109 protein-coding genes and 3 tRNA genes (1 of these 112 only partly in view) are annotated in these 111485 nt (G+C 67.8%); 52 read left to right on the forward strand and 60 right to left on the reverse strand.

Translation table 11 applies throughout. The features are described 5' to 3' along the window. The first annotated feature begins 19 nt into the window (after nt 1-19). Together O7R11_RS11925 and O7R11_RS11930 are read left to right on the forward strand one after the other, a co-directional pair. Nucleotides 20-183 (forward strand) — tRNA-Arg (locus tag O7R11_RS11925). 69 nt (nt 184-252) lie between these two features. After that, a tRNA-Arg gene (locus O7R11_RS11930) sits at nt 253-329 on the forward strand. A gap of 218 nt (nt 330-547) precedes the next feature. On the opposite strand, the gene O7R11_RS11935 is transcribed toward O7R11_RS11930, so the two are convergent. From O7R11_RS11935 to O7R11_RS11965, 7 genes are all read right to left on the reverse strand, one after another. Continuing rightward, on the reverse strand, nt 548-1693 hold the full coding sequence (locus O7R11_RS11935) for a mandelate racemase/muconate lactonizing enzyme family protein (RefSeq protein WP_337997750.1): 1146 nt from the start codon (nt 1691-1693) through the stop codon (nt 548-550). A gap of 50 nt (nt 1694-1743) precedes the next feature. Next, nucleotides 1744-3240: a tripartite tricarboxylate transporter permease gene (locus O7R11_RS11940; RefSeq protein WP_337997751.1), complete on the reverse strand. Its 1497-nt coding sequence runs from the start codon at nt 3238-3240 to the stop codon at nt 1744-1746. Between the two features lie 40 nt (nt 3241-3280). After that, nucleotides 3281-3742 (reverse strand): tripartite tricarboxylate transporter TctB family protein, encoded by a 462-nt coding sequence (locus O7R11_RS11945; protein WP_337997752.1) that lies wholly within the window; start codon nt 3740-3742, stop codon nt 3281-3283. A 63-nt stretch (nt 3743-3805) separates the two neighbouring features. After that, nucleotides 3806-4726, reverse strand: coding sequence for a Bug family tripartite tricarboxylate transporter substrate binding protein (locus tag O7R11_RS11950; protein WP_337997753.1), 921 nt, complete (start codon nt 4724-4726; stop codon nt 3806-3808). Between the two features lie 77 nt (nt 4727-4803). Then, nucleotides 4804-5448 carry a GntR family transcriptional regulator gene (locus O7R11_RS11955; RefSeq protein ID WP_337997754.1) on the reverse strand — a complete coding sequence of 215 codons (645 nt, stop codon included), beginning with the start codon at nt 5446-5448 and terminating at the stop codon, nt 4804-4806. 163 nt (nt 5449-5611) lie between these two features. Next, nucleotides 5612-6919: an Nramp family divalent metal transporter gene (locus tag O7R11_RS11960; RefSeq protein WP_337997755.1), complete on the reverse strand. Its 1308-nt coding sequence runs from the start codon at nt 6917-6919 to the stop codon at nt 5612-5614. 127 nt (nt 6920-7046) lie between these two features. Continuing rightward, nucleotides 7047-7655: a LysE family translocator gene (locus tag O7R11_RS11965; RefSeq protein ID WP_337997756.1), complete on the reverse strand. Its 609-nt coding sequence runs from the start codon at nt 7653-7655 to the stop codon at nt 7047-7049. Between the two features lie 144 nt (nt 7656-7799). On the opposite strand from O7R11_RS11965, the gene O7R11_RS11970 reads away from it, so the two are divergent. Further along, nucleotides 7800-8585, forward strand: coding sequence for an enoyl-CoA hydratase (locus O7R11_RS11970; protein ID WP_337997757.1), 786 nt, complete (start codon nt 7800-7802; stop codon nt 8583-8585). Nucleotides 8586-8820: 235 nt separating this feature from the next. Here O7R11_RS11970 and queC read toward each other — a convergent pair whose 3' ends face one another. Continuing rightward, nucleotides 8821-9525: a 7-cyano-7-deazaguanine synthase QueC gene (gene queC, locus O7R11_RS11975; RefSeq protein ID WP_337997758.1), complete on the reverse strand. Its 705-nt coding sequence runs from the start codon at nt 9523-9525 to the stop codon at nt 8821-8823. A gap of 162 nt (nt 9526-9687) precedes the next feature. Between queC and O7R11_RS11980 the strand changes: the two genes are divergently transcribed. The 3 genes from O7R11_RS11980 to O7R11_RS11990 are packed head-to-tail and all read left to right on the forward strand — an operon-like array spanning nt 9688 to nt 13068. Beyond that, complete coding sequence (locus O7R11_RS11980; RefSeq protein ID WP_337997759.1) at nt 9688-10905, forward strand: paraquat-inducible protein A; 1218 nt, start codon at nt 9688-9690, stop codon at nt 10903-10905. Continuing rightward, nucleotides 10898-12463: a PqiB family protein gene (locus O7R11_RS11985; protein WP_337997760.1), complete on the forward strand. Its 1566-nt coding sequence runs from the start codon at nt 10898-10900 to the stop codon at nt 12461-12463. Before O7R11_RS11980 ends, O7R11_RS11985 begins: the two co-directional genes overlap by 8 nt. Continuing rightward, the gene (locus O7R11_RS11990; protein WP_337997761.1) at nt 12460-13068 is read left to right on the forward strand and encodes a PqiC family protein; all 609 of its coding nucleotides are present in this window, start codon (nt 12460-12462) and stop codon (nt 13066-13068) included. The genes O7R11_RS11985 and O7R11_RS11990 overlap by 4 nt, the downstream gene beginning before the upstream one ends. Before the next feature lie 229 nt (nt 13069-13297). Here the strand turns inward: O7R11_RS11990 and O7R11_RS11995 are convergent, their stop codons facing one another. The 4 genes from O7R11_RS11995 to dcuC are packed head-to-tail and all read right to left on the reverse strand — an operon-like array spanning nt 13298 to nt 16886. Next, nucleotides 13298-13588, reverse strand: a complete 291-nt coding sequence (locus tag O7R11_RS11995; RefSeq protein ID WP_337997762.1) for an AzlD domain-containing protein — start codon at nt 13586-13588, stop codon at nt 13298-13300. After that, nucleotides 13585-14286, reverse strand: a complete 702-nt coding sequence (locus tag O7R11_RS12000) for an AzlC family ABC transporter permease (RefSeq protein WP_337997763.1) — start codon at nt 14284-14286, stop codon at nt 13585-13587. The genes O7R11_RS11995 and O7R11_RS12000 overlap by 4 nt, the downstream gene beginning before the upstream one ends. A gap of 59 nt (nt 14287-14345) precedes the next feature. Next, a complete protein-coding gene (gene iadA, locus O7R11_RS12005; RefSeq protein ID WP_337997764.1) occupies nt 14346-15485 on the reverse strand; it encodes a beta-aspartyl-peptidase in 1140 nt (379 codons plus the stop codon). A gap of 24 nt (nt 15486-15509) precedes the next feature. Beyond that, a complete protein-coding gene (gene dcuC / locus O7R11_RS12010) occupies nt 15510-16886 on the reverse strand; it encodes a C4-dicarboxylate transporter DcuC (protein WP_337997765.1) in 1377 nt (458 codons plus the stop codon). Between the two features lie 196 nt (nt 16887-17082). Between dcuC and O7R11_RS12015 the strand changes: the two genes are divergently transcribed. From O7R11_RS12015 to O7R11_RS12040, 6 genes are all read left to right on the forward strand, one after another. Beyond that, complete coding sequence (locus O7R11_RS12015) at nt 17083-18006, forward strand: MurR/RpiR family transcriptional regulator (RefSeq protein ID WP_337997766.1); 924 nt, start codon at nt 17083-17085, stop codon at nt 18004-18006. Nucleotides 18007-18150: 144 nt separating this feature from the next. Next, nucleotides 18151-19467 carry a sn-glycerol-3-phosphate ABC transporter substrate-binding protein UgpB gene (gene ugpB, locus O7R11_RS12020; protein ID WP_337997767.1) on the forward strand — a complete coding sequence of 439 codons (1317 nt, stop codon included), beginning with the start codon at nt 18151-18153 and terminating at the stop codon, nt 19465-19467. Nucleotides 19468-19565: 98 nt separating this feature from the next. Then, nucleotides 19566-20447 (forward strand): sn-glycerol-3-phosphate ABC transporter permease UgpA, encoded by an 882-nt coding sequence (gene ugpA, locus O7R11_RS12025; RefSeq protein WP_337997768.1) that lies wholly within the window; start codon nt 19566-19568, stop codon nt 20445-20447. Beyond that, nucleotides 20447-21295, forward strand: a complete 849-nt coding sequence (gene ugpE, locus O7R11_RS12030) for a sn-glycerol-3-phosphate ABC transporter permease UgpE (protein ID WP_337997769.1) — start codon at nt 20447-20449, stop codon at nt 21293-21295. The genes ugpA and ugpE overlap by 1 nt, the downstream gene beginning before the upstream one ends. Nucleotides 21296-21305: 10 nt before the next feature. After that, entirely contained in the window at nt 21306-22400 is a 1095-nt protein-coding gene (ugpC, locus tag O7R11_RS12035) for a sn-glycerol-3-phosphate ABC transporter ATP-binding protein UgpC (protein WP_337997770.1), read from the forward strand. Beyond that, a complete protein-coding gene (locus O7R11_RS12040; RefSeq protein ID WP_337997771.1) occupies nt 22382-23089 on the forward strand; it encodes a glycerophosphodiester phosphodiesterase family protein in 708 nt (235 codons plus the stop codon). Before ugpC ends, O7R11_RS12040 begins: the two co-directional genes overlap by 19 nt. Before the next feature lie 170 nt (nt 23090-23259). Here O7R11_RS12040 and O7R11_RS12045 read toward each other — a convergent pair whose 3' ends face one another. The 8 genes from O7R11_RS12045 to O7R11_RS12080 all read right to left on the reverse strand — a co-directional run bounded on the left by O7R11_RS12045 (nt 23260) and on the right by O7R11_RS12080 (nt 30064). Beyond that, nucleotides 23260-24774 (reverse strand): MDR family MFS transporter, encoded by a 1515-nt coding sequence (locus O7R11_RS12045; RefSeq protein WP_337997772.1) that lies wholly within the window; start codon nt 24772-24774, stop codon nt 23260-23262. A 101-nt stretch (nt 24775-24875) separates the two neighbouring features. Next, a complete protein-coding gene (gene arsM, locus O7R11_RS12050) occupies nt 24876-25658 on the reverse strand; it encodes an arsenite methyltransferase (RefSeq protein WP_337997773.1) in 783 nt (260 codons plus the stop codon). Between the two features lie 35 nt (nt 25659-25693). Continuing rightward, entirely contained in the window at nt 25694-26755 is a 1062-nt protein-coding gene (gene arsB, locus O7R11_RS12055) for an ACR3 family arsenite efflux transporter (RefSeq protein ID WP_337997774.1), read from the reverse strand. Further along, nucleotides 26752-27657, reverse strand: coding sequence for a metalloregulator ArsR/SmtB family transcription factor (locus O7R11_RS12060; protein ID WP_337997775.1), 906 nt, complete (start codon nt 27655-27657; stop codon nt 26752-26754). Before O7R11_RS12060 ends, arsB begins: the two co-directional genes overlap by 4 nt. Nucleotides 27658-27739: 82 nt before the next feature. Continuing rightward, on the reverse strand, nt 27740-28249 hold the full coding sequence (locus O7R11_RS12065; protein ID WP_337997776.1) for an arsenate reductase ArsC: 510 nt from the start codon (nt 28247-28249) through the stop codon (nt 27740-27742). Nucleotides 28250-28514: 265 nt separating this feature from the next. Continuing rightward, on the reverse strand, nt 28515-29417 hold the full coding sequence (folD, locus tag O7R11_RS12070) for a bifunctional methylenetetrahydrofolate dehydrogenase/methenyltetrahydrofolate cyclohydrolase FolD (RefSeq protein WP_337997777.1): 903 nt from the start codon (nt 29415-29417) through the stop codon (nt 28515-28517). Then, complete coding sequence (locus O7R11_RS12075; protein WP_337997778.1) at nt 29414-29755, reverse strand: DUF167 domain-containing protein; 342 nt, start codon at nt 29753-29755, stop codon at nt 29414-29416. The genes folD and O7R11_RS12075 overlap by 4 nt, the downstream gene beginning before the upstream one ends. Before the next feature lie 3 nt (nt 29756-29758). Continuing rightward, nucleotides 29759-30064 (reverse strand): YggT family protein, encoded by a 306-nt coding sequence (locus O7R11_RS12080; RefSeq protein WP_337997779.1) that lies wholly within the window; start codon nt 30062-30064, stop codon nt 29759-29761. 127 nt (nt 30065-30191) lie between these two features. Between O7R11_RS12080 and O7R11_RS12085 the strand changes: the two genes are divergently transcribed. From O7R11_RS12085 to repC, 3 genes are all read left to right on the forward strand, one after another. Then, nucleotides 30192-30267 (forward strand) — tRNA-Ala (locus tag O7R11_RS12085). A 279-nt stretch (nt 30268-30546) separates the two neighbouring features. Beyond that, nucleotides 30547-31365 carry a helix-turn-helix domain-containing protein gene (locus tag O7R11_RS12090; protein ID WP_337997780.1) on the forward strand — a complete coding sequence of 273 codons (819 nt, stop codon included), beginning with the start codon at nt 30547-30549 and terminating at the stop codon, nt 31363-31365. Further along, nucleotides 31260-31493, forward strand: coding sequence for a replication initiation protein RepC (gene repC, locus O7R11_RS14985; RefSeq protein WP_420792993.1), 234 nt, complete (start codon nt 31260-31262; stop codon nt 31491-31493). The genes O7R11_RS12090 and repC overlap by 106 nt, the downstream gene beginning before the upstream one ends. 163 nt (nt 31494-31656) lie before the next feature. On the opposite strand, the gene O7R11_RS12095 is transcribed toward repC, so the two are convergent. Genes O7R11_RS12095 through O7R11_RS12120 form a run of 6 tightly spaced genes read right to left on the reverse strand, consistent with a single transcriptional unit; the run spans nt 31657 to nt 39480 of the window. After that, nucleotides 31657-32340 carry a response regulator gene (locus tag O7R11_RS12095; RefSeq protein ID WP_337997781.1) on the reverse strand — a complete coding sequence of 228 codons (684 nt, stop codon included), beginning with the start codon at nt 32338-32340 and terminating at the stop codon, nt 31657-31659. Beyond that, nucleotides 32337-35012: a sensor histidine kinase KdpD gene (locus O7R11_RS12100; RefSeq protein ID WP_337997782.1), complete on the reverse strand. Its 2676-nt coding sequence runs from the start codon at nt 35010-35012 to the stop codon at nt 32337-32339. The genes O7R11_RS12095 and O7R11_RS12100 overlap by 4 nt, the downstream gene beginning before the upstream one ends. Before the next feature lie 24 nt (nt 35013-35036). Then, nucleotides 35037-35615 carry a potassium-transporting ATPase subunit KdpC gene (kdpC, locus tag O7R11_RS12105; RefSeq protein ID WP_337997783.1) on the reverse strand — a complete coding sequence of 193 codons (579 nt, stop codon included), beginning with the start codon at nt 35613-35615 and terminating at the stop codon, nt 35037-35039. Between the two features lie 16 nt (nt 35616-35631). Then, nucleotides 35632-37665, reverse strand: coding sequence for a potassium-transporting ATPase subunit KdpB (gene kdpB, locus O7R11_RS12110; RefSeq protein ID WP_337997784.1), 2034 nt, complete (start codon nt 37663-37665; stop codon nt 35632-35634). A 12-nt stretch (nt 37666-37677) separates the two neighbouring features. Next, nucleotides 37678-39369 (reverse strand): potassium-transporting ATPase subunit KdpA, encoded by a 1692-nt coding sequence (kdpA, locus tag O7R11_RS12115; RefSeq protein WP_337997785.1) that lies wholly within the window; start codon nt 39367-39369, stop codon nt 37678-37680. A 9-nt stretch (nt 39370-39378) separates the two neighbouring features. Continuing rightward, a complete protein-coding gene (locus O7R11_RS12120; protein ID WP_337997786.1) occupies nt 39379-39480 on the reverse strand; it encodes a potassium-transporting ATPase subunit F in 102 nt (33 codons plus the stop codon). 636 nt (nt 39481-40116) lie between these two features. Here O7R11_RS12120 and O7R11_RS12125 point away from each other — a divergent pair. Both O7R11_RS12125 and O7R11_RS12130 read left to right on the forward strand, forming a co-directional pair. Further along, the gene (locus tag O7R11_RS12125) at nt 40117-40386 is read left to right on the forward strand and encodes a BrnT family toxin (protein ID WP_337997787.1); all 270 of its coding nucleotides are present in this window, start codon (nt 40117-40119) and stop codon (nt 40384-40386) included. Further along, nucleotides 40346-40654, forward strand: coding sequence for a BrnA antitoxin family protein (locus tag O7R11_RS12130; RefSeq protein WP_337997788.1), 309 nt, complete (start codon nt 40346-40348; stop codon nt 40652-40654). Before O7R11_RS12125 ends, O7R11_RS12130 begins: the two co-directional genes overlap by 41 nt. Before the next feature lie 10 nt (nt 40655-40664). On the opposite strand, the gene O7R11_RS12135 is transcribed toward O7R11_RS12130, so the two are convergent. Further along, entirely contained in the window at nt 40665-41573 is a 909-nt protein-coding gene (locus O7R11_RS12135; protein WP_337997789.1) for a CpaF/VirB11 family protein, read from the reverse strand. A 921-nt stretch (nt 41574-42494) separates the two neighbouring features. Here O7R11_RS12135 and O7R11_RS12140 point away from each other — a divergent pair. The 5 genes from O7R11_RS12140 (at nt 42495) to O7R11_RS12160 (ending at nt 48666) form a co-directional block, all read left to right on the forward strand. Continuing rightward, nucleotides 42495-43436 carry an acetaldehyde dehydrogenase (acetylating) gene (locus O7R11_RS12140; RefSeq protein WP_337997790.1) on the forward strand — a complete coding sequence of 314 codons (942 nt, stop codon included), beginning with the start codon at nt 42495-42497 and terminating at the stop codon, nt 43434-43436. Continuing rightward, the gene (dmpG, locus tag O7R11_RS12145; protein ID WP_337997791.1) at nt 43433-44452 is read left to right on the forward strand and encodes a 4-hydroxy-2-oxovalerate aldolase; all 1020 of its coding nucleotides are present in this window, start codon (nt 43433-43435) and stop codon (nt 44450-44452) included. The genes O7R11_RS12140 and dmpG overlap by 4 nt, the downstream gene beginning before the upstream one ends. Before the next feature lie 70 nt (nt 44453-44522). Further along, entirely contained in the window at nt 44523-45950 is a 1428-nt protein-coding gene (locus O7R11_RS12150) for a GntP family permease (protein WP_337997792.1), read from the forward strand. A gap of 227 nt (nt 45951-46177) precedes the next feature. Beyond that, entirely contained in the window at nt 46178-47869 is a 1692-nt protein-coding gene (ilvD, locus tag O7R11_RS12155) for a dihydroxy-acid dehydratase (protein ID WP_337997793.1), read from the forward strand. Then, nucleotides 47866-48666, forward strand: a complete 801-nt coding sequence (locus O7R11_RS12160) for an SDR family NAD(P)-dependent oxidoreductase (protein WP_337997794.1) — start codon at nt 47866-47868, stop codon at nt 48664-48666. Before ilvD ends, O7R11_RS12160 begins: the two co-directional genes overlap by 4 nt. Nucleotides 48667-48678: 12 nt before the next feature. Here O7R11_RS12160 and O7R11_RS12165 read toward each other — a convergent pair whose 3' ends face one another. Next, entirely contained in the window at nt 48679-49476 is a 798-nt protein-coding gene (locus O7R11_RS12165; protein ID WP_337997795.1) for an IclR family transcriptional regulator, read from the reverse strand. 397 nt (nt 49477-49873) lie between these two features. Between O7R11_RS12165 and O7R11_RS12170 the strand changes: the two genes are divergently transcribed. After that, nucleotides 49874-50686, forward strand: a complete 813-nt coding sequence (locus tag O7R11_RS12170) for a hypothetical protein (RefSeq protein ID WP_337997796.1) — start codon at nt 49874-49876, stop codon at nt 50684-50686. Between the two features lie 28 nt (nt 50687-50714). Here the strand turns inward: O7R11_RS12170 and O7R11_RS12175 are convergent, their stop codons facing one another. From O7R11_RS12175 to O7R11_RS12185, 3 genes are read right to left on the reverse strand one after another with little or no spacing between them, the layout of a single operon-like run. Continuing rightward, nucleotides 50715-51695: a hydroxyacid dehydrogenase gene (locus tag O7R11_RS12175; RefSeq protein WP_337997797.1), complete on the reverse strand. Its 981-nt coding sequence runs from the start codon at nt 51693-51695 to the stop codon at nt 50715-50717. Next, the gene (locus O7R11_RS12180; RefSeq protein ID WP_337997798.1) at nt 51695-52396 is read right to left on the reverse strand and encodes an RraA family protein; all 702 of its coding nucleotides are present in this window, start codon (nt 52394-52396) and stop codon (nt 51695-51697) included. The genes O7R11_RS12175 and O7R11_RS12180 overlap by 1 nt, the downstream gene beginning before the upstream one ends. 44 nt (nt 52397-52440) lie before the next feature. Next, nucleotides 52441-53499 (reverse strand): Ldh family oxidoreductase, encoded by a 1059-nt coding sequence (locus O7R11_RS12185; RefSeq protein ID WP_337997799.1) that lies wholly within the window; start codon nt 53497-53499, stop codon nt 52441-52443. A 281-nt stretch (nt 53500-53780) separates the two neighbouring features. Here O7R11_RS12185 and O7R11_RS12190 point away from each other — a divergent pair, with 281 nt between their 5' ends. Next, nucleotides 53781-54668, forward strand: a complete 888-nt coding sequence (locus O7R11_RS12190; RefSeq protein ID WP_337997800.1) for a LysR substrate-binding domain-containing protein — start codon at nt 53781-53783, stop codon at nt 54666-54668. Between the two features lie 41 nt (nt 54669-54709). On the opposite strand, the gene O7R11_RS12195 is transcribed toward O7R11_RS12190, so the two are convergent. From O7R11_RS12195 to O7R11_RS12205, 3 genes are all read right to left on the reverse strand, one after another. Further along, entirely contained in the window at nt 54710-56233 is a 1524-nt protein-coding gene (locus tag O7R11_RS12195; protein ID WP_337997801.1) for a tripartite tricarboxylate transporter permease, read from the reverse strand. After that, entirely contained in the window at nt 56226-56708 is a 483-nt protein-coding gene (locus tag O7R11_RS12200; RefSeq protein ID WP_337997802.1) for a tripartite tricarboxylate transporter TctB family protein, read from the reverse strand. The genes O7R11_RS12195 and O7R11_RS12200 overlap by 8 nt, the downstream gene beginning before the upstream one ends. Before the next feature lie 73 nt (nt 56709-56781). After that, nucleotides 56782-57687: a tripartite tricarboxylate transporter substrate binding protein gene (locus O7R11_RS12205; RefSeq protein ID WP_337997803.1), complete on the reverse strand. Its 906-nt coding sequence runs from the start codon at nt 57685-57687 to the stop codon at nt 56782-56784. 468 nt (nt 57688-58155) lie between these two features. On the opposite strand from O7R11_RS12205, the gene O7R11_RS12210 reads away from it, so the two are divergent. The 4 genes from O7R11_RS12210 (at nt 58156) to O7R11_RS12225 (ending at nt 60428) form a co-directional block, all read left to right on the forward strand. Then, the gene (locus O7R11_RS12210; RefSeq protein WP_337997804.1) at nt 58156-58287 is read left to right on the forward strand and encodes a DUF3096 domain-containing protein; all 132 of its coding nucleotides are present in this window, start codon (nt 58156-58158) and stop codon (nt 58285-58287) included. Nucleotides 58288-58425: 138 nt separating this feature from the next. Further along, entirely contained in the window at nt 58426-59052 is a 627-nt protein-coding gene (locus O7R11_RS12215; RefSeq protein WP_337997805.1) for a hypothetical protein, read from the forward strand. A 285-nt stretch (nt 59053-59337) separates the two neighbouring features. Continuing rightward, nucleotides 59338-60057, forward strand: coding sequence for a ribonuclease activity regulator RraA (locus O7R11_RS12220; protein ID WP_337997806.1), 720 nt, complete (start codon nt 59338-59340; stop codon nt 60055-60057). A gap of 32 nt (nt 60058-60089) precedes the next feature. Beyond that, nucleotides 60090-60428 (forward strand): hypothetical protein, encoded by a 339-nt coding sequence (locus O7R11_RS12225; protein WP_337997807.1) that lies wholly within the window; start codon nt 60090-60092, stop codon nt 60426-60428. Between the two features lie 40 nt (nt 60429-60468). On the opposite strand, the gene O7R11_RS12230 is transcribed toward O7R11_RS12225, so the two are convergent. The 11 genes from O7R11_RS12230 to O7R11_RS12280 form a co-directional block, all read right to left on the reverse strand. Beyond that, nucleotides 60469-61095 carry a glutathione S-transferase family protein gene (locus tag O7R11_RS12230; RefSeq protein ID WP_337997808.1) on the reverse strand — a complete coding sequence of 209 codons (627 nt, stop codon included), beginning with the start codon at nt 61093-61095 and terminating at the stop codon, nt 60469-60471. Between the two features lie 120 nt (nt 61096-61215). Next, nucleotides 61216-61728: a hypothetical protein gene (locus O7R11_RS12235; RefSeq protein WP_337997809.1), complete on the reverse strand. Its 513-nt coding sequence runs from the start codon at nt 61726-61728 to the stop codon at nt 61216-61218. Then, the gene (locus tag O7R11_RS12240) at nt 61725-62147 is read right to left on the reverse strand and encodes an ExbD/TolR family protein (RefSeq protein WP_337997810.1); all 423 of its coding nucleotides are present in this window, start codon (nt 62145-62147) and stop codon (nt 61725-61727) included. The genes O7R11_RS12235 and O7R11_RS12240 overlap by 4 nt, the downstream gene beginning before the upstream one ends. Beyond that, nucleotides 62144-62719 (reverse strand): MotA/TolQ/ExbB proton channel family protein, encoded by a 576-nt coding sequence (locus tag O7R11_RS12245; RefSeq protein WP_337997811.1) that lies wholly within the window; start codon nt 62717-62719, stop codon nt 62144-62146. The genes O7R11_RS12240 and O7R11_RS12245 overlap by 4 nt, the downstream gene beginning before the upstream one ends. Nucleotides 62720-62756: 37 nt before the next feature. Beyond that, nucleotides 62757-64661, reverse strand: a complete 1905-nt coding sequence (locus O7R11_RS12250) for a CobW family GTP-binding protein (protein ID WP_337997812.1) — start codon at nt 64659-64661, stop codon at nt 62757-62759. Between the two features lie 60 nt (nt 64662-64721). Continuing rightward, entirely contained in the window at nt 64722-65882 is a 1161-nt protein-coding gene (locus O7R11_RS12255) for an MBL fold metallo-hydrolase (protein WP_337997813.1), read from the reverse strand. A 22-nt stretch (nt 65883-65904) separates the two neighbouring features. After that, complete coding sequence (locus tag O7R11_RS12260; protein WP_337997814.1) at nt 65905-67218, reverse strand: hypothetical protein; 1314 nt, start codon at nt 67216-67218, stop codon at nt 65905-65907. A 177-nt stretch (nt 67219-67395) separates the two neighbouring features. Then, on the reverse strand, nt 67396-67605 hold the full coding sequence (locus O7R11_RS12265; RefSeq protein WP_337997815.1) for a hypothetical protein: 210 nt from the start codon (nt 67603-67605) through the stop codon (nt 67396-67398). Continuing rightward, nucleotides 67602-68282 carry a FadR/GntR family transcriptional regulator gene (locus O7R11_RS12270; protein ID WP_337997816.1) on the reverse strand — a complete coding sequence of 227 codons (681 nt, stop codon included), beginning with the start codon at nt 68280-68282 and terminating at the stop codon, nt 67602-67604. The genes O7R11_RS12265 and O7R11_RS12270 overlap by 4 nt, the downstream gene beginning before the upstream one ends. A 234-nt stretch (nt 68283-68516) precedes the next feature. After that, nucleotides 68517-69809 carry a hypothetical protein gene (locus tag O7R11_RS12275; protein ID WP_337997817.1) on the reverse strand — a complete coding sequence of 431 codons (1293 nt, stop codon included), beginning with the start codon at nt 69807-69809 and terminating at the stop codon, nt 68517-68519. Between the two features lie 61 nt (nt 69810-69870). Further along, entirely contained in the window at nt 69871-73362 is a 3492-nt protein-coding gene (locus O7R11_RS12280) for an FIST N-terminal domain-containing protein (protein WP_337997818.1), read from the reverse strand. 179 nt (nt 73363-73541) lie between these two features. Here O7R11_RS12280 and cuyB point away from each other — a divergent pair, with 179 nt between their 5' ends. Together cuyB and O7R11_RS12290 are read left to right on the forward strand one after the other, a co-directional pair. Beyond that, on the forward strand, nt 73542-74252 hold the full coding sequence (gene cuyB / locus O7R11_RS12285) for a cysteate racemase (protein ID WP_337997819.1): 711 nt from the start codon (nt 73542-73544) through the stop codon (nt 74250-74252). Nucleotides 74253-74364: 112 nt separating this feature from the next. After that, complete coding sequence (locus O7R11_RS12290; protein ID WP_337997820.1) at nt 74365-75390, forward strand: calcium/sodium antiporter; 1026 nt, start codon at nt 74365-74367, stop codon at nt 75388-75390. A 49-nt stretch (nt 75391-75439) separates the two neighbouring features. Here the strand turns inward: O7R11_RS12290 and truA are convergent, their stop codons facing one another. The 7 genes from truA to O7R11_RS12325 form a co-directional block, all read right to left on the reverse strand. Beyond that, nucleotides 75440-76177 carry a tRNA pseudouridine(38-40) synthase TruA gene (gene truA, locus O7R11_RS12295; protein ID WP_337997821.1) on the reverse strand — a complete coding sequence of 246 codons (738 nt, stop codon included), beginning with the start codon at nt 76175-76177 and terminating at the stop codon, nt 75440-75442. 240 nt (nt 76178-76417) lie between these two features. After that, nucleotides 76418-77050 (reverse strand): hypothetical protein, encoded by a 633-nt coding sequence (locus O7R11_RS12300; RefSeq protein ID WP_337997822.1) that lies wholly within the window; start codon nt 77048-77050, stop codon nt 76418-76420. Nucleotides 77051-77146: 96 nt separating this feature from the next. Beyond that, a complete protein-coding gene (locus O7R11_RS12305; protein ID WP_337997823.1) occupies nt 77147-77917 on the reverse strand; it encodes a competence/damage-inducible protein A in 771 nt (256 codons plus the stop codon). Nucleotides 77918-77937: 20 nt separating this feature from the next. Next, complete coding sequence (locus O7R11_RS12310; protein WP_337997824.1) at nt 77938-78414, reverse strand: (deoxy)nucleoside triphosphate pyrophosphohydrolase; 477 nt, start codon at nt 78412-78414, stop codon at nt 77938-77940. After that, a complete protein-coding gene (argJ, locus tag O7R11_RS12315) occupies nt 78395-79621 on the reverse strand; it encodes a bifunctional glutamate N-acetyltransferase/amino-acid acetyltransferase ArgJ (protein ID WP_337997825.1) in 1227 nt (408 codons plus the stop codon). The genes O7R11_RS12310 and argJ overlap by 20 nt, the downstream gene beginning before the upstream one ends. 28 nt (nt 79622-79649) lie before the next feature. Continuing rightward, nucleotides 79650-80486: a peptidylprolyl isomerase gene (locus O7R11_RS12320; RefSeq protein WP_337997826.1), complete on the reverse strand. Its 837-nt coding sequence runs from the start codon at nt 80484-80486 to the stop codon at nt 79650-79652. Nucleotides 80487-80654: 168 nt separating this feature from the next. Then, nucleotides 80655-81551, reverse strand: coding sequence for a hypothetical protein (locus O7R11_RS12325; RefSeq protein ID WP_337997827.1), 897 nt, complete (start codon nt 81549-81551; stop codon nt 80655-80657). A gap of 275 nt (nt 81552-81826) precedes the next feature. Between O7R11_RS12325 and secA the strand changes: the two genes are divergently transcribed. Next, entirely contained in the window at nt 81827-84469 is a 2643-nt protein-coding gene (secA, locus tag O7R11_RS12330; RefSeq protein WP_337997828.1) for a preprotein translocase subunit SecA, read from the forward strand. A 1-nt stretch (nt 84470) separates the two neighbouring features. On the opposite strand, the gene O7R11_RS12335 is transcribed toward secA, so the two are convergent. After that, a complete protein-coding gene (locus tag O7R11_RS12335) occupies nt 84471-85421 on the reverse strand; it encodes a class I SAM-dependent methyltransferase (protein WP_337997829.1) in 951 nt (316 codons plus the stop codon). Between the two features lie 159 nt (nt 85422-85580). Between O7R11_RS12335 and O7R11_RS12340 the strand changes: the two genes are divergently transcribed. Next, nucleotides 85581-85778, forward strand: a complete 198-nt coding sequence (locus O7R11_RS12340) for a hypothetical protein (RefSeq protein ID WP_337997830.1) — start codon at nt 85581-85583, stop codon at nt 85776-85778. Between the two features lie 77 nt (nt 85779-85855). Here the strand turns inward: O7R11_RS12340 and O7R11_RS12345 are convergent, their stop codons facing one another. Next, a complete protein-coding gene (locus O7R11_RS12345; protein ID WP_337997831.1) occupies nt 85856-87052 on the reverse strand; it encodes a mechanosensitive ion channel family protein in 1197 nt (398 codons plus the stop codon). A gap of 132 nt (nt 87053-87184) precedes the next feature. Here O7R11_RS12345 and O7R11_RS12350 point away from each other — a divergent pair, with 132 nt between their 5' ends. Beyond that, a complete protein-coding gene (locus O7R11_RS12350; RefSeq protein ID WP_337997832.1) occupies nt 87185-87412 on the forward strand; it encodes a hypothetical protein in 228 nt (75 codons plus the stop codon). A gap of 180 nt (nt 87413-87592) precedes the next feature. On the opposite strand, the gene ftsY is transcribed toward O7R11_RS12350, so the two are convergent. The 4 genes from ftsY to O7R11_RS12370 form a co-directional block, all read right to left on the reverse strand. Next, a complete protein-coding gene (gene ftsY / locus O7R11_RS12355) occupies nt 87593-88540 on the reverse strand; it encodes a signal recognition particle-docking protein FtsY (protein ID WP_337997833.1) in 948 nt (315 codons plus the stop codon). After that, the gene (gene mtaB / locus O7R11_RS12360) at nt 88537-89805 is read right to left on the reverse strand and encodes a tRNA (N(6)-L-threonylcarbamoyladenosine(37)-C(2))-methylthiotransferase MtaB (protein ID WP_337997834.1); all 1269 of its coding nucleotides are present in this window, start codon (nt 89803-89805) and stop codon (nt 88537-88539) included. Before mtaB ends, ftsY begins: the two co-directional genes overlap by 4 nt. Next, nucleotides 89802-90671, reverse strand: a complete 870-nt coding sequence (gene dapF / locus O7R11_RS12365) for a diaminopimelate epimerase (protein WP_337997835.1) — start codon at nt 90669-90671, stop codon at nt 89802-89804. Before dapF ends, mtaB begins: the two co-directional genes overlap by 4 nt. A 250-nt stretch (nt 90672-90921) precedes the next feature. After that, nucleotides 90922-91662 (reverse strand): ferredoxin, encoded by a 741-nt coding sequence (locus tag O7R11_RS12370; RefSeq protein ID WP_337997836.1) that lies wholly within the window; start codon nt 91660-91662, stop codon nt 90922-90924. A 206-nt stretch (nt 91663-91868) separates the two neighbouring features. On the opposite strand from O7R11_RS12370, the gene O7R11_RS12375 reads away from it, so the two are divergent. The 12 genes from O7R11_RS12375 to O7R11_RS12430 all read left to right on the forward strand — a co-directional run bounded on the left by O7R11_RS12375 (nt 91869) and on the right by O7R11_RS12430 (nt 102863). Continuing rightward, entirely contained in the window at nt 91869-93365 is a 1497-nt protein-coding gene (locus tag O7R11_RS12375) for an MFS transporter (RefSeq protein WP_337997837.1), read from the forward strand. Nucleotides 93366-93528: 163 nt separating this feature from the next. Then, nucleotides 93529-94938, forward strand: coding sequence for a signal recognition particle protein (gene ffh / locus O7R11_RS12380; RefSeq protein WP_337997838.1), 1410 nt, complete (start codon nt 93529-93531; stop codon nt 94936-94938). Between the two features lie 92 nt (nt 94939-95030). Further along, a complete protein-coding gene (gene rpsP, locus O7R11_RS12385) occupies nt 95031-95396 on the forward strand; it encodes a 30S ribosomal protein S16 (RefSeq protein ID WP_337997839.1) in 366 nt (121 codons plus the stop codon). 16 nt (nt 95397-95412) lie between these two features. Then, a complete protein-coding gene (gene rimM, locus O7R11_RS12390) occupies nt 95413-95961 on the forward strand; it encodes a ribosome maturation factor RimM (RefSeq protein WP_337997840.1) in 549 nt (182 codons plus the stop codon). Then, a complete protein-coding gene (gene trmD, locus O7R11_RS12395; protein WP_337997841.1) occupies nt 95958-96740 on the forward strand; it encodes a tRNA (guanosine(37)-N1)-methyltransferase TrmD in 783 nt (260 codons plus the stop codon). Before rimM ends, trmD begins: the two co-directional genes overlap by 4 nt. Before the next feature lie 3 nt (nt 96741-96743). Further along, nucleotides 96744-97169 (forward strand): 50S ribosomal protein L19, encoded by a 426-nt coding sequence (gene rplS, locus O7R11_RS12400; RefSeq protein WP_337997842.1) that lies wholly within the window; start codon nt 96744-96746, stop codon nt 97167-97169. A gap of 158 nt (nt 97170-97327) precedes the next feature. After that, nucleotides 97328-98737: a 3-isopropylmalate dehydratase large subunit gene (gene leuC, locus O7R11_RS12405; protein WP_337997843.1), complete on the forward strand. Its 1410-nt coding sequence runs from the start codon at nt 97328-97330 to the stop codon at nt 98735-98737. 14 nt (nt 98738-98751) lie between these two features. Then, a complete protein-coding gene (leuD, locus tag O7R11_RS12410) occupies nt 98752-99357 on the forward strand; it encodes a 3-isopropylmalate dehydratase small subunit (protein ID WP_337997844.1) in 606 nt (201 codons plus the stop codon). Nucleotides 99358-99617: 260 nt separating this feature from the next. Beyond that, nucleotides 99618-100721 carry a 3-isopropylmalate dehydrogenase gene (leuB, locus tag O7R11_RS12415; RefSeq protein WP_337997845.1) on the forward strand — a complete coding sequence of 368 codons (1104 nt, stop codon included), beginning with the start codon at nt 99618-99620 and terminating at the stop codon, nt 100719-100721. Nucleotides 100722-100835: 114 nt separating this feature from the next. Then, nucleotides 100836-101861 (forward strand): aspartate-semialdehyde dehydrogenase, encoded by a 1026-nt coding sequence (locus O7R11_RS12420; protein ID WP_337997846.1) that lies wholly within the window; start codon nt 100836-100838, stop codon nt 101859-101861. Nucleotides 101862-101976: 115 nt separating this feature from the next. Beyond that, nucleotides 101977-102429 carry a PaaI family thioesterase gene (locus O7R11_RS12425; protein WP_337997847.1) on the forward strand — a complete coding sequence of 151 codons (453 nt, stop codon included), beginning with the start codon at nt 101977-101979 and terminating at the stop codon, nt 102427-102429. Beyond that, a complete protein-coding gene (locus O7R11_RS12430; RefSeq protein ID WP_337997848.1) occupies nt 102426-102863 on the forward strand; it encodes a YaiI/YqxD family protein in 438 nt (145 codons plus the stop codon). Before O7R11_RS12425 ends, O7R11_RS12430 begins: the two co-directional genes overlap by 4 nt. A gap of 302 nt (nt 102864-103165) precedes the next feature. Here O7R11_RS12430 and pdxY read toward each other — a convergent pair whose 3' ends face one another. Further along, complete coding sequence (gene pdxY / locus O7R11_RS12435; protein WP_337997849.1) at nt 103166-104026, reverse strand: pyridoxal kinase PdxY; 861 nt, start codon at nt 104024-104026, stop codon at nt 103166-103168. Nucleotides 104027-104156: 130 nt separating this feature from the next. Between pdxY and O7R11_RS12440 the strand changes: the two genes are divergently transcribed. The 5 genes from O7R11_RS12440 to O7R11_RS12460 all read left to right on the forward strand — a co-directional run bounded on the left by O7R11_RS12440 (nt 104157) and on the right by O7R11_RS12460 (nt 108669). Next, nucleotides 104157-105053 carry an HpcH/HpaI aldolase/citrate lyase family protein gene (locus O7R11_RS12440; protein ID WP_337997850.1) on the forward strand — a complete coding sequence of 299 codons (897 nt, stop codon included), beginning with the start codon at nt 104157-104159 and terminating at the stop codon, nt 105051-105053. Between the two features lie 194 nt (nt 105054-105247). After that, nucleotides 105248-105652 carry a succinate dehydrogenase, cytochrome b556 subunit gene (sdhC, locus tag O7R11_RS12445; protein ID WP_337997851.1) on the forward strand — a complete coding sequence of 135 codons (405 nt, stop codon included), beginning with the start codon at nt 105248-105250 and terminating at the stop codon, nt 105650-105652. Between the two features lie 16 nt (nt 105653-105668). Next, complete coding sequence (gene sdhD, locus O7R11_RS12450; protein WP_337997852.1) at nt 105669-106052, forward strand: succinate dehydrogenase, hydrophobic membrane anchor protein; 384 nt, start codon at nt 105669-105671, stop codon at nt 106050-106052. A 6-nt stretch (nt 106053-106058) separates the two neighbouring features. Then, nucleotides 106059-107840 carry a succinate dehydrogenase flavoprotein subunit gene (sdhA, locus tag O7R11_RS12455; RefSeq protein ID WP_337997853.1) on the forward strand — a complete coding sequence of 594 codons (1782 nt, stop codon included), beginning with the start codon at nt 106059-106061 and terminating at the stop codon, nt 107838-107840. 46 nt (nt 107841-107886) lie between these two features. After that, the gene (locus O7R11_RS12460; RefSeq protein WP_337997854.1) at nt 107887-108669 is read left to right on the forward strand and encodes a succinate dehydrogenase iron-sulfur subunit; all 783 of its coding nucleotides are present in this window, start codon (nt 107887-107889) and stop codon (nt 108667-108669) included. Between the two features lie 278 nt (nt 108670-108947). Here the strand turns inward: O7R11_RS12460 and O7R11_RS12465 are convergent, their stop codons facing one another. Then, nucleotides 108948-109838 (reverse strand): LysR family transcriptional regulator, encoded by an 891-nt coding sequence (locus O7R11_RS12465; protein WP_337997855.1) that lies wholly within the window; start codon nt 109836-109838, stop codon nt 108948-108950. 166 nt (nt 109839-110004) lie between these two features. Between O7R11_RS12465 and O7R11_RS12470 the strand changes: the two genes are divergently transcribed. Both O7R11_RS12470 and O7R11_RS12475 read left to right on the forward strand, forming a co-directional pair. Beyond that, nucleotides 110005-111198: a pyridoxal phosphate-dependent aminotransferase gene (locus tag O7R11_RS12470; RefSeq protein WP_337997856.1), complete on the forward strand. Its 1194-nt coding sequence runs from the start codon at nt 110005-110007 to the stop codon at nt 111196-111198. A gap of 13 nt (nt 111199-111211) precedes the next feature. Continuing rightward, nucleotides 111212-111485: the start of an Ldh family oxidoreductase gene (locus O7R11_RS12475; RefSeq protein ID WP_337997857.1), read on the forward strand. It continues 782 nt past the right edge of the window; only the first 274 of its 1056 coding nucleotides appear in the window; it begins with the start codon at nt 111212-111214; its stop codon lies beyond the right edge, outside the window.

A 111485-nucleotide genomic window follows, 5' to 3' on the forward strand; every position in this document is an offset into this window, starting at 1 on the left:
GGTACAGTCCCGCCCCTGCGCGCCCGTAGCTCAGATGGATAGAGTGTCGGCCTCCGAAGCCGAAGGTCGTGGGTTCGGCGCGTCGGCAACGCCGACGCGCGACGCCGCGAAGCGGCGGTCCGAGGGCGCGCCCGAGGATGAAAACGCGGGCTTGCGCGCGTTTTCACAATCCCGCCGGGCGCACCGTCGTGCGCCGCGCCGAATTTTAGCCGTTGCCGCGGCGGAACGGGATTGGTACAGTCCCGCCCCTGCGCGCCCGTAGCTCAGATGGATAGAGTGTCGGCCTCCGAAGCCGAAGGTCGTGGGTTCGAATCCCGCCGGGCGCGCCAAAGGCCAAGAGGGGGTCTCCCCCTCTTGGCCTTTGGCGCATCCGGTGAGGCCGAGAGCCCGCCGGGTTCGGCGCGGCGGCTCCGCCGCCGCGGACGCCGGGCGCATGCGGGAACGGAGGAAGCCCCTTCCCGAGGATGGAGACGCGGGGCCAACCCGCGTTTCCATGCCCCGGCCGGGAGCGGCTGGGCGGAGCCGCCGCGCGGTTTTTTCTGGCCGCCTAGACGTAGCAGGGGCCATCGATCAGCGGGTGGGCATCGACGAATGCCTCGTCGATGTCGAGGCCGAGGCCCGGCCCCTCCGGCGGGCGCACGCAGCCGTTCTCGTCCAGCCGGTCGGCGGTGCCGCCCAGGTGGTCGCGGAAGGGGTTGTGCCGCGCCACATCCGCCTCGAAGTAGCCGGGGTTGTCCACTGCGGCGAGCATGTGGATCGAGGCCGCGATGTTGATCGCGGTGGCGGAGGTGTGCGGGTCGAAAGGAATCTTCCAGGCCGAGCACATCGCCGCGATGCGCATGAGTTCGGTGACGCCGCCCGCCTTCGAGGCGTCGGGCTGGGCGATGCGGACCGCGCCGTCCTCGATCAGACGGGTGAACTCGAAGCGGGTGTAGTGGTTCTCGCCCGCGGCCAGGGGGATGGTGGTGCGCGTCGCGGCGTCGCGGTAGAGGCGGTAATCGTGCGGCGTGAACGGCTCTTCCAGCCAGCCGATCATGCACTCCTCGAAGGCGGGGACGACGCGGCGGAAGTCGTCCAGGCTGTAGTTGGTGTTGGCGTCCACCAGGATGTCGATGTCGGCGCCGACGGCGTCGCGCACCGTGCGCACCCGCGCGACGTCGCGCGCCGGGGTGTCGCCGCAGCGCAGCTTGAGCGCGCGGTAGCCGCGCGCCACGTAGGACTGCGCCTCCTCGGCAAGCTGCTGCGGGGATTGCTGCCAGCCGAGGGAGATGCCGCCCGCATAGGCCTTCACCGGCCGCGCCGCGCCGCCCAGCAGGCGATAGAGCGGCCAGCCCGCCGCCTTGCCGCGGATGTCCCACAGCGCGATGTCGAGACCGGAAAGCGCCATGGCCGCCGCGGTGCCCATGCCGTGGCTGGCGAGCTGCATCTTGTGCACCCGCTGCCACACCGCGACCACCTCGAGGGCGTTCATGCCCACCACCAGTTCGCGGATCGTCGTGTCGATCAGCTTGGCGACGGCGCCGGGGCAGCGGCCGTGGTGCGCCTCGCCCCAGCCGACGATGCCCTCGTCGGTTTCCACCTTGACCAGCACGGCGTCGCGCTTGACGGCGCGGCCGATGCCCAGGGTGACGTTCTGGCCTTCCGGCACGCGGTAGGAAACCGGTTTTGCGGTAACGGATGTGATCTTCATCATGGTCCTTCCAGGATACGCAGGTGGGTAAGAGGCCGGCCGGGGCGAGTCCGTCATCCGGCGGAGGCATGCCGCGGTTTCCTCGCCGATCCCTTGCCGCGCACGAAGAACAGCACCGATGCCGCGGCGAGCGCCAGGCAGCCCATGGTGAACGGCCGGGTCAGCAGGGTGGCGGGGGCGGTATGGAAAAGCAGGACGCTCATGCGCAGGTTGGATTCGAGGATCGGCCCGAGAACCAGGCCGAGGACGATGGGCGCGATGGGATAGCTAACGCGGCTCAGCAGGTATCCGACGCCGCCGAGGATCAGCATGATCCAGACGTCGGACAGCGACGTGGACAGGCTGTAGGTGCCGAGGCAGCAGAAAACCAGGAGCAGCGGCACGATGTACTTCGTCGGGATGCCGGATATCTTGGTGTAGTACTTCAGCGTCGCCATCTGGAACACGAACATGATGATGTTCGAGATGAAGAAGGCGATGAAGATCCCGTAGACGACGTCCGGAGAGTCGACCACGAACATCGGGCCGGGGATCAGGCCGTGGATCATCAGGCCGCCGAGAAGCACGGCGGTCACCGCGTCGCCGGGAATGCCGAGGACGATCATCGGCACCAGGGCGCCGCCGGTGGTGGCGTTGTTGCAGCATTCGGAGGCGGCCACCCCCTCGATGCAGCCGGTGCCGAACTCCTCCGGCGTCTTGGAAATCGCCTTCGCCGCGTCGTAGGAGATGAAGCAGGCGATCGCCGCGCCGGAACCGGGCAGGATGCCGATCAGGGTGCCGATCAGGGAGGAGGACACCAAGGTGCGGCCGATGCGGCGGATATCCGCCCATCGCAGCAGCATGCGGCTGATTCCGGCGTCGAAGACCTGGGTTTCCGCGCAATAGCGGGCGGCCTCCTGCAGCAGCGGCGGCAGGGCGAACAGGCCGATCAGGGCGGGCATCAGGGGAATGCCGCGCAACAGGGCGATGCTGTCGAAGGTGTAGCGCGGCTGGCTGGTGATCGGGTCCGGCCCGATGCAGGAGATCAGGATGCCGAGGCAGGCGGCCCACACCCCCTTGGCGATCGAGCCGCCGGAGGCGCCGGCGACCAGGGTGAGGCCGAGCACCGAGAAGGCGAAGTATTCCGACGGGCCGAATTCGAGGGCGAGGCGGGCGAGCGGCGGCGCCACGGTGGCGAGGATGACCGCGCTGACGGTGCCGCCGACGAAGGAGGTGAACACCGCGGTGGTCAGGGCGCGGCCGGACTCGCCCTTGCGGGTCATCGGGTAGCCGTCGAACATCGTCACGAAATTCGAGGGCGTTCCGGGGATTCCCAGCAGGATCGAGGAAAACGCGCCGCCGGAATAGCCGCCGACGTAGACCCCGAGCAGCAGCCCCATGCCCATCAGGGGCGGCATGGTGAAGGTGAACGGGATGAGCAGGCCGATCGCCATGGTTGCGGTCAACCCCGGGATCGCGCCGATGAACGTCCCCAGGATCACGCCCGCCGCGATCGCCGCCAGAACCCCGAACTGCATGACCAAACCCAACCCGGCGAGCCAGTCTTCCATGGCGTCCCCTCCCGTTGCGCGGCGTGCGCGCGTGAAATCGTCAGAACAAAAGGGCTCCGCGCGTCGGCATCTTCAGGATCACCGCGAACATGAAGTAGCAGAGCGCCGATGCGAACACGGAGAACGCCGCGTTGCGTGCCCAGTTCTTCCGGAAGTCGGTTTCGAGAATGGCGGTATTCGCGAAGATGAAGACCAGCACGGAGACCGCGAGGCCGACCTTCACTACGGAGAGGGCGAACAGCGCCGCGACGGCGACGCAGGCGGCCTGCACGGGGACGAGAATCGCCTTCTCTCGCGTTCGCGCGCCCGCGCGGCGCAGGGCGGCGGTGTCCCGCGCGAGGATGAGGCCGCCGACCAGCAGCATCACGCCGAGCACGATGAACGGCACGAAATCGATGCCGCAGGACACCCCGGAAGCCTCCTTGGGCAACTGCAGCGTCAGGTATAGCGCGGTCAGGACGAAAACCGCGGTCACGACGCCGGACACGACTTTGGAAATCATGGCCATCCTCCCTCGGGGCGGGGGCCGCCCGGAGTCCTCCTCCGGGCGGTTCCGTGGACACGCCTACTTTTGGGCTTCCTTGGCGATCTCGGCCATTTCCGAGAACAGCACGCCGATCTGTTTGTCGAGGGCCGCACCGGAACGGAAATCGATGGTGATTTTCATCTTGTCGGTGTGGTCCTTGAAGGACTGCGCGGCGGCGGCCTTCTTGAAAATCGCGACCAGCTCCGCCTTGACGTCGGCGGCCAGGCCCTTGGGCGCGGCGATCCAGCGGCTGTCGTCCCAGGCGAAGTCGATGCCCTGTTCCTTGAAGGTCGGCACGTCGGGGATGTCGGGGGAGCGCGTATCGGTGACCGCGCCGAGGACGCGCACCTGCTTGGCCTTCATCTGCGAGACGAATTCCGAGGGATGCATGCTGGCGATGGAGACGTGGCCGCCCAGCATCGCCGTCTTGGCGAGCGCGTTGCCGCCGAACGGCACCACCGTCATCTTGATGTTGCCGCGCTTCTCGATGCCGAGAGCGGTCATGTGGGCGAGGGTGCCGGCCCCGCCGACGCCGATCGTCACCACGCCCGGGTTGGCCTTGGCGAAGGCCACGACGTCGCGCATGTCCTTCCACGGGGAACTCGCCTTGACCACGAAGCACAGAGGTTCCGAGGTGATGTTGGCGATGTGGTCGAAGGCGGTCTGGTCGAACTTCACCATGCCGAGCTTGCTCGCCACGGCGAAGGCGGAGGGAACCAGGACCAGGGTGTAGCCGTCGGGCTTGTAGGTCAGCGCCTCGGTGAGGCCGACGGCGCTGCCGCCGCCCGACTTGTTGACGATGACCAGCGGCTGCCCGGTGATCTTCTGGAACGGTTCGGCCAGGCCGCGGGCGATGATGTCGGTCGATCCGCCGGGGCTGTAGGGGACGATCAGGGTGACCGGCGCGTTCGGGAACTTGGCCTCGGCCGCAGCCGGCAAGGTCAGGGGCAGAAGGGCCATGACCGCGGTACAAATCCATCGCTTGGCATGCATTTCTTCATTCCTCCCTTGGTATATGTTTGTTTTTACATACCTTTTTATTTTTTGCTTTTGACCTTCTTCCAGGTCTGACGGGCGTTGTCCTTATGCTCCTTGAACAACCGGTTGGAGAGCTCTCCGTCGCGCGCCCGCAACGACGCGACGATGCGCACATGCGCATCGAAGGATTCGCGGATCTTGTCGGGGTTTAGGGCGAAGACGGCGCGTTCCTGCGGCGTCTCGGACTGCAACTGGTGGACGATGCGCTGCAGCACCGGGTTGCCGCACTTGCGCAAGATGAACGCGTGGAAGGTCTGGTCGAGGTGGGCATAGGCGGGGACGTCGTTGGCCTCGACGGTTTCCCGCATGTCGTCGAGCATGCGCTCGAGAATCCAGAAATCCTCGTCGTCGAGATATGCCGCGGCCATCGCCGTCGCCGCGCCCTCGAGAATCTGGCGGACCTGGAACACGCCGTCCTGTTCGGAGTATTTCGGCACCGCGACCGAGAATCCGGCGTGCGGCCGGTTCTCGACCAGGCCCTCCGCCTCGAGCGCCTTCAGTGCCTCGCGCACCGGGATCTCGCTGACCTGGGCTTCCTGCGCCAGCCTGCAAATGGTGAGCTTCTGGCCGGGCAGATAGATGCCCTCCATGATCCGGCTGCGCAATTGCTCGAAAACAAGGCCGCTTTTGGTTTGAAACAGCATCGCCATCCACCCGGGTTTCAAAATCATATATCATATATGATATACGATTTCAACGCCGATGCCGAGAGCGAAACGCAGCGCGCCGCCGCTCCCGGGGCGGGAGGGCGGCGCGGACGGAACCGGAGGGCGCACAGGCCCTCCGCAGCGTGTCAGGAGTCGGCGGTCACATCAGGAAGGTGACGGCGACATAACCCGCGCTCATCGCCAGGAAGAAGGCGAGGCCCGCCCAGCTGAGGAGGGTGAGGATCGGGCCGGGGCGCATCTGCACGGGCACGTTGTCGCCCTTCATCACCTTGAAGTTGATGTAGGCGAGCACCGGCGAGGTGAGGAACGAGACGATCGAGGCGAACGCCAGCATCTGCATCAGGTTCTTGACGAAGAACAGGATCACCCCCGCGCCGATGACCACCGACAGCACGATGCAGAGGTTCTGGATCTGGCGGAAGCGCTCGGCCTTGAGGTCGCCGATGATGACGCACGCCGCGGCGAGCGAGCGCGGATAGCCGTCCTGCACGGTCAGCGCGGTGCTGAACATGGTGACGAAGGCGGCGGTGAGGATGAGGCTGCGCGACCACGGGCCGATGGTTTCGGCATAGAGGTTGACGAACTGCTTGGAGAAGCCGACTCCGCCCGCGGAGAACTTCACGCCGGTGCCGTGCATCACCAGGGCGCCGAGCGCGACGAACAGCACGGCGAGCACGATGCACGCGCCGTAGCCGATGAGGAAGTCCACGGTGTTCTCGCGCGGCGTCGGGGAGTATCCGGTCTGGCGCTTGCGGCTGATCATCCAGAGGGAAGACCACGCGGTCATGTCCACCGGCGCGGGCATCCAGCCGAGCAGCATCACCAGGAAGGGCAGGGTGGCCCAGGTCCACGGGTCGGGCGCAACGAAGCCCGGCGCGGTGGCCGCCGGATGCGCGGCGGCGAGGATCACCGCGGCGACGGTGCATATCGTCAGCACCGCGATGATCACCTTCGACAGGCCGTCGAGCAGGGAATAGCGGCCGAGCAGCAGGATCAGGCCGCACACGGCAAGCACCGCGATGGCGGCGTGCGGCACCGTGAGCGGCACGAAATCGTAGGTGGCGAGCAGCGCGCCGGAAAGCATCGCCACCGCGGTGATGCTGATGATCCCGGTCATGATGTTGATGCCGAGGAAGGTGTAGACGTAGCCGATGCCCTGGCGGCGGTAGCCTTCGAGCAGGCTTTCGCCGGTGGCGGCGGCATAGCGGTGGCCGTAGAGGAAGAACGGGTACTTCAGCACGTTGGCGAGGATCACCAGGCCCATCAGGCTCCAGCCGAATTCCGCTCCGGCGCGGGCGGACCACACCAGGTGCGAGGCGCCGACCGCGGCGCAGGCCATGAGGATGCCGGGGCCGATCGCCTTCCACAGGTTGCCCTGGGCCTGGGCTTCGTTCTCCGGCGGGGTGTCCTCGGTTTTTTCGTCGATCGTGGCCGCTACGTCCTGCACGGTGCCTCCCGGAATATCCTTATGCGTTGGCCTTGCCGGGCGGGACCCGGGAAACGCGCAATCTAGCGGCTTCGCGGCGGCCTGTCGCCGGTTTATCGGCGCGCGCGGGCAAAAAATTGGAGGCGTTCTATTTCCGCAGGGCGATTTCCAGGCCGAAGAACACGAACAGCGCGCCGGAGGCGCGCTCGATGCCGCGCCGCGCCTTGAGATAGGCGGCCTTGACGCGCGCGAGCCCCAACCCCCAGGCGAGCAGGCCGTACCACGAGCCGGAGATGGCGACCATGGTGCACACCGCGGCGATCCCGGCGGAAAGCGGCGCATCCTGCGGCATGGTGGCGGCGAAGATGGTGGCGACGAAGGCGCCGCTCTTGGGGTTGGAGAGCTGGGTCATCAGGCCGCGGCGGAAGGCGCGGCGGCCCGCGCCGCGGGTCGCCGCGGGCAGGGCGGCGGGATGCTCGCCGCCCTTGAGGATCAGCCGCGCGCCGAGATAGACGATGTAGCCGCCGCCCGCGAGCTTGAGGCCGAGGTAGACCCACGGCGCGGCGCGGAAGAGAAGCCCGACGCCGAAGAACCCGGCGCTGCCCCAGACCACGGTGCCGCAGAGGATGCCCGCGACGGTAAGCAGGGATTCGCGGCGGCGCAGGGCCACGGCGGAACTGCCGATCAGCAGCACGTTGGGTCCCGGCGTCACCACCGCGACGAACCACAGAAGGGCGAAGCTCAGCATCGAGGTCATGGCCGGGAATCCTTGCGCCGGGGAAAACCGCTCTCCGCTGTGTGCGCTTGCGCGCGGGCGCGGTCAAGGGAGAAGAAACTCGACAAGGGCGGGGCGGGAGTCCTAGGGTCGGGGGACAGGCGCTTTCACCAAGGGGAACCCGAAATGACCGAGGATCCGTATGTCCTGCGCGACGACGCGGCAGGCGTCGCCACCCTGACGCTCAACCGCGCGCAATCGCGCAACAGCCTGGGGCTGCCGATGCTGACCGCGCTCAAGGAAGCGCTCGACGGCGTCGCCGCCGACCCGGCGGCGCGCGTCGTGGTGATCGGCGGCGCGGGACCGGCGTTCTGCGCCGGGCACGACCTGCGGGAGATGTCCGCAGAGCTGTTCGACGCGGTCTACGCGCACAAGCTGTTCACCCTGTGCGGCGACGTGATGCAGGCGATCGTGCGGATGAGGAAGCCGGTGATCGCGCGGGTGCACGGCGTCGCCACCGCGGCGGGCTGCCAACTGGTGGCGAGCTGCGACCTCGCGGTCGCGGCGGAGGGCTCGCGCTTCGCCACGCCGGGGGTGAACATCGGGCTGTTCTGCACCACGCCGATGGTGGCGCTGACCCGCGCCATCGCGCCGAAGCATGCGCTGCAACTCCTGCTCACCGGCGACCTGATCGACGCGCCGACGGCGCTGCGCATCGGCCTGATCAACGAGATCGTGCCGGAAACCGAACTCGATGCGCGCATCGACGCGCTCGCCCGCAAGCTCGCCGGGAAGTCGCCGGTGACGCTGGCGATGGGCAAGGCGGCGTTCCAGGCGCAGCGCGACCTGCCGCTTGCCGAGGCCTATGCCTACGCGGCGGGGGTGATGACCGAAAACCTGCAAACCATGGACGCGCAGGAAGGCATCTGCGCCTTCCTGCAGAAACGCACTCCGGAGTGGACGGGGCGCTAGGTGCGGAAAACCAAAACGCCCCGGAGGGTCGCGGACCCTCCGGACCTCCCCTAACTTTTTATTTTTGCGCGGAGCGCCATAGGCCCGTGCGGTCGCCACGGGAGGTGCTGCCTGCCGCTTCGCGGCAAAAAAAGTTATGAGGTGCGCGAGGGGATTGGAGCCGACCGCCGAAGGCGGTGGGAACGCCCGGTGGGCGTTCCCAAGGCGGAAATGTCCCCTCGCAATGTTTTGTCTTTTAGGAATCCCCCTCCCGCCAGCGGCGCCAGCCGTCGGCGCGCAGGCGGCAGGCCGGGCATGTGCCGCAGCCGTAGCCCCAGCCGTGGCGGTGCGCGCGGTCGCCGAGGTAGCAGCTGTGGGTATGCTCCAGCAGCATCTCCACTAGGGCGTCGCCGCCGAGGCCGCGGGCGAGGCTCCAGGTGCCCGCCTTGTCGATCCGCATCAGCGGCGTGTGGAGGACGAAGCGGCTTTCCATGCCGAGGTTGAGCGCCACCTGCACCGCCTTGACGGTGTCGTCGCGGCAGTCGGGATAGCCGGAATAGTCGGTCTCGCACACCCCGGTGACGATGTGGCGCAACCCGCGGCGATAGGCCGCCGCCGCCGCCAGGGTGAGGAAGAGGATGTTGCGTCCGGGGACGAAGGTGGTGGGCAGGCCGTTCCCGCCGGTTTCGATCGCCACGTTCTCGATCATCGCGGTGTCGCCGATCTGCGCCAGCGCGCCCGCATCCAGCACCCGGTCGCCGCCGAGGCGCGCCGCCCACTGCGGAAAACTTTCGCGCAGCGCGGAAAGGAAATCCTGCCGCACGTCGAGTTCGACGCGGTGGCGCTGGCGATAGTCGAAGCCCACCGTCTCGACGCGGGCGAACCGCGAAAGCGCCCAGGCGAGGCAGGTGGCGGAATCCTGCCCGCCGGAAAACAGCACCAGTGCGCCTTCGTCGGTCATCGCGGTCGTTCCTTTCGCGCAGGTTCCCGCCCCCTATAGCACCGATGGCCGGTTTCCGCATGTGTCGTCCGTGTCACAGACCGGGGCGCGCATGTGCGCCACTCTTGCCGGAACGCCGCAGGTGCGCCACCTTCGGAAAGAGACTGAAAAACAAGGTCCGCCATGCCCGCCTCCGATGCCGCCGACCTGATCGCCTGCCCGGACTGCGGCGCGCTCTACCGCCGCGCCGCCGTCGCGCCGGGGGAAAAGGCGCGCTGCCGCCGCTGCGGCCGGATGCTCTACCGCGGCGCACGGCTGAATGCGGAGCGCCTGCCGGCGCTGGTGTGCGCCGCGCTGATCGTGCTTCTCATCGCCAATTCCGCGCCGATCGTCGATTTGCGGGTGCAGGGCATTTCCAACTCCGCGACGCTCGCGGGCAGCATCCGCGCCCTGTGGGCGGACGGCCGCCCCCTGGTCGCCGCCCTGGTCGCCGCCACCACCCTGGCGTTCCCGCTGCTCGACCTCTGCGCCCTCGGCGCGGCGGTGCTGCTGTTGCGCCGCGACCCTGCCTGCAATGCCGCGGCGCGGCTGTTGCGCGTGCTGCAGGCGGTGCGCCCGTGGGGCATGGTGGAGGTGTTCATGCTCGGCGTCCTCGTCGCCCTGGTGAAGCTTTCCCACATGGCGGAAATCCGCCCCGGCGTCGCGCTGTGGGCCTTCGCCGCGCTCACCGTGCTGCTTGCCGCGATTCTCTCCTACGACCTGCGCGGGTTGTGGGAGTCGCGCCCGGTCGCGCCCCATCCGCCGCCGCCGGAGGCCGCGCCCCTGGTGCCCTGCCACGTCTGCGGCCTGGTCGGCGCGCCCGCGCCGCACTGCCCGCGCTGCGGCGCGCCGGTGCACGCGCGCAAGCCCGCCAGCCTGGCGCGCACCTGGGCCTTCCTGCTCGCCGGGGCGATTCTCTATATCCCCGCCAACGTGCTGCCGATCATGCGCACCAGTTCCCTCGGCGGCGTGGAGTCCGACACCATCATGAGCGGCATCGTCTATTTCTGGACCTCCGGCTCGCCGGACCTGGCGGCGCTGATCTTCTTCGTCAGCATCTTCATTCCCCTCGCCAAGATCGGTTCGCTCACCATGCTGCTGTTCACCGTGGGGCGCGGCTCGCCGCGCGGCAAACGGCGGCGCACCGCGCTCTACCGCATCCTCGCGTTCGTCGGCCGCTGGTCGATGCTGGACGTGTTCGTCGTCGCGCTGATGGTCGGCCTGGTGCGCTTCGGCGCGCTCGCGGCGATCGACGCGGGGCCGGGGGCCGCCGCCTTCGGCGCGGTGGTGGTGCTGACGATGATCGCCGCGCACGATTTCGACCCGCGCCTGCTCTGGGACTCCGAGGCTCCGCATGACTGATCCCGCCCTTCCCGATCCCGAGATTTCCCCGGCCAGCCGCTGGCTGCCCTCCCTGGTGTGGATCGTGCCGCTGGTGGCGGCGCTGATCGGCCTGTCCCTGGTGGTCAAGGCGGTGCGCGGCCGCGGCCCGACGATCACCGTGAGCTTTTCCACCGCGGAGGGCATCGAGCCCGGCAAGACCAAGGTGAAGTTCAAGAACGTCGATATCGGTTCGGTCACCGCGGTGCGCCTTTCGGAGGACCGCAAGCGGGTGCTCGCGGCGATCGACCTCGACAAGCAGGCGGAGGCCTTCGCCGCCGCGGACAGCCGCTTCTGGGTGGTGCGGCCTCGCCTCGCCGGGACCGGGGTCTCCGGTCTGGGCACCCTGCTCTCCGGGGCCTACATCGGCGTCGATGGCGGACGTTCGGACGAGCGGCGCAGCGAATTCACCGGCCTGGAGGAGCCGCCGGTGGTGGCCTCCGACGCGCCGGGGCGGCGCTTCGTGCTGCATGCGGAGGATATCGGTTCGCTGGACGCGGGTTCTCCGGTGTTCTTCCGCCGCATCCAGGTGGGGCATGTGGAGAGCTTCAAGCTCACCGCCGACGGGCGGCGCATCGACCTCGGCATTTTCGTGCGTGCGCCCTACGACCGCTTCGTCACCGCGGAGACGCGCTTCTGGCACGCCAGCGGCATCGATCTCAGCCTCTCCGCCGCGGGCCTGAAGCTGGAGACCCAGTCGCTCGCCAGCGTCCTCATGGGCGGCGTCGCCTTCGAGACGCCGTCGGGGGAGGCGGACCTCGCCGCCGAGGGCGCGGACTTCGCCCTCGCCACCGGGCGCGACGAGGCGCTGAAGGCCCCGGACGGCGCGCCGGTGGAGGTGCTGGTGCGCTTCGGCGGTTCGGTGCGCGGCCTGGCGCCCGGCGCGCCGGTGGACTTCCGCGGCGTGCGCATCGGCTCGGTGCGCTCGGTGCGCCTCGCCCACGACGCGGCGGCCGACACCTACGACGCGCCGGTGGTGCTGGTGGTCTACCCCGACCGCCTGGGCGCGGCGAAGGCGGGCGCCGATGCGCCGCAGAAGGTGGCGGCCCTGGTGAAGCGCGGCCTGCGCGCGCAGTTGCGCAGCGGCAACCTGCTCACCGGGCAGCTCTACGTCGCCTTCGACTTCTTCCCCAAGGCGCGGCCCGCAACCCTGCGCACCTCCGGCGGCCTGCCGGAACTGCCCGCCGTGCCGGGCGAGATGGAGGCGATGCAGCAGCAGGTGCAAACCATCGTGCAGAAGATCGCCGCCGTGCCGTTCGACGAAATCGGCGCGGAGGCGCGCGCCGCGCTCGCCAACCTCAACGTCACGCTCAAGCGCGTCAACGGCCTCTCCGCCACGGCGGAAAAGGACCTGCTGCCCGACCTGCGCGAGGCGCTGGCCACGATCAACCGCACGGTCGCGGGGGATTCGCCGATGCAGCAGGATACCCGCGCCGCCCTGCGTGCCCTGGCGGATGCGGCGCGGGCGCTCACCGCGCTCGCCGACGGCCTCGACCGCCGCCCCGAATCCCTCCTCCGCGGAAAGGACTCCACGCCATGAAGCCGCCTCGCCTGCTGCTCTGCGCCCTGCTCGCCGCGGGCCTCTCCGCCTGCGGAGCCTCGCCCGCGACGCGCTACCACACCCTCGCCGCCCCCTCCGGTCCGGCGGCGGGCGGCGGCGCGGAGCGCCTGGTGGAGGTTCTGCCGGTGGCGCTGCCGGGCCGCGCGGACCGTGCCGCGCTGGTGCTCTCCCGGGCGGACGGCAGCCTGGAGGTGCGCGACGCCGACCGCTGGGCCGGACCGCTGGCGGAGGAACTGCGCGCGGTGATCGACGCGGCGCTGTGGCGCGCCGCCCGCGCCGCGGACGTCTACGCCGCGCCGCTGCCGGGCTCGGCGCTGCCGCAATACCGCCTGGCGGCGCGCATCGACCGCTTCGACGCGGTGCCCGGCGGCAGCGCCACGGTGGAAGCCTCGTGGACCCTGCGCCGCCTGCCGAAGGGCGCTTCCGCCGCCTGCCGCGCCGCGTTCTCCGCGCCGCTCGCCGGGGACTCGGCGGATGCCGCCGCCGCCGCCCTCGCCGCCGCCTCGCGCCGCCTCGCCGATGCGATGGCGGACAGCCTGATCAGGCTGGAAAGCGGGGAACCGCCCTGCGCAGGGGTGCGGTAAAACCAAACCTTTGCGGGGGGACTCGGTCCCCCCACACCCCCCATAACTTGTTTTTCGCCGCGCAGCGGCAGACAACATGCCTGTTGCCACCGCCACAGGCTTATGGCGCTGCGCGCAAAAACCAAAGTTATGGGGAGCGCGAGGGGATTGGAGCCGACCGCCGGAGGTGGTGGGAATGCCCGGTGGGCATTCCCAAGGCGGAAATGTCCCCTCGTGAAGTTTTGTCTTTTCAGATCGCCCGTAGCGCGGCGGCGGCGGCGACGCCTGCGATCACCACCACCGGCATCGGCAGGTACTTCGCCGCTGCGGCGACGAACAGGGCGGCGGCGCTTTCGCGCCAGCCGCCGGTGATCACGGCGGGGGCGATCAGCGCGGTGAGCACCGCCACCGGCATCGCGGCGAAGGCGGCGGCGAGGCGTCCTTTCCCGGCGAAGTCCGGCGGCAGCGCCAGTCCGGCGAGGCGGGTGGCGACGGTGACCGCGGCCATGGCGGCGATGGCGGCGAGGGTATGGGGGTTCATTGCGCCGTCTCCGGCTTGTGGGCGATGGCGGCGGCGGCGATTCCCGCGATCGTGCCGCCGATGATCGAGGCCGGGCCGGGGTGGACCCAGTCGATGGCGGTGGCGGCCGCGGCGCTGGCGATCAGCGCGGTGGCGAAGCCCGGCTGGGCGCGGAAGCCGCGGATCAGCACGATGAAGATGGCGACGAAGGCGAAGTCGAAACCCCAGGCGCGCGGATCGGCGATCCACTGGCCGAGCAGGTTGCCCGCCGCGCCCGCAGCCACCCAGCAGGCATAGAACGGCAACGCCAGCCCGGCGAAGTAGGCGGGGGTGAGGGGCTGCCGTGCGGCGCGCGCCTCGGCGAAGGCCCAGACCTCGTCGGCGAGGAAGAGCATGGCGAGCGCCCGCCCGGCGCGGGGAAAGCGCTCCATGCGGCGGAGGACCGAGGCGCTCATCAGCACGTGGCGCAGGTTGACCACCAGGGTCAGCCCGGCGAGCGCGAGCCACGGCGCGGGGTCGGTCCAGGTGTCGATCGCGGCGAACTGCGCGCTCCCGGCGAACACCAGGGCGGACATCAGCGCGGTTTCGAGCGGGGTGAACCCCTTGGCGGCGGCGAGCCCGCCGAGCAGCAGCGCGAACGGGACGAGCGCCAGGGTCGGCGCGGAGGAGGCGGCGGCCCCGGCGCGGAACTCGGCGGCGGGAGAGGAGGAAACGGTCATCGACGGAACACCTTACGGCGGAACGCGGCATTCTTTCTTAGCCGGTTCCGCCGTGGAGGTCACTCCTCGAACGTGCCCTTCACCTCCACCGTGCCGCCGCGCATCAGCATGCGGCCTTTGGCGATGACGTAGCGCAGGTCGAAGCGCGAGTCGAACAGGCAGAGATCGGCATCGGCCCCGGCCGCGATCACGCCCTTGCCGGGGAGGCCGAGGTGCTTCGCGACGTTCGAGGTGAGGAAGGGCAGCGCCTGCTCGGGTTTGAGCCCCAGGTCCAGCAGCGACCGGAATTCCCGCAGGTTGCTGGAAACTCCGCCGATGCCCAGGCCGACCATCACCCCCTGCGCATCGAAGCGCGGAATGCTGCCGTGCCCGTCGGTGCTCATGGTGATCCGCTCCGGTTCGACGCCGTCCTCCAGAGCGGCGCGGATCGCCTTGGCCGGGGTGTCGAAGCAGCTGCCGCCGGAGGTCACGTCGATCACGCCGCCGCTTTTGGCGAAGGCGATCGCCTCGGCGAACAGGGCCTTGTCCCGCGCGCAGTGGGTCGGCCGCAGGTGACGCACCGGAATGCCGCGGCGCACCACTTCCGCCAACTGGTCGAAGGCGCCGGGCAGGTTGCCGAGGTGGATGTGGAGGAAGCCGATCTTGCCCGCGATCATGCCGCCGACGCGGATGTCGGAGACGATGCGCATCAGTTCGTCGATGGTGGGGAAGGAGCAGCGGTGGTCGCCCATGGCGATCTTCACGCCCAGCACCTCGGGCACGCAGAACAGGTCCTTGCGGATGCTCCCGGTCAGCAGGGTGGGCGGCACGGCGTAGTTGCTGGTGTACATCCACGTGCTGACGCCCTCGGCGGCCAGCGCGCGCACCTTGGCGAGCAGGCCCTCGATCGGACGGGTCACCGAATCGGTGCCGGAAACCCCGACCACGGTGGTGGTGCCGCACTCCACCAGTTCCGACAGCACCAGTTCGGGGGTGCGGCTGGCCGGACCGCCCTCGCCCCCGCCGCCGGTGACGTGGATGTGCTGGTCGATCAGTCCGGGGGTGAGGGTAAGCCCCCGGGCATCCAGGGTTTCCAGTCCGGGCAGGCTGACGCTGAGGGCGTCGTCCACGGCGACGATCCGGTCACCGACGACGAACACGTCCTTGACCCCCAGGGGGGCGGGCGCGAAGACCGCGGCATTCTTCAGGAGCAGAGACATCTTATCGCCTTCCTCGGCAGGGAATTACAGGAACACCAGGCTGGATACGACGGTCATGATCAGACCGGCGATCATCACCGGCGTGGTGCGGCGGACGATATCGAAGGGGGTGACTCCCGAGATGCCGGAGACCGCGATCACCACCCCGACGATGGGCGACATGGTGCGGGCCAGCCCGGCGGCGAGTTGCACCGGGACGACGAGCGGCAGGAGCGGCACGCCGACGCTGGCCGCGGCGTCGGGGAGAAGCGGCGAGAAGGCGAAGAAGGCGGCGTTGCCCGAGCCGGTGACCACGGAGGCGAGGATCATGATGCCCATCATCACGGTGAGCATCACCGGCAGACCGGCGCCCTCCAGTCCGGCCGCGGCATGCAGCATGGTGTTGATGCCGCCGATCTTGGTGAGGCCGGTGGCGAAGGTCTCGGCGCAGATGATCAGGGACACCGTGGAGATGAACACCTTGCCCATACCCTCGAAGATCGCCTTGGTGGCGTCCAGCACGTCGCGCAGGGCGCGGCGGGTGAGGAGGTCGGTGAGGAGCGCGGCGACGAGCGAAACGAAGATGGCGGTGACCAGGCTCAGTTTGACCCCGGCATAGACCATCGGCGAGAAGACGATCAGCAGCACCAGGGGCAGCATCGGCAGGATCGCGTAGTGGACCGGTCCGGCGCCTTCCATGGCCTTGCTCAGGTCCTCGGGCGTGGTGTCCTGCGCGGTGCAGCGGCCGCTGGCGATGTCGCGCTTGTCGAACCAGCGCTGCATGAAGAAGTGCATCGCCGCGACCACGGCCACGGTGCACAGGGCCACCGGGATCTGCCCGTGGATGAAATAGCTGACCACGTCGGTCTTGACCAGTTCGGCGGCGCGCATGGCGTTGCTGGACGAAGGGCCGAGGTCGAGGCAGCAGGTGGTGGCGATCACCGAGGCGGCGGCGACGCGGGTGACGCCGAGGGCGATCAGCAGCGGGTACACCGACGCCATGAGCAGCAGCCCGAGGCCCACCGCGGAGTTGATGAACAGGGCGATGAACTGGCCCACCACGTAGGTGAGGGCGAGCAGCAGGTAGGGGGAGCGGATCGCCTGCAGCGGCTTGACGCACAGCTTGACCAGGGCCTTGCTCGCGCCGATGCGCTCCATGTAGGTGGCGAAGCCGCCGATCGCCATGATGTTGAGCCCGAGCCCGGCGAGGCGGCTGGACATCAGGTTGCTCATCACCTGGACCACGTCGAAGCCGAGGAAATGGGTGGTGTGCTTGGCGTCCAGGGGCGGGGTTCCCGCCGCGCTCGCCAGGGCCAGCAGGGCCAGACCGGCCACCAGAAGGACGATTTGCGGATAATGGTTTTTAACCACGAACCACGACACGGCCACCACCGCGGCGACCGTCAGGATGATCCCGAACATGGCATGTCTCCCAGAGGCAGGAACGCGAAAAACGGAATTGAAAGGGTATGAAAAAAAACTGACATTTATGTATTTTTATGTCAATTAAATTTTCACAAGCGGCGGTTTTCCGAAAACCAATTACGATTGCCGGCGTTTTTTTCGTATGGTTGCGTACCGGCCGGGCGCTCGGGCGCGGCCCTTTCCGGATTGAGGCATGGAAAAGAAACTGCTGGAACGCATCGCGCAACTGGACCGCCTGTCGGAGTCCGAACGGCGCCTCGCCGAGGTCTTCGAACGGGACATCCGCCAGGTGGCGTTCATGAATCTCGTCGGCATCGCGGAAAGGGCGGGCGTCGGCACGGCTACGGTGACGCGCTTCATCCGCAAGCTCGGATATCCCGGATTCATCGCCTTCATGAAAGCCTTGCGGGAAGATACGGCAGAGATGCTCGACTCCCCGATCTCCCAGTACATCCGCGCCACCCACTGGGATGAGAACGTCCCGGAATCCGCGGGTATCCTGCAGGCGCATATCGAAAGCGTCGCGCACAATCTGCACCAGTCCCTGGCGTCGGTGCCCCCCGACATGTTCGAAAAGGCGGTGGACCTGCTGGCCGATACCCGCAGGCAGGTCTACGTCACCGGCGGCGGTGCCGCGGAACCGCTGGCCGCCTACTTCACGTTGCTGGCCCAGTACTTCCGCGACGACGTGCGGCTGCTCGAGCCCAATGCCGGTTCGGTCGGCCATCAGCTTGCCGGGATGCGCCCCCGTGCGCTGCTGGTGTGCATCGCCTACCATCGGTGTTCCAGGATTTCGATGCAGATGATGGAGTTGTTCCGGCGTTGCGGAGGGGCCGTCGTCCTGGTTACGGATCGGGGGAGCAGTCCGCTGATTCGCCTCGCCGACGTGCCGCTGGTGGTGCATTCCGAGGGCGGCGCGGGAATGTTCAGCAGCCGGGCGGCGGGCCTGGCCCTGCTCGAAGCGCTGCTGGCCGCCCTGATGCCGCGGCGGCAGGATGCCATTCCGGAGCGCCTCGCGCGCATGGAAGAGGTGTTCTCGACCATCGACGCCTTCGCCTATCCCGAGGCCGAAAGCCGCCGCGTGCGGGGCGGTCCGGAAGGCGACCCCCAGACCTGATCTCCTCCCTTCTTCCTGCAGGCGACGATCGTCACCAATGGTTCACGGAACCGCCCCAAAAGCTTTCGCGTGAAGGGGCTAACATACCGGGCCATATGTGAAAAACGGTTTTTCCGGTTCGAACGCATGCCAGGGAGTCCGGTCATGAAACTGCCGAGGACGATCGCCGCCGCGCTGCTGGGCGGCCTGCTTCTCACCCCCGCGGCCCACGCCGCCACCGAGATCCAGTGGTGGCACGCCATGGGCGGAGAACTGGGCGAAAAGCTGGCGTCCATCGCCGAAGGCTTCAACGCCACGCAGTCCGACTACAAGATCGTGCCGATCTACAAGGGCAACTACACCGAGACGATGACCGCCGCGGTCGCCGCCTTCCGCGCGCGCCAGAACCCGGCGATCGTGCAGGTGTTCGAGGTCGGCACCGCGACGATGATGGCGGCCAAGGGCGCGGTCTACCCGGTCTACAAGCTGATGGCCGACACCAGGCAGCCGTTCGATCCCAAGGTCTACCTCGCCGCGGTGACCGGCTACTACACCGATTCCCACGACAACATGCTGTCGCTGCCGTTCAACAGCTCGACGCCGGTGATGTACTACAACAAGGACGCCTTCAAGAAGGCGGGCCTCAACCCCGATATGCCGCCGCGCACCTGGCCGGAGCTGGAAACCGCGGCCAAGGCGCTGCAGAAGGCGGGCACCCCCTGCGGCTTCACCACCGGCTGGCAGTCCTGGGTGCAGATCGAGAACTTCAGCGCCTGGCACAACCTGCCGATCGGCACCAGGGAGAACGGCATCGCCGGTCTCGACACCAGGCTCGCCATCGACAGTCCGGCGCACGTCAAGCACATCGGCCGGATGGCGGCCTGGCAGAAGAGCAAGATCTTCGACTACGGCGGCCGCCGCTCCGACGCCGCGCCGAAGTTCTACAAGGGCGACTGCGCGATGTACATGAACTCCTCGGCCTCCTACGCCGGGGTGAAGAAGAACGTCGGCTTCGCCTTCGGCGTCGCGCCGCTGCCGTTCTGGCCGGAGATCGCCAAGGAGCCGCAGAACACCATCATCGGCGGCGCGTCGCTGTGGGTGTTGAACGGCCGCCCGAAGGCGGAATACGCGGGCGTGGCGAAGTTCTTCTCCTACCTCTCCTCGCCTGCGGTGCAGGCCGACTGGCACCAGTTCACCGGCTATCTGCCGATCACCAAGGCGGCCTACGAACTGACCCGCAGCCAGGGCTTCTACGACAGGAACCCGGGCACCGACGTGGCGATCAAGGAGATCACCCACAAGGCGCCGACCGCCAACTCCAAGGGCCTGCGCTTCGGCAACTTCGTGCAGATCCGCGACATCATCAACGACGAGCTGGAATCGGCGTGGGCCGGAAAGGTTGACGCCAAGACCGCGCTCAAGACGATGGTGGAACGCGGCAACAAGCTGCTGCGCGCCTTCGAGAAGGCCAACAAGGGTTAACTTTCCCCGCAGGGCTGCCATCCCCCCGCAAGCCCTGTCCCCGCCGCTGCCGGCTCCCCTCGGCGGCGGCGGCCCTTATCGGCAAAGGAGCAGACCGCGTGGCCGTTCAGGTGGTGTTCCGCAACCGCTTCCTGCCCTATCTTCTGGTCGCGCCGCAGGCAGCGGTGACGCTCGTCTTCTTCTTCTGGCCCGCGGCGCAGGGGATGCGCCAGTCGCTGCTGCGCGAGGACGCCTTCGGCCTGTCCACCGAGTTCGTCGGCCTCGACAACTACGTCGAGGCGCTCACCGACCCGCGCTATCTCGACACCTTCCTCCGCTCGGTGGCGATGAGCGCCCTGGTCGCGTTCCTGTCGATGAGCACGGCGCTGCTGCTCGCGGCGATGGCCGACCGCGCGGTGCGCGGCGGACGCGCCTACCGCACCCTGCTGATCTGGCCCTACGCGGTGGCTCCGGCGCTTGCCGGGGTGCTGTGGTTCCTGATGTTCAACCCGACCATCGGCGTCGTCGGCGTCGGCCTCAACCGCATGGGCATCGCCTGGAACCCCTATCTCGACGGCGCGCAGGCCTTCGTTCTGGTGACCGTCGCCGCGTCGTGGAAGCAGGTGAGCTACAACTTCGTGTTCTTTCTCGCCGGGTTGCAGGCGATTCCCGCCGCGTTGATCGAGGCCGCGGCGATCGACGGCGCGTCGCCGTTCCGCCGCTTCTGGACCATCGTCTTTCCGCTGCTCGCGCCGACCAGCTTCTTCCTGCTCGTGGTCAACGTCGTCTACGCCTTCTTCGAGACCTTCGCGGTGATCCACGCCACCACCCAGGGCGGCCCCGGCGGCGCCACCGAGACCCTGGTCTACAAGGTGTTCAACGACGGCTTCATCGGCCTCGACCTCGGCGGCTCGGCGGCGCAGTCGGCGGTGCTGATGGCGATCGTCGCGGCGCTCACCGTGGCGCAGTTCCGCCTGCTCGACCGCAAGGCGGGGGCGTGATGGTCGAAAACCGCCCCTTCCTCGGCCTGATCCGCCATACCGTGCTGATCGCGGGGGTCCTCCTCCTCGCGCTGCCGGTGTGGCTCGCCTTCGTCGCCTCGACGCAGGAGGGCGGACGCCTGCTCAGCGGCGACGTCACCTTGTGGCCGAGCGGCCACTTCCTGCAGACCTACGGCGCGGTGCTGTTCGAGGGGATGCGCTCGGCGGGGGTGCCGCCGGTCGGGCGGATGATGCTCAACAGCCTGGCGATGGCGGTGCTGATCGCGGTGGGCAAGATCGCGATTTCGCTGCTCTCCGCCTTCGCCATCGTCTATTTCCGCTTTCCGCTGCGCAAGACCATCTTCTGGATGATCTTCCTCACCCTGATGCTGCCGGTGGAGGTGCGCATCGTGCCGACCTTCCAGGTGGTCGCCGGTCTCGGCCTGCTCGATTCCACCGCCGGGCTGGTGCTGCCGCTGATCGCCTCGGCCACCGCCACCTTCCTGTTCCGGCAGTTCTTCCTCTCGGTGCCGCCGGAGCTTGCCGAGGCGGCGCGCATCGACGGCGCCGGGCCGATGCGCTTCTTCGCCGACATCCTGGTGCCGCTGTCGCGCACCAACATCGCGGCGCTGTTCGTCATCCTCTTCATCTACGGCTGGAACCAGTACCTCTGGCCGTTCATCGCGACCACCGACGAGGCCCATTACACCGTGGTGATGGGCATCCAGCGCATGGTCGCGGTGCCGGATTCCGAGCCGATCTGGAACCTGGTGATGGCCACCGCCATCCTCGGCATGCTGCCGCCGGTGGCGGTGGTGGTGGCGATGCAGAAGCTCTTCGTCAAAGGACTGGTGGACAGCGAAAAGTAAAGGACGAGCGATGGCGACCCTTTCCCTGCAAGCCCTGACCAAGCGCTACGACAACGGCGTTCCGGCGGTGAACGCGGTGTCGCTGGACGCGGCGGACGGCGAGTTCATCGTCATCGTCGGTCCCTCGGGGTGCGGCAAGTCCACGCTCCTGCGCCTCGTCGCCGGGCTGGAAACGGTGAGCGGGGGCCGCGTCGTCATCGACGGCGCGGTGGTCAACGACCGCGAACCGGGCAACCGCGACATCGCCATGGTGTTCCAGAACTACGCGCTCTATCCGCACATGACGGTGGCGGGCAACATGGCCTATGGCCTCAGGAACCGCCGCGTGCCGAAGCCGGAGATCGCGGCGAAGGTGCGCCGCGCCGCCGAGATTCTCGAACTCACCGAGCTGCTGGAGCGCCGCCCGGCGCAGCTTTCCGGCGGGCAGCGGCAGCGCGTCGCGATGGGCCGGGCGATCGTGCGCGAGCCCAAGGTGTTCCTCTTCGACGAGCCGCTCTCCAACCTCGACGCCAAGCTGCGCGTCTCGATGCGCGTCGAGATCAAGCGCCTGCAGCGCCGCCTCCGCACCACCGCGGTCTACGTCACCCACGACCAGGTGGAGGCGATGACGCTGGCCGACCGCCTGGTGGTGATGAACCGGGGCGTGGCGGAACAGATCGGCCCGCCGCTCGCCCTTTACGAGCGGCCCGCCACGGTGTTCGTCGCCGGGTTCATCGGCTCCCCGGCGATGAACCTGCTGCCTGCGGAGTGGGACGGCCGCTTCGCCCGCGTCTCGCCGCACCTGGCGCTCGCCCTGCCGGGGCTCGGCGCGCCGCCGGGGCCGCTGACGCTGGGCATCCGGCCGGAGCACCTGGGGCTCGAAGGCGGCGCGGCGGCGGCGGTGGAACTGGTGGAGCCGCTGGGGGCCGATACCCTGGTGCATGTCCGCCTCGCCGACGGTCCGCTGCTGGTGGCGCGCGCCGCGGCGGCCCCCGCGCCGGATGCGCCGCTCGCCCTTGAGATGCCGCTTGCGCGCCTCCACCTGTTCGATGCGGCGGGGAACCGCATCCCCTGGGAAGCCCCGTCCGCAGCTTTGGAGGCACGTCCATGCCGGCCGGTCGCGTAATCGGTCACCGCGGGGCCGTGCGCCTCGCCCCGGAGAACACGCTCGCCGCCTTCCGCGCCGCGGCGCGCGTCGGTGCGCGCTGGGTGGAAACCGATGTGTCGCTGCTCGGCGACGGCACGCCGGTGATCTGCCACGACGCCGACCTCGGGCGCATCGCCGGGCGGCGGGAGCGCCTCGCCGACCTCGCGGCGGAAGACCTCGCCCTCCTCGGCGTCGCCGAAAAGGTGCCCACCCTCGCCGCGGCGCTGGAGGCGCTGGACGACTTCGGGCTTTCGGTCAACCTCGACGTCAAGGCGCGCGGCGATGCCGAAGACCTCGCCGCCGCCCTGGTGCTGGAACTGACGCGGCGGCCGTGGCCCAGGGAGCGGCTGCTGGTGTCGAGCTTCGACGCGGAGGTGCTCGCGGTTCTCGCCGCGGCGCGGCCGGATATCCGCCTCGGCATTCTCTGCGAGGAAATCCCCGACGACTGGGCGCTCCAGGCGGCGCGGGTGAGGGCCGTGGCGCTGCATCCCTACCGCCGTGCCCTCTCTCCGGCGTTCGCCGTGGAAATGCTCGCCGCGGGGCTGGAAATCTATGCCTGGACGGTCAACGACCCGGCGGAGGCGATGCGCCTGTGGGGCTGGGGGGTGACCGGGGTGATCACCGACGACCCGGCCCTGCTGCTGGGTCTCGCCGGAGCGAGCGCGTAACACCAAAACGTTGTGGGGGGACTCGGTCCCCCCACACCCCCCATAACTTGTTTTTCGCCGCGTAGCGGCAGTCAACCGTCACGCCGCGTGATGGCTCTATGGCGCTGCGCGCAAAACGAAAAAGGCAGGGGGAGCGCGAGGGGTCCAAGACCCCTCGCAAAGTTTTTGTTTTACGCCTCGGCGGCGTCTTCGATACGGTCGCGCAGGCGGGTGTTCGGCAGGCCGAGGGTGAGCAGGAAGGCGATGCCCATCACCGCGCCGGAGAGCCAGAAGCACCACATCAGCGCGTGGTGGTAGACCCCGGCGATCGCCGCGAGGTCGGCGGGCGAGAGGCGGTGGAGCGCCCCGGCGGAGAGGCTCGCGTGGTCGCGCCCCAGCGCGGCGAGCAGGTGCTGCGCCATGATCGTGCCGGAGGCGGCCACGCCGAGCGCGCCGCCGAGCGAGCGGATGAAGGTCATCATCCCGGTGGCCGCGCCGAGTTCGCGGTAGGGCACGGCGTTCTGCACCGTCACCGTGAGGTTGGGCATGCCCATGCCCATGCCGAAGCCGAGGCAGAAGGTGGAGAGCATGAAGGCATAGGCCCCGCCGCCGATGTGGGCGAACCAGCCGAGGCTCATCAGCGCCAGGGCTTCCACGGCGATCCCGGCGCGCAGGAAGGCCCGCCCGCTGCCGAGGCGGGAGACGATGCGCCCGCCGATCACCGAGGTGATCATCATCCCCACCACCTGCGGCAGCAGCATCGCGCCCGCCGCCGTCGGGCTCATCCCCAGCACCAGTTGGAAGTAGAGCGGCAGGAACACCGTGGAGCCGAGCATGGCGAAGGTCATCATGCCGCCGATCATCACGCCGCGGGCGTAGGTGACGTTGCGCAGCAGCGAAAGCCGCACCAGCGGGTCGGGGGCGCGCTTCTCGCGCCGGACGAACAGGGCGAACAGCACGGCGACGGAGAGGGCGAACCCGGCGGTGGTGACCGAAATCCAGGGGAATTCGCCGCCGCCCCAGGCGAGCAGCAGCAGCAGCGCGGTGGTGGCGGCGACGAGAAGCGCGATCCCGGCGAAGTCGATGGGGTGGCGTTCGTGCCGCACGGTGTCCTTGAGGCCGAGGAAGATCATCGCCAGCGCGGCCAGCGCGATCGGCAGGTTGACGAAGAACACCCAGCGCCAGGAGAGCAACTCGGTGATCGCGCCGCCGGTGATCGGCCCGGCGACCGAGGCGAGGGCGAAGGCGCCGGTGATGATCCCCTGATAGCGCGGCCGCTCGCGCGGCGTGAACACGTCGCCGATCGCCGATTGCGCCAGCACCAGCAGTCCGCCCGCGCCCAGGCCCTGCAATGCGCGCAGGGCGATCAGCTGGGTCATGCTGCGCGCCATGCCGCAGAGCAGCGAGCCCACGATGAACAGGCCGATGGCGATGAAGAAGAGAGGCCTGCGCCCGTGGATGTCGGAGAGCCGCCCGTAGAGCGTGGTGGTGGCGGTGGCGGTGAGCATGAAGGCGGTGAACACCCACGACATATGGGCGAGCCCGCCGAGGTCGCCGACGATGCGCGGCAGCGCGGTATTGACGATGTTCTGGTCGAGGGCGGCGAGAATCATGCAGAGCAGCGCGCCGGTGAGCACGACGCGGCGCTGCACCGGCTTCGCCGTGGCGTCGGGGGGGAGGTCGGCAGAGGCGGACGGATCGGACACGGGACTTCCCGGCAGAAACAACGCCGGTCCCTCTCGCGGGACCGGAACCCTTCAAAGGAATAAGCGCACTGCCGCCGGATTGCTAGGGGCAGGCCGGGTTTTTATGCCGCGGGCTTGCGCGCGGCGATGAACGCGGAGACGACGAAGTCCTCCGCGCCGCTGCCCGGCGCCCAGCCCGCGATCATCTCCCGGCTTGCCGGTTTCAGGCTCACCGCCGCCTCGGCGAACCCGGTGGCGGCGAGCCAGGCTTCGATTTCCGCGGGGCTCGCCGCGCCGGAGATGCAGGCGCACAGGCCGTCGGGGTCCGCCGTCATCGCTGCGGGCATCGCGCCGATGCGCACCACGTCGGAGATAGCGACCCGCCCGCCGGGCTTGAGCACGCGGAACGCCTCGGCGAAGACGCGCGGCTTGTCGGGGGAAAGGTTGATCACGCAGTTGGAAATCACCACGTCGGCCAGTCCTTCCGGCAGCGGCAGGTCCTCGATCCGCCCGAGCAGGAAGGAGACGTTGGCCGCCCCCGCCTTGCGGGCGTTGGCGCGTGCCTTGTCGAGCATCTCCGGCGTCATGTCGATGCCGATCACCCGGCCTTCCGGCCCCACCTGCCGCGCCGCGAGAAAGGCGTCGAACCCTGCGCCGCTGCCCAAGTCCACCACCACCTCGCCCGCGCGCAGCGCCGCGATCGCCTGCGGGTTGCCGCAGCCCAGCCCGAGGTTGGCGCCCTCCGGCGCGGCGGCGAGTTCCGCCTCGGCATAGCCCATGCGCCGCGACTTTTCCGCCGCGTCGCCGCAGCAGGCGGATTGCGGCGCGCAGCAGCCGGGGCCGGTGCCGCCCTCTTCGGCGATGCGGCCATAGCGTTCGCGGACCAGGTCGTGGACATCGGACATCGGGGAACCTCGCGTGCGGGATAAGGGGAAAGGGGTCAGGCCGCCTCTCGGGCGGGGAACAGGGTGCGGCGGAAGAACAGCGCCACGTGCACCAGGCCGAGCATCACCGGCACCTCGACCAGGGGGCCGATCACCGCGGCGAAGGCTGCGCCGGAATCGATGCCGTAGACCGCCACCGCCACCGCGATGGCGAGTTCGAAGTTGTTGCTCGCGGCGGTGAAGGAGAGGGTGGCGCTTTTCTCGTAGTCCGCGCCGAGGCGGCGGCTGATGGCGAAGGAGAAGAGGAACATCAGGACGAAATAGACGAGAAGCGGCAGCGCGATGCGCGCCACGTCGAGCGGCAGGGAGAGGATCAGCCCGCCCTTGAGGCTGAACATCACGACGATGGTGAAAAGCAGCGCCGCCAGGGCGAGCGGCCCGATCTTCGGCACGAAGCGGCTGTGGTACCACTCCTTGGAAACGAAGCGCAGCATGATGAAGCGGGTCGCCGCCCCGGCGAGGCAGGGCAGCCCGAGGTAGATCAGCACGCTCTCGGCGATCTGGCGGATCGAGATGTCCACCGCCGCGCCGGACAGGCCGAGGAGCGGCGGCAGCACGGTGACGAACAGCCAGGCGTAGGCGCTGAAGAACAGAACCTGGAACAGCGCGTTGAAGGCGACGAGACCGGCGGCGTATTCGGTGGAGCCCTTGGCGATCTCGTTCCACACGATGACCATGGCGATGCAGCGGGCGAGGCCGATGAGGATGAGGCCGGTCATGTAGTCCGGCTTGTCGGGCAGGAAGATCACCGCCAGGGCGAACATCAGCACCGGGCCGATCAGCCAGTTCTGCACCAGGGAGAGCAGCAGCACCTTGCCGTCGGCGAAGACGCGCGGCAGGTCCTCGTAGCGCACCTTGGCGAAGGGCGGATACATCATCAGGATCAGCCCGGCGGCGATCGGCAGGTTGGTGGCGCCGACGCGGAAGCGGCCGATGAACTCGGCGGTGCCGGGCACGAGGTTGCCGAGCGCGACGCCGAGCGCCATCGCGGCGAAGATCCACAGGGTCAGATAGCGGTCGAGAAACGACAGCCGCCCGCAGGCCGGGGCGGCGCTCACCGCGCGGCCTCCGCCGCGGCGCGCTCGCGGCCGATGTCCTGCAGGCGGCGCTGCAGCGACAGGCGGTCCAGCGAGGCGAGCGGCAGGGCGCAGAACAGGCCGATGCGGGCGCGCAGCATGCGCATCACCTCGGCGCAGAAGGCGATCTTCTCGGTTTCGCCGCCCTGGAAGGCGGCGGGGTCGGGCAGGCCCCAGTGCGCGGTCACCGGCTGCCCCGGCCAGATCGGGCAGACCTCGCCCGCCGCGTCGTCGCAGACGGTGAAGACGAAGTCGAGGGCGGGCGCGCCGGGAACGGCGAACTCGTCCCACGACTTGGAACGCAGGCCCGCGGTAGGCAGCCCGGCGGCCTGCAGCAGCTTGAGCACCGCGGGGTCGAGCGCGCCCTTCGGGTGGCTGCCCGCGCTGAAGGCGCGGAAGCGGCCGCCGCCCTCGGCATTGAGGATCGCCTCGGCCATGATGCTGCGCGCCGAGTTGCCGGTGCAGAGGAAGAGTACGGAATAGGGGGCTTCGCGCATCGGGGTATCCTTGTCGCGGGGGGAGGAAAACGCCTGGACGCAGGCCTCGGCAAGGTCCATGCCGCCGACCTGGGCGAGCCGCTTGCGGTCGGCGGCCACCACCGGGTCGTCGGCGGGCAGCGCCGCGGCGAGCGCCAGCAAGCCGGGCACGAAGCCGCCTTCGCCGCGCGGGGCGAGGCGGTAATAGGCCCAGCGCCCGTCGCGCCGCTGCAGCAGCAGCCCGGCGGCGCGGAGCAGGGAGAGGTGCTTGGAGACGGTGGCGGGGGCGAGCCCCAGCACCGCGACGATCTGGCAGACGCAAAGCTCGCCGCCCTCCAGCATCTTGAGGATGCGCAGGCGGTTGCGGTCGGCCAGGGCCTTGGCGGCGGTTGCGAGTGCGTCGATCATGGGTTGACATTAACATCATTTCGCTAAATGACGAAATGAAAAATGCCATAAGGAATACCCGGCCGCGCCGCAGGGAGGGGGCTCAGGCCTCGGCGGGAGCCTCCGCGCCGATGGCGTCGAGACGGCGCTGCAGGGCAAGGCGGTCGAGACCGCGGATCGGCAGCGCCACGAAAATTCCGATGCGGGTGTTGAGCATGCGCATGATGTCGGCGCAGAAGGCCGCCTTCTCCGCCTCGCTGCCGGTGAACAGGGCGGGGTCGGGCAGGCTCCAGTGCGCGGTCATCGGTTGCCCCGGCCATACCGGGCAGGGCTCGGCGGCGGCGGAGTCGCAGACGGTGAACACGAAGTCCATCGCCGGCGCATCCGGGGCGGCGAACTCCTCCCACGATTTGGAGCGCAGGTGCGCGACCGGATAGTTGGTCGAGGTGAGAATCTTCAGCACCGTCCCGTCGATCTCGCCCCGCGGCTTGCTGCCGGCGCTGAAGGCGTTGAACCGGCCCACGCCCTCGCGGGCGAGAATCGCCTCGGCCATGATGCTGCGCGCCGAGTTCCCGGTGCACAGGAACAACACGTTGTAAACGCCGCCGCTCATCGGAAAATCCCCCGGACGCGTAAGAAGCGGAAAAACTCTAGCGCGCCCGCGCTCTTCCGGGGGTGAAGAATTCGTGACCGCGGATGCAGGGAAAAACTTTCTGGAGGGTCGCGGACCCTCCAGACCGCCCCTAACTTTTTTCGCCGCGCAGCGGCAGGCGATATCCCCCGCTGCAACCGCACGGGGGATTATGGCGCTACGCGCAAAAACCAAAAGTCATGGGGTGCGCGAGGGGTCCAAGACCCCTCGTAAAGTTTTGATTTTTTCAGGCGAGCGGGAAGGCGATACGGTGGATGCGGCAGTAGGCTTCCAGGGTATTGCGCAGCAGCATGGCGATGGTCATCGGCCCGACGCCGCCGGGCACCGGGGTGATCAGGCCCGCGACCTTGACCGCCTCGTCGAAGTCCACGTCGCCGACGAGGCGGGTGGAGCCGTCGCCCTTGCCCGCATCGATGCGGTTGATCCCCACGTCGATCACCGCCGCGCCGGGTTTCACCCAGTCGCCCCGGATGAAGCGGGGCTTGCCGATGGCGGGCACCAGGATATCGGCCTCGCGGCACAGCGCGGGCAGGTCGCGGGTGCGCGAGTGCGCCATGGTGACGGTGCAGTTCTCGCGCAGCAGCAGGGTGGCCATCGGCTTGCCGACGATGTTGGAGCGCCCGACGACCACGGCGTGCAGGCCTGCGAGGTCGCCGAGTTCGCGCTTCAGCAGGGTGAGGCAGCCGAGAGGCGTGCAGGGGATCGGCGCGTCCTGTCCGGTGGCGAGGCGGCCGACGTTCATCGGGTGGAAGCCGTCCACGTCCTTCTCGGGGGAGATCGTCTCGATGACCTTGGCCTCGTCGATCTGCGGCGGCACCGGCAACTGCACCAGGATGCCGTGGATTTCCGGGTCCTCGTTCAGCCCCTCGATCAGGGTGAGCAGGGGTTCTTCCGGGGTGTCGGCGGGGCGGCGGTAGACCACGGACCTGAACCCCGCCTCGGCGGCGAGCTTTTCCTTGCTCTTCACGTAGACCTGGCTCGGCGCGTCGTCGCCGATGAGGATCACCGCGAGGCCCGGCTGCACCGCGCGCTGCTCGCGGATGATCGCGACGTGCCGGGCGAGCTCCGCGCGGATCGCGGCGGAGACGGCCTTGCCGTCGATGATGCGGGCGGGGGAGGTCTTGGTCATGATGGCGGGCCTTTGTCCGGCAGGGTCTCTGCGATGCGGCGGAGAATACGCTCGGGATCGCCCGAGATCGACAGAATCTTGTGGCGGTCGGTCTCTCCGGAAACGATGGCGACGGCGCTTTTCGGCACGCCCCAGAGCTTGGCGAGAAGTTTGATCAGCGCGCGGTTGGCCTTGCCGTCTTCCGGCGCCGCGGTGACGGAAACGCGCACCTCCGCGCCGCCCGCCGCGGTTTCGGCCAGGCCCTCGACGCCGTCGCGCCGCGCCTTCGGGGTGATCCGCACGCAAACGCGCACGCCGCCCGCGGCGGGCTGCGCAGCCGCTGCAAGCCCGGGCGGCACGCCTCAGAATCCGATGTAGCGCATGGCGATGCGGGCGAGCACGTTCTGGATGAAGACGATGGCGAGCAGCAGCACCACCGGGCTCAGGTCGAGGCCGCCGAGATCGGGCAGGAAGTTGCGGATCGGGCGCAGCAGCGGCTCGGTGATGCGGTAGAGGAAGTCGCCGACCAGATAGACGAAGCGGTTGCGGGTGTTGATCACGCCGAAGGCGATCAGCCAGCTCATCACCGCCTGGATGATGATCAGCCAGACATAGAGATTCAGGGCCATCTGGATGACGGTGATCAGGGGTCCGAGGATGACGTCCATGAATTCGGCTCGCTTTTTTTAGGGTCGAAGGTCAAGAAGGTAGCCTCTCGACCGGCACGGCGCAAGTGCCGCACGACAACCCTTGACAGGTGGAAAACATCTCAGCATTATCCCCGCCTCGTCCTGCGGGGCCGTAGCTCAGATGGGAGAGCGCCGCAATCGCACTGCGGAGGTCAGGGGTTCGATTCCCCTCGGCTCCACCAAACTTCTCCAACTGCCGAATCCATCGACTGTGATAGCACAGTCGATGGCGGCGGGGCAAGGCAAGGCCATGCTTGGAGAGGCGTGGAATCCCAATGACATAAGCAAAAGGCCGCTAATCCGAAGGATTGGGCGACCTGTTGCACGTCTAAAAAGAGAGCGTTCGGCAGCCTCCTTTGCCGCGCGCGGCGGGACGCCTCGTCAACGGGAAACCGCGCGTTTTCCGAACGGATGGTTGCGGCCTTTTTCCCTGTCGTTCCACGCCCTTCGGAGGGAAGGGCGTGTGCGAATCCAACACGCGTGCCGAGCTGCTGGACCTGCTGCCGGTGGCCGGGCACGTCTTCGGTCTGTCGCGTCGCGAGATCGAGCATCTGCTGTGGGCGATCCGGCGGACCAGGGTGGCCGATTGGCAGCCTGGAAGCCGCGCCGTCGTCTACGTTTCCGTTGCGGAAACGGCGACCGAACGGGGCGTGTCTCCCCGGCAGATCAACAACTACGAACGGGCGATCGCGGCGGCCTTCGGCCTGCCGGTCTCCATCGCCTACAACCGGCGGCGCTACGGCCGTCGCGATCCGGCGACGGGGCGCATCCTCACCGCCTTCGGCTTCGAACTGACGGGGCTCGACCTGGCGCTCCCGAGACTGCGTCAGGTCAAAGCGGAGATCGACGAATTGAACCGACGACGGCGGAGCCTCAAGGAGGAACTGGCCGCGGCGGACTTGGAAAGGTTGATCCTTGCGGGGAAAACCTGTGGAGGAGACGGGGAAATTTCCGACGCGTCGGAAACGGATTTCCGACGTACAGAGCCTTCAATTGATTTTCGATCCACCTTCGGTGGTTGTAGTCCACATGTGGACACCGCCACCCGACGGCCCGCCCGCCGTCACCGGCACGGGCGCCGAACGCATCAAGCCGCGCATGGCCCTGGCGGCCGCATCCAAGCGGTTTCGTGCGCATGCCCCGCCTCACCCGCAAGCCGACGACATCCGATGTGGTGGACGCCGCCAGATCGCTACTCCCCGAGATCGGCATCGACGCTTCGACCTGGCGCTACGCATGCGAGATCATCGGCCTCTACCCCGCCGCCTTGGCTCTCTTGATCGCCGACCGTGCGGCACTCGATAGGGGTGTCTTGGCTCCCGGCGCATATCTCCGCGGCATGTCCCGTCGGGCCATTGATGCTGACCTTGCGCTCGACCGCTCGATGTTCGGCTTGGTCGGCGGCTGATGCGCCCGTACCGATCCATAAGGGGCCGGAATCGGACGGACGGGCTGTGGGCGGGCAATGCAAAAGGCCGATTGTTGGCTTAGTCCGCACCCTGCTAAGCTCTGTCGATAAAACTTAATGACCAAAGTTTGGCGGCAGCGAGTTTCAGGCATTCGAGGAAGGATTACTCGGATCGCCGGAGTCGATAGCCGACGGTGGGGTCGTTGACGATGATCGCGGGATGGGCGGGGTCGGCCTCCAGCTTCTGGCGCAGCTGGTTGACGTAGACCCGCAGGTAGGCGGTGTCCTCGACGTGCGCCGGTCCCCAGACCTCTTTGAGAATCTGCCGGTGGGTGAGGACGTGGTCCGCATGCGGGACGAAGAAGGCGAGAAGCTCCCATTCCTTCTTGCTGAGGTGCACCTCGGTGCCGTCCCGGCTGACGATGCGGCGGGCGAGATCGACGGAAAGTCCGCCGGAAACGAAGGTTTCCCCGCCGTCCCCACCTCCGCGGGAGCGCAGCGCCGCCCGCATCCGCGCCATGAACTCGGCGATGCCGAAGGGCTTGACCACATAGTCGCTGGCGCCGCGGTCGAGCGCCTCGACCTTGTCGAACTCGTCGGCGCGCACCGAAAGCACGATGATCGGAACCGCGGAGAACCCGCGGATTGCGCTGATCGCTTCCTGGCCGTCCATGTCGGGCAGGCCGAGGTCCAGCACCACCAGGTCCGGCGCCCGCTCGCGGGCGGCGGCGATGCCCGCCGCCGCGGTTTCCGCCTCGCTCACCGCATAGCCGTTGGCGGCGAGGGAAATCCGCAGGAACTTGCGGATTTGGGGTTCGTCGTCAACGACGAGAACGCGGACGCTCATGATCCGGCCTCGGGCAGGGCGGGCGCCTCCGGCAACGGCAGGTGGATGACGATCGCCGCTCCCACGCCGTTCATCCCCGCATCGATGTGGATGGTGCCGTCGTGCGCCTCGACGATGCCGCGGCAGATCGCGAGCCCGAGGCCGGTTCCCGACTGGCTGTCCTCCTGCCGCACCCGATAGAACATCTCGAACACCTTCTCCCGCTCTTCCGGTGGAATCCCCGGCCCCTGGTCGAGCACCTCGATGGATATGTGCTTCGGCGTCGGGTTTGCCCATACCTTGATCGCGCTGCCCGGCGGCGCGTATTTGCAGGCGTTGTCGAGGAGGTTGAAGAACACCTGCTCCATCAGCACCGCATCGATGCGCAGGAGCGGCATCCTTGGGGAAATCTCCACCTGAATGGTGTGCGCCCGGGCGAGGCGGCCGATGCGCTCCACCGCCGCGGCGACGACGTCGCGCAGGTCGGTCCAGTCGGCGCGCGGTTTCAGCGCTCCGGCGCCGAGGCGGGTCATGTCCAGCAGGTTCTGGACATAACGGTTGAGACGCTCGGCCTCGTCCTGGATGGTCTGGGCGAGGTCCTGCCGCCCGGATTCGTCGAGCAGGCCGCCGTAACTGGTGAGGCTCGACGCGGCGCCGAGGATCGACACCAGGGGGGTGCGCAGGTCGTGCGAGAGCGAGGAGAGCAGTGCCGAGCGCAGGCGTTCGCGCTCGGTGTCGACCTTGGCCGCCTCGATATCGGAGACCAGGATGGTCCGTTCGATCGCCACCGCCGCCTGGTCGGCCAAGGTTTCCAGGAGCCGCATCTGCTCCGGACCGGGCGGTACGGTGCCCTTTTCCATCTGCACCCCGAGCACGCCGATCGGCCCGCGCGCCGTGGTCAGCGGGATGAACAGCCATTCCGCCGCGGGCAGGGTGCTCGATCCGCGCCCGGCCACCTTGCCGTGCGTCCAGGTCCACGCGGCGGCGGCGGCGGACTTGTCGTCGATGCGATCCTCGGGTGGATATCCGGCGGCGACGGAGAGGATGGACTTCTCCGGCATAAGGACCAGAGACTTGCCGTGAATGGTCGAGGCGACGTGGAAGACCACCGCCCAGAGCACGTTGTCGAGGGTCACGGCGGCGGATATCTTGCGGCCGAAATCGTAGAGCGCCGCGGTGCGCCGCGCGCCCTCGCGCGTGCTTTCCATCTGGGCCCTCAGGCGGGCGGCGAGATTGCTCACGAGGATGGCCGCGACGAGGAAGAACACCACGGTGAGGATGTTCTGGGTGTCGGTGATGGCGAAGGTGAGGCGCGGCTCTGTGAAGAAGAAGTTGAATGCGAAGAAGCTCAGCACCGAGGTGAGGATGGCGGGTCTGAGCCCGGTGCGCACCGCCACCAGCAGTACCGCCATCAGGTAGGCGACGGAAATGTTGGTGATCGGCAGGCCGATCGCCTCCACCGCGAAGCCGATGCCGGTGGCGGCGGCGCTCGCGGCCAGGGCGAAAAAATAGAACCAGGAGGGCGTGGCCTGCCGCGGCACGGGGGACTGCTTCGGCGCGGCCTTGTCGGCGGCACCGACCACCAGAACGTTGATGTCGCCCGCCTCGGCGATCAGGCGGTCGGTGACCGACTTGCCGAAGCTCCGGTGCCCGGCTCGCGTGCGTCCGACGACGAACTGGGTGACGTTGTTGTCGCGGGCATAGGCGAGCACCGTCGCCGCCACGTCGTCGCCGGAGAGCGTCGCGGTCTCGCCGCCGAGCTGCGTGGCCAGGCGCATCGCTTCGGTGATGCGGTCCTTCTCCGCCTCGCCGAGGGCATAGGCGCGCGGTGTCTCCACCGTCACCGCCACCCAGGCGGAACCGCGGCGCTCCGCCGAACGCTTGGCGACGCGGATCAGGCGCGGCGCATCTCCTTGCGCATCGACGCACACCAGGGTCCGCTCACGTGCCGGCCACGGCCCGGCGATGGCATGGGCGCGCATGTAGTCGATCATCTGGCGGTCGACCCGTTCGGCGGCGTGGCGCAGCGCCATCTCGCGCAGCGCGGTGAGGGTGCCGAGGGAGAAGAAGTGGCGGATCGCCCGCCGCGCCTGTTCCGGCACGTAGACCTTGCCCTCGTGCAGGCGCTTGATCAGGTCTTCCGGCGGCAGGTCGATCAGCTCGATCTCATCGGCGGCGGCGAACAGGCCGTCGGGCACGGTTTCCCGCACCTTGACCCCGGAGATCTGCTCGACGACGTCGTTCAGCCCCTCGATGTGCTGGATGTTCACCGTGGTGTAGACGTCGATGCCTGCGGCGAGCAGCTCCTCCACATCCTGCCAGCGCTTGACGTGGCGCGCACCGGGTACGTTGCTGTGGGCGAGTTCGTCCACCAGGGCGAGGCCGGGGCGGCGCGCGAGCAAGCCGTCGAGGTCCATCTCATCGAAGACCCGCTCGTGGTAGTCGATGCGGTGGCGCGGCACCACATCGAGGCCCTCGACCAGGGTCTCGGTCTCGCTGCGGCCGTGCGTCTCGACGAAACCGACCGCGACGTCGATGCCTTCCCGGCGGCGTTCGTGGGCGGCGCCGAGCATCGCGTAGGTCTTGCCGACGCCGGGGGCGGCGCCGAGGAAGATTTTGAGGCGGCCGCGTCCCTCCCGCTCGGCTTCGGCGAGCAGGGCGTCCGGTGACGGGCGCGCCTCGGTCTGGTTCATGCGCGGTCTCCCTTCCCGCCGAGTTCACCGCATCGGCCGCCGTTCGTCCAGGGCGAGATTGAGGGCGAGTACGTTGACGCGCGGTTCCCCGAGGAGTCCGAAGGTGCGCCCCTCGGTACGCGCGGCGATCAGGGCGCGCACCTCCTCGACCGCGAGGCCGCGTGCCAGGGCGACGCGTGCCGCCTGCCAAGCCGCCGCCGCAGGCGAGAGGTGCGGGTCGAGGCCGGAGGCCGAGGCGGTGACGAGGTCGGCGGGCACCGGGCCTCTCTCCCCCGGGTTGGCGGCGCGTTCGGCGGCGATGCGTGCCCGCACCGCCTCGGCCAATGCCCGGGCGGAGGGTGCGAGGTTGGAACCGCCGGAGTTCGCCGCGTCGTAGCCCTGCCCCGCCGCCGAGGGACGGCCATGGAAATAGCCGGGACCGGAAAATGCCTGGCCGATCAGGGCCGAACCCACCACCTTGCCGTCCCGTTCGATCAGGCTGCCGTGCGCCTGGCGGGGGAAGGCGAGTTCGGCGATGCCGGTAACCGCGAAGGGATAGGCGATGCCGGTGAGCGCGGTCATCACCAGGGTGAGAACCAGGGCGGATCGCAGATGGGAGATCATGGTGCACTCCTTCGTTTCAGGCGAGGCCGAGCGCGGCCACCGCGAGGTCGATCAGCTTGATCCCGGCGAACGGGGCGATCAGGCCGCCCATGCCGTAGACCAGGAGATTGCGCTTGAGCAGGGTTCCCGCCCCTGCCGGACGGTAGCGCACCCCCTTCAGCGCGAGCGGAATGAGAAGAACGATGATCAGGGCGTTGAACACGATCGCCGAGAGGACCGCCGATTGCGGACTCGCCAGCCCCATGACGTTGAGCGCCTGAAGCTGCGGATAGGAGGCGAGAAAGAGCGCCGGGATGATAGCGAAGTACTTCGCCACGTCGTTGGCGATGGAGAAGGTGGTGAGTGCGCCTCGGCTCATCAGCAGCTGCTTGCCGATCATCACGATCTCGATCAGCTTGGTCGGGTCGCTTTCGAGATCGACCATGTTGCCCGCCTCGCGCGCCGCCTGGGTGCCGGTGTTCATCGCCACGCCGACGTCGGCCTGGGCCAGGGCCGGAGCGTCGTTGGAGCCGTCGCCGCACATCGCGACGAGGCGCCCGCCCTGCTGGTATTCGCGGATCAGCTCCAGCTTGCGTTCCGGCGTCGCCTCGGCGAGGAAATCGTCCACCCCCGCCTCGGCGGCGATCGCCGCGGCGGTGAGGGGGTTGTCGCCGGTGATCATCACGGTACGGATGCCCATCTCGCGCAGGGTGGCGAAGCGGTCTCGGATGCCGGGCTTGATGATGTCCTTGAGGTGGATCACCCCGAGCGGGCGGCCGTTGCGCACCACCGCCAGCGGCGTGCCGCCGGTCTTGGCGACGCGCTCCACCAGATGGTCGAGTTCCCGCGCCGAAGCGGCGGAGAGTCCGCCTTCCAGCCCGGCGCGGATGGCATCCGCCGCGCCCTTGCGGATGCTGCTTCCGGCAAAGTCCACGCCGCTCATCCGCGTCTGCGCGGTAAACGGCACGAAATGCATCCCCTCGCCGCCTCCGGTCAGGCCGTAACGGGTGCGGGCGAGCGCGACGATCGACTTGCCCTCCGGCGTGTCGTCGGCGAGCGAGGAGAGGAAGGCGGCCTCGGCGAGGTCGCGCTCGTTGACCCTGGCGAGCGGCAGGAACTCCGCCGCCTGCCGTGCCCCCAGGGTGATCGTGCCGGTCTTGTCGAGCAGCAGGACGTCGATGTCGCCCGCCGCCTCGACGGCACGGCCCGACTTGGCGATGACGTTGAATTTGACCAGCCGGTCCATCCCGGCGATGCCGATCGCCGAGAGCAGGCCGCCGATGGTGGTCGGGATCAGGGTGACGAACAGCGCGGCGAGGAACACCGCGGGCACCGCCGTCCCCGACCAGGAGGCGAAGACGGGAAGGGTGGCGACGACGATGAGGAAGATCAGGGTCATCCCTACCAGAAGGATGGTGAGCGCGATCTCGTTCGGGGTCTTCTGCCGTTTCGCGCCCTCGACCAGGGCGATCATGCGGTCGAGGAAGCTCTCCCCCGGATCGAGGGTGATGCGCACCACGATGCGGTCGGAGACCACCCGTGTGCCGCCGGTCACCGCAGAACGGTCGCCGCCGGACTCGCGGATCACCGGCGCGGATTCGCCGGTGATCGCGCTCTCGTCTACGGTGGCGATACCGGAGATCACGTCGCCGTCGCCGGGGATGATGTCTCCGGTCTCGCACGCCACCAGGTCTCCCGCGCGCAGGGCCGAGGCGGGTACGGCCTCGAAGTCTTCCGCCTCGGCGGCGGCCAGGCGCTTCGCCGTGGTTTCGCTCCGGGTACGGCGCAGAGAGGCGGCCTGCGCCTTGCCGCGGCCCTCGGCCACCGCCTCGGCAAAGTTGGCGAACAGCACGGTGATCCACAGCCAGGCGCTGATCTGCACCATCACTCCGAAGTGCTCGCCGCCGCGCGCGGTGAGGATGCTGGCGGCGAGGGCGACGGCAGCGGTGGCGAACATCACCGGGTTGCGGACGAGGCGGCGCGGATCGAGCTTGCGGACGGCGTCGATCGCCGCCTGTTGCAGGATGCCGCGGTCGAACAGCGTGCCCGCGGCGGGACGATGTACGGTCATCTCGAAAACTCCTCAGAACAAGGTGCCGGAGAACAGGGCGAGGTGTTCCACCACCGGCCCGAGAGCCAGTGCCGGGAAGAAGGTGAGACCTCCCACCACCACGGTCACCGCGATCAAGAGGGTGACGAACAGACGGCCGTGGGTGGGCAGGGTACCGGCGGAGGGCGGAACCGTCTTCTTGGCCGCCGCCGATCCGGCAATCGCCAGAACCGGGACGATCACGGCAAAGCGGCCGAAAACCATCGCGACGCCCTGAAGGATGGCGTTGAGCGGCGTGGCGGCGCCGAACCCGGCAAAAGCCGAGCCGTTGTTGCCGGTGGCCGAGGCATAAGCGTAGAGCAACTCGCTCAGGCCGTGCGGCCCCGGCGCGGCGATCGCCTCCGGCCCGGCGAGCAGCGAAATCGCGCCGAGCCCCAGCACCCCCAGCGGCGTGACCAGGATGGCGAGCACCGCCAGCTTGACCTCGCGGGCCTCGATCTTCTTGCCCAGGTATTCCGGTGTGCGGCCGACCATCAGCCCGGCGATGAACACCGCGAGGACGACGAACACCAGCATGCCGTAGAGGCCTGCGCCGACGCCGCCGAAGATCACCTCGCCGAGGAGGATGTCGACCAGCGGCACCAGCCCGCCGAGCGGCATGAAGCTGTCGTGCATGGCGTTGACCGATCCGTTGGAGGCGGCGGTGGTCGCAGTCGCCCAGATCGCCGAGTTGGCGATGCCGAAGCGGACCTCCTTGCCCTCCATGTTCCCCACGAGGGAATCCATCCCCGCAACGGTAAGGGCGGGGTTGGCCTGGGATTCCGCCCAGGCGGCGAGGGAGACGCAGACCACGAACATCAGCCCCATCGCGGCGAAGATCGCCCAGCCCTGGCGCCGGTCGCCGACCATACGGCCGAAGGTGTCGGTCAGCCCTGCCGCCAGCAGCAGCAGGAAGGTCATTTCGACCAGGTTGGTGAGCGGCGTCGGGTTCTCGAAGGGATGGGCGGAATTGGCGTTGAAGAAACCGCCGCCGTTGGAGCCGAGCTGCTTGATCGCCTCCTGCGAGGCCACCGGCCCTTGCGCGATCAGTTGATGCACGCCTTCCAAAGTGGAGGCCGGAACGTAGGCGTCGAAGTTCTGCGGGGCTCCCTGCCAGACCAGGAAGAGGGCGGTGAGGAAGGCGACCGGCAGCAGCAGATAGAGGACGCAACGGGTCAGATCGACGGTGAAGTTGCCCACCGTCTGCGCGGAATGCCGGGCGAAGCCGCGAATCAGCGCCACCGCCACGGCGATGCCGGTGGCGGCGGAGACGAAGTTCTGCACCGCGAGCCCCGCCATCTGGGTGAGATAGCTCATCGCCGTCTCGCCGCCGTAGGCCTGCCAGTTGGTATTGGTGGCGAAACTGACCGCGGTGTTGAAGGCGATCGTGGGGGAAACCGCGCCGACCCCGGCCGGATTCAGCGGTAGCCAGACCTGCAGCCGCTCGAGGCCATAGACCGCGAGGGTGCCGACCAGATTGAACGCGAGCAGGGAGAAAGCATAGGCGGACCAGTGCTGCTCGCGTTCCGGCGCGGTGCCGCACAGGCGATAGATCGGCCGTTCCGCCCAGGCGAGGAAGGTGAGCCTGCCTTCGAACAGGCGGGCCATGTAACCGCCTGCGAGCGGCGTCAGCGCGACGATTACGGCGAGGTAGAGAAGAATTTGCAGGATGCCGTTGGCGTCCATCGGACTCTCCTAGAATCTCTCGGGATGGATCAGGACCCAGGTCAGATAGACCAGCAGCCCCACGGCGAGGCCGGACCCGAGTACGACGTCGAAAAGCTGGAAACCGTCCATCGGCGCCTCCTATATCCGGGCGCAGGCGTGCACCAGCAGGGCGCACCCGGCGAAAAGACCGACGATCATGGCAAGAAGTGCGGCGTCGAACATGTGGAGCCTCCGTTTGACGACGAATCACCGGACACGATCCTGCCGCCACGGGGCATAAGGATTCCATGCGGAAAGCGAGGTCTGATTTTTACGGAACGCTTATGGGGGGAGCCAACTCGGGGCATCCGCACCCTGCTAACACCGATCGAATGTCCACCTTTGGGATATTCGGCAATTTGGTTAAGCGTCCGGCTATGGGCGCGTTCCGGAAGTAGATCGCCGGGTCACTGCGTGCCCTGAGCGATGGATCGCCAGAACTCCGGCCAGCCCTCTTCCCGCATCTCGTTTGAATTCGTCGCTGAAGGCGGCTTTGCCCATGTCGGTCTCCTTGCCTCAAATTTAGGGGACAAGGCGTCTACCGTTCTAGGGGCTATTCATGGAAGCCTCAGACCACCTGCCACGCGAAGCCGGTGGCGAGCGCGGCGAGGGCGAGGACCGCGAGGGCGGCGAGCGGCATCATCGTGCGGCCCTCCCGGTTCGAGAGGGTGTTTCCGTATCCACAAAAACCTTGCCATGAGAGGTTTTTGTAGATACATTTACTCCATGAACACCTGGGACGAAGCCAAGAGAGCCGTCACCCTCGCCGAACGCGGACTCGATTTCGCGGACGCCGAGCGGGTGTTCGAGGGTCCGACCGTAACCATGGAAGACGGACGGAAGGACTATGGAGAGAACCGCTACATCACCGTGGGATTCCTGGAAGAGCGCATCGTCGTGCTCGTTTGGACGCCACGGGACGGCGGCAGGCGGATCATCAGCATGAGGAAAGCCAATGACCGGGAAGTCGAAAGATACGCGCCCGACCTGGGTTGACCCCGACGATGCGCCGGAGTTGACCGAAGAGATGTTCGAGAAGGGCGTCTGGAAGATCGGCGATCGCGAGGTCGATCGCGCCGAAGGCCAGGCGGCGGCGAGCGCCGTGCGGCGGGGCGGCCGTCCAAGGGCGGAATCCCCCAAGAAGCCGGTGAATATCCGTCTCGATCCGGACGTGCTCGCACATTTCAAGGCGACCGGGCCGGGCTGGCAGACGCGGATCAACGACGCGTTGCGCAAGGCGGCGAAACTGCCCAAGGCGGGCTGAGGACGCATTTTCATCGGCCGTCCTCCTGCGCTGTGTGGAGGAGGTGCGGCCGCTGTAGGCGCAGTTCGCCGTTCCGCATCACCCAGTGGTCGTTGCGCGGCTCGTAGACGTCGGTGATGCGGCGGAAGCCGGAAGCGTCGCGCTTGATCTGCACGATCACGTCGACCAGTTCGGCCAGGAACTCGGGGATGTCCGACATCCGTTCGCCCGCCCAGGCGATGTTCCGGACGAACTTGCGCTTGAGCACCTGCAGCGGACTTTCCGCGTGGATGGTGCAGGAGAACCCGGTGATGCCGCTGTTGAGCGCGCCGAGCGCCGCGAAGGCGTTCTGCGTGGAGATTTCCCCGAAGATCACATGATCGGGGGTGATGCGCATCTGGTGGTCGTAGAGTTCGCGCCACGTCACCATGCCGCTGCTCGTGGACGCCTCGCGGGCCGCGACCAGGCCGACGCCGTCCCAGAAGCGGTCGATGTGCAGCTCGGGGGTATCCTCGACGGCCACCACGCGGCGGTCGTCGGGGAGGAATTCGAGCAACTTGTTGAGCAGCGTCGTCTTGCCGGTGTTCGTGGCGCCGGAGACGATGAGGTTGCGCTCCCCCATGATCGTCTCTTCCAGGTACCCGAGCAGGTCGGGGCCGACGCCGACCTGTTCCCAGGTCGGCGTGAACGGATGCTTGCAGCGGATCGCGAGGCTGATCCCCGTCTGCACCGAGGCGCCGACCAGGCATTCGAAGCGATGCCTGGCCTCGGGGATCACGCACGACAGCTTCGGCGCGGTGTCGGGGTCGAACTGGACGCCGGTGTGGTTGGCGAGCGCCTTGCAGATGTCCTCGACGCGCGCGAGCGTGAGGTCCGGCGCATCGACGATCCGCTTGCCTTCGCCGCGCCGGTCCACGACGACCTTTCCGGGCGCGACCATGCGCGAAGAACCAAGAGGTGGATGAGGGCGGGCAACTGGAATTGCTGGCGTGCACAGAGCCGATCGATGAAACCAGATTGGTTACGGGAGACGCTGCGAACGTTTCCCCGGTGTAGGGGTTTGTCCGCACGGTGCGCATGATCGAGATATTCGATGCGCTCACGGAGCCGTTCAGGATATACGCGCCGGAGTAAGTAACCTGCGTATAGGCCGCCGTTTCCGTGGTCGTGCCGCACACGTTGGCGGGACCGACCGGCGAGCCGTCGCCGACGGCCATCTCGTAGACCGTGGCGTCGGGTCGCTCCCACCGTTCGTATCGGGTGGTGGTGTAGTAGGCGTTGCACCCCTCGTAGGTCGCCGCTCCATTCTGCCGGTCGATCGTCGTCGTCTCGTAGGTGATCGTCGGATCGTCGGCGGCCGCCTGGATCGTCGTCGGCTGCGGACTCTCGTAACCGGATGCGAGGTCGTTGCCGCCGACGGCGTTCTTCGAGGTATCGTCCCGTTCGACGGTCTTCTCCTCGTCCTTGCTCTCTCGCCGGTCTTTGCGGGCCTTCCCCTTGCCGATCACGCCGGTACAGGGGGCAATCTTCCATCCCGATTTCCATAAATCCCTCTCCTTTTCAGGATGGGGAATAGCTTGACGCCCCGTCCAATTTTCCGGGGCCGCCTCTCGGATTTTTCTTGCATGGATGCCTTGGGTGTGGTTTTTTATATAAAACCATAGGTTCAGTATACAGAACCAAACGAACCCAGGGAGGACGGTGTGGATGGCTCCCAGGCAGTCACCACACACTTAAAATACCAGAATAAATGTGATGTCTGTTTGTGTCTGTGCAGTATGCGCCATGTATGTGCGCATTATTAGGGCATGTTCATGTAGATCACATTCTGATGCATGCGCTTAATCTGGAGTTTGTTCGGATGAAAAAAGTCAAATGCGGAATAATCGGTTCTGGAAATATTGGAACCGACCTGATGATCAAGGTGATGCGCAAATCGAAGCATCTGGAAATGGGAGCGATGATCGGCATCGACCCCGAATCCGACGGCCTCGCCCGCGCCGCGCGCATGCATGTTCCGACCACTCACGAAGGAATCGAAGGGCTGTTGAGGATGCCCGCCTACCAGGACATTCGGGTCGTTTTCGACGCCACTTCCGCGAAGGCGCACCTGCACAACAACGCCCTGTTGCAACGCGACGGCAAGAAGGTCATCGATCTGACTCCGGCGGCGATCGGCCCGTTCACCATCCCGGTGATCAACGGCGACGCCAACATCGACGAGCCCAACGTCAACATGGTGACCTGCGGCGGGCAGGCGACCATTCCGATGATCTACGCGGTCAAGCGCGCCGTCGGCCGCCTGGTCTACGGCGAGATCGTCGCCTCGCTCGCGTCGAAGTCGGCGGGGCCGGGGACGCGCGCCAACATCGACGAATTCACCGAAACGACGTCGAAGGCGATCGAGATTCTCGGCGGCGCCGAGCGCGGCAAGGCGATCATCATCCTCAATCCGGCGGAACCGCCCCCAATGATGCGCGACACCGTGTTCACGCTTTCGCAGGGCGGCGACAGGGCCGCAATCGAGGCGTCGATCCACGAAATGGCCGCCGCGGTGCAGAAATACGTGCCCGGCTACCGTCTGAAACAGAGCGTCCAGTTCGAAGTCATCGGCGACGATGCGCCGCTGCGGATTCCCGGGATCGGTTTCGTCTCCGGATTGAAGACCACCGTCCTGCTCGAGGTCGAGGGGGCCGCGCATTACCTGCCGGCCTATGCCGGCAACCTCGACATCATGACTTCTGCGGCCCTCGTCACGGCAGACCACTGGGCTGCCCGAATTCTCGCCAAGGAGATTGCATGATGGCGCGTCCGAACAAGAACAAGCTCTACGTCCAGGACGTCACCCTGCGCGACGGGATGCACTCGGTCCGCCACCAGTACACGCTCGAGAGCGTGACTGCGATCGCACGCGCGCTCGATGCGGCCAAGGTCGATGCGATCGAGATCACCCACGGCGACGGCCTGACCGGCTCGACCTTCAATTACGGCTTCGGCGCCCATGACGATGTCGAATGGATCTCCGCGGTGGCCGAGGCGTGCACCCACGCGGTGGTGACGGTGCTGCTCCTGCCCGGAATCGGCACCGTGAGCGACCTGAAGCGGGCCTATGCGGCGGGGGCGCGCTCCGTGCGCATCGCGACGCATTGCACCGAGGCCGACGTCTCGTGCCAGCATATCGAGGCGGCCCGCGCCCTCGGCATGGATGTCGTGGGTTTTCTGATGATGGCGCACATGCTCGAACCCAAGGACCTGGTGGCGCAGGGCAAGCTGATGGAAAGCTACGGCGCCGAGTGCGTCTACATCACCGATTCCGCCGGGGCGCTGCTGCCGGAAGGCTGCGCCGGGCGCGTGCGCGCGCTGCGGGACGCCCTGGATGAACGGACCGAGGTCGGCATCCATACCCACCACAATCTCACCCTCGGCGTCGCCAATGCGGTCGCCGGCATCGAGGCGGGCGCGGTGCGCGTCGATGGTTCGCTCGCCGGGATGGGCGCGGGCGCCGGAAACGCGCCGATCGAGGCGCTGATCGCGGTGCTCGACCGCAAGGGCGTGGAGACCGGCTGCGACCTGTTCAAGCTGATGGACGCCGCCGACGATCTCGTCCGGCCATTGCAGGACCGCCCCGTGCGTGTCGATCGCGAAAGCCTCTCGGTCGGCTACGCGGGCGTCTATTCGAGCTTTCTCCGGCACGCCGAAAAGGCCTCCCGCGCCTATGGCATCGATACCCGCGAGATCCTCATCGAGCTTGGCCGCCGCCGCATGGTCGGCGGTCAGGAAGACATGATCCTCGATGTCGCCCTCGACCTCCGGAAGTAGTTATCCGCATGAGTTCTGTCAGCTTTTTCTTCATCATAGATTGAACTGGGAGAGAATAATAATGAACCCGATGTCCGCTACCATGACGCCTGGAATATTCCTTGTTACGTTGGCTCTCGCCATCGCGGCGTTGATCGTGCTGATCATAAAACTCAAGATGCATCCCGTGCTCGCCCTCTTCCTGACGAGCCTGGGACTGGGGCTCGCTCTCGGGAATGGGCTTATCGGTTCCGTGAATCTGGTCAATGCCGGGTTCGGGGGCACTCTCAATGGGATCGGGGTCACCATCATCCTCGGCTCCATTCTCGCAATGGGCATTCAGGACACCGGTGCGGCGACCGCCATCGCCAATTTCTTCACCCGCCTGTTCCGGGGCAAGGCGCTCGAGCTCGCACCGTCCCTCACCGCCTTCATCGTCTCCATTCCCGTGTTCGGCGACATCACCATGGTGCTGACGGCGCCCATCGCATCCATCCTGGCGCTGCGGAGGAAGATTTCCATGTCCTCCATGGCGGCGTTCACCGGCCTCGGCCTGTTCCTGACCCATGCCCTCGTCCCGCCAACCCCCGGCATCCTGGCCATCGCCCTGATGTACGGCGCGGATCTGGGGCTGACGATCTTCTGGGGCACGGTCATCAGCGCCGTGGCCTTCTTCGGCACGTGGCTGCTGATGCGCAAGTGGTGCGAAAAGGAATGGATCGACCCCCGTCCGGATTTCGTGGAAGGCTTCGAGCCCGCCAAATCCGATAAGGTGGAGGATATCATCATCCATGCGCCCGGCCTGCCCAATGCCTTCGTGGCCCTGCTGCCGGTGCTGATTCCGGTGGTGCTCATCACCTTCGGCTCGTTCGCCAAGGTGTACATGGGTGAAGGAACGGCGGCGCGGGTCTTCTTCACCTCGACGGGCGACCGCGTCATCGCGCTGCTGCTGGGCGTGGTGTTCACGCTGGTGCTCGGCTTCGCCAAGGGCGACAAGGTGCTGGCCCACCACCTCCGCACCACCGGAAGCGACAAGGAATCCCTTAAGGAGATCCTGTTCGGCACCTGGGTGGGGCGTGGGCTTCTCGTCGCGCTGCTGCCCCTGCTGATCACCGCCATGGGCGGCGCCATGGGCGGCGTCCTCAAGACCGCGCCCGTGATCAAGGAACTGGGCGTCATGGTCACGTCCAGCCACATCATGCCGCTTCTGGTGCCGTACCTGACCGCCGCGATCCTGATGACCGCCGTGGGCTCCATGACTGCCGCCGGCCTGACCGCGGCGGGCATCATCCTGCCGATGATGGATACCCTGGGCCTGTCCCCGGTCGCCGCGACCCTCGCCATCGGCAGTGGAACCCTGATGCTCAACCATTTGAACAACAGCGGTTTCTGGATCATGTCGCAGTTCTTCAACCTGAACACCAAGCAGGGGCTCAAGTACATCACCGCGCCCTGCATGGTGGGCTCGCTGATTTCCATCATCACGCTGATGATTCTGGTTTCCGTCGGTCTAATCTAGCGGATCGGTTTTACCGCGTCCTCCCGGCCCCGGCGGGGAGGACGCGCTCGGGTGCGGCGGCCCGGACGAAGAGCTCCGGGTCCCCGCCGGTTTTTTCAAAAGGACGGTCACGGCGATGCCCGTTCGCATCCATCCAGGTTCGCACGCCTCATCCCCCCGGGGAGACCTGTAAGCAAAAAGCGATCCATAAAACAGTCCACGGCGTGCCTGTAAAAGGGAGCACGACTATGCGTAAATATGATAGTGAAGCGATTTTGCAGGGTGAAGGCAGCGGCTTTTATCGTTCCCTTTACAAGGCCATGGGCTATTCCAACGACGAATTGGACCGTCGCCCGATGATCGGCATCGCCAATTCGTGGACCACGCTGGTCCCCGGGCATGCCAACCTGAGGCAGGTGGGAGAGTTCGTCAAGAACGGCATCTACCGGGGCGGCGGGACCGCCGTGGAATTCGGCGTCATCGCCGCCTGCGACGGCATCGCCCAGGGGCACGACGGCATGCATTTCATCCTGCCGTCGCGCGAGTTGATCTGCGATTCCATCGAGGTGCAGGTGCGGGCGCATCGCCTGGATGCCCTGGTGATGCTCGCCTCCTGCGACAAGATCGTCCCGGGCATGCTGATGGCCGCGGCGCGGCTCGACATTCCCGCGATCATGGTGCACGGCGGGCCGATGGCCGGCGGCGTGTGCTTCGACGGGCGCAAGTCGGACCTGACTTCCATCTCCGAGGCCCGGGGCATGTATTCGTCCAAGAAGATCTCGCTGGAGGAATACACCGCGCTGGAGGACCTGGCCTGTCCGGGCTGCGGCTCCTGCTCCTTCCTCGGCACCGCCAACACCATGTGCTGCCTGACCGAGGTGCTGGGCATGTGCCTGCCCGGCGGCGCGCTCATTCCGGCGGTGCATTCGGACCGCCTGCGTTCCGCATACGCTTCGGGCATGGCCGTCTGCGAGCTGGCGCGAAAGGGCATCACCGCCCGCCGGGTGATGAGCGCGGCGGCCATGGAGAACGCGGTCAAGGTGACCATGGCGATCAGCGGCTCCACCAATGCCGTGCTGCACCTGAGCGCCGTCGCCAACGAGGCGCAGATGGGCGTGAGCGTGCTGCAGCTGTTCGAGAAGCACAACAAGAGCATCCCGCAGATCGCCAAGGTCAATCCTGCGGCCAAATGGGACATGGAGGCATTCTGGCAGGCGGGCGGCATCCCCCGCGTGATGCGGAACATGCGCGTATTGCTGGACGAGGACGTGGCGACCTGTACGGGCCTGTCGCTGAAGGAAAACCTGGATGCCTATAGGTTCCAGTTCCCCGAGAATCGGGAGATCATCCGGAAGCTGGACGATCCGTTCGGCCTCACCGGCGGCATCGCCGTGCTGCGGGGCAACCTTGCGCCGAATTCCGGCATCAGCAAGCCCGGCGCGATCGACCCGGCCCTGCACCGCTTCAAAGGCAAGGCCAAGGTCTTCAACTCGGAAGAGGCCGCCGAGGAGGCCATCCTGAACGGCGGGGTAGTGGACGGCGACGTGGTGGTCATCCGCTATGAGGGCCCGAAGGGCGGCCCCGGCATGCGGGAAATGTTCATGGCGATGAAATACCTTTACGGCCGCGGCCTGAACAAATCCACGGCGCTGATCACCGACGGCCGGTTCTCCGGCACCAACAACGGCTGCTTCGTCGGGCACATCTCCCCGGAGGCCGCCGAGGGCGGACCGTTGGCGATCGTCGAGGACGGAGACCTCGTTTCCATCGACGTGATCGACGGCATCCTCAACCTGGAGGTCTCCGACGCGGAGATCGCGCGTCGCCTCGCCGGGTGGAAGAAGCCGCCGCGCAAGTTCACCACCGGCTATCTGGAGCTGTACTCCCGGGTCGCTTCTTCCGCCGCCGAAGGCGCGATCATCCGGAGGGAGATGGAATGATGAATCTCGACTTCACGGGCAAGAGCATCGTGGTGACGGGCGGAACCTCCGGCATCGGCCTCGACATCGCCACTCTGCTGGCCGAGCTCGGCGGCAAGGTTTCCATCTGCGCCCGTTCGGCGGACAACGTGGCGGGCGTGGTGGAACGGCTGCGCGCCCGGAACTTCACCGTGCACGGAAAGGCCGTGGACGTGGCCGACAGCCGCGCCATGTTCGCCTATGCGGACGAGGTGGAGGCGGCCTTCGGCGGCATCGACGTCTGGATCAACAATGCCGCGGTCTATCCCCAGTACCAGATCGTGGATACCCCGGAGGACGTCTGGGAGAGCACGGTGGCGATCAACATGCGCTCCGTCTACATCGGCGCGCGCATCGCCCGGCAGAAGATGGCGTCCAAGGGCGGCGTGCTGATCAATGCCTCGTCCTTCGCCGCGCTCATGCCTTCGGTCGGCAGCGGGCTCTACGCGGCCACCAAGGCCGCGGTTTCCAGCATGACCAAGGTTCTGGCCGCGGAACTGGCCCCCTACGGCATCCGGGTCAACTGCTATATTCCCGGGCTCATCGATACGCCCATGACCAGGCCGTTGCTGGAGCGCAACGGCGACGCCATGCGCCAGAGCATAGCGATGAACCGGTTCGGCGGCGGCGCGGATGTGGCCCATGCCGTGGCTTTTCTGGCTTCGCCCTATGCCGGGTACGTCACGGGGGCCGCGCTGGAGATCAGCGGCGGCAAGTTCTGCGTGCAGAATCCCATGGCCGCATGGGCGGGGGCCGCCTCCCCGGAAGCAGGCGACTGAAGACCCGGCCGTCTATCCGCGGGCCGGGCGGGAGCCGGACGGCGTATCCGGGCGGTGGCCGAGGCAGCGGGACATTTCCGCGCACGCCCGGAGCGTCTCCTCGGCGAGTTCGGGGATGCGCGCGTCGGGAATCTGGAACGCCGCCCCCACCACGCTGACGGCCGCGACGATGTTTCCGTCCACACCCCGGATCGGCGCGGCGATGCAGCGGAGATCCTCGTAGCGCTCGCTGTCGTCGAACGCCCATCCCCGTTTCCGCGCTTCGCGCAGGTCTTCCTTGAGGCGCGAGACCGTGGGCAGGGTGTGCGGCGTGAACACCTCCAGGTCTTCGCCGGGGTAGAGCGCCGCGATCGCGGCCGCCTCATGATCGATCAACAGGGCCTTGCCGACTGCGGAGCTGTGCAGCGACAGCCGGAGGCCCTCCCAGGTTTTGACGCCGATGGTGCTCGAACTTTCCAGTTTGACCAGATAGATCGCATCGTTGCCGTCGAGAATCCCGAGGTGGCAGGTGAGGTTGGTGTGATCCCGCAGGAGATGGAGAAACGGCATGCATTCCTGCCGCAGATTGATATGGGAAACCGCCTGGCTGCCGAGCTCGTAGAGGCGGAAACCGAGGTTATAGGATCCATCGTGCCTGACCTTGACGTATCCATACCTGATAAGGGTCTTCAGAAGAATGTACAGGCTGCTTTTCGATATATCCAAGTCCTTCTGCATGTTGCCGAATCGAGCCGACGGATGATTTTTGAGATATTCAAAAAGGACATCCATCCTCGCTATGGCTGGGGTTTCGACTTCACGCGGTTTCATCGTCGTATCTTTCAAGGATGCTGTCCGAAGCGGCCGTCGCCCGATGCCCAATCCATCCGGCATGCCGCGGTTCCCCAGTCGAGCGCCGGCCGACGCGGTGTTCGCTGCGCCTTAGGTTTAGCAAAATTCTCCGATTTAGCCTAACCGGATAAAAAACGATGTGGGTTTTATCGAGGCGGCATCCGGCCCGCCGCGAGGCGCTTTGGGGGGCTTGGGCATTTTGCCGGATGCCTTGCCCGTCTTCGGTCTTGCCTTCGCTCCGGCCTCGGCCGTGCCGCGAGGTCGATCGCGCCGAAGGCTGGGCGACTGCCGTGCGGCGGGTTTTTCCGTTTCCGGGGCGGGGCGGGCGTGGTATTGCCCGTGGAGCGGCGATTCGCCGCGCGGACAGGAAAAACCCATGGCCCCGGCGTCGATCTTTGCAGACCTCCCCCTGACGGAACTCGCGGTGCGGATGGCGGCCACCGCCTTCGTGGTGATCGCGGTGTCGTGGGCGGTGGGCGCGTTCGGGCCGTTCGTCGGCGGGGCGCTCGCCGGGCTGCCGATCGTGCTCGGGCCCGGCTTCTATTTCCTCGCGATGTCCGCGCCCGCGCCGTTCGTCTTCCGGGCCGCGGCCTATGCCCTGCTCTCTCTGTGCGCGACGCAGTGCTTCCTGCTCGCCTACATCGTCACCGCGGGCCGGTCGCGGGCGGCGGTCTCCCTGCTTGCCGCGGTGGCGGCGTGGCTGACCGCGGCGCTGGCGGTGCGGCTTCTGCCGGGGCAGCCGCTGCCCGCGCTGGCGCTGTTCCTCGCGGTCACCGCCGCGGCCTGGCGCTTCGGCGGGCGCTTCGTGCGGCGCGACCTCGCGGTGCGGGGGCGGGCGGGGTTTTCCCTGCTGCTGGCGCGCGGGATCATCGCCGGGGTGCTGGTGGCGCTGGTCACCGCCGCCTCGGCCCGGCTCGGCCCGGCGGTGTCCGGCCTGCTGATGGCGTTCCCCGTGGGGTACACCATGGTGGGTTTCACCCTGCACCAGAAGCTCGGGGCGGCAAGCGCCGTCGCCATGCTGCACTCGGCGATCACCGGCAGCATCAGCCTCGCCGGGTTCTGCATCGCCCTGGCGCTGACGATTCCCCACTGGTCCGCGGGCGCGGCGCTGACCGCCGCGCTCGCCACCTCGGCCGCGGTCACCTGCGGCATTCTGCTGCGGCGGCGGGTCTCCCGTCGGGGAGCGTAGAGACCCGCCGCCGCCGCGGCGGGCCCGGTCAGGCGGTCGTCAGCGCCTCGGGGTTGACCACGCAGACCGGGTCCGGCCGCTTGCCGTCGAACACCGTGAGAATGTTCCGCACCGCCTGCAGCCCCACCCGCGCCGACGCCTCGCGGGTGACTCCGGCGACGTGCGGGGTGACGATGACGTTGGGCAGGCCCCACAGCGGATGCTCGGCCGGGGCCGGTTCGGTGGCGAAGCTGTCGATCCCCGCCCCGGCGATGACGCCGTCGCGCAGGGCGGCGGCCAGGGCGTTCTCGTCGATCAGCCCGCCGCGTGCGGTGTTGATGAGGAAGGCGGTGGGCTTCATCGCCGCCAGTTCCGCCGCGCCGATGATGTTGCGGGTGGTCTCGGTGAGCGGGCAGTTGAGGCTGAGCACGTCCGCCTCGCCCAGCATTTCCGCCAGGGAGCCGACGCGGCGCACCCCTTGCGGCACCGCCTCTTCCGGCACCGCCGGGTCGAAGGCGAGGATGCGCATGGCGAGCGGCGCGGCGAGCGCCGCGAGGTTGCGGCCGATGCTGCCGAGGCCGACGATGCCCAGGCACTTGCCGGTCAGTTCCATGCCGTTGAAGCCCGGTTTTTCCCAGCGTCCGGCGCGCAGCCCGGCGTCGAGGGCGAACAGCCGCTTGACCAGGACGTAGATCATCGCCATCGCCATTTCGGCCACCGAGCGGGCGTTGGCGGCGTGCGCCACCATCACCGGGATGCCGCGCCGCGTCGCCGCGGCGACGTCGATGTTGTTGTAGCCGACGCCGTGCTTGGAGATCGCCTTCAGGCGGTCGGACGCGCCGATCACCGCGTCGTCGATCTCCCCCATGCGGACGAGCAGGGCCTCCGGCCGCTCGCGCGCCACCATGGCGGCGAGATCGGCGGGCGTGGTGTAGGGGGGGACGAAGGCGGCCTCGACCCCCCGCTCGCGCAGCAGCGCCATGGCCTCGTCGGCCAGGGACGGCCCGGTGACGATGATCCGCGCCGACATCAGAGGTCCTCTCCCTCGCCGAGGACGCCCTTGGCCCGCAGGGTGGCGATCAGCCAGGCGGGATAGATCTCGGAATCCGCGCCGTTGCGGATGGTGTCGAGACGCTTTTCCTCGGCGGCCAGCTTTTTCCGCGCGCTCTCGATGGCGATCTCCGCCATCGCGGCGGGCACCACCAGCACGCCGTCCGCATCGCCGATGACGATGTCGCCGGGGTTCACCGGCACGCCGCCGCAGGCGATCGGCAGGTTGACCTGGCCGTCGCCGTCCTTGCCGCCGCCGAGCGGGCAGACGCCGCGGGTGAACACCGGAAAGCCGATCTTGACGATGTCCTGGGAGTCGCGCACCGCGCCGTCGATGACCAGGCCGCCCAGCTTCTTGCGCATCGCCACGGTGGTGGTGATCTCGCCCCAGACGCCGTGGTTGAGGTCGCCGTGGGCGTTGACCACCAGCACGTCGCCCGGCTTGGCGAGCTTGAGCGCGGCGTGGATCATCAGGTTGTCCGCGGGGTCCACCTCGACGGTGAGGGCCGGGCCGCAGATCGCGGTCTTCGGGTCGAGCGGCTTGATCCCCGAATCCATGATGCGCTGACGGCCCAGTCCGTCGCCGATCACCGCCACGGCGAACTGCGCCATCGCCGCGATGACGTTCTGCGGCGGGCGTTCGAAATCCGGAACGATGCAGAGACCCGGTCTACCGTACATGATGTTTTCCTCCCTCTTGACCAGACTTGACGAAAAAAACCGTTTCAGAACGCGGCCACCTTGTCCGGCGGCTCGCCGCGCGCCATGGCTTCGATCGCCGCGAATTCCGCGGCTTCCAGCGGGATGCCGCGGGCGGTGCGGTCCGCCAGGGTGCGCGCCTCGACCTCGCCGGGGATGAGCACCGGCGCGGCGGGGTCGAAGGGCGGGGTTTCCGCCATCAGGCGGCAGAGCGTCTCGATGCGGTCGCCGTAGGCGTCGCGGCCGAGCAGCCGCGCCGGGTCGAGCGCGATGAAGAAGTGGCAAACCCCCTGCGGCTCCCTGGCCTGCTGGAACAGCGAGCGCACCTCGGGGGAGACCGCGCCGCCGGTGAGAACCCCGGCGAGAATGTCCACGGCGAGCGCCAGGCCGTATCCCTTGTGCCCGCCGATCGGCAGGACGAAGCCCTTGAGCCCTTCCAGAGGGTCGGTGGTGGGGCGGCCTTCGGCGTCGAGCGCCCAGCCGGGCGGGATCGCCTCGCCGCGCTGCTGCGCCAGGCGCATCTTGCCGCGCGCCGCAACCGAGAGCGCGATGTCGAGGATGAACGGCGGCGCGCCGCGGCGCGGCGCTCCCAGGCCGATCGGATTGTTGCCGATCCGCACCTCGCGTCCGCCCCAGGGGGCCATGGTGGCGAACGCGGTGCTGCCCAGGAGGCAGATCATTCCGGCCTCCGCCGCACGGCGCGCGTAGGGGGCTAGCGCGCCGAAGTGCTGGCTGTTGCGGCAACCGACGTAGGCGATGCCGGTTTCCGCCGCGATTTCGAGGGCGGTGGAGAGCCCCCGCACGCCGACCACCGGGCCGAGGCCGCCTCCGCCATCGACCAGGGCGGTGGCCGGGGCGGTGCGGTCGATACGGATCGTCGGGGCGGGGGCGAACACGCCGTCGCGGAGGCGCGCCACATAGGGGCCGAGGCGGCGCACCCCGTGGGTGCCGATTCCCTGCAAGTCGGCGGAGACCAGAATTTCCGCCGCCGTGGCGGCGTCGGAGGCGGGCACGCCGACGCGTTCGAAGGCGGTGCGCACCAGGCGCAGGAGATCTCCGGAAGCGATGTGCAGGGTGTCCGGCATGCCGGTTGTCCTTTGTGTGGCCGGGCGCCATCCGGTCCCGATGCGGCGGGTCCGGAGTCCGGTGGACTTATATAGTCAAAAACAAATATAGAAACCAACAATACAAGGCAAAGTTATGTCTCTCTCTATAGAGAAGTAATATATGATGAGTCTATCAACGCTATTGACTTCCTGAAAGATCAGAATCATCATGATCAGGATTAGATTGTCTAATCATGATCATGGCATGGCGTGGGGGCGTGTCGGAACCGGTCGGCGGACCGCAAGCGGGATGAACGCCAGTGGACATCAGACAACTCAAGACCCTGATCGCCATCGCCGATCACGGCACCTTCGGGGCCGCCGCCGACGCGGTGGGCCTCACCCAGTCGGCGGTGAGCCAGCACGTGCGCTCGATCGAGGGCGACCTGCAGATCAAGCTGTTCGACCGCACGCAGCGGCCGCCGATGCTGACGGTGCAGGGCCAGGCCCTGGTCGAGGCGGCGCGCCAACTGGTCAGCAGCTACGACGAGATCGTCCACGCCCTGGTGGGCGGGCGGCTCACCGGCACCCTGCATCTCGGGGTGATGCGCACCAGCGTCACCGGCGGGCTGCCGGAGGCCCTGGTGAGCCTGCGCGAGCGCTTTCCCGAACTGCGCATCCACGTGATCACCGGCGACACCTCGGAACTGCCGGGCATGGTGCTCGCCGGACGTCTCGACGCGGCGATCATTCCCGACCAGGTGGAGGGCAACGACTACCGCTGGAAGCCGTTCGCCCGCGAGCCGATGCGGGTGATCGCCCCCGTGTGGGCGGAGGGCGTGACCGACCGGGAGATTCTGGAGAACTATCCCTACATCCGCTTCAGCCGCCCGGTGCCCTCGGCGCGCTCGATCGATCAGGAGATCCGCCGCCGCAACATCCAGGTTTCCGAGGTCATGGCGATCGATTCCTTCGCCGGCATCATGGTGATGGTGGCGAGCGGCCTCGGCGTTTCGGTGATGCCGCAGCAGATCGGCGAGCCGCCGTTCCCCGAAGGGGTGCGCCACGTCGCCTTCGGCGACCCGCCGATCACCCGCACCGTCGGCCTCATCGACAAGTGCGGCGGCGGCAAGTCGCAGCTGGTGGACGCGCTGCACGACGAGCTGTGGCGGCTTTCCGGCTATCCGGATTTCGGCGCGGGCGGCTGAGGCGCCGCCCGCACCCCGGAGGAAGCGGAGCAGGGCAGTGCTCACGGCTGTCCTCCGGCATGGTTGCGCCGCGCCGCCTTGCGCCTGGCGAGGCGGCCGCCGATCAGCGGCCACAGGAACACCGCCGCGATCAGGGCGATGATCACCAGGCAGATCGGCCGCGTCCACAGGATCGACCAGTCGGACCGGCTCATCCTGAGCGACAGGCGCAGGTTGAACTCCGCGTACTCGCCGAGGATGAGGCCGAGCACCGCAGGCGCCAGCGGCATGCCCAGGCGCTCCATGGCGTAGCCGACGAGGCCGAAGCCGAACATCAGGTAGACGTCGAACATCCGGGTGTTGATCGCGTAGACGCCCACCACCATCAGGCTCAGCACCATGGCGGCGAGGATCGGCCGCGGCAGGTGCAGCACCTTGGCGAAGATGCGGGTCGCCAGGGTGCCGCCGAAGGCGAGCAGCAGGGCGGCGGAGATGAACAGCTGGATCATGAAGCCGTAGACCACCTGGGGATGCTCGCGGAAGAGCATCGGCCCCGGCTGCATGCCGTGGATCAACAGGCCGCCGAGCACCAGCGCGGCCACCGGAGTGCCCGGAATGCCCAGGGTGAGGGCGGGGATCATCGCGGCGGCGGTGTCGGCGTTGTTGGCGACTTCGGCGGCGGCGACGCCCTCCGGGTTGCCCTGGCCCCAGGAGTCGGGGTCCTTGGCGGCGCGCTTGCCCTCGTTGTAGCTGAGGAAGGCGGCGAGCGAGCCGCCCGCGCCGGGCAGGATGCCGACGAAGATGCCGATCAGCGAGCCGCGCACCCAGGTCTTCCAGTAGCCGAGCATCTTGGGGATCGAGGAGAGCAGGCTGCCCGCGAGCTTGCGGCTGCCGACCACCGCCATCTTGAGGTCCGCGTCCTCGAGCAGTCCGAACGCCGGGGGCAGGGCGTAGAGGCCGACCAGCAGCACCACGATGTTCACCCCTTCCGCCAGTTCCAGATAGCCGAAGGTGAAGCGGTCGTAGCCGGTGATGTTGTCCACCCCGGCGAGCGAGACGATGAGGCCGATGCAGGCGCTGAGCAGGCCCTTGACCGGGTCCTTGCCCATCAGGAGCGCGATGCTGGCCAACCCGAACACCGCGACCCAGAACACCTCCGGCGGGCCGAAGGCGAGGGTGATGCGGGCCAAGGGGGGGGCGAGCAGCATCAGGGAGAGCGCGCTCACCATGCCGCCGATGGCCGACGAGACCACGGCGACGTGCAGCGCCTCGCCGGCGCGGCCGCTCATCGCCATCGGGTAGCCGTCGAAGCTGGTGGCCACCGCGGCGGGGGTGCCGGGAATGCGCAGCAGCACCGCGGAGATCGAGCCGCCGTACATCGCGCCGTTGTAGATGCCCGCCATCATGCCGAGCGCCACCAGCGGGTCGAGGCCGAAGGTGAAGGGAATGAGCACGGAAATCGCCATGGTGGCGCCGAGGCCGGGCATCGCGCCGACGAAAATGCCCATCACCACGCCGACGACGATGGAAACGAGGTTGGCGGTCTGCAGCACCGCGGGCAGGGCTTCGATCAGTGCGTCAAACATGGCCGGTCCCCCGAATGAGCCGCAGGAGAAGCTCCGGCGGGAACTGGTAGTTCATGGCGGCTCCGAAGATCAGCGCCATCCCGGCGATGAAGACCGCGGTGGAGATGGCGATGGCCAGGGGTTTGCGGTAGCCGAACACCACCGAGACGGCGGGCACCAGGATCGCCGTCGAGGTGTAGAAGCCGATGGTGTTGATCCCGGCGACGTAGACGCCGGTCATGCCGCAGGCGATGAGGAAGCGCCGCCGGTTCTTGAAGAACCGCAGCGGGGCATCCCCCGCGCGGCTCTTGGCCAAGCCTTGTGCGATCATCAGAACGCCGAGAATGGACGCCAGCCCGAGCACCATCTGCGGAAAGATCGCCGAGGTCGCGGGCAGCTCCAGGGTCTGCCACTCCAGGAACAGGCAGACGCCGATGGTGACGAGCCCGCCCACGGCGTCGGGATTACCGAAACGCCGCCGCCACTCCGAATTCATTCGAACCTCCCAAGGCAACGATCACAACGGGACGGAGCGGCGCGGCCTGCGGCCGCTCCGCCCCGGGGTCGGCTCACTTTTTCCAGGGATCGGTGCGCCACACCTCGCCGATGAAGTCGGATTGCTTCTTCACGAAGGCCTTGTACTTTTCGCCGGGCAGAATGCGGAGGACGAGCCCCTGCTTCTTCGCGATCTCCTGGAAGGCCGGGTCGTCGTAGGTCGCCTTGATCGCGGCGATGTACTTGTCGCGGATCGCGTCGGGAAGGCCCTTGGGGCCGACGAAGCCGCGCGTGCCGCTCATTTCCACGTCATAGCCCTGCTCGCGCGCCGTCGGGCGTCCCGGCGCCAGGTCGGAGCGCGCCTCGCCCATGATGCCGAGCACGAGGAGGTCGTTGTCGTAGCCGTGAATCTCGCTGATGTTGATGCCGGCCACGTCCACATGGCCGCCCATCACCGCGGCGCGGCAGGGGGCGGTGCTGTTGAAGGGAATGAAGGTGAAGGTGACGCCGGCGGCGCGGGCGAGTTGCAGCCCGGCCAGATGGTCGTCGCCGCCGAGGCCGGAAATGCCGTAGGTCACGCCGCCCGGGTCCTTCTTCGCCTTGTCGAGAACCTGCTTGAGGCTGGAATAGACGCCCTTCTTCGCCACCACGATGTTGGTGTCATCGACGATGTTGGCGAGATAGGTGAAGCTGTCGATGGTGTAGGCCGCCTTGCGGTCGTAGGTGCGGGCCACGGTTCCCGGCAGGTTGAGGTTGCCGATGGTGTAGCCGTCGGGGTCCGCCTGCGCGAGCTGGGTGATCGCCACCTGGCCGCCGGCGCCGGGAACGTTCTTGACCACCACCGTGGCCTTGCCGCCCAGATACTTCTCGATGAAGGGCGCCATGGCGCGCGCCATGATGTCGGTGCTGCCGCCCGCCGCATATCCGATGAGCATGGTGACGTCGCGGTCGGGGAATTCTGCCTGAGCCGGTTGCGACATCAAGGCAAGTGCAAAAGGAATCGCGGCAATAATTTTATTGTACTTCATGTTGTCTTTTTACCTCCCTTGAAGTATTTGAGATATTTCTCAGGCTCTCCTTGATATTATTCGTTAATCTTAGATTAAGAGGCAGGAATGCGGGGAAGTCAAACTTATAAAATTTGCAATATGTATTAGGAAAATTTCTGATGATTGCGGGAAGCGCCGCCTGCCGGTCATTTTCAATAAGAAATCAGCAGGTTCCTCCGGGCTTTCCGTGCGCCCCGTTGTCGGGGCGCGCCTTCTGCCGCCGCGGCTCGGACCCGCCGCCAGTAGGTATTTTCCGAGTCTATCGTAATGGTTCCGCCGACCCATAATCATAGACTGCTTCCCCTGGTATCCAGACTGTCCGATCTGCCGTCGCGGCCGGGGTAAGCTGTGCGGCGGCCGACTCAACAGCGGGTTTACTCGATGAATTTAAATTCCTTCATGGTCGCACCGGTCGTCGCCTTGGTGGCCGGTATCCTTATCCTGGTTAGGCCGGAATTGCTCAGCTACATCGTCGCGGTCTACCTGATCATCGTCGGTGTGCTTGGGCTGGCCCCTCATTTTCTGCATTGAGCCGCCAGCGCAATCAGACTGCTCCCCGCCAAGGCGAACCAACGGCACTCCACTGAAGCAGGGCGGGCCTGAGCTGCTCCCGAGTCTGCGGGCGCCCTTTTGGTAAAGCCCCAGCCGCTCACCCACAGGAGAATGAAAATGAACGTGACGAAATCGGCAAGGCCATTGTTTCCCGCGCGAATCGGCGATTCCGCAAATCCGCCGTTCTCCGGCAGGATTCCCCCGGCGAGCGCCGGTTCTTTCAGGGGTTTTAAGCGGAACGCCGCCGCCATCGCCCTCGCGGTGTCGGCCGTCCTGCTGGTGGCCGCCTGTGCGCCGGAATATTCCGCGCCGCAGCAGGTGCAGGCGAGCAATCCGCGCGTGACCTACAAGTATCACGGCGACCAGGAACTGGTTCAGGTCAACCAGAGCGCGGTGTCGTTCTGTAGCCAATATCAGTCCGCCGCGCATCAATCGGTCCCGCGGACGCTGAATTTCTCCGACGATCCGGACGGCAGCAAGCTGGTGGTCTTCGAATGCGTGCAGACGTTGCCGCAGGCGGCCTTGCCGGTGCAATACAATCCCAGCCTCACCTACACCTACCGGACGGACCAGGAACTGGCGGATGCGTCGCGGAACGCTCAGATCTACTGCATGAACAACGGCGGCCAGCAGGTGATCTCCAGCATCGGCGCCAACGCGAACGGGTCGCGGACCGTCGCGTTCCAGTGCAGTTCCACGCTCGTCTCTCCGGTGATGCAGCCCATGTCCGTGATCATTCGCTGACCGTACGGGGCGCAGGGCCTTCCACAAGCGTAAGAAGCGGCGGCAGCCATGAGGACATACCTCATGGCTGCCGCCGTTTTTTTTCGGGACCCTTCCGGTCGCGTTGCGGGCGTGGCCCTCCGCAATTTCCCGCCTTCACCACCGCGGAAACGGTTCAGCCGGACTACGGACGCTTTCGCGGCTTTTCTGAAGTCCCGGACGCGGGGATCCGCAATGGGGGACTTGTCAGCGGCATGCGGCTGGCTCAAAATCGAAATTCCGTAGCCCTGCTAAGGAGTTCCCCCGATGGATGAAAAGGTCGTTCCGCTGCCCGCAGGCGCGGCAGAGGTTCTGCAAGGCGTCACCACCGCGACGATCACCACGATCCTGCTGAAGAAGGGCCTGCGCAACGTCTGGATGCGCGGCGCGCGGCCGCTCGCGGCGGATCAGCCGCGCCTCGTCGGGCGCGCCTTCACCCTGCGCTTCGTCCCGGCACGGGAGGACTTGGCGACCCCCGCCTCGTGGTCCTCGCCGATTTCGACCCGCGCCGCCATCGAGGCGATGCCCGAGGGCGTGATCGCGGTGATCGACGCCATGGGGATTGCCGATGCCGGGGTGTTCGGCGACATTCTCTGCTCGCGGATGAAAAAGCGCGCGGTCGCCGCGCTGGTCACCGACGGCGTGCTGCGCGACGTCGAGGGGGTGCGCAAGAGCGGTCTTCCGGTGTGGTGCCGGGGCTTCGCCGCGCCGCCTTCGGTCGCCGGGCTCACCTTCGTCGCCTGGCAGCAGCCGGTGGGCTGCGGCGGCGTCGCGGTGTTTCCCAACGACGTGATCGTGGCGGACGCCGACGGCGCGGTGGTGATCCCCGCGGCGCTCCTGGACGAGGTTCTGGCGGAAGCGCCGGAACAGGAGCGCATGGAGGCGTGGATCATGGACGAGGTGGAGAAGGGGGTGCCGCTCCCCGGTCTCTATCCGATGAACGCGGAGACCAAGGCCCGTTACGAGGCATTCAAAAAAACCGTCTGACGGCGGCAACCCGATAAAGAGAGGGGAAGACCATGTGGGCGAAGCGCCTCATTCTCGTCGCATCGGCGGCGGTTCTGTCCGGTTGTGCGAATCCGTGGCACAAGCCGGGGGCCACCCAGGCGGAGTTCGAGCAGACCCTGAGCGTCTGCCAGCTGGAGGCGCAGCATGCGGTGCCGGCGGTCATGGCCTACCGGATGACTCCGGGGCGCACCCACACCACGTCGAAGTGCAAGGACAACAAGTGCACGGAGACCACCACCTACTCGCCGCCGGCGATGACCGCCTACGACTCCAACGACGGGGTGCGGGCGCAGTATCTGCGCGCCTGCCTGTTCCGCAGCGGCTGGAGCGACGAGGAAGAGAAGAAGTGAGCGGCGGACGGACCGGGGAAAGCCGGTCCGTCCGCGGCGTTCAGGCGCTGCGGGCCTGCTCGGCGGCGCCCGCGGTCCACTCCAGCATCGCCGGGGTGGCGAGCAGGCGTTCCGCATAGGCCTTCGCCGTGGCGGGCAGCGGGATGCCGTAGATGGTCAGACGCGCCGCCACCGGGGTGAAGAAGATGTCGGCGAGACAGTACTCGCCGAAGAGGAACGGCCCGCCGTGCCTGGCGAGCATCTCCTCCCAGATCGCGACGGCGCGGTCCACGTCCTCCTGCGCGTCGGGGGTGAGCACCTTGCCGGGGAAGCTCTGGTTCAGCTTCATCCCCATTTCCTTGCGCATGTCCGGGAAGCCGCTGTGCATCTCGGCCACCACCGCGCGCGCGAGGGCGCGCTTCGCCGCGTCCTTCGGCCACAGGCCGGCGGCGGGGAACTTCTCCGCCAGGTATTCGGAAATCGCGAGCGAGTCCCAGATCGTCACGTCGCCGTCCACCAGCACCGGCACGGTGCCGCAGGAGCTGACCGCCTTCAGCGCCGCGGTGGACCCTTCGCGGTAGATCGGAATCCAGGTCTCGGTGAAGGGGGCTCCGGTCGCCTTCATCGCCAGCCAGCCGCGCAGCGACCAGGTGGAAATCGTTTTGTCTCCAACATACAACGTCAACATGGCGTCATCCTTCCGGGGGCAAGGAGGGGGGCAAAAAGTCTGGGGGAAGAGCAGCATAGAGCGCGGAGTATAGGAGTTGAAAACCCCCTTCGTCCAGAGCCTCCCGCCCGAACGGGCAGGTCAGAGTCCGTACTGGTATTTCACCGTCAGCACGATCGGCAGAGGCGCGATGCCGAGAATGCCGGGGCGGCGCACCGCGCCGTCGGATTCGTGCAGGGCGCGGAAGGCGTCGGCATCGAGCGTCGGGTCGCCGGAGCTGCCGATCAGGGCGACGGACTGGAAGCGGCCGCGCCCGTCCACGACGATGCGGAAGGTGGCGTTGCCGATCAGCCGCCCGTGCGCGCCGACCGACAGGCGGTGGGCATGCACGGTTTCGGAGAGGGTGTCGAGGTACTGCACCAGCGCCGTCCTGCGGCGGTCGGCGGCGTCGGGCTGCGCCGGTTCCGCCGGGGCGGCCTGCTCCAGGGTGATCGGCGCGGCGAGCGAGAGGCCGACGTCGGCGTGGGTGAGATCGACGATCACCGCCCCCGCGCCGCCGTCCACCGGCGCGGCGGAGGGCAGGCCGAACAGCAGCGCGTAATGGCAGGCCAGCGACACCGCCACCGCGGCGGCGATGCGTTCCCCGTCGGTCACGGCCTGGTCTCCGGGCGCGCCGCCGGTTCGGCGGCGATCACCAGGTGCTCGCCGCCGCTGTCGCGGATCAGGGTGACGGTGTGCAAAAAGGCGTCCACCGAGGCGTCGCGGTCGGGGATGAGGAGAATCTGCCGCGCCGCGCCGTTGCCCTCGGCGGCGCGGCGGACGAGGTGGGCGAGGTCGAGCGCGGTGATCGGCTGCTTGTTGTGGGAGAGCGAACCGTCGGCATCGAGCACGATTTCCAGCGGGTTTCCGGCATAGGTGCGCGCGGTGGAAACCCGCGGCAGCCGCATGTCGATGCCGTGGATGGCGAACGCCGCGGCGATGACGAAGAAGATCAAGAGGATGAACACCACGTCGAGGAGCGGCGTGACGTCGGGCAGCGGGCTCTCGCGGCGGCGGCGGGTGAGCGGGATCATCGCGGCGCATCCGCGGGCGCGGGGCGGGCGAGCATGCGGTTGGCCAGCCGCCCGAGGATGAAGGCGACGCGGTCCTCGCGCCGCAGGAAGGCCTGGTGCGCGGCGACCGCGGGAATGGCGATGAACAGGCCCGCGGCGGTGGTGAGCAGCGCCTGCCAGATGCCGTCGGCGAGCAGCGTCATGTCGATCGCGCCGTGCGCGGTGGCGAGGCGGGAGAAGGTCTGGATCATCCCGAGCACGGTGCCGAGCAGCCCGAGAAGCGGCGCGACGCGGCCGGAGACGGCGAGCAGGCCGAGGCGCGAATCGAGGCCGCGCACCACTTCCTCGATGGCGATCGCGGCGGAGCGTTCCCTTTCTTCCGGCAGCACCGGCTCGAACGCCGCGTCGATCAGCGGGATAAGCGCGGGGGCGGCCTTGGCCGCCTCGTCGGCGGCGGCGCGGTTTCCGGCGCGGGAAGCGGCGATCAGCGCCGCCTCCTCCGCCGCGGTGGCCAGCCGCAGGGTGGAAAACGCGATGCCGCGGTCGATCAGAATCGCCAGGGTCAGCACCGACAACGCCAACAACGGCCACATCAGGAGGCCGCCTTGCTCTATCAACTCCATACCCGACCTACTCCTTGATCAGCGGGCGCCAGTGGCGGCGCACCTCCTCCTCGTTCAGGCCGCGTCCGATCACCAGCAGGAAGGGCGGCGTATCGTCCGCCTTTTCCGTCGGACGGCAATCGTAGCGTCCAGGTACGTATTGCACCACCTGCGGCGTTTCAACGCCCGTCAGCCGGGCGATGCCCTTGACGCGGAAGACCGAAGGCGGGCAGGCGGCGAGCAGGGCGTCCAGCGTTTCGCGCGCGACCGCCGGCGCGAGCGTCAGCCGGATCGCCGAGAAGCCCTCGTCGAGATGGGTGACCGCGTGGCCATGCGCGTGGTCGTGATGGCGGTGGTGCGCATGATCGTGGTGGCGGTGATGGGGGGGGCGGTCATGATCCTGACAGTCACAGGCCTGGGATGGCCCGTGATCGTGGGGGAGATGTGCAGGATCATGACCGCAGCCGCAGACCGGACAGGGCTGGTCGGTTGCGGCATGACGCGACAAACCTTCGGAAAACAGCACCGGGTTGACCCGGCCGAATTCCGCCTCGACGATCCGCGCTCCGGGGTTGCGGCGGCGGATGTCGGCGGCGATGGCGGCGCGCGTGGGCGCGTCCACCAGGTCGCATTTGTTGAGCACCACGGTGTCGGCGGCGGCGATCTGGCCGCCCGCCACCTCGGAGGCGGCGAGGCTCTGCCGATAGAGCGCCGCGTCCACCACCGCGACCACCGCGGAAAGCTCGGCGATGTCGCCGATCTCGGCGAACTCCGCAAGCATGTTGAGCGGGTTGGCGAGCCCGGTGGTCTCCAGCACGACGATCTCGGGCTTCAGGGTTTCGGCGAGGCTGCGCAGGCCGCGCGTCAGGCTGCCCGCCAGGGTGCAGCAGACGCACCCGGCGTCGATGGCGAGGACGGAGTCGTCGCCCTCCAGCATCTTGGCGTCCACGCCGGTTTCGCCCAGCTCGTTCTGGATCACCCCGACGAGGCGGTCGTGCGCCGCCTGGAACTCGATGAACTGGTTGAGGAACGAGGTCTTGCCGGAGCCGAGAAAGCCGGAGAGCACGATCAGCTGCGGCCGGTCGGCGGCGACGATTTCCGCCGCGTCGGGGGCTTCCGCCCCGGCGGCGAGGCGGGCGAGGCGGTAGGCTCCGGCCTCCTCGGGGGCGGGCAGCGCGCCGGGGCAGGCGTCCGCCGCGCCCCAGGAAAGGGCCTCGGTGACGCGTCCGCCGGGAATCTCTCCGGCGGGAACGAGGGCGCCGCCGCGGATTTCCCAGGCGGCCGCCGGGGCGGTGCGGCGGCGGGGCGTGCCGGGGGGGCTCCCCGTCGCGGCCGCGAGCCCGGCGGCCAGCACGCGGAACAGGCCGCGCGCGATGGCGAAGGCGGGCAGGTCTTCCTCCAGCCCGCCGGGGGGGACGATCCAGCCGCCCGCGGGCGCGGCGATGCCGTCCGGCGCGGCGACGCGGCGGGCGAGGTCGGCCTCGAGCGCGAGCCCCACCGCGAGGGCGGGCTGCGCCAGAACCAGGCGCATCTCGGCGATGCAAAAGGCTTCCGCCGCCTCCGGCCGCGACGGAAAGTCGCGGATCCAGGCGAGCGCCTCCGGGGCGGAGGCGGCGATCGCGGCGGAAAGCGAAAAGGAGTCGAGCAGCGGGTCGTCCGCCGCGGGGAAGTAGAACAGGCGGAACGCCGCGGCGGCGGGCTCGGCATCGGCGTTTGCGGCCACCGGCAGCACGCCGAACACGCCCTTGTAGGCGGCGAGGCGGCAGGTCCACGACTTCGGCGCGGAGGTGCACCAGCCGAACCCGAGCCAGCCGGAGAGGCGGCGGAACCGGCCGTCCATGCAGGCGGCGGTCATCCAGGTGGCGGGTAGCGCGGCGAGGTCGTGCGCCGCAAGCCTGCGCGTGGGGTCGGGTCCGAAAATCGCGGAAAGCATGGCCTCGCCTCGCGGGATGGGAAAAAAGGGCCGCGCCGGAGCGCGGCCCAGAACCGGCCGTTAGAAGGTGATGGTGTCGCCGTTGCCGAGGTAATCCGGCGACGTGGTGCGGAAGCGCGCGGTGCCGCGCACCACCGGATAGCCCACCTCGACGAACTTCTTGGCGGTGAGGTGGCCGGTGCAGTGGTTGCAGCCGACGCGCTCGAAGTTCCACTTGCCGAGCGAGATGACGAGATCGTCGTACTTCGGATCCCAGTCCTCGAACGGCGAGATGTGGAGCCCGCCATAGATGCCGTAGAAGCGGTCGTTGTCGTACTTCAGCTTCGAGTACGCGGTGCTGGTCATCTGCAGGATGCCCTGATGGTTGCATCCGGAGATCAGGACCAGACCCTTGTCCTTGACGTTGAAGGCGAGAGAGGTTTCGCCGTAGACCCGGCAGATGATCGGCACGTCGAACTTGATCAGCATCATGCCGGGGCGGACCTGGGTCATCTCCTTGTCTACGACCTTCGGATCGCCCTTGTAGCCGGAGTCCTTAACGTACTGCTTGCCTTCCTTGTAGAAGCCGTTGTGGATGTAGAGCGGCAGGTGGTCGTTGTACTTCATCGCCACCGGGAAGCCCCAGAAGTGATCGAAGTGCTCGTGACTGATGAACAGGGCCTCGATCTCGCCCGAACGCAGCATCTGGTCGATGCCTTCGCGCTTGAAGCTCTGATCCATCCAGTCGTAGGACCAACCGACGTCGAGCAGGTACTTGTGCTTGCTGCCGTCCAGATCCTCCACCTCGATCAGGCAGGCATAGCCGCCCGGGTTGTCGGGGTGCAGGGAAGATTTCTTCTGGACCGCCCAGGCGGCTTCCAGGTCGTTCGGGATCATCTTCTTGATCGGTGCGATCCCGTCTTCGTAGCTCGACTTGCCCGGGCCCTTGCCGTTGCCGAAAGGACCCCAGCCGATGGTGTACTGGTCAACCAGAAGACCGCCGGAGGTGCGGATGTCTTCCATCAGGTGTGCGTTGTTGAACCAGCTCGTCTCCGAGATGTTGGTCACCTTGACGCTCCGCACGGCGCCGAAGTCCTGCTGAGCGCGGGCGACCTTCGGCAGGCGGTTGTAGGCGGAGCCGGAGTAGGAATAAAACCCCATCCCGGCGAGCGCGCCACCGATTGCGCCGGTGGCGGCACCTTTCACGAAGTCGCGCCGGGAGGTGGTGATGTCGTCGGTCATAATGATGCCTCCTTCCCTTTGCTCACTTGATCATCTGGATTTGGCCGATCCACGGCATCACGGCGATCACGGCGAAGTAGGCCGCGACACCGGCAGTGGCTCCGACCACCAGGCCCTTGGCGAGACTGGGCGTCCATTTGACGTCGTGCGCGACGATGGTTTCCTCGACCTGCTCGAGTTCCTCGGCGGTCTTGGGCACGGCCTTCCAGCCGGGCCAGCCGTCCATGAACCACATGTTGACGAGGAACAGGTTGATCAGCCAGATCATCGGAATCATCGGGAACTGCTGCGGATGCGAGATGCCCTTCTGGGTTCCGAGGAAGAGGTGGGCGTAGCGGTAGTAGAGGAAGTAGACCGCGGCGCCGATCACCGCGCTGATCAGGGTGCGCAGGAAGACGTTGACCGGACGGCTGTACTTGGTCGGGTAGTTGCCGCAGAAGAAGCTGAGGAACAACACGCCGACCAGCCAGAAGATCGCACTTTCGCCGACGTGCAGCCAGCGCCAGTCGGGAGCCATTTCACGGCGGGTGCCGCGGATGTGCAGGCCCCAGGAGAGGTCCTGTGCGTAGAACAGGAAGAAGCACAGGCAGAACGCCACCGCGATGATGCCGAAGAAGGCGGAGGTGCGGCGCAGCCAGTCGGTCTTGATCAGGTTGAAGGGATAGCGTTCCCAGATGCTTTCATACACCCAGACCACCACCGTGCAGCTCATGATCCACGCGATGTGGAAGTTGCCGGAGACGGTGTTGGCGAAGCTCTCCCAGTAGGGCGGGGTGATCGCCGTGTACTTCTGCCACGGGTAGAACAGGATCGCCATGTGGGAATGCATGGTGACGAAGTAGACGATGGTGCCGAGGAAGAAGGTGACCACCGCGATGGTGATGCCGCGGGTCGGCTGTTCGAGCTTCTGCCAGGGCGCGTTCTCGCAGGCGACCACCCAGGAGGGCGACAGCCACGAGGCGATCGCGGCGAACATCATGATCGCCTCGGTCGCGTATTCTTCGGCGTAGAAGTGGGTCAGCCCCATCGCCCGCAGGCGGTCGGGGTTGAAGTACGCGATGCCGTACCGGCCGAGAATGCCCATGAAGAATCCCTTGATCAGGATTTCCATGGCGAGCACGCAGACGGCGGTGAGCACGATGCCCTTGACGACGGGGTGCGTGCGGTTCAACCAGCTGCGTTTGAACGGCCAGTAGTCGAAAATGTATGCCATCCAGATGAACAGGATCAAAAGCCAACGGCATACCATGTAGCCGACATACGGCGTGTACATGCGCATGATGCCGCGCGGATCCTGAAAGACCCACCAGGTGGCATAGAAAATTGCGAAGATCATGAGGGTGTTGACTACCGCAGGCCACGGCCCGTTCCAACGTTTGACGAGCTTACGGCTTTCGAGATAGGTTACCCCCCGATTGTCCGCTTCCATGAGACAACCTCCTTGAGATGCCGGACGGTCCGGCGCGGGGAGGGGATTTCGACTTGCCGGTCCGTTCCCCCCCTCGTGCCGCTCTCACCGTCCTGTGGTTTCAAGCGTACCAGCGTTCAGGCCGAGCAGCTCCGGCAGCCGCTCGGGATCCACGGTTGCGGGGTCGATGCCCCGAGCCATGGCGAGGCGGAAAAGCGCGTCCGTACGCTCCCTCTCGCTTCCGGCATCGCGCCCCCCCTTGGGCGCATCGGCCCGGAATGGATTCATCCGGGTGAAAAAATCCCTTCGGTTCATGCCACGTTCTCCCGGGCTTGGGGCGCCTCGGCGTGGCCGAGCATGGCGGAAAACGCATCCAGGCTGTGCCCGGCGAGCGGCAGGGCGCGCCGCGTGTCGCGGTTCTGGATCGCCTGCAACAGGCTGACGTGCAGGGCGAAGAAGGAATCGACGCCGCTCTTGTCGAGGCCGACTGGGTGGTCCGGAAGCCCGCGCGCCGCGGCGATCTCCTTCATCAGCAGTTCGAGGTAGGGGTTTCCCGCCAGCGCGGCGAGGACGACGAAGAAGGTGACGTACTCGCGCGCCGTCTGCGCCGCGTCGCGGTTGACCAGGAAACGGCCCATGCGGGCGGTGACGTTTTCCAGGCGGCGCGCCTGTTCCGGCACGCAGCGCTTCGCCGCGAGCGCGGCGATGTGCGGGCCGATGACGCGCAGCGCGCCGATGGCGGCGGAGGAATCGGCCAGGGCGTGGAGGTTTTGCCAGGGCGTGGGCGGCGCGGCGGAACGCAGGTAGCAGCCGGAGCGGTGGCGGATTTCCACCCGGCCCTGGGCGGCCAGCGCGACCAGGGATTCGCGCACCGTATTGCGGCTATAGCCGAGTTCGGCGGCCAACTCGCGCTCGCCGGGCAGACGGTCGCCCTCCCCCAGGCCGAGGGTATCGACGAGTTCGACGATGCGGTCGGTGCAGGCGCTTGCCATTGCGTGCCTTCTGGTCCAACCAATAAACCCAATAGAGAGTCATGCGTCTCTCGACGCACTCTCAGGTTAGCCTACTCGAAGGTGGGGAAAAAGCAAAAAACGTTACTGGACCAACCAGCGCCCAGGAGGGAGGTTTTCGTCACATTTCCGCCGGTTCCGGCGGAAGCGGCGATGCCGGGAAGGCGACGCGGCAAGGTAGGTCGGAAGGCTGCGGAGATGCTGGTTGGACCAGCATTACGACTCCGCAGACTTCCGCCGCGGCAGGCCGGGCAGAAGACGCGGCAGTTCGCCCCACAGGCTCTGCGCCAGACCGGCATAGGGGGCGAGGTTGTCCTCGGAAAAGGCGTGCGGCGCGGTGGAGCAGAAGATCAGCACCTCGCGCAGGATGCCTTCGACGAACAGCGGCAGCGCGACGTAGGACCGGATGCCCATGGGGATGAACAGCGCCCAGTCGATCGGCTTGATGCTTTTCGTGGTGTCCTCGACGATGACGTGGTCGAGGTCGAACAGCACCATGTTCTCGGCGATCGAGCCGGGATAGGGGTGGGTGTCGTTGTCGTGCACCGATTCGAACGGCGCGCCGATGCCGGTCACCGCGACGCGGCCCTCGGCGATGAAGATCTGCGACAGCATCACCGCGCCGGCGCGGCGCTCCGGCGGCTGGTTGTCCATCAGCACGCGCAACAGGCCGCGGATGTCGGTGGCGGCGGCGAGCGCGCGGGCCACCGCCGGGGCGGGGGTTTCCGCGGCGGGCTGCTTCTCCAGCGCGGAGGCGGCGGTGCGCGGATTGAGCGAGAACCACAGGAGGCCGCGGCCGTCGCGGTCGTAGGCGCGCACCCGCGCCATGCACACCACCGGGCGGCCCTTGGCGTCGTGGATGGTGAGAAGGCCGTTCCACACCCGGGTGAACAGCAGGCGCTCGTAGATGTCGCGCAGGTAGGCGTCGGCGTTGGCGGCGAACAGGGTGGTGAGCCGCGACCCCGAGGCCCCGGTCTTCAGCCCGAAGGCGGCGCGCGCCGCGGCGTTGGCGGCGCACACCCGGCGCGAGCCGATGTCGGCCATGAACACCGGGTTGTCGAACAGTTCGACGTGCTCGGAAAGCCCGGTCTCGGTGCCGCGCTGGAGGATCGCGTTGGCGAGCCCGGTGCAGTCGGCCAAGAGGCCGATGTAGCAGAAGGTCATCTCCGGGTCCGGCGTGCCGAGGATGTAGAGCCAGCGCATCAGGCCGTCGCGGCCGTGGGCGCGGAACACCTCGGAAACCGGCTGGCGCTGGCGCAGCCGCTCGTGGAAGCGGGCGAACACCGCGCGGTCCTGCGCGGCGAGGATCGCCTCGGCGGAGGCGGCGTCCTGCAACAGCCGCGGGATGCTGTCCTCGAGGCCGGGAATGGCGTGGTCGGTGAGGAAGGTGATCTCGTTCTTCACCAGGTCGGCGCGCCACACCAAAGCGGGGATCGAACCGATATCGCTCGAAACCAGGCGGATCAGGCGGTCGTAGGGAAGTTCCCCGAAGTTGCCGGTTTCGGTCATGGCGTGCCTTTCGAAATGCGGGGATTCCAATGAAAAAGTCTCTTCCCCGTGGCGCGGCCTGTCAATCGTGCTCGCAGATCGGCAGCCGCACCACGAAGGTGGCTCCGGGCGCGGCGGTCTCGTCGAGGAAGAGCTTGCCGCCGTGCTTCTTCACCACGATGTCGAGGCAGATGGAGAGCCCCTGGCCGGTGCCCTTGCCCACCCCCTTGGTGGTGAAGAAGGGGTCGAAGATGCGTTCGCGCAAGTCCTTCGGCACGCCGGGGCCGTCGTCGGCGACGCGGATCTCCACCCAGTCGCCGTCGCGCCGGGTGCTGATGCGGATGGCGCCGATGGCGCCGTCCGGCTTGTCCGCCACGGCGTGCGCGGCGTTGACGATGAGGTTCAGGAGCACCTGGTGGATGTCGGAGGGGAAGCCGAGAATCTTCGGCAGCTCGGGGTCGAGGTCGGTTTCCACGCGGGCGACGTGCTTCCACTCGTTGCGGCACACCGTCACCGTGCTGTCGATCGCGTGGTTGATGTCGGTGCCCACCTTGGCGGCGCTGCCGGGGTGGGAGAAGTCCTTCATCGAGCGCACGATGTGGGTGACGTGGCCGACCCCCTGCAACGCCTGGCCGATGGCGTCCGGGTAGTCGTCGAGCAGATCGGCGATGCCGCCCGGCTTGAGGATCGGCTCCGCGGCGCCGGGCGGCAGGGCGGCGGTGAGCGCGGCGATCGCCGCGGCGATGTCGGGAAAGGTGTCCTGGATGTAGCGCAGGTTGTCGCCGACGTACTGGATCGGGGTGTTGATCTCGTGCGCCACGCCCGCGGCGAGCTGGCCGACGCTGGCCAGCCGCGAGGCCTGCATCGCCTCGCGCTGCGCCTCCTTGATCGCGTCGATGCCGCGGAAGGAGATCACCGCGATGCGGGTCCTGCCGCCTTCGTCCAGGGGCGCGGCGGCATAGGCCATGGCGATGCGCCGCCCGCTTGCGGTGACCAGCACCGCGTCGTCGTCGATCAGGGTTTCGCTGCCGTCGATGACGCGGACGAGCGGCCCGTCGGAAGACCCCACGGAGCCGCCTTCCGCCTCCAGCCGCACCACGTCGTCGAGCAGGCGTTCGAGCAGGCTGTCCGCCTCCAGCCAGCGGTGCGCCGAGGGGTTGGCGAAGACGATGATGCCGAAGCGGTCCACCAGCAGCACGCCCTCGAACAGGCTCTCGGTGATGCCGAGCAGCCGCCTGCGGCTTTCCTGCAGCGCCTGGTCGATCTTGACCCGGGCGGCGATCTCCTGGGAGAGCTCGCGGGTGCGCTCGGCGACCTCCTGCTCGAGGAGCTTCTGGTGGTCGGCGATGCTCTCCTCGTACTGCTTGCGCAGCGAGATGTCGCGGAACACCAGCACCGCGCCCGCGAAGTTCTTGTTCTCGCAGATCGGGGTGAGGGTGTATTCGGCGATGAAGGATTCGCCGTCCGTGCGGCGGCAGACCATCTCATCGATCCGCGACTGCTTGCAGTGCAGGGGGAAGGCGGGCAGCGCCGCGCCGCCGAGGATATCGCCGAACGGGCGGCCGAGGAGCGCCGCGGCCTCCGCGCCGAGCATGCGCGCCGCTGCGGGGTTGGCGAAGCGCACGCCGCCCGCGGCGTCGATGCCGACGATGCCGTCGCCCGCGGACTCGAGGATCAGTTCGTAGCGCGACTTCAGGGCTTCCATCTCCGCCTCGCGCTCTTTCAGCGCGGTGACGTCGGTGCGGATGCCGACGACGCCGCCGTCGCGGGTGCGGTTTTCGCGGCTGATCAGCCAGGTGCCGTCGGACATGCGTTGCAGGGTCGGGTGGCCGTCGGCCGCCTTGTGCGCGGCGAGGCGCTTCTCAACGAACTTTTCGCGCCGCATCCCGGCATAGTCGTACATCCCCTGGTCGGCGGCGAACGCGACGATCTCGGCGAAGGTGCGGCCGATGGCGAAGGCGTCCGGCACCTCGGGGAACATCCGGCGGATGCGGCTGTTGGCGAGCACCAGGCGGTCCTCGGCGTCGTAGAGGGCGAAACCCTCGCTGATCGCCTCGATCGCCTCCCCCAGCTGCTGCTCGGCGCGGTGCGCCCGCTGCTCCGCCTCGACCTCGCGGGCGATGGTGGCGCGGATGTTGTCGAGGCTGGCGTGCAGGTCCTCGGCGTGGGCGAGCATGCCCTCGATCTCGCCCGCGAGTTCCGGGCTCGCGCCGAGGTGGCGGGCGAGGTGGCGGGTCATCTCGGCGCGCAGGCGGTTGACGATCTCGACGCGGCGCAGCCGCGCCCGGGTGAAGTATTCCTGGAAGCGCGCGTAGTGCACCGGGAAGCGCTCGACGAAGTCGTCGGAGAAGCTGCCCTCGCCCGCGTCGAAGAAGGCGACGGCGGTGAGGGTCTGGTTGATGTTGATGCCCAAGAGCTCGCCGAAGGTGGAAAGCCCCGCCGCCGGGCACGGCCACAGGCCGGTGAGGCCCGCGAGCGCCGCGGCGTTGTTGAGCCGCCGGAGGATGCAGTCGTTGAGGATGACGCCCAAGGGCGGCGGCTTGCCGGCGAGGAAGCGGGCCACGTCGGCACGGGTTTCCGCCACGAAGTCGGTGGCTTCCAGCAGGATCAGCTGATCGCCCGGATTGACGTCGCAGAAGAAGTGGATCAGCCCGGTTGCGGCATCGATGTGGGAGATCGAGCGGACGAAGATCTCGTCGTCCACCTCGATGCCGAAGGTGCGCCCGGAAAGCGCCTCCCCCAGTCCGGCGGGCGTGGTGCCGAGCGCCTCGGCCAGCACCTCCACGGCGGGGCGCGCGGTCTCCCCCGCGGCGTCCATCACCGTGGCGAGGGCGCGGCGGTCGGGGTCGGCGTCCACCGCGACGAAGGTCTTGTCCGTCTTGTGGAAGTTCTGGCTCTTGAGCACGCCGTAGCGCTTGCCCGGCGCGAGCTTGAGAAACACCAGCACGGCGTGGTTTTCGAGCGCGCGGCCGCCGTCGAACAGCCAGGTGTGGTCGAAGGAGAGGCTGCCGCCCGCCGAGCCGCCGACGAACAGGCAGGGGAAGCGCCCGCTGCGGTAGACCGCCTGCATCACCTTGTCCTCGCAACAGGAAAGGCCGTCGAAGCAGGCGAGGCAGAGGGTGTCGCGGGCGTCGATGGAAAACGGCACCTCGATGGCGGAAAGCGCGTGGGTGAGCGCCGCGATGCGCGCCTCCTGCGTCGGCACCGGACCGGGGCGGCGCAGGTCGGCGGATTGCAGGTCGAGGGCGCGCACCGCCACGGCGGAGAACAGCTCGGGAGAGAACGCCTGCACCGCCACCACCGGACGCGCCGGATCGGCTTCGCGGTAGAGCGGGTCCGCCGGAGTGGGGGCGACCAGCTCGCCCGCGGTGGACAGCGCGACGAGCGGCGTCTCCCCGGCGAGCGCGGCAAGCCGCGCGGTCACATCGGCGAAGTCGAGGAACGGCGAGACGAAGGCGAGGGCGAGCGCCGCGGGGCGGCCCCCGAAACGGAACGCGGACGCATCTATGGAGGCGAGTCCGCCGTCATCGGCGAACACGCGCACGGCATCGGCGGTGCGGGGAGAAGCGGACACCGGAGCCCTACCTTCACGCGGTTTTCCCTCTGTCTTTTCTACAAGATGGTGCATCCGCGCGCCAGAAAGAAGCCCCCCATGGTTCGGCCACGGCGACGATCGCCAATTAGCATTGGACCCGCCGCGCCACGCCGCCCTATGCTGGCGCGATCAGCGCAATCGTCAAGGGAGTTCCGGTCATGCTGGGCGTCCTCGGGGGGATGGGTCCCCTCGCCACCGTCGATTTCTTCGGCAAACTCGTCGCCGCCACCCAGGCGGAGACCGACCAGCAGCACATGCCGGTGATCATCCGCTCGGTGCCGCAGATTCCCGACCGCACCGCCTGCCTGCTGCATGGCGGCGAAAGCCCGCTGCCCGCCCTGCGCCACGGCATGCGCGAACTCGCCCGCGCCGGGGCCACGGTGGTGGCGATCCCGTGCAACACCGCGCACCATTGGGCCGGCGACCTGGCCGCGCCGGACCTGCCGCCGATCCTCCATATCGTCGATGCGGTGGCCGAGCGCCTTGCCGCGCTCTTGCCCGGCGGCGCGCCGGTGGCGCTGATGTGCACCGAGGGCACCCGCGCCGCCAAGGTCTACGAGAAGCGCCTGGACCGGAACCGCTGGCCGATCCTCGCGGAGAGCCAGGCCGCGCTCGATGCGGTCTCCCGCGGCATCGCCATGGTCAAGGCGGGGCGCATCGAGGCCGCAACCGCGCTGTTCGCGCAACAGGCGGAGGACTGCCGCGCCCGCGGCGCTGCGGCGGTGATTCTCGCCTGCACCGAGATTCCGGTGGCGCTGCGGGAGGGCGAGCCGTTTTTCATCGACGCCACCGACGCGCTGGCGCGGCGTTGCGTACGCTGGTTCATCGAAACCTACCGCGGCGCGCCGGGCGGCTGCGCCGCCTCCTGAACGGAGGAAGGCAGGATTTCTGCGGCTTTCTGGTCCTTTTCGGGTTGACGCGGACGGCGCTTTCCGTGAGTCTCTCCCCACCTTGCCGGGTGCGGCGGAAGGGGGGCGTACGATGGTTCTGTTGAAGCTGGGCGTCGGTCTGGTGCTGCTGCTGGTCGCCGGAGACCTCCTGGTGCGCGGCGCCGTGGTCTTGGCCCGCCGCGCCGGAATCTCGCCGCTGGTGATCGGGCTTACCCTGGTCGGCTTCGGCACCTCCCTGCCGGAACTCCTGGCCAGCCTCCAGGCCGCGCTGATCGGCGCGCCCGGCATCGCGGTGGGCAACGTCGTCGGCAGCAACGTCGCCAACATCCTGCTCATCCTCGGCACCGCCGCGCTGATGTTTCCGGTCTCCTGCGAGGCGCCGGGCATCCGCCGCGACCTCGGGGTGCTCGCCTTCGCCACCCTGGCGGCGATCGCGCTCCTGCATTGGGGCCAGGTGCCGCGCAGCGTCGGCGCCAGCCTGGTGGCGGCGCTGCTGCTCTATACCGGCACGGCAATTTTTTTCGACCGCCGCGAATACGCCACCGTCCGCCTGCGCGAAGAGGAATCCCGCCTCGCCGATGCCATGCCGCCGGTCCGCCTCGGCATCGCGGGGGCCTTGCTGCTCACCATCGCGGCGATGGCCGGAGTGGTGGTCGGCGCACGCTTCCTCGTCGAGTCCTCGGTGATCCTGGCATTGCGTTGGGGCGTCTCGGAAAGCCTGATCGGCGTCACCGTGGTCGCCGTCGGCACCTCGCTGCCGGAACTCGCCACCAGCGTCGTCGCCGCGATCAAGCGCGAAAGCGACGTCGCGCTCGGCAACGTCATCGGCAGCAACATCTTCAACATCCTGGGAATCCTGGGGGTGACCAGCGCGGTCTCGCCGATCGTCGTCCCGGCGGAAATCTCCGGCCGCGACACCTGGGTGCTGGCGCTCGTCACCTTCGCCCTGATCGGCGTGGTGCTGGGGCTGAAACACATCCCCCGCGCGCTCGGCTTCACCTTCCTCGTCGCCTACGGCGTCTATATCACCGGCCTCGCGGGCGGCCTGCCCGACCTGCCGGTGGACCTGCCGATCGACCTGCCGAGCCTCCCCAGCCTGCCGCTGCCGAGCTTCTAAAACTTTGCGGAGGGTCTCGGACCCTCCGGGACGTTTTATTTTCCCCGCCTCAGTACCGCGCCTCGACGAAATAGAGCCCGGCGGAGGGGGCGGTCGGCCCCGCGGCGGCGCGGTCGCGCGCGGCGAGCGCGGCGCGCATGTCGTCCGCCGTCCACTTGCCCGCGCCCACCAGGTGCAGCGTGCCCACCATGTTGCGCACCTGGTGGTGGAGAAACGAGCGCGCCGCGGTGCGGATTTCCACCACCTCGCCCACCCGCGTCACCTCCAGGCTGTCGAGGGTCTTGAGCGGCGATTTCGACTGGCAGGCGGCGGCGCGGAACGAGGTGAAATCGTGCCGCCCGACCAGAACCTGCGCGGCCTCGTGCATCGCCTCCGCATCCAGGGGCTTGGGCACCCACCAGGCGCGCCCGGCGTCCAGCGCCAAGGGCGCGGGGCGGTTGACGATGCGGTAGAGGTACGACCGCCCGAGGCAGGAGAAGCGGGCGTGGAAGTCCTCGGCCGCCACTTCCGCGGCCAGCACCGAAACCGCATGCGGCTTGAGATGATAGTTCAAGGCGGCGCGCACCGTCTCCGGCGGGTCGTCGCGCGGCAGGTCGAAATGCGCCACCTGCCCCAGCGCATGCACCCCGGCGTCGGTGCGCCCGGAGGCGAAGGTGGGGCATGCCGCGCCGCAGTAGCCCGCGATCGCCGCCTCCAACACCTCCTGCACCGACAGGCCGTTCTCCTGCCGCTGCCAGCCGACGAAACCCCGGCCGTCGTATTCCAACGTCAACTTGATGCGTGGCATGAACCCGTCCCATCCCGATCCGGGATCGATACATACCCTCTCGGCGCGGGAAAGACAAAAAAACAAGGCCGGGCTCCGCCCGGACCCGCGAGGGGCCGGGAGGCCCCTCGACCCCATGACTTTGGTTTTTGCGCGCAGCGCTATAAGCCTGCGGTGGTGGCAACATGAGTGTTATATGCCGCTTCGCGGCGAAAAAAATGTTTAATATAGTCGATAAATATTATATGTCATTCATCGTATTTACGAAATAATAGTGACTTCTGCCAGTTTTTCTGGAGATGGTCTGGTCTCAAATGTAACGATATTTCGCTCTTCGTCTGGCGAATATCCCGCTCTTGTTATTGCACAATATATTCTTTCCTCGATCCATGCGGCACTTTCTTTGAGAAGCTCTAGGGAATTTCGACCTTCATAAGGCCCATACTTCATTAGAAGTGAAAGGTGCTCTCTGGCAATAGGCTCTCCAAGAATTGTTTGGTGATATTCTTGAGCGTTTCCTTCTGTGTCTAGATAAGATAAATATGCATCCCATTTGTATTCGTGTATAATATTGTCACGCTCTCTTCTTAAGAAATCCCAAAATATAGAATTTTCTTTCTTATTATCTTTGATGTATCGCCATTCTGATTGGATGCTATTTTTAATCTTTTCATTAATACAAGATTTTACGTCAACCTGGAACAAATCTATGGAACTTCTCAACGTAGTACACGTGCCTACCCATAAAATTTTCCAGTAATCGAGAGAAAGTTTATCTTCATCCAAAAGGGATTGGATCTTGGATATTCCATATTTCCCCTCGAGAAAAGCTCTGTAACTATTTAGAAAAAATTTTATTGGAAGATATATGTTTCTGTATGTTTCTGGAATCAATTCCCACCCCCTGATAGACCTTCTTGCAAGCAAGAGTTATGGGGTCGAGGGGCCTCCCGGCCCCTCGCGGGTCCGGGGCGGCGCCCCGGCCTGGTTTTACTCCCCCTGCAGCGCCGCCATGGGGTCGGTGAAGCTGGGGTCGAGGCCGGCGTTGCGGAACATCTCCGCCACCGCGTCGATGGCGGCGTCGAGTTGGCTGCGATCGGTGGAGCGGCCGACGACGCAGGTTCCGATGCGGTCGCCGAGGCCGAAGGGATAGCTGCCGAGGTCCACCGTGGGGAAGCTTTCCTGGATGGCGGAGAGGGTTTCGGCGATATCGCCTTCCCGCGCGGTGGCGGAGACGGCGCGGGAGAGCACCGGCGCGCCGCCGTCGAGGGTATGGGCGATGCCGTCGAACATCGCCTGCATGATGCGCGGCACCCCGGCGAGCACGTGGACGTTGCCGATGCGGAAGCCCGGCGCGGCGGAGACCGGGTTGGGGATGAGGCTTGCGCCCTGCGGCGTATCGGCCATGCGCATGCGCGCGGCGTTGGCCTCCGCGCCGTAGTAGGCGGTGAGGATTTTCTCCGCTTCCGGGTGGCGGCTGCACGGCACGCCGAAGGCGGCGGCGACGGATGCGGCGGTGATGTCGTCGTGGGTGGGGCCGATGCCGCCGGTGGTGAACACATAGGTGTAGCGGCTGCGCACCGCGTTGACGGCAGCGACGATGTCCGCCTCGACGTCGGGGATGACGCGCGCCTCCTTCACCGGGATGCCGCGCGCGGCGAGCGCGGCGGCGAGGTAGGGGAGGTTTTCGTCCTTGATCCGTCCGGAGAGGATTTCGTTGCCGATGATGATGACGCAGGCGGTGGGGTTGGTTTCGGGCATTGCGGACCTTCCTTGTTTCGTCACAGCGCGTCCTGGATCGCGGAAATCAGCGGCAGGTCGGCCGGCGGCATCGGGTAGTCGCGCAGGCGCGCGGGCGGGACCCAGGAAAGGGCCTGTCCTTCGCGTCCGGTCGGGAAGCCGCGCCAGGATCGTATCAGGAACACCGGCATCAGCAGATGAAAGGTTTCGTAAGCATGGGAGGCGAAGGTGAGCGGCAGCAGGCAGGCGGGCCTGGTTTCGATGCCGAGTTCCTCCATGAGTTCGCGGATCAGCGCCGCCTCGGGGGATTCGCCGTCCTGCACCTTGCCGCCGGGGAACTCCCACAGCCCGGCCATGGACTTGCCCGGCGGGCGCTGCGCCAGCAGCACCCGGTTGTCGGGGTCGGCGAGCACCGCGGCGGAAACCAGCACCACCGGCAGGCCCGGCTTCAGCGCCGGGCCGGGGGCGAGCCAGCAGCCGCCGCAGTCCTGTGTGGGGTCAGGTGCGGTAGTCGGCATTGATGGTGATGTACTGGTGGGTGAGGTCGCAGGTCCACACCGTGGCCTTGCCCTTGCCGACGCCGACATCGACGGCGATGTCGATTTCGCGGCCCTTGAAGTGTTCGGCGACCGGGGTTTCGTCGTAGCCCGGCACCACCGCGCCCTTGGCCGCCACCGGGATGCCGCCGATCGCGACCAGCAGGCGGTCGCGGTCGGCCTTTTCGCCGGATTTGCCGACGGCCATGACGACGCGGCCCCAGTTGGCGTCCTCGCCCGCGATCGCGGTCTTGACCAGGGGCGAGTTGGCGATGGCGAGGCCGATCTTGCGCGCCGCCTTGGGCGAGGCCGCGCCCGAGACCCGCACGGTGACGAATTTCGAAGCGCCCTCGCCGTCCCTGACGATCTGCTGCGCGATGTCGATCAGCACCGCGGCGAGGGCCTTCTTGAACGCCTTGAGGCGCTTGTCGGAGGCCTTCCGGACCACTTTGTGATCGGCGGCGCGGGTGGTGAACAGCAGCAGGGTGTCGGAGGTGGAGGTATCGCTGTCCACGGTGATGCTGTTGAAGGATTTGTCCGCGCCGTCTTTCAGGAGGTCCTGCAACACCTCGGGCGGCAGGTTGGCGTCGGTGAAGACGAAGGCGAGCGTCGTCGCCATGTCCGGCGCGATCATCCCCGAGCCCTTGGCGAATCCGCCGATGGATACGGTCTCGCCGTCGATCTCGGCGGTTGCGGCAGCGCCCTTGGGGAAGGTGTCGGTGGTCATGATCGCGCGGGCCGCGGTTTCCCAGTTCGCCTTGCCGGTTGCCGCCTTGGGCAGCAGCGCGGCGATCTTGGAAGCGTCGAGCGGCACGCCGATGGTGCCGGTGGAGGCGATGAACACCTCGGTCGGTTTGCAACCGAGGGCCTGCGCCGCGGCGCGCGCGGTTTCCTCCACCGCGGCGACGCCCGCGCTTCCGGTGAAGGCGTTGGCGTTGCCGGAATTGACCACGACGGCGCGCGCCGAGCCGCCGGCCAGCGCATCGCGGCACCAGTCCACCGGCGCGGAGCGGGTCTTGGAGCGGGTGAACACGCCCGCCACGGCGCTGCCCTCGGGCAGCACGGCGACCATCAGGTCGTCGCGCCCGGCATAGCGCAGGCCGGTGTTGCCGGTGAAGAAGCGGACGCCCGCAAGCTTCGGCATCTTGGGGAAGGCGGCGGGGGCGAGGGGGGAAACGGCGTCGGTCATCGCGATGTCCTCGAAGCGGAAAAACCGGTTACGGCTTGGCGGCGGAACCGTCGAGCGAGAATTTCTTGACGGCGGCGTGTTCGCGCAGGCCCTTGACGATCTGCATGGCGATATCGCCCGCCGCCTTGTCGTGCAACTGCGGCTTCATTTCCTCGAAGGAGGGGGCCTTGGCGGTGCGCTTGTCCTCCACCTTGATGACGTGCCAGCCGAACTGCGTCTTCACCGGCTCGCTGCTGGTTGCCCCCACCTTGAGCGCGAAGGCGGCGTCGGCGAAGGGCTTCACCATGTCGGCCTGCTTGAAGTAGCCGAGGTCGCCGCCGTTGCTCGCCGAGGGGCCGGTGGACTTCTCCTTGGCGAGGGCGGCGAAGTCCTTGCCCGCCTTGAGTTCGGCGATCGCCGCGCGGGCGTCCTTCTCGGTCTCGAGGAGGATGTGGCGGGCGTGGATTTCGGTCTGCGGCGGGTTGTCCTTGAGCCAGGAGTCGTAGTCGGCCTTGAGCTTGGTCTCGTCGATCTTCTTGTCGATCTCGCGGGTGAGGTAGACGGTGCGCAGAATCTGCCGTTCCGCCGCCTTGATGTTGCGCTGCACCACCGGGTCCTTTTCCAGGCCGGTCTTGCGCGCCTCCTCCGCCACCAGGGTGAGGTCGATGACGTTGTCGAGGAGCGCGTCGTAGACATGCTCCAGCGGCACGTCCTTGAGGTAGGGAATGGCGGCGCGGATCTGCTCGAGGGCGGAGCGGTGGATCTCCTCGCCGTTGACGGTGGCGACCACCGGGTCGTCGGCGGCGTACGCGCCGGTGGCGGCAAGGCAGAGGGCGAGCGCAAGACCGGCGGTGCGGGACTTCAAGGCGGACAGCATGGGGTGCATGGAGGCGACAACCTAAGGAGGGGGACAAGACGACGCCCTGCCGCGCGCCGGAAGCGGCGCGGCGGGCCTGGACATATATCCGACGGATTTTCCCCGCGCACAAGGGGCGGGCTCCGCCCCTTCGCGGAAAATTCGGCTGCCGCCGCGGCGGGCGCGGCGGCGGCCGGTTCAGATGCTTTCGGCGCGGCGCGGCGCGGGGCGGTTGGGCACCGCCTCGGAGCCGCGCGTCGCGATCGGCACCGCGAGGTCGGCGACGAACTGGGCGAGTCCGGCTTCCGCCTGGCGCTCCTGGCGCGGGGAGTCGCGGACGAGCAGCACCGCGCCGTTGTCGGCCTCGTTGCGCGCGCCGTCCTGGTTGAGGTCGGGCCGCGCCGCGGTCTGCGCGTCGGTCTGCGCCGGGCGTGCGGCGAAGCGGTCGAGCGCGCTGGCGCTCGCGGCGTCGCCGGTGGTGAAGTAGGTGCCGCGGCCGGCCTGGGAGAGGTCGGCCGGGGCGCCCGACTCGTCGGTGCCCTGGGTGCCCGGCGCGACCAGCAGACTGCCGGTCGGTTCGTCGGCGGGCGCATAGGCGAATTCGGCCGAGCCGATATCGACGGAAACCTCCGGGGGCTCCGCCGGGTCGTCGGGAAGGCTCATCTGCACCGCGATCTGGCGGATGATCAGGTTGAGTTCCTGGCGCACCTGGGCATCGATGGTCGGGGGCTCGACCGTGGCGGCCACCCGCTGCACTTCGTTGCGGATCGCCTCGATCACCTTGCCGCCCGCGACATTGGTCTGCGAACTGTTGACGCCGTAGACCGCCATCAGGCGGTTGAGACGCATCGAAACCTCGGACAGCGCGGCGTTGGCGCTGGAGAGTACGCTTTGCTGCGACCGCGTGGTCGCATCGTCGGTCTGCGTGGCGTTGCCCGCGATCAGTTGCTGCGCCTCGGCGGACAGATCGACCTGATCTCCGGGGAACGCCGCCTGCGGCGTTTGCGTGGCGGCGCCCGCATGGGCCTGCGCCTGCTTGGCCTGCATGCGCTCGGAAATTTCCTGGGTGCGCAGCGTGGTCGTGACATCGGACATGACTTCCTCCTTCTGGGGGCATCTCAATCCGCAACGCCGGCGGCACCCTCCGGGTGCGCCGGTTTGTCCCACTCTCGTTCTGAGAGCATCACGCAATTCTAGTTTACCGGGGGTGTCGGTTCAAGGCCGAAGAACGGGGCTTCGATTGACAGGGGACGCCGCGGATTCTACATCTTTTGCGCCGTCCGCGCGCGCGGACGGCGAAAAGAGGGGTCCTTCTCAATCCACGTGGCGCGGGCCCGGCCCGGCCGCCGCGCCAACAACCGGGGTTTTTCATGTTCGGTTCCATAGCCAGGCGCGTGTTCGGCAGCGCCAACGATCGGATCGTCAAGGGAATGCGCAAGACGGTCGCCGCGATCAACGCGCTGGAACCCCAGACCGCGGCGCTCGACGATGCGGCGCTCGCCGCCAAGACGGAGGAATTCCGCGAACGTCTGGCCGGCGGCGCGGACCTCGATTCCCTTCTGCCGGAGGCCTTCGCGGTGGTGCGCGAGGCGGCCAGGCGCTCCCTCGGGCAGCGGCACTTCGACGTGCAGCTGATGGGCGGCCTGGTGCTGCACCAGGGCAGGATCACCGAGATGAAGACCGGCGAAGGCAAGACCCTGGTGGCGACGCTGCCGGTGTACCTGAACGCGCTGTCCGGCAAGGGCGTGCACGTGGTCACGGTGAACGACTACCTGGCGAAGCGCGACGCCGAGTGGATGGGGCGCATCTACCGCTTTCTCGGGCTTTCCGTCGGCTGCATCGTGCACGGGCTTTCCGATGAGGAGCGCCGCGACGCCTATGGGGCCGACGTCACCTACGGCACCAACAACGAATTCGGCTTCGACTACCTGCGCGACAACATGAAGTTCAGCCTCGAGGAGATGGTGCAGCGTCCGTTCAACTTCGCCATCGTGGACGAGGTGGACTCCATCCTCATCGACGAGGCGCGCACGCCGCTGATCATCTCCGGCCCCGCCGAGGACTCCTCGGAGATGTACGTCAAGGCCGACGCGCTGATCCCGCTGCTTGCGGCGGAGCACTTCGAAAAGGACGAGAAGCAGCGCGCGGTGACGCTCACCGACGCGGGCGTGGAGTTTCTGGAGAGCCTCCTGCGCGAGAAGGGCGAGATCGCCGAAGGCGGCAGCCTCTACGACATCGAGCACGTCTCCCTGGTGCACCACATCAACCAGGCCTTGAAGGCGCACAAGCTGTTCGCGCGCGATACCGACTACATCGTGAAGGACAACCACGTCGTCATCATCGACGAGTTCACCGGCCGCATGATGGAGGGCCGCCGCTATTCCGAGGGTCTGCACCAGGCGCTGGAGGCGAAGGAGAAGGTGAAGATCCAGCAGGAAAACCAGACGCTGGCCTCGGTGACCTTCCAGAACTATTTCCGCCTCTACCCCAAGCTCGCGGGGATGACCGGCACGGCGCAGACCGAGGCGGCGGAATTCGAGCAGATCTACAAGCTCTCGGTGGTGGAGGTTCCCACCAACGTGGCGGTGGCGCGCAAGGACTACGACGACGAGGTCTACCGTTCCACGCGCGAGAAGTTCGAGGCGATCATCGCACTGGTCGAGGACTGCCATGCGCGCGGCCAGCCGATCCTGGTGGGCACCACCTCGATCGAAAAGTCGGAGCTTCTCGCCGACATGCTGCGCAAGAAGGGCAAGGTCAAGCCGCAGGTGCTGAACGCCCGCTACCACGAGCAGGAAGCCTTCATCATCGCCCAGGCGGGCGTGCCCGGCGCGGTGACCATCGCCACCAACATGGCGGGCCGCGGCACCGACATCCAGCTCGGCGGCAACGCCGACATGCGGGTGGCCGCCGAGCTTGCCGAGTTGACCGACGAAGCCGCGCGCGCCGCCAAGGAGGCGCAAATCCGCGCCGAGATCGCGGCCTTGGGCGAAACCGCGAAGGCGGCGGGCGGCCTCTACGTGGTCGGCACCGAACGCCACGAAAGCCGCCGCATCGACAACCAGCTGCGCGGCCGTTCCGGCCGCCAGGGCGATCCCGGCGCGTCCAAGTTCTTCCTCTCGCTGGAAGACGACCTGATGCGCATCTTCGGTTCCGAGCGCATGGACGGCATGCTGCAGAAGCTCGGCCTGCAGGACGGCGAGGCGATCACCCATCCCTGGATCAACAAGGCCCTGGAAAAGGCGCAGCAGAAGGTCGAGGCGCGCAACTTCGAAATCCGCAAGAACCTGCTGCGCTTCGACGACGTGATGAACGACCAGCGCAAGGCGATCTACGGCCAGCGCAAGGAACTGATGCAGGCGGACGAGGTGGTGGACCTGGTCGGCGACATGCGCCACGAGGTGATCGAGGATATCGTTTCGGCGCGCATCCCCGAACGCGTGATGCCCGAGCAGTGGGACGCCGAGGGCCTGGCGCTCGACGTGCGCCGCGTCATGGGCCTCGACCTGCCGATCGCCGGCTGGGCGGCGGAGGAAGGCATCGCCGACAAGGAAATCCTCGAGCGCCTGCTGCGCGAGGCCGACCGCCTGATGGCGGAAAAGGCGGCCAACTACGGCCCCGGCACGATGCGGATGATCGAGAAATCCCTGGTGCTGCAAATCCTCGACCAGACCTGGAAGGAGCATCTGCTCGGCCTCGACCACCTGCGCCAGGGCATCGGCCTGCGCGCCTACGGCCAGCGCGACCCCTTGAACGAATACAAGCAGGAAGCCTTCGAGATGTTCGAGCGCATGCTGGCGCTCTACCGCGAGCGGGTGACCACCATGCTCTGCCGCATCGAGCTGCGCTTCGAAGAGCCGGCGGAAACCGCGGGCGCTTCGGCGGCCATGGGCGAAGCCGCGCCGGGGGTGGACCCCGGCGACCCCTCCACCTGGGGCCGGGTGCCGCGCAACGCGCCGTGCCCCTGCGGCTCGGGCAGGAAGTACAAGCACTGCCACGGCAAGATGGGCTGAGTCAGCGGCTCCGTGACGGAACCAGGGCGGGGAGAGCGATCTCCCCGCCCAAATTGCTGCCGACGATCAGCGCATAGAAGCTCGCCCGCGCGAAGTCGGGGCGCGCCATGTCCGCCGCGATCGCCGCGGTCAGTTCGGCGACGTAGGCCGCGGTCCCGGCCTCGCGGCGGTCGGGCCGCCCGGTCAGCATCGGCCGGGTGATGTAGCGGGCGTGCACGGCGTTGCAGCGCCCCGCCCCCAGCGCCACCGCGGCGGCGAAGGCGCGCGCGCCGAACAGGGCGGCGATCTCCTCCAGGCGGCGGTGCGAATACTGGCGGTAGCCGTGCCAGAGGTACAGCCACAGGCAGGCGGGCGACGGCATCAGGTGAATCTGCAACAGCGGCGCGCCGTGCGCCTCCGCCTCCGCCGCGGCCTGGCGGAAGAAGGTGAGGTCCTCCTCGAAGTGTTCGAGGGCGCTTTGCGTCACGATGAGGTTGCGCCCGCGCAGGATGTCCGCGACGTTCCTGGCGTCGGCCACCCGGAAGCGGAAGCGTTCCGAGGTGCGTTTCTCCCAGTCCGGATGGGCGAAGAGGTCGCAGCCGGTGTAATCCGTCTCCGGCGCGTATCCGGCGATCAGCCTGCCCAGATAGCCGCTGCCGCAGCCGATCTCCGCCACGTCGAGCCGCCCGCCCAGGGCGCGGGCGATCTCCGCCCAGGGCAGGCTCATCCAGAACATGTCGCTCAGCCGCCGCGACGGGCTGGACTTGTCGTGGCATTTTGCGGCCAGGGCGGCCTGCCGCTCCGCATCCAGAACGAAGTCGAAGGCCGGGAGCGCGCCGCCGCGCGGGGCGGCCGTCCAGTTGTTGGCGACGTTGAAGCCGAGCCAAAGCAGGCGCTGCGCGAGCGAGAGGCGGCGGTCGCCGCTGATTTCGGCGCGCTGCACCAGGGACGAGGTGTGGGATCGGGCATCCATCGGGCGTCTTCCGCAGGGTGGCTTCGGGCTGCCACCATGGCCCGAAGCCTTGGGCGAATCAAGCCGGGCGATCCGGCCGCGGAAACATTCGCAAAATTTTGGAACCGTGCTAAACTGAATGCTTCATCGGTAGAGACAACCGGCACGGAAGGACCGGCGATGGACGCGGCGACCGCGGTGGTGACGAATCAGGCGATGCTGCAGCAGACCTTGGCGCTGGCGGCGCTCAAGCAGTCGGCCGCGCTGCCGCAGGCCGCCGCCCAGATGCTGGCCAACGCCGCCACCCCTGCGCCCGAGGGCAACGCCCCCTCGGTTCCCGCCGGAACCACCGGCCGGGTGCTCGACATCCTGGTGTAGGCTTCCCCGGAAGACGAAAACTTTGCGAGGGGCGTACCCACTGCCTTCGGCAGTCGGTCGCGCACCCTGTTGGGGGGTCAAGGGGCCTCCCGGCCCCGTGCGGGTCCGGGCGGAGCCCGGCCCGGTTTTTCCGCGCCAGGGGGGACGAAGCGTTCCGGGGTATCCTCCGGCAGGCTCTCCACATAGACCGACTGGCTGGGGAAGGCGAAGCCGGTGCCCGCCTGGGCGACGATGTCCTTGATGCGGTAGGCCAGCGCCTCCTTCACCCGCAGCCACTCGCCCCAGTCGGTGGTGCGGGTGAAGCAGTAGACGAGAATGTCGATGGAGGAATCGGCGAACTTGTCGATGCGCACGAAGAGCGGCACGTCCGGCGGCTGCGCGATGTCGCTGGAGGCGCGCAGGTAGGCCTCGATGTCGTCGCGGACGGTGCGCAGCTGCCGCACCGAGGTGCGGTATTCCACGCCGATCGTCCAGTTGATGCGGCGGTAGGTCATCTTGCTGAAGTTGGTCACCGCATGGTCGGAGAGCGCGGTGTTGGGCACGAACACCGGCGCCTTGTCGAAGCGGCGGATCAGGGTGGAGCGGAAGCCGATGGTCTCCACCACGCCCTCCACCACGCCGTCCACGCGCACCCAGTCGCCGGGGTTGAAGCGTTTTTCCGCGATGATCAACAGGCCGGAGATGAGGTTCTTGAACAGGTCCTGCGCGCCCAGCGCCACGGCGACGCCGAACAGGCCGAAACCGGCGAGGATCGGCCCGACCCGCACCCCCCAGAGGTCGAGGATGGTCGCCGCGCCGATGGTGACGACGAGAATCTTCACCGCCTTGATCGTCCAGTCCATCAGCGACACGGAGAACACGTGCTGCAACCGGACGGCGACGAAGGAGAACGGCTCCACCAGCAGATAGAGCGCCCAGAACACGTTGAACGCCAAGAGCGAGCGCACCACGGTCATGTGCACCGCCGCGATGTCCCTGGAGAACTGCATGTGCCGCCCGGCGATCAGCACGCCGAGGATGAAGGGCACGCCGCGCAGCGGCCCGCGCAGGGAGTCCAGCGCCTGGGCGGCGCGGCCGCGCGGCGTGGCGCGGGTCTCGATGCGCCTCACCACCAGGTTGCTGATCAGGCGGCGGAAGAAGATGAACGCGGCGAGGATGGCGAGGGATTCCAGGGTGCGCCGCATGTCCGGCCCCCACAGGTCGGCGACGCGGAAGTCGGAGACCGCCTTGCCGACGTCGGCAAGAAAACGGGAAAACGGATCGGAAGCGGTCACGATGCGGAAACTCCCGGAGGCCCGAAGGCGCTTGTTGCGGGGGGCGAAATATCTTAAAATCGACGCGTTTTGCGGCGTGTCCGGCAGGTTGCCGGCCGCCGCCGCGTCCCTGGTCGTTCAGGAAAGCCTAGCATGGAAACCGGCGGCATCAAGTCAAGCGGCCTCATACGCCCCCAGGATCTCGGCTCGCGGCCGCAGGTCCGGCGCGTTTCCGCGCAGACCGGCGCTTCCGTCTCCTCCGGCGACTCGCAGCAGGCGGGCAACCGCCGGGTGCCGGAAACCCCGAACCTCGTCTCCGCCAACGGCCAGGTCTACGACCGCTCCTCGCCGCGCGGCACCTACCTCAACATTCTCGTCTGACACCGGGCAGAGCAAGGCCAGGGCTCCGCCCCGGACCCCCTAACCTTTGGTTTTTGCGCGCAGCGCCATAGAACCATCGCGCGGCGTGACGGTTGACGGCCGCTGTGCGGCGAAAACCAGTTATGGGATCAAAGGGTTCGCGACCCTTTGCGGGGTCCGGGGCAGAGCCCCGGCCCGGCGTTACCCCTCCGGCGGCAGGCCGAGGAGGCCGCGGGCGTAGTCGCGGGCGGAGAACGGGCGGAGGTCTTCGGCGCTTTCTCCGACCCCGGCGTAGTGGACCGGAATTTTGTACTTCTCGGCGAGCGAGACGACGACGCCGCCCTTGGCGGTGCCGTCGAGCTTGGTCATCGCGAGGCCGTCCACGTGGACCATCCGGCTGAAGATGTCCACCTGCTGGTGGGCGTTCTGGCCGGTGGTGGCGTCGAGCACGAGGAGGGTGGAGTGCGGCGCGTCGGGCACCAGTTTCTTCAGCACGCGGGAGATTTTTTCCAGTTCCGCCATCAACTCGGTGCGGTTGTGCAGGCGTCCGGCGGTATCGATGAGCAGCACGTCGTCCTTGCGCGCGGCGGCGAGCTTGAGCGCGTCGAAGGCGACGCCCGCGGCGTCGGCCCCGGTTTCGCGCGCCATCACCGGGCATCCGGTGCGCTGCCCCCACACCTGGAGCTGTTCGACGGCGGCGGCGCGGAAGGTATCCCCCGCCGCGAGCACCACGCCGAGGCCCTGGTCCTTCAACTGCTTGGCGATCTTGCCGATGGTGGTGGTCTTGCCCGCGCCGTTGACGCCGACGACGAGCACCACGTGGGGCTTCCTCGCGGGGTCGAAGACCAGGGGCTTCGCCACCGGGTCGAGGATCGCCTCGATCTCCTCGGCGAGCGCGGCGCGCACCTCGTCGGCGGTGACGTCCCGGCCGAAGCGGGCCTCGCGCAGCGCGGCGACCAGGCGGGCGGAGGTGGTCACGCCGATGTCGGCGGTGATCAGCAGGTCTTCCAGTTCCTCCAGCGCCGCGTCGTCGAGGGTGCGGCGGGTGATCAGCGCGCCGATCCCCTGCCCGAGCCGGGCGGAGGAGCGCGCCAGCCCGGCGCGCAGGCGGGCGAGCCAGCCGGAAGAGTCTTGGGTTTGTCCGCTCATGCCGGGGTTCCGTGCAGGGTGGCGCCGTCGTGGCCGGAAATTTCGACCGCCGCGACGGTGCCGACTGCGGGCGCGCGCGTCAAGGCATTCTCGTCGATCCGCACCGGCAGGTAGTGGTCGGTGCGCCCCTGGCCGTGATTCTCCACCACCATGGTGGCGGTGCGGCCGACCCAGGTGGAAAGCAGGGCGGCCATGCGGCGCGCCCCCGCTTCGCGCAGGGCGCGGGCGCGCTCCTTCACCGCGTCGCCCTTCACCTGCGGCATGCGCGCCGCCGGGGTGCCGGGCCGCGGCGAGAAGGGGAAGACGTGGAGGTGGGTGATCTCCGCCTCGTCGATCAGCGCCAGGCCGTTCCTGAACATCTCGTCGGTCTCGGTGGGGAAGCCCGCGATGATGTCCGCCCCCAGCGCGATGTCCGGGCGCTCGGCGCGCAGGGCGCGGGCGAGCGAGAGCACGTCGGCGCGGTTGTGGCGGCGCTTCATCCGCTTGAGGATCATGTCGTCGCCCGCCTGCACCGAGAGGTGGACGTGCGGCATCAGCCGCGGCTCGGTCACCAGCAGGCGGAAGAGCGCATCGTCGATCTCCACCGGGTCGAGGGAGGTGAGGCGCAGGCGCGTCATCTCCGGAATCTCGTCGAGCAGGCGGCGCACCAGCCCGCCGAGGGGCGGCAGGCCCGGCGCGTCGGCGCCGTAGGCGGTGACGTCCACCCCGGTGAGCACGATCTCCGGGGTGCCGCCTTCCAGCACCGCGCGGATCTCGCGGACGATGCGCTCCGGCGGCTGGCTGCGGTTCGGCCCGCGGGCGAAGGGGATGATGCAGAAGGTGCAGCGGTGGTCGCAGCCCTGCTGCACCTGCACGAAGGCGCGGGAGCGGCCCTCGAAGCCCTCCAGCAGGTGGGCGGAGGTCTCGCGCGCGGTCATGACGTCGGTGACGCGGATGGCCTCCCCGCCGTCCTCCGCATAGGCGGCGGCGGTCAGCTTCTCGCGGTTGCCGAGGACGCGGGCCACGCCCTCCATCTCCGCATAGGCGGCGGGGGCGAGCTGCGCGGCGCAGCCGGTGACGATGATCTTCGCCTGCGGGTTCTCGCGGTGCAGCTTGCGGATGGTCTGGCGGGTCTGGCGCTCCGCCTCGGCGGTGACCGCGCAGGTGTTGACGATGATCGCGTCGGCGAGGCCCGCCTCCTCGGCGTGGGCGCGCATGAGCTCGGATTCGTAGGCGTTCATGCGGCAGCCGAAGGTGACGACGCGAACCGGGGCGTCGTTGCTCATGCCGGTTTTCCCGCCGGGAGAATTTCGCCGAGCGTGCCCGTAAAGGCGAGGGTCGCCGGGCCGGTCATCAGTACGCGGCCGTCTTCCGTCCATTCGACGAACAGCGAGCCGCCGTCCAGCACCACTTCCGAGGCGCGCCCGGCGAGACCGCGCCGCGCCGCCGCCACCGCGGTGGCGCAGGCCCCGGTGCCGCAGGCGCGGGTGATGCCGGTGCCGCGCTCCCACACCCGCATGCGGATGCGGTCCGGCGCGATCAGGTGGGCGAATTCCACATTGGTCTTTTCCGGGAACATCGGGTGCACCTCGATCACCGGGCCGATGGCGGAAAGCGCCACCGCCTCGGCATCGTGGACGAAGAACACCGCATGCGGATTGCCCATGGACACCGCCACCGGCTCCCCATAGCCGCCCGCGGCAAGCGGCAGGGCCAGGGTGTCGTGCGCCTCGGCGAGCGGAATGGCGCGCCAGTCCAGCCCCGCCGGACCCATGTCGGCGGTGATCAGCCCGTCCTTTCCGGCAAACGCGCGGATCAGCCCGGCGCGGGTGCGCAGCGTCGTTTCGGCGGTCCCCGCCTCTTCCATCAGCAGCCGCGCGACGCAGCGCGTCGCGTTGCCGCAGGCGGACACCTCGGAGCCGTCGGCATTGTAAATCCGCATGAAGGCGGCGGCCTCGCCGTCGCCGGGCTCGATCACGATCGCCTGGTCGCAGCCCACGCCGCTGCGCCGGTCGGCCAGCGCCGCCGCAGCGGCAGGCGACAGGGTGAGCGGTTCGGCGCGCGCGTCGATAACCACGAAATCGTTGCCGAGTCCGTGCATCTTGCGAAAACGCCGCCCCGCGAGGGCGCAAAGGTCGTCGTGCGTGCTCATGATGGCTCTATTAAAGGATGCTCCGCCCGCAAGTCCAGAGCTATCGCCGCATGCCGGGGCTGCGGAAAACTAAAACTTCACGAGGGGACTCGGTCCCCTCGCGCACCCCCTAACTTGGTTTTTCGCCGCGTAAGCGGCAAGCAATGCGTTTGTTGCTACCGCCAGGCTTATGGCGCTCCGCGCGAAAAACAAGAAATGGGGTCCGGGGCCCGCGGCCCCGGCGGGTCCAGGGCGGAGCCCTGGCCTGATGTTACCCGGCGCGGATCAGCGGGCCGAAGTTCCGGATGAAGGCGCGCTGGTGGAATTCCGCCTGGTCCTGGCCGTAGGCGTAGTCCTGGCCGATCGGGCAGGCGTGGCGCGCCCTGCAGCCGTTTTTCAGGCAGGCCGCGCCTTCCATGCTTTCCAGGCGGTCGAGGCAGCAGGCGGCGTCGTATCCCTTGGGGGAGAGCGCGCCGCAGATGCAGGCGGCGAGGCAGGGTTTGGCGGCGCAGGCGTCGCAGGGGCCGGCGGCGGTCTCGACGCGCAGCGCGGCGGGGCTGGGGCGGGCGGAGAGCAGCGCGCCGCGCAGGCCGAACCAGGTGCCGTAGCGCGGGTGGATGGCCGGGGTCATCGGCGTGGGAAAGAAGGCGCGGGCGCGCAGGCCCCAGGCGTGGAACGGCAGGTAGGGCGGTCCGGAGAAGGGGTAGACCGCCTCCAGGCCGGATTCCGCGGCGATCGGGTCGAGGGTGCGCCGCGTCCAGGCGTCCAGGGGGTGGGGTTCGCTGCGGCGTTCCGCCTGGAAGGCGCGCCACATGCCGGGCCCGGCGTTGCCGACGAGGGTGACGGCGCGGGCGGCCAGGCCGTCGCGCATCGGCGGCACGCAGTCCTCCGCGGCGGGGGCGAGGACGCCGAGGATGACGAAGCCGCGTTCGGCGAGCCGCAAGGCGAGTTCCGAGGAACAGGCGGCTTCGCGGGGGGCGGTTTCGACGATGGTTCTGCTCCGTCTGGACATGCCGCGCGCCTTTCGTGCCGGAAACCGAGAAGACCGGCCACGGGTTGAGCGTCCCTTTCCCGTTCTCAATGTAGGATGGATAACTGGCTGGGCCAAGACTTTCATCGCCTTTTCACGGGATCGCCGCATCGGGCTTGACGCCGGGCGCGGGGAGGCGGAAAACACGTAAATGCGTCGGGGGGCGCCATCGTAAGGAACGAGCAAGCGTGTCTGAGCCGTCCTCTCCCCCGTCTACGCAAAAAGGCGAGTCGTCGCGCCGCCTGTTCTTCCGGGTTTTCCCATCCCTGATGCTGCCGATGTTCCTGGGCGTGGTCGATCAGACCATCGTCGCCACGGCGCTGCCCGCGATTTCCAGTTCGCTCGGCGATGTGGAGCGGATGTCGTGGATCGTCGTCGGCTATCTCATCGCCAACACCGTGGCGGCGCCGGTGTATGGGCGCCTCGGCGACGTGTTCGGGCGCAAGCGCATGATGTTCGTGGCGCTCGGGGTGATGGTGGCCGCCTCGGCCCTGTGCGCAGCGGCGGGGAGCATTCTGACGCTGACGTTCGCGCGGGTGCTGCAGGGGTTGGGCGGCGGCGGCCTGATGACTCTGGCGCAGTCCCTGATCGGCGAGGTGGTGCCGCCGCGCGAGCGGGCGCGCTATCAGGGCTACATTTCTGCGGTGCTCGTCACTTCCAATGCCTTCGGTCCGGTGGTGGGCGGCTATCTCACGGGCGCGTTCGGCTGGCGGTCGATCTTTCTCATCAACATTCCGCTTGGCCTGGCCGCTGCGCTGGTGATGCGGCGGCTGCCGTCGCGCGTGCCGGGGCGCGGCGACTTCACCTTCGATTTTCCCGGTCTCGGCTGGTTCGCGCTGTTCGTCGTGCCGGTGTTGCTGGCGCTGGAGCAGATTCAGCGCAGCGTCACGATGACCCCCGGCGTGGTGATGCTGGCCGGGCTGTCGGTGTCGGCCCTGGTCATGCTGCTGCGGCGCGAGAAGCGGGCGGCGTATCCGCTGTTGCCGGTGAAGCTGTTGCGTCAGGCGTCGATCTGGCGCTGCGATGCGCTCGCCGCCTGCCACGGTGCGGCGCTGGTGTCGCTGATCACCTTCATGCCGGTGTATCTGCGGGTGGCGCGCGGCGCCACCGCATCCGGCACCGGGCTGGTGCTGCTGCCGATCGCGGTGGGCATCGGCGCGGGTGCGCTGGTCACCGGGCGGCTGGTCAGCCGCACCGGGCGGACGGTGATCTTTCCCGCGGTGGCGCTGATCCCCGCGGCCGGGCTTCTGCTCTGGCTGGCGCTGGTCCACGAGACGATGGCGATGACCGACATGGCGGTGCTGCTGGCGGTTCTGGCGGTGCTGATGGGCAGCGTGATGAACGTGGTGCAGGTGGTGGCGCAGGATGCGGCGGGGCCGCGCATGCTGGGCGCGGCGGCGGGGTCGGTGGCGTTTTCCCGCTCGGTCGGCGCGGCGTTCGGCACCGCTCTGGCCTCGATGCTGATGTTCTCCTCCCTGGCGGTGGCGAGCCCGGTGGCGGCGGAGCATTTCGGCGCGCTGCTGGCGCACGGCCCGGCGGCGCTTTCGGGGCTGGATGCGGCGGCGCGGGAGGGCGTCACCGTGGCGGTGGCGTCGAGCTTCCGCTATGTGTTCCTGCTGATCGCCGGGTTCGTCGCGGCGGGCTGCGCGCTCGCCTGGTCGGTGCCGATGAAGCGGCTGGCTTGACTCTCCCTTCCAAATTGCGTATTCCTCTGCCTCTTCCCGTGTCTGAAGGGCGCGCTGCGCCCGTGACGCTTCCGAGGAAGTCCGTCCGTCCGCGAGGGTTCGCGCACGGGCGCGTTGGGTTTTGGGCAATTTCCGCCGCATGCGCGGCGTCAGGGACGGGCCGATGTTCGATACGCTGAGCGATCGTCTGGGCGGGATATTCGACAAGCTGAAGCGTCGTGCGACGCTGTCGGCGGCGGATGTCGATGCCGCGATGCGCGAGATCCGCGTCGCCCTCCTGGAGGCCGACGTCGCCCTGCCGGTGGTCAAGGACTTCGTCGCGCGGGTGCGCGAGGAGGCCATGGGCCAGGAGGTGATCCGTTCGATCACGCCGGGCCAGATGGTGGTGAAGATCGTCCACGACGCCCTGGTGGAAACCCTGGGCTCGGACGCCACGGAGCTGGACCTGAGGGCGGTGCCGCCGGTGCCGATTCTGATGGTCGGCCTACAGGGCTCGGGCAAGACCACCACCTCGGGCAAGATCGCGCTGCGTTTGAAGGAGAAGGAAAGGAAGAAGGTCCTTCTCGCCTCCCTCGACGTCTACCGCCCCGCGGCGCAGGAGCAATTGGCCCAGTTGGCTGCGCAGGCGGGCGTCGCCTCCCTGCCGGTGATCGTCGGCGAAATGCCGGTGGCGATCGCCAGGCGCGCGATGGATGTGGGCCGCAAGGAAGGCTACGACGTCGTCATCCTCGACACCGCGGGCCGCCTGCACATCGACGCCGGGCTGATGGACGAGGTGGCGAAGGTCCGCGACGTGGCCAAGCCGCACGAGACCCTGCTGGTGGTCGATGCGATGACCGGCCAGGACGCGGTGACGCTGGCGCGCGAGTTCAACGAGAAGGTCGGCATCACCGGCATCGTGCTCACCCGCATCGACGGCGATGCGCGGGGCGGCGGCGCGCTCTCCATGCGCGCGGTCACCGGGCGTCCGATCAAGTTCCTCGGCGCGGGCGAAAAGCTCGACAAGCTCGAGGTGTTCCACCCCGACCGCATCGCCGGGCGCATTCTCGGCATGGGCGACGTGGTCTCCCTGGTGGAGAAGGCGGCGGAGAACTTCCAGGCCGACGAGGCGGAGAAGCTCGCCAAGAAGATGATGTCGGGCAAGTTCGACCTCGACGACCTTCTGGGGCAGCTGCGCCAGTTGCGCAAGATGGGCGACATCAAGGGCCTGATGGGCATGCTGCCGGGCGTCGCCAAGATGAAGAAGCAGATGGCGTCGGCCAATCTCGACGACAACCTGCTGAAGCGTCAGGAGGCGATTCTCCTGTCGATGACGCCGAAGGAGCGCCACGCGCCGGACCTGATCAAGGCGTCGCGCAAGAAGCGCATCGCCGCGGGTTCCGGCACCTCGGTGCAGGAAGTCAACAAGGTGCTCAAGCAGTACGAGCAGATGGCGCAGATGATGAAACAGATGAAGAAGCTCGGCAAAAAAGGCGGTCTGCCGCCGGGCTTCGGCGGCGGCATGCCCCCGGCGGGGGGCGGAATGCCGCCGGGTTTCGGCGGGGGCTTCCCGCCGGGCGGGTTCAAGTTCTGAAGAAGGATCGGGCGGCGGTGCCGCCCATGGGTTCGTCCCGGCGGGGAGCCGGGACGGAAGGTACACACAAGCACGAAGGGTAAAATCGAACCATGCTTCGTATTCGTCTGACTCGCGGCGGCGCCAAGAAGCGCCCGTTCTACCGTATCGTCGTCGCCGATTCCCGGGCGCCGCGCGATGGCCGCTTCATCGAGAAGCTCGGCTCCTACGATCCGATGCTGCCGAAGGAGCACGCCGACCGCCTGGTGATCAAGGAAGAGCGCGTCAAGTACTGGCTCGGCGTCGGCGCGCAGCCGTCCGACCGCGTCGCCCGCTTCCTCGGCCTCTCCGGCGTGATTCCGGCCCCGGCCCTGCCGGAGCAGACCAAGCAGCCCGCGCCGAAGAAGAAGGCTCAGGAGCGCGCCGCGGAGAAGGCCAAGGCCGCCGCCGCCGCCGCCGAAGCCCCGGCCGAGGCGTAAGCCCGGAGGGCCGCGGGTGAAACCGGTAGCGGACACCAGCCGCGTCTGCCTGGGCGTCATCGTCGGCGCGCAGGGCATCCGGGGGGAGGTGCGGATCAAGCCCTTCACCGCGGAGCCCGAGGACGTGGGGGCCTATGGCCCGGTCACCGACGAACCCGGCGAAAAGACCCTGCGCCTGTCGGTGCGGGGCCGGGCGAAGGGGGCGGTGGTGGCGCGCATCGACGGCATTGCGGACCGCAATGCGGCGGAGGCCCTGAAGGGCACCATGCTGTACGTGGCGCGGGACTGCCTGCCGGAGACCGGCGACGCGGAGACCTTCTACCACGCCGATCTGGTCGGCCTCGAGGCCAGGACGCCGGACGGAGCCCCCCTGGGGCGGGTGGCGGCGGTGTTCGATCACGGCGCCGGGGATATCCTCGATATCCGCCGCGCCGACGGAGGCCTGGCATCGGTGCCGTTCACCAGGGCGGCGGTGCCGGAGGTGAACCTGGCCGGGGGCTGGCTCACCGTCGATTGGTCCGAGGGACCGGACGGTGAAGAGGCCCGCGGCGGAGAGAACGAATGACGGCGAACGCTCCGGAAACGGGCGCGGAACGGCGGGAAGAGGAAACGGCGGCGGGTCCGGCGTGGCTGGCCACGGTGCTCACCATCTTCCCCGGCATGTTCCCCGGGCCCTTGGGGTTTTCGCTGGCGGGCCGCGCCTTGGAGCGCGGGATCTGGGAAGTGGCGGCGCACAACCTGCGCGACCATGCCCTGGATCGCCACGGCACCGTGGACGACACGCCCTTCGGCGGCGGGCCGGGCATGGTGATGCGCCCCGACGTGCTGGACCGTGCGGTCCGCGCGGCGCGGCAGCAGGCGGGAGACCGCGCCGGGCCCCTGGTGTACTTCACGCCGCGCGGGCGGCGCCTGGACCAGAAGCGGGTCCGGGAGCTGGCCGCGGGGCCGGGCGCGACGTTCTTGTGCGGACGCTTCGAGGGCGTCGATGAGCGTCTGCTGGAGGCCCACGAAGTCGAGGAGGTGAGCCTCGGCGACTTCGTGCTCTCCGGCGGGGAGCTGCCGGCCCTGGTGTTGCTGGATGCGGTGGTGCGGCTGCTGCCCGGGGTTCTGGGCGCCGCCGAATCGCTGGCGGAGGAGAGTTTCGAGCGCGGACTGCTGGAATATCCCCAGTATACGCGCCCGCAAGTTTGGGCCGGAAGGCCCGTGCCGGATGTGCTGAATTCCGGCCATCACGCCGAGATCGCGGCGTGGCGGCGGATGCAGGCGGAAAAAGTCACACGGAACAGGCGACCCGATCTTTGGCAAGCCTATCAGGCGTCCCAGGGACGTAAGGAAGAGGAATAGGTCATGAACATCATCGAAACGCTGGAAGCCGAACAGATGGCGAAGCTTCTGGAAACCCGCGACGTCCCGGACTTCAAGCCGGGCGACACCCTGCGCGTCCACACCAAGGTGGTGGAAGGCACCCGCGAGCGTATCCAGGTCTACGAGGGCCTGTGCATCGCGCGCCGCAACGCGGGCTTGAACTCGTCGTTCACCGTCCGCAAGATCTCCTTCGGCGAGGGCGTGGAGCGCGTCTTCCCGCTGTATTCGCCGAACGTGGCGAAGATCGAGGTCACCCGCATCGGCAAGGTGCGCCGCGCGAAGCTCTACTACCTGCGCGCCCTGCGCGGCCGCGCCGCCCGCATCTCCGAGGACAAGGCGGCGATGCTCAAGGCGCGCGCCCGCGCCGCCGAGGTGCCCGCCGCCGGGACTCCGGACGCCGAGGCGTAAGACCTCCGCTTCCGCGTCCCTGCGTTTCCGCCCCGGCCGGACCTCGACGTGAGGGCCCGGCCAGGCGGGGCGGGTTTGGATATGCGGCGCGCGCCTGCGCCGCGTCGTGTCCTGTCGGGTGAGGCCGCAAGCCGCAAGCCCGTGCTGGGGAGCCTGAAATGACCGCACCGCGTACGCTGTTCGACAAAATCTGGGAAAGCCACCTGGTCGATCGCCAGGAGGACGGCACCTGCCTGATCTACATCGACCGCCACCTCGTGCACGAGGTCACCAGCCCGCAGGCCTTCGAGGGCCTCGCCATGGCCGGGCGTTCCGTGCACCGCCCCGAACAGACCCTCGCGGTGGCCGACCACAACGTGCCCACCACCGACCGTTCCAAGGGCATCACCGAACCGGAATCCCGGCTCCAGGTGGACACCCTGGAGGCCAACGGCAGGAAGTTCGGCATCCGGGTGTTCGGCATGACCGACGAACGCCAGGGCATCGTCCACATCGTCGGGCCGGAGCAGGGCTTCACCCTGCCGGGCATGACCATCGTCTGCGGCGATTCCCACACCGCCACCCACGGCGCCTTCGGCGCGCTCGCCTTCGGCATCGGCACCTCGGAGGTCGAGCACGTGCTGGCGACCCAGACCCTGGTCCAGGCCCCGGCCAAGAACATGCGCATCCGCGTCGAGGGCAAGCTGCCCCAGGGCGCGACCGCCAAGGACATCGTGCTGAAGATCATCGGCACCATCGGCACCGCGGGCGGCACCGGCTACGTCGTCGAATACGCGGGCGAGGCGATCCGCAATCTCTCGATGGAAGGCCGGATGACGGTCTGCAACATGACCATCGAGGGCGGCGCGCGCGCCGGCCTGGTCGCCCCCGACGAAACCACCTTCGCCTACGTCAAGGGCCGCCCGATGGCGCCCAAGGGCGCGGACTGGGACAAGGCGGTCGCCTACTGGAAGACGCTCGCCACCGACGAAGGCGCGCACTTCGATACCGAGATCGTCATCGACGCCGCGGAGATCGTTCCCCAGGTCACCTGGGGCACCAGCCCCGAGGACGTGGTGCCGATCACCGGCGCGGTGCCCGACCCGGACGCCGCGCCCGACGAGGCCAAGGCCAAGGCGATGCGCCGCTCGCTCGACTACATGGGCCTCGCCGCCGGGCAGAAGATCGAGGACATCGAGATCGACCGGGTGTTCATCGGCAGCTGCACCAACGGCCGCATCGAAGACCTGCGCGCCGCCGCCGCGGTGGCCAAGGGCCGCAGCGTCGCCGCCACGGTCAAGGCGATGGTGGTGCCCGGCTCCGGCCTGGTGAAGAAGCAGGCGGAGGCCGAGGGCCTGGACAAGATCTTCCTCGCCGCGGGCTTCGAATGGCGCGAGCCCGGCTGCTCGATGTGCCTGGCGATGAACGCCGACAAGCTGGAACCCGGCGAACGCTGCGCCTCCACCTCGAACCGCAACTTCGAGGGCCGCCAGGGCCGCGGCGGGCGCACCCACCTGGTCAGCCCGGAAATCGCGGCGGCGTCCGCGATCACCGGCCACCTGACCGACGTGCGCAAGTTCCAGGATTGAGGGGAGAACACGACATGGACAAGTTCGAAACCCTGACCGGCGTCGCCGCGCCCCTGCCGATGATCAACGTCGATACCGACATGATCATCCCCAAGCAGTTCCTCAAGACGATCAAGCGCACCGGGCTCGGCAAGAGCCTCTTCTTCGAGATGCGCTACGACGACGCGGGCAAGGAAGCGCCGGACTTCGTGCTCAACAAGCCCGCCTACCGCGCCGCGAAAATCCTCATCGCCGGGGCCAACTTCGGCTGCGGCTCCTCGCGCGAGCACGCGCCGTGGGCGCTGCTCGACTTCGGCATCCGCTGCGTCATCGCGCCCAGCTTCGCCGACATCTTCTACAACAACTCGTTCAAGAACGGCATCCTGCCGATCAAGCTGCCGCAGGAGGTCTGCGACAAGCTGATGAAGGCGGCGGACAACGGCGCCAACGCCACCTTCACCGTGGACCTCGCGGCGCAGGAAATCACCATGCCCGACGGCGGCAAGGCCGCCTTCGAGATCGATTCCTTCCGCCGTCACTGCCTGCTCAACGGCCTCGACGACATCGGCCTGACGATGCAGAAGAAGGCCAAGGTGGACTCCTACGAATCCGCCCGCAAGGCGGCCCAGCCCTGGGTGTAGGGCGCAGGTAAAACTTCGTGGGGGGACTCGGTCCCCCCACACCCCCCATAACTTTTTTCGCCGCGTAGCGGCCGTCAATCGTCATGCCGCGTGACGGTTCTATGGCGCTTTGCGCAAAAACAAAACCTAGGGGGTCCGGGGACCGAGTCCCCGGCGGGTCCAGGGCGGAGCCCCGGCCTGTTTTTTCTTCTGGCGTTTTCGCTGCGGGACGGAATAATCCGTACCCTCTCCTGCGGTTTGCGAGCGAAAGGTTTCGAGACATGACGGCGAAGAAGAAGGTGATGCTGCTGCCCGGCGACGGGATCGGCCAGGAAGTGATGGCGCAGGTGGTGCGCGTCGTCGAGTGGATGGGCGCTGCGGGCTTGGCGTCGTTCGACCTCGCCACCGGGCTGATCGGCGGCGCCTCGATCGACGCTCATGGCGTGCCGTTGACCGACGAGACGGTGGCCGACTGCCTGGCCTGCGACGCGGTGCTGATGGGCGCGGTCGGCGGCCCGAAGTGGGACGGCGTGCCCTTCGACAAGAAGCCGGAGCGCGGCCTTCTGCGCATCCGCAAGGACATGGGCCTGTTCGCCAACCTGCGCCCGGCGATCGTCTTCCCCGAACTCGCCGCGGCCTCGACCCTGAAGCCCGAGGTGGTGGCGGGTCTGGACATCCTGATCGTGCGCGAGTTGATCGGCGGCATCTATTTCGGCCAGCCGCGCGGCATCGAGACGCTGCCCAACGGCGACCGCAAGGGCTTCAACACCCTGGTCTACACCACGCCGGAGATCCGCCGCATCGGCCGGGTGGCCTTCGACCTCGCGATGAAGCGCGGCAGGAAGGTGACCTCGGTGGACAAGGCGAACGTGCTCGAATCCACCGTTCTGTGGCGCGAAGAGATGGAGGTGGTGGCCAAGGACTACCCGGAAGTGGCGCTCTCCCACCTCTATGTGGACAACGCCGCGATGCAGCTGGTGCGCAACCCCAAGCAGTTCGACGTGATGGTCACCACCAACATGTTCGGCGACATCCTCTCCGACTGCGCGGCGATGCTCACCGGCTCCTTGGGCATGCTGCCCTCGGCCTCCCTCGGCGCGGCGGATGAGAAGACCGGCAAGCGCAACGCGCTCTACGAGCCGGTGCACGGCTCCGCCCCCGACATCGCGGGCAAGAACCTCGCCAATCCGCTGGCGATGTTCCTGTCGCTGGCGATGATGCTGCGCTACTCCTTCGACCTCGACTCCGTGGCCGACCGCCTGGAGAACGCGGTCAAGGCGACGCTGGCGGAGGGGGTGCGCACCGGCGATATCATGCAGGAAGGGGCGACCCGCGTCGGCACCAGCGGCATGGGCGACGCGGTTTTGAGGCATTTGGCGGGCTGACGCGTCGTTTTTGTTGCACTGCCTGCCGGTTGAGGTAGGCTTTTCGCCAAACCGGGAAAGGCTCTGGGAGGGGCCTTTCCCTTCCATGCCTCCTAATCAAGAACGGACATCGAAATGGGCTACAAGGTTGCAGTCGTCGGCGCGACGGGAAACGTCGGCCGCGAGATGCTGAACACACTGGCGGAACGCAACTTTCCGGTGGATGAGGTTTTCGCCGTGGCGTCGAAACGCTCGGCGGGGACCGAAATCTCCTTCGGCGAGAAAACCGTGCTGAAAGTGAAAGACCTTGAGACCTTCGATTTCACCGGCATCGACATCGCCCTGTCGTCGCCGGGCGCCTCGGTTTCCAAGGCGTTCGCGCCGCGCGCCGGCGCGCAGGGCTGCGTGGTGATCGACAACACGTCCTACTTCCGCATGGAGCCGGACGTGCCGCTGGTGGTGCCGGAGGTCAACCCGGGCGCGATCGCGGGCTACACCAAGCGCCACATCATCGCCAACCCCAACTGCTCCACCATCCAGATGCTGGTGGCGCTGAAGCCGCTGCACGACGCCTTCAAGATCAAGCGCGTCGTCGTCTCCACCTACCAGTCCACCTCGGGCGCGGGCAAGGCGGCGATGGACGAGCTGTTCGACCAGACGCGCGGCATCTACATGAACGAGCCGATCGGCAAGACGCAGAACAAGTTCACCAAGCAGATCGCCTTCAACGCCATCCCGCACATCGACATCTTCATGGACGACGGCGAGACCAAGGAAGAGTGGAAGATGGTGGTCGAGACCGCGAAGATTCTCGACCCGGCGATCGCGGTGCACGCCAACTGCTGCCGCATCCCCGCCTTCATCGGTCACGGCGAGTACGTCAACATCGAGACGGAAAAGCCGATCACCGACGCGGCGGCGCGCGCCGCGCTGAAAAAGGCTCCGGGCGTCTCGGTGGTCGATATGCGCGAGCCGGGCGGCTACGTCACCCCGGTGGAGTGCGCCGGCGAGGACAACGTCTTCGTTTCGCGCATCCGCGCCGACAAATCGGTGAAGCACGGGCTCTCCTTCTGGTGCGTCGCCGACAACCTGCGCAAGGGCGCGGCGTTGAACGCGGTGCAGATCGCCGAAGTGCTGGCCCGCGACTACCTGAAGAAGTGACCGGAACCCGATCTTTCCGGGCGGCGCGGTTTCCGGCGGGAACCGCGCCGCCTCCGTTTTCCCCGCCCGCGTCCTGCGCGCGCGGCGGGTGGTGCCCGCACGCGGAGGCCACGCCATGACCCAGCACCCGGAACGTGCCTTCATCCGCGCCGTGATCGAGGCGAAACGCCGCGACGTGCCGATGCATACCAACCCTCTCGCCGCATCGCTCGGCATGGTCCTCCACGCCGCGGAGGACGGCCGCGTCACCGTCGGGTTCACCGCCGATTCCCGCTTCACCCAGGGCAACGGCGTGATCCAGGGCGGCATCCTCGCCACGATGCTCGACTTCGGCATGGTCTTCGCCGCGTTTTCGGTGATCCCGGCGGACAGGACGCTCGCCACCGTGGCGCAGACCACCAGCTTCCTCCGCCCCGCCGCGCCCGGCGTCTTCACCGTGGAGGCGGAGGTGGAGCGCGCCGGACGCCACGTCGTCCACGCCCGCGCCGTCATCCGCGACGCCGCGGGCCAGACCGTCGCCACCGCCACCGCGCCGCTCGCCGTGGTGCCGCTGCCGAGGACGCCATGACGCTTTACGTCGATGCCGACGCCTGCCCGGTGAAGGACGAGATCGTCCGCGTCGCCGAACGCCGCGAGGTTGCCGTGGTGCTGGTCAGCAACCGCGGCTTCCGCACCGGCGGCCATCCGCTGCTGCGCTCGGTGATGGTGGAACCGGGACCGGACGAGGCGGACAAATGGATCGCCGCGCACATCGCCGCGGGCGACGTCTGCGTCACCAGCGACATCCCGCTCGCCGCCCGCTGCGTGGAACAGGGCGCAACCGCGATCTCCCCCACCGGCCGGGTGTTCGACGCCGACTCCGCAGGCCTCGCGCTGGCCACCCGCGACCTGATGACCACCCTGCGCGAAACCGGGGAAATCGCGGGCGGCGGCCAACGGCCGTTCTCGCAAAAAGACCGCTCCCGCTTCCTCGACGCGCTCGACGCGCTGCTGCGGGGGTAAAACTAGGCCGGGGCTCCGCCCCTGGACCCCGCTGGGGCCTTGGGCCCCAGACCCCATAACGTGCAAGCGAGGCTGCCGCCCCGTACCCCGCCCGGAGGGTTGCGGACCCTCCGGACCTCCCTAGACTTGTTTTAGCCGCGTAGCGGCCATCAACCATCACGTCGCGTGATGGTTCTATAGCGCTTCGCGCAAAACCAAAAGTTATGGGGTGCGCGAGGGGACCGATCTCAGCCTTGGAAACGCCCACCGGGCGTTTCCACCACCTTCGGTGGTCGGTTTCGATCCTCGCAAAGTTTTGGTGTTCACACCGCCAGCGGCACGGCGGGGAAGGTTTGCTCCGGGGCGAGCATTTTCGCGCCGGTGGCGATGAGCTGGAGTTCGCGGGTTTGCGCCGCGTGGGTGGTGGCGAACACCTGGAACAGGCCGGAGACGGTGGCGGAGGCGGCCTCCGGCACCGAGAGGCCGTTGAGGGTATGGCCGAGGAAGAGGGCGGCGAGCGCGTCGCCCGCGCCGTTGAGCGGGATGGGGAAATCGAGCAGCGGCGTGGTGACGGTCCAGGCCCCTTCGGCGGTGACGGCGAGCACGCGGATGTCTTCGGCGGCGGCATCGGCGGTGACCAGGCTGGTGACGATCACCGTCTCGGGGCCGAGGGCGAGGACTTCGCGCGCCGCGGCCACCGCGTCGGCGGCGGTGGCGATGGAGCGTTTGGTGATGAGCTCCAGTTCGAACTGATTGGGGGTGACGATATCGGCGAGCGGGATGGCGGTTGCGATCATCATCTCGGGGATGTCGGGGGCGACGAAGATGCCGCGGCCGACGTCGCCCATCACCGGGTCGCAGCAGTAGAGCGCCCCGGGGTTGGCCGCGCGCACCGCCGCAAGCGCGCCTGCGACCTCGCGGACGATGGCGGCGGAGCCCATGTAGCCCGAGAGCACGGCGCGGCAGGCGGGCAGCACGCCGCGCGCGGCGATTCCCTTCATCAGTTCGCCGACGATGGCGGCGTCGAACACCTGGCCGGTCCACGCGCCGTAGCCGGTGTGGTTGGAGAACTGCACGGTGTGGATCGGCCACACCTCGTGGGCCATCAGTTGCAGGGGGAACACCGCGGCGTCGTTGCCGACGTGGCCGTAGGCGACGTGGGATTGGATGGAAAGGATGCTCATCGGTACGTCCGTTCACGCGAAGGGGGCGTTTTTGTGAAAGCGCGCATCTTGCCACCATCGGCGTCTGGATTAAAGTGCGGGGACTTCATATCTTCCTTGGTGCTTACCCGTAAGGTTCGGAGGGATTTTCATGGCCGTCACCGTCCGCCCGCGCCGCAGCATGCTCTACATGCCCGGCTCCAACCGCCGCGCCCTGGAAAAGGCGAAGGCGCTGCCCGCCGACGGGCTGATCCTCGACCTCGAGGACGCGGTCTCGCCGGATGCGAAGCCGGAGGCGCGCAGCAACGTGGCGGAGGTTCTGGCCGGGGGCAAACCCTACGGCAAGCGCGAGGTGATCGTGCGGATCAACGGGCTCAACACGCCGTGGGGGATGGACGATATCGCCGCGGTGGCGGCCTCGGGCGCGGACGGCATTGCGATTCCCAAGGTGGAGAGCGCCGATATCGTGCGCCAGGTGCAGGTGGCGGTGCGCGCCGCGGGCGGCCCCGAGGAGATGCCGGTGTGGTGCATGATGGAGACGCCGATGGGCGTCCTGCGCGCGCTGGAGATCGCCTCCGCCTCGCCCTTCGTCGCCGGCCTGGTGATGGGCACCTCCGACCTCGCCAAGGACCTGCACTGCGAGCACACCTTCGACCGCGAGCCGTTCCTCACCAGCTTCGGGCTGCTCGTTCTGGCGGCGCGGGCCTGCGGCGTCGCGGCGCTCGACGGGGTGCACCTCGACCTGGCGGACGACGCGGGGTTCGCCGAGGCCTGCGCCCAGGGCCGCCGCCTCGGTTTCGACGGCAAGACCCTGATCCATCCCAAGACCATCGCGGCGGCCAACGCCGCCTTCGCGCCGGCGGCGGCGGATGTCTTGAAGGCCCGCGAGTTGATCGCCACCTATGCCGAGGCGGTGGCCCGGGGGCAGGGCGTGGTGGTTCTCGACGGCAAGCTGATCGAGCAACTGCACGTTGATAATGCGCGCCGTTTGGTGGCGCTGGCGGAGGCTATCGCGGAGGTCGAGGCCGCCGTCCCGTCTCACGACTGAATGCATATTCTAGGCTTGACTGTGTATAACTAAAGACTTAGAAACCGGTCACGGTACGGTCGTTGACTTCAACCCGCCAATGTGGGTAGTGTGGTCGGCATCGAATTGATCTGCTGCATGAATCCGGATGGGAAAGTGGACTTCCACGGTCCGATATCTTTCCCGCCTCCACTCCTAACGAGGGGCGCTCCGTCATGACGTTTCTGGAAGCCAAAACCCAGCGGGGGGGGCCGCTTTCCCCGCACCTGCAAGTCTACAACATGTTCGCATTGACGTCGTTCCTGTCGATCGTCCACCGGATTTTCGGCGGGGCGCTGTTCGTCGGCACGCTGCTGTTCGTCTACTGGATCGGGTCCGCCGCCGCGGGGCCGAATGCCTATGACTCCGCGATGAATTTTCTCGGGTCGTGGTTCGGCTACCTGCTGATCTTCGGCTGGTCGTTCGCGCTGTTCTATCACATGTGCAACGGCATCCGTCACATGATCTGGGACACCGGCCGGATGATCGACCTGCCGTCGATCTACAAGTCCGGCTACGTCATGGTCGCCTGCGCGTTCGGGCTGACCGTGGTGGCCTGGGCCATCGGTTTGAGCGTCTGAGGGGAGGGAGGATAAAATGGCTATAATGCGCTCCGCTCTGGGCCGCGCGCGCGGCCTCGGCTCCGCCAAGGACGGTTTCCATCACTGGTGGATCGAACGCCTGACCGCGATCGCCCTGGTGCCGCTCACCCTGTGGTTCGCCACCGGCGTGATCAGCGTCGCCGGCGCCGACTACGCGGCCTTCGCCGCCTGGCTCGGCAAGCCGTGGAACGCCGGTCTGATGATCTGCTTCATCAGCGCCGCCTTTCTGCACGGCAAGATGGGCATGGAAGTGATCGTCGAAGACTATGTCTCGCCGCGCTGCCTGCAGCTGTCGGTGCGGATTCTGCTGAATCTGATGGCCTTCGCGCTCGGCATTTTCTCCATCGTTTCCGTTTTGATTGTCGCCTTGGGGGGGTAACGCACGATGTCTGCCTATGAACTCATCGATCATGAATACGACGTCGTGGTCGTCGGCGCCGGCGGCGCGGGCTTGCGCGCCACCCTGGGCATGGTCCAGGCGGGCCTGAAGACCGCGTGCGTCACCAAGATCTTCCCGACGCGCAGCCACACCGTGGCGGCGCAGGGCGGCGTTGCCGCGTCTCTCGCCAACATGGGCGAGGACAGCTGGCAGTGGCACATGTACGACACCGTCAAGGGCGCCGACTGGCTGGGCGATCAGGACGCGATCGAATACATGTGCCGCGAGGCGGTGCCCTCGGTCTACGAACTCGAGCACTTCGGGGTGCCGTTCTCGCGCACCAAGGAGGGCAAGATCTACCAGCGGCCGTTCGGCGGCCACATGCGCGACTTCGGCGCCGCTCCGGTGCCGCGCGCCTGCGCCGCGGCGGACCGCACCGGCCACGCCATCCTGCATGCGCTCTATCAGCAGAGCCTGAAGCACGATGCGGAGTTCTTCATCGAGTACTTCGCCATCGACCTGATCATGGACAAGGGCGTCTGCCGCGGCGTCGTCGCCTGGAACCTGGCGGACGGCACGCTGCACCGCTTCCGCGCCCACATGGTGGTTCTCGCCACCGGCGGCTACGGCCGGTCCTACTTCTCGTGCACCTCGGCGCACACCTGCACCGGCGACGGCAACGGCATGGTCGCCCGCGCGGGCCTGCCGCTCCAGGACATGGAGTTCGTGCAGTTCCACCCGACCGGCATCTACACCGCGGGCTGCCTGATCACCGAGGGCGCGCGCGGCGAGGGCGGCTACCTCACCAACTCCGAGGGCGAGCGCTTCATGGAGCGCTATGCGCCGACGGCGAAGGACCTCGCCTCCCGCGACGTGGTTTCCCGCGCGATGACCATCGAAATCCGCGAGGGCCGCGGCTGCGGTCCGAAGAAGGACCACATCGACCTCCACCTCGAGCACCTGGGCGGCGACGTGCTGCACAAGATGCTCCCGGGCATCACCGAGACGGCGAAGATCTTCTCCGGCGTCGATGCGGTGAAGGAGCCGATCCCGGTGCTGCCGACCGTGCACTACAACATGGGCGGCATTCCCACCAACTACCTGGGCGAAGTGCTCAACCCCACCGCCAAGAACCCCGACGCGGTGGCCCCCGGCCTGATGGCGATCGGCGAGGCGGCGTGCGTCTCCGTCCACGGCGCCAACCGCCTGGGCTGCAACTCGCTCTTGGACATCGTGGTGTTCGGCCGCGCCGCGGCGATCCGCACCGCGGAAGTCGTCAAGCCCGGCGCGCCGCACAAGCCGCTGAAGAACGACGCGGAGCTTTCGCTGTCGCGCTTCGACCGGCTGCGCAACGCCGACGGCGGCCTGCGCGTCGCCGAAATCCGCCTCAACATGCAGATGGCCATGCAGAAGGACGCCGCGGTGTTCCGCACCGCCGAGTCCCTGCAGGAAGGCTGCAAGGCGGTGGCCGGCGTCGCCGCCACCCTCGCCGACGTCAAGCTGGCCGATCGTTCGATGATCTGGAACTCCGACCTTGCCGAGGCGATGGAGCTGGAAAACCTGATGGTCTGCGCGCAGACCACCATCGTCGGCGCGGAAGCCCGCCACGAAAGCCGCGGCGCGCATGCCCGCGAGGACTTCCCCAACCGCGACGACGCCGAGTGGATGAAGCACACCCTGGCGTGGTGCGACGACAAGTATGCGGTGAAGCTGGATTACCGTCCGGTTCACGCTTACACGCTGACCAAGGATGTCGCCTACATCGAACCGAAAGCCCGCGTGTATTGACCTTTAGGACTGCAAGGGGTGTCCTTTCGGATACCGAGGAGAAAACATGCCTCTCGATTTGGTTTTGCCTCGTAACTCCCGCATCAAGCCCGGCAAGTCCCACAAGGCCCCGGCCGGCGCCAAGAATGTCAAGGAGTTCCATATCTACCGCTACGATCCGGATCAGAAGAAGAATCCGACGATCGATATCTTCGAGATCGACCTCGATGAAATCGGCCCGATGGTTCTCGACGCCCTGATCAAGATCAAGGACGACATCGACCCGACGCTGACCTTCCGCCGCTCCTGCCGCGAAGGCATCTGCGGCTCCTGCGCGATGTGCATCGACGGCATCAACACGCTCTCGTGCCTGAAGCCGATCGCCGACATCAAAGGGCCGGTGAAGATCTATCCGCTGCCGCACCTCGAAGTGATCAAGGACCTGGTGCCGGACGTGAACCACCTCTATGCGCAGTACGCCAGTATCGAGCCGTGGATGAAAAACCGCACCCCGATGCCGAAGAAGGAGCGCCTGCAATCGCCGGAGGAGCGCGACAAGCTCGACGGCCTGTGGGAATGCATCCTCTGCTTCTGCTGCGCCACCTCGTGCCCCAGCTACTGGTGGAACGCCGACCGTTACCTCGGCCCCGCCATCCTGTTGCAGGCGGCGCGCTGGGTGCTGGACAGCCGCGACGAAGAACAGGGCAGCCGCCTGGACGAGCTGGAAGATCCGTTCAAGCTCTACCGCTGCCACACCATCCTCAACTGCACCAAGGCGTGCCCGAAAGGCCTCAACCCGGCCAAGGCGATCGCCGACCTCAAGGTGCTGATGATGGAACGCATCGTCTGATCCAAGCCGGACCGGACCGCCAAAACCCGCCGCCCCGGAGCCTCTCCGGGGCGGTTTGTCGTTGGGGTGGGGGAAAACCAGGCCAGGGCTCCGCCCTGGACCCGCTGGGGACTCGGTCCCCAGACCCCATGAGTGTTTTTCGCCGCGCAGCGGCTATCAACCCTCACGCCGCGTGATGGTCTTATGGCGCTACGCGCAAAAACCTAAAGTTATGGGGTTTGGGGCCCAAGGCCCCAATGGGGTCCAGGGGCAAAGCCCCCGGCATGGTTTTTCCCGTCTCACCCCTCCGCCTGGTCGCGGCGGAGGCGGGAGAGCGTGGCGTGGAGGAGTTCGATGAGGGCCATTTTCTTGTGCCGCCGGCGCGAGATGATGCCGAGTTCGCGGGTCAGCGTATGGTCGCCGAAGGGGACGACGCGCAGGTGGTGCTGGCGGGCGCGCGGCACGTAGAGGCCGGGGACGATGCCCGCGCCGAGCCCGGCGGAGACCATGAGGACGATCGCCTCGAAGGAGTCGAGTTCCACTTCCGCGGTAAGGTGCAGTCCCTTGCGGGCGATGATCGCGTCGATTTCGTGTTCGCTGGGCAGGATCGGCACGAAGCGCAGGTAGGGCGCGGAGATCAGCACCTCGTCGTCGGTGAGGCCCGGGGTGCCGCGCGGCGCGATGACATAGAAGCGTTCGCTGGCGTAGGATTTCCACAGGATGTCGCGGGACTCCTCGCGCGGCGGGCCGACGACGAGGGCGGCGTCGAGTCGCCCGGCGCGCACCTCCTCGGTGAGTTCGGTGGTGAGCCTGCCGCTGCCGACGAGCCGCAGCGAGAGGCCGGGATAGTTCTGCTTCAGCGCGTGCAGCGCCTCGGGCAGGCCGGCGGACAGCGCGCTGCGCACCGCGCCGATGGCGAGGTTGCCGGTGATGTCGATGCGGCTGTGGCGCTCCATGAAGCGCATGTGGGTGTCGAGGATGGCGCGCGCGGTTTCCAGGTACATGCGCCCGACCTTGGTGAGCCGCGGCGGCCGGGCGGTGCGGTCGAACAGGGAGATGCGGAGCTGCTGTTCCAGCTCGCGCATCTGCTGGCTGACCGCGGACTGGGTGAGGTTGACCGCCTGCGCGGCGCGGGAGAACGAGCCGTACTCTGCGGTGGCGACGAAAGTTGCGAGTTTCCTCAGGTCCATGCGCGGCCCTCCCGCAAGGATTATAAGCTAATCTACTGCTAGCTATTAAATAAATTCGTTATCGTGAATTCTAATCGTGCCGTACTGTTTTTTGAGCGTCGGAATCGGCGCGCACAAAATATGAGCAAAAAGCAGCGACGCGGCGGAACGGGAACGGAGCGGCACGATGATCGCGGAACACATGAGTTGCATCAAACAGTCGGCATCCTCGGTGGTGTCGGCGCGGGCGACGGAACTGAAGCAGCAGGGCAAGGACGTGATCAGCCTGTCCGCGGGCGAGCCCGACTTCCCCACGCCGCAGCATGTGCAGCTGGCGGGGATTCGGGCGATCGTCGAGGGCAAGACCAAGTATCCGCCGATCCCCGGCATCATGCCCCTGCGCGAGGCGGTGTGCCGCAAGCTCGCGCGCGAGAACGCCCTGGCCTACACCCCGGATCAGGTGATCGCGGGCGCGGGCGCGAAGCAGGTGATCTTCAACGCCCTGGCGGTGACGCTGAATCCCGGCGACGAGGTGATCGTGCCCGCGCCCTATTTCGGCTGCTACGTGGAGGAAACCGCGCTCTGCAAGGGCGTGCCGGTGGTGGTGGAGACGACGCAGGAAGAGGGCTTCCGCCTCGACCCGCAGCGTCTGGAGGCGGCGATCACGCCGCGCACCAAGTGGCTGATCCTCAACAACCCGAACAATCCCTCGGGCGCGGTGCTGGGCCTCGGCCATTTGAAGGGCATCGCCGAGGTGCTGCGCCGCCACCCGCAAGTGTGGGTTCTGTCCGACGACATCTACGAACACCTGATCTTCGACGGCAAGGCGTTCCACTCGATTCTCGAAGCCGCGCCCGATCTCAAGGACCGCACCCTGGTGGTCAACGGCTTCTCCAAGACCTTCTGCATGACCGGCTGGCGGCTCGGCTACGGCGCCGGTCCGCAACTCCTGATCAAGAACATGACGAAGTACCAGTCGCAGGCGACCAGCGGCGCCAACCAGGTGGCGCAGTGGGCGGGCGTCGCCGCGCTCGACGGCGACATGGGCTTCGCGGTGCGCCAGCGCGCGATCTTCCAGGAGCGGCGCGACCTGGTGATGAAGCTGATCGGCCAGGTTCCGGGGCTGAAGGCGGAGAAGCCGGAAGGCGCGTTCTACGTCTACGTCTCGTGCGCCGGTCTGATCGGCAAGAAGACCCCGGACGGCGCGGTGCTCTCCACCGACCCCGAAGTGGCCACCTATCTTCTCTACGAAGGCGTGGCGATGGTGCCGGGCGAGGCGTTCGGCCTGTCGCCGTTCTTCCGGGTTTCCTTCGCCACCGACGCCAAGACCCTGGAGGAAGCCTGCCGCCGCATCGCCGCCGCCTGTGCGAAGCTGAAATAGGAGGAGACGCCCCATGCCCGAGCCCATCCGCATTCCCGCCGACGTTGCGCGCGATGCCGCGGTCGATATCCTCGCCGCCCACGGCGTCCCCGCAGCGCAGGCCGCGCAGGTCGCCGCGGCGTTGATCGCCGCCGACCTGCGCGGCATCGACACCCACGGGCTCGCCTGCCTCAAGGACTACGTGGCGGCGCTCGACGAGGGGCGGATCAAGGCGCAGCCGAAAATCGCGGTGACGCGGCGCTTCCCCTGGGCGGCGACCGTGGATGCGGACAACGGCCTCGGGCCGC

The sequence above is a fragment of the Oleispirillum naphthae genome (genome assembly GCA_027864655.1).
GTDB lineage: Bacteria > Pseudomonadota > Alphaproteobacteria > Rhodospirillales > Rhodospirillaceae > Oleispirillum > Oleispirillum naphthae.

Bases quoted from the DNA above. Each gene is read 5' to 3' on its own strand.
- O7R11_RS11935 (WP_337997750.1), bottom strand. From the start codon at position 1,693: ATGATGAAGATCACATCCGTTACCGCAAAACCGGTTTCCTACCGCGTG.
- O7R11_RS11940 (WP_337997751.1), bottom strand. From the start codon at position 3,240: ATGGAAGACTGGCTCGCCGGGTTGGGTTTGGTCATGCAGTTCGGGGTT.
- O7R11_RS11945 (WP_337997752.1), bottom strand. From the start codon at position 3,742: ATGATTTCCAAAGTCGTGTCCGGCGTCGTGACCGCGGTTTTCGTCCTG.
- O7R11_RS11950 (WP_337997753.1), bottom strand. From the start codon at position 4,726: ATGGCCCTTCTGCCCCTGACCTTGCCGGCTGCGGCCGAGGCCAAGTTC.
- O7R11_RS11955 (WP_337997754.1), bottom strand. From the start codon at position 5,448: ATGCTGTTTCAAACCAAAAGCGGCCTTGTTTTCGAGCAATTGCGCAGC.
- O7R11_RS11965 (WP_337997756.1), bottom strand. From the start codon at position 7,655: ATGACCTCGATGCTGAGCTTCGCCCTTCTGTGGTTCGTCGCGGTGGTG.
- O7R11_RS11970 (WP_337997757.1), top strand. From the start codon at position 7,800: ATGACCGAGGATCCGTATGTCCTGCGCGACGACGCGGCAGGCGTCGCC.
- queC (WP_337997758.1), bottom strand. From the start codon at position 9,525: ATGACCGACGAAGGCGCACTGGTGCTGTTTTCCGGCGGGCAGGATTCC.
- O7R11_RS11980 (WP_337997759.1), top strand. From the start codon at position 9,688: ATGCCCGCCTCCGATGCCGCCGACCTGATCGCCTGCCCGGACTGCGGC.
- O7R11_RS11985 (WP_337997760.1), top strand. From the start codon at position 10,898: ATGACTGATCCCGCCCTTCCCGATCCCGAGATTTCCCCGGCCAGCCGC.
- O7R11_RS11990 (WP_337997761.1), top strand. From the start codon at position 12,460: ATGAAGCCGCCTCGCCTGCTGCTCTGCGCCCTGCTCGCCGCGGGCCTC.
- O7R11_RS11995 (WP_337997762.1), bottom strand. From the start codon at position 13,588: ATGAACCCCCATACCCTCGCCGCCATCGCCGCCATGGCCGCGGTCACC.
- O7R11_RS12000 (WP_337997763.1), bottom strand. From the start codon at position 14,286: ATGACCGTTTCCTCCTCTCCCGCCGCCGAGTTCCGCGCCGGGGCCGCC.
- iadA (WP_337997764.1), bottom strand. From the start codon at position 15,485: ATGTCTCTGCTCCTGAAGAATGCCGCGGTCTTCGCGCCCGCCCCCCTG.
- dcuC (WP_337997765.1), bottom strand. From the start codon at position 16,886: ATGTTCGGGATCATCCTGACGGTCGCCGCGGTGGTGGCCGTGTCGTGG.
- O7R11_RS12015 (WP_337997766.1), top strand. From the start codon at position 17,083: ATGGAAAAGAAACTGCTGGAACGCATCGCGCAACTGGACCGCCTGTCG.
- ugpB (WP_337997767.1), top strand. From the start codon at position 18,151: ATGAAACTGCCGAGGACGATCGCCGCCGCGCTGCTGGGCGGCCTGCTT.
- ugpE (WP_337997769.1), top strand. From the start codon at position 20,447: ATGGTCGAAAACCGCCCCTTCCTCGGCCTGATCCGCCATACCGTGCTG.
- ugpC (WP_337997770.1), top strand. From the start codon at position 21,306: ATGGCGACCCTTTCCCTGCAAGCCCTGACCAAGCGCTACGACAACGGC.
- O7R11_RS12040 (WP_337997771.1), top strand. From the start codon at position 22,382: ATGCCGGCCGGTCGCGTAATCGGTCACCGCGGGGCCGTGCGCCTCGCC.
- arsM (WP_337997773.1), bottom strand. From the start codon at position 25,658: ATGTCCGATGTCCACGACCTGGTCCGCGAACGCTATGGCCGCATCGCC.
- O7R11_RS12060 (WP_337997775.1), bottom strand. From the start codon at position 27,657: ATGATCGACGCACTCGCAACCGCCGCCAAGGCCCTGGCCGACCGCAAC.
- O7R11_RS12065 (WP_337997776.1), bottom strand. From the start codon at position 28,249: ATGAGCGGCGGCGTTTACAACGTGTTGTTCCTGTGCACCGGGAACTCG.
- folD (WP_337997777.1), bottom strand. From the start codon at position 29,417: ATGACCAAGACCTCCCCCGCCCGCATCATCGACGGCAAGGCCGTCTCC.
- O7R11_RS12080 (WP_337997779.1), bottom strand. From the start codon at position 30,064: ATGGACGTCATCCTCGGACCCCTGATCACCGTCATCCAGATGGCCCTG.
- O7R11_RS12095 (WP_337997781.1), bottom strand. From the start codon at position 32,340: ATGAGCGTCCGCGTTCTCGTCGTTGACGACGAACCCCAAATCCGCAAG.
- O7R11_RS12100 (WP_337997782.1), bottom strand. From the start codon at position 35,012: ATGAACCAGACCGAGGCGCGCCCGTCACCGGACGCCCTGCTCGCCGAA.
- kdpC (WP_337997783.1), bottom strand. From the start codon at position 35,615: ATGATCTCCCATCTGCGATCCGCCCTGGTTCTCACCCTGGTGATGACC.
- kdpB (WP_337997784.1), bottom strand. From the start codon at position 37,665: ATGACCGTACATCGTCCCGCCGCGGGCACGCTGTTCGACCGCGGCATC.
- kdpA (WP_337997785.1), bottom strand. From the start codon at position 39,369: ATGGACGCCAACGGCATCCTGCAAATTCTTCTCTACCTCGCCGTAATC.
- O7R11_RS12120 (WP_337997786.1), bottom strand. From the start codon at position 39,480: ATGGACGGTTTCCAGCTTTTCGACGTCGTACTCGGGTCCGGCCTCGCC.
- O7R11_RS12125 (WP_337997787.1), top strand. From the start codon at position 40,117: ATGAACACCTGGGACGAAGCCAAGAGAGCCGTCACCCTCGCCGAACGC.
- O7R11_RS12130 (WP_337997788.1), top strand. From the start codon at position 40,346: ATGACCGGGAAGTCGAAAGATACGCGCCCGACCTGGGTTGACCCCGAC.
- O7R11_RS12135 (WP_337997789.1), bottom strand. From the start codon at position 41,573: ATGGTCGCGCCCGGAAAGGTCGTCGTGGACCGGCGCGGCGAAGGCAAG.
- O7R11_RS12140 (WP_337997790.1), top strand. From the start codon at position 42,495: ATGAAAAAAGTCAAATGCGGAATAATCGGTTCTGGAAATATTGGAACC.
- dmpG (WP_337997791.1), top strand. From the start codon at position 43,433: ATGATGGCGCGTCCGAACAAGAACAAGCTCTACGTCCAGGACGTCACC.
- O7R11_RS12150 (WP_337997792.1), top strand. From the start codon at position 44,523: ATGTCCGCTACCATGACGCCTGGAATATTCCTTGTTACGTTGGCTCTC.
- ilvD (WP_337997793.1), top strand. From the start codon at position 46,178: ATGCGTAAATATGATAGTGAAGCGATTTTGCAGGGTGAAGGCAGCGGC.
- O7R11_RS12160 (WP_337997794.1), top strand. From the start codon at position 47,866: ATGATGAATCTCGACTTCACGGGCAAGAGCATCGTGGTGACGGGCGGA.
- O7R11_RS12165 (WP_337997795.1), bottom strand. From the start codon at position 49,476: ATGAAACCGCGTGAAGTCGAAACCCCAGCCATAGCGAGGATGGATGTC.
- O7R11_RS12170 (WP_337997796.1), top strand. From the start codon at position 49,874: ATGGCCCCGGCGTCGATCTTTGCAGACCTCCCCCTGACGGAACTCGCG.
- O7R11_RS12175 (WP_337997797.1), bottom strand. From the start codon at position 51,695: ATGTCGGCGCGGATCATCGTCACCGGGCCGTCCCTGGCCGACGAGGCC.
- O7R11_RS12180 (WP_337997798.1), bottom strand. From the start codon at position 52,396: ATGTACGGTAGACCGGGTCTCTGCATCGTTCCGGATTTCGAACGCCCG.
- O7R11_RS12185 (WP_337997799.1), bottom strand. From the start codon at position 53,499: ATGCCGGACACCCTGCACATCGCTTCCGGAGATCTCCTGCGCCTGGTG.
- O7R11_RS12195 (WP_337997801.1), bottom strand. From the start codon at position 56,233: ATGTTTGACGCACTGATCGAAGCCCTGCCCGCGGTGCTGCAGACCGCC.
- O7R11_RS12200 (WP_337997802.1), bottom strand. From the start codon at position 56,708: ATGAATTCGGAGTGGCGGCGGCGTTTCGGTAATCCCGACGCCGTGGGC.
- O7R11_RS12205 (WP_337997803.1), bottom strand. From the start codon at position 57,687: ATGTCGCAACCGGCTCAGGCAGAATTCCCCGACCGCGACGTCACCATG.
- O7R11_RS12210 (WP_337997804.1), top strand. From the start codon at position 58,156: ATGGTCGCACCGGTCGTCGCCTTGGTGGCCGGTATCCTTATCCTGGTT.
- O7R11_RS12215 (WP_337997805.1), top strand. From the start codon at position 58,426: ATGAACGTGACGAAATCGGCAAGGCCATTGTTTCCCGCGCGAATCGGC.
- O7R11_RS12220 (WP_337997806.1), top strand. From the start codon at position 59,338: ATGGATGAAAAGGTCGTTCCGCTGCCCGCAGGCGCGGCAGAGGTTCTG.
- O7R11_RS12225 (WP_337997807.1), top strand. From the start codon at position 60,090: ATGTGGGCGAAGCGCCTCATTCTCGTCGCATCGGCGGCGGTTCTGTCC.
- O7R11_RS12230 (WP_337997808.1), bottom strand. From the start codon at position 61,095: ATGTTGACGTTGTATGTTGGAGACAAAACGATTTCCACCTGGTCGCTG.
- O7R11_RS12240 (WP_337997810.1), bottom strand. From the start codon at position 62,147: ATGATCCCGCTCACCCGCCGCCGCCGCGAGAGCCCGCTGCCCGACGTC.
- O7R11_RS12245 (WP_337997811.1), bottom strand. From the start codon at position 62,719: ATGTGGCCGTTGTTGGCGTTGTCGGTGCTGACCCTGGCGATTCTGATC.
- O7R11_RS12250 (WP_337997812.1), bottom strand. From the start codon at position 64,661: ATGCTTTCCGCGATTTTCGGACCCGACCCCACGCGCAGGCTTGCGGCG.
- O7R11_RS12255 (WP_337997813.1), bottom strand. From the start codon at position 65,882: ATGACCGACGACATCACCACCTCCCGGCGCGACTTCGTGAAAGGTGCC.
- O7R11_RS12260 (WP_337997814.1), bottom strand. From the start codon at position 67,218: ATGATCTTCGCAATTTTCTATGCCACCTGGTGGGTCTTTCAGGATCCG.
- O7R11_RS12265 (WP_337997815.1), bottom strand. From the start codon at position 67,605: ATGAACCGAAGGGATTTTTTCACCCGGATGAATCCATTCCGGGCCGAT.
- O7R11_RS12270 (WP_337997816.1), bottom strand. From the start codon at position 68,282: ATGGCAAGCGCCTGCACCGACCGCATCGTCGAACTCGTCGATACCCTC.
- O7R11_RS12275 (WP_337997817.1), bottom strand. From the start codon at position 69,809: ATGACCGAAACCGGCAACTTCGGGGAACTTCCCTACGACCGCCTGATC.
- cuyB (WP_337997819.1), top strand. From the start codon at position 73,542: ATGCTGGGCGTCCTCGGGGGGATGGGTCCCCTCGCCACCGTCGATTTC.
- O7R11_RS12290 (WP_337997820.1), top strand. From the start codon at position 74,365: ATGGTTCTGTTGAAGCTGGGCGTCGGTCTGGTGCTGCTGCTGGTCGCC.
- truA (WP_337997821.1), bottom strand. From the start codon at position 76,177: ATGCCACGCATCAAGTTGACGTTGGAATACGACGGCCGGGGTTTCGTC.
- O7R11_RS12305 (WP_337997823.1), bottom strand. From the start codon at position 77,917: ATGCCCGAAACCAACCCCACCGCCTGCGTCATCATCATCGGCAACGAA.
- O7R11_RS12310 (WP_337997824.1), bottom strand. From the start codon at position 78,414: ATGCCGACTACCGCACCTGACCCCACACAGGACTGCGGCGGCTGCTGG.
- argJ (WP_337997825.1), bottom strand. From the start codon at position 79,621: ATGACCGACGCCGTTTCCCCCCTCGCCCCCGCCGCCTTCCCCAAGATG.
- O7R11_RS12320 (WP_337997826.1), bottom strand. From the start codon at position 80,486: ATGCACCCCATGCTGTCCGCCTTGAAGTCCCGCACCGCCGGTCTTGCG.
- O7R11_RS12325 (WP_337997827.1), bottom strand. From the start codon at position 81,551: ATGTCCGATGTCACGACCACGCTGCGCACCCAGGAAATTTCCGAGCGC.
- secA (WP_337997828.1), top strand. From the start codon at position 81,827: ATGTTCGGTTCCATAGCCAGGCGCGTGTTCGGCAGCGCCAACGATCGG.
- O7R11_RS12335 (WP_337997829.1), bottom strand. From the start codon at position 85,421: ATGGATGCCCGATCCCACACCTCGTCCCTGGTGCAGCGCGCCGAAATC.
- O7R11_RS12340 (WP_337997830.1), top strand. From the start codon at position 85,581: ATGGACGCGGCGACCGCGGTGGTGACGAATCAGGCGATGCTGCAGCAG.
- O7R11_RS12350 (WP_337997832.1), top strand. From the start codon at position 87,185: ATGGAAACCGGCGGCATCAAGTCAAGCGGCCTCATACGCCCCCAGGAT.
- ftsY (WP_337997833.1), bottom strand. From the start codon at position 88,540: ATGAGCGGACAAACCCAAGACTCTTCCGGCTGGCTCGCCCGCCTGCGC.
- mtaB (WP_337997834.1), bottom strand. From the start codon at position 89,805: ATGAGCAACGACGCCCCGGTTCGCGTCGTCACCTTCGGCTGCCGCATG.
- dapF (WP_337997835.1), bottom strand. From the start codon at position 90,671: ATGAGCACGCACGACGACCTTTGCGCCCTCGCGGGGCGGCGTTTTCGC.
- O7R11_RS12370 (WP_337997836.1), bottom strand. From the start codon at position 91,662: ATGTCCAGACGGAGCAGAACCATCGTCGAAACCGCCCCCCGCGAAGCC.
- ffh (WP_337997838.1), top strand. From the start codon at position 93,529: ATGTTCGATACGCTGAGCGATCGTCTGGGCGGGATATTCGACAAGCTG.
- rpsP (WP_337997839.1), top strand. From the start codon at position 95,031: ATGCTTCGTATTCGTCTGACTCGCGGCGGCGCCAAGAAGCGCCCGTTC.
- trmD (WP_337997841.1), top strand. From the start codon at position 95,958: ATGACGGCGAACGCTCCGGAAACGGGCGCGGAACGGCGGGAAGAGGAA.
- rplS (WP_337997842.1), top strand. From the start codon at position 96,744: ATGAACATCATCGAAACGCTGGAAGCCGAACAGATGGCGAAGCTTCTG.
- leuC (WP_337997843.1), top strand. From the start codon at position 97,328: ATGACCGCACCGCGTACGCTGTTCGACAAAATCTGGGAAAGCCACCTG.
- leuD (WP_337997844.1), top strand. From the start codon at position 98,752: ATGGACAAGTTCGAAACCCTGACCGGCGTCGCCGCGCCCCTGCCGATG.
- leuB (WP_337997845.1), top strand. From the start codon at position 99,618: ATGACGGCGAAGAAGAAGGTGATGCTGCTGCCCGGCGACGGGATCGGC.
- O7R11_RS12420 (WP_337997846.1), top strand. From the start codon at position 100,836: ATGGGCTACAAGGTTGCAGTCGTCGGCGCGACGGGAAACGTCGGCCGC.
- O7R11_RS12425 (WP_337997847.1), top strand. From the start codon at position 101,977: ATGACCCAGCACCCGGAACGTGCCTTCATCCGCGCCGTGATCGAGGCG.
- O7R11_RS12430 (WP_337997848.1), top strand. From the start codon at position 102,426: ATGACGCTTTACGTCGATGCCGACGCCTGCCCGGTGAAGGACGAGATC.
- pdxY (WP_337997849.1), bottom strand. From the start codon at position 104,026: ATGAGCATCCTTTCCATCCAATCCCACGTCGCCTACGGCCACGTCGGC.
- O7R11_RS12440 (WP_337997850.1), top strand. From the start codon at position 104,157: ATGGCCGTCACCGTCCGCCCGCGCCGCAGCATGCTCTACATGCCCGGC.
- sdhC (WP_337997851.1), top strand. From the start codon at position 105,248: ATGACGTTTCTGGAAGCCAAAACCCAGCGGGGGGGGCCGCTTTCCCCG.
- sdhD (WP_337997852.1), top strand. From the start codon at position 105,669: ATGGCTATAATGCGCTCCGCTCTGGGCCGCGCGCGCGGCCTCGGCTCC.
- sdhA (WP_337997853.1), top strand. From the start codon at position 106,059: ATGTCTGCCTATGAACTCATCGATCATGAATACGACGTCGTGGTCGTC.
- O7R11_RS12460 (WP_337997854.1), top strand. From the start codon at position 107,887: ATGCCTCTCGATTTGGTTTTGCCTCGTAACTCCCGCATCAAGCCCGGC.
- O7R11_RS12465 (WP_337997855.1), bottom strand. From the start codon at position 109,838: ATGGACCTGAGGAAACTCGCAACTTTCGTCGCCACCGCAGAGTACGGC.
- O7R11_RS12470 (WP_337997856.1), top strand. From the start codon at position 110,005: ATGATCGCGGAACACATGAGTTGCATCAAACAGTCGGCATCCTCGGTG.